The 115343-nt window shown below is 66.8% G+C and carries 80 protein-coding genes, 1 tRNA gene and 3 pseudogenes (1 of these 84 running past the window's edge); 41 read left to right on the top strand and 43 right to left on the bottom strand.

Going from position 1 to position 115343, the window contains the following annotated elements; all coding sequences use genetic code 11:
• Nucleotides 1-155 carry the end of an ATP-dependent RNA helicase DbpA gene (dbpA, locus tag CKY51_RS16740; RefSeq protein WP_022974651.1) on the top strand. It extends 1222 nt beyond the left edge of the window, so 155 of the gene's 1377 nt are visible here — the last part of the coding sequence; its start codon lies off the left edge, out of view; its stop codon occupies nt 153-155.
• Nucleotides 156-204: 49 nt separating this feature from the next.
• On the opposite strand, the gene CKY51_RS16735 is transcribed toward dbpA, so the two are convergent.
• Both CKY51_RS16735 and CKY51_RS16730 read right to left on the bottom strand, forming a co-directional pair.
• Nucleotides 205-765, bottom strand: a complete 561-nt coding sequence (locus CKY51_RS16735) for an adenine phosphoribosyltransferase (RefSeq protein WP_022974652.1) — start codon at nt 763-765, stop codon at nt 205-207.
• Nucleotides 766-852: 87 nt separating this feature from the next.
• Nucleotides 853-2409, bottom strand: coding sequence for a protein adenylyltransferase SelO (locus CKY51_RS16730; RefSeq protein ID WP_022974653.1), 1557 nt, complete (start codon nt 2407-2409; stop codon nt 853-855).
• Nucleotides 2410-2578: 169 nt separating this feature from the next.
• On the opposite strand from CKY51_RS16730, the gene CKY51_RS16725 reads away from it, so the two are divergent.
• Complete coding sequence (locus CKY51_RS16725; protein WP_031341027.1) at nt 2579-3484, top strand: alpha/beta hydrolase; 906 nt, start codon at nt 2579-2581, stop codon at nt 3482-3484.
• Nucleotides 3485-3506: 22 nt separating this feature from the next.
• On the opposite strand, the gene CKY51_RS16720 is transcribed toward CKY51_RS16725, so the two are convergent.
• Both CKY51_RS16720 and CKY51_RS16715 read right to left on the bottom strand, forming a co-directional pair.
• Nucleotides 3507-4205: a glutathione S-transferase gene (locus tag CKY51_RS16720; protein ID WP_022974655.1), complete on the bottom strand. Its 699-nt coding sequence runs from the start codon at nt 4203-4205 to the stop codon at nt 3507-3509.
• A gap of 156 nt (nt 4206-4361) precedes the next feature.
• The gene (locus CKY51_RS16715) at nt 4362-4571 is read right to left on the bottom strand and encodes a cold-shock protein (RefSeq protein WP_152249523.1); all 210 of its coding nucleotides are present in this window, start codon (nt 4569-4571) and stop codon (nt 4362-4364) included.
• Nucleotides 4572-5153: 582 nt separating this feature from the next.
• On the opposite strand from CKY51_RS16715, the gene CKY51_RS16710 reads away from it, so the two are divergent.
• The 3 genes from CKY51_RS16710 (at nt 5154) to CKY51_RS16700 (ending at nt 9035) form a co-directional block, all read left to right on the top strand.
• Nucleotides 5154-5702 carry a YaeQ family protein gene (locus CKY51_RS16710; RefSeq protein ID WP_022974657.1) on the top strand — a complete coding sequence of 183 codons (549 nt, stop codon included), beginning with the start codon at nt 5154-5156 and terminating at the stop codon, nt 5700-5702.
• Complete coding sequence (locus tag CKY51_RS16705) at nt 5699-6880, top strand: BaiN/RdsA family NAD(P)/FAD-dependent oxidoreductase (protein WP_022974658.1); 1182 nt, start codon at nt 5699-5701, stop codon at nt 6878-6880. Before CKY51_RS16710 ends, CKY51_RS16705 begins: the two co-directional genes overlap by 4 nt.
• 85 nt (nt 6881-6965) lie before the next feature.
• Complete coding sequence (locus tag CKY51_RS16700) at nt 6966-9035, top strand: EAL domain-containing protein (protein ID WP_022974659.1); 2070 nt, start codon at nt 6966-6968, stop codon at nt 9033-9035.
• A 78-nt stretch (nt 9036-9113) separates the two neighbouring features.
• Here CKY51_RS16700 and htpX read toward each other — a convergent pair whose 3' ends face one another.
• Nucleotides 9114-9992, bottom strand: coding sequence for a protease HtpX (gene htpX / locus CKY51_RS16695; RefSeq protein WP_022974660.1), 879 nt, complete (start codon nt 9990-9992; stop codon nt 9114-9116).
• A gap of 112 nt (nt 9993-10104) precedes the next feature.
• Between htpX and gluQRS the strand changes: the two genes are divergently transcribed.
• The 3 genes from gluQRS to phaR all read left to right on the top strand — a co-directional run bounded on the left by gluQRS (nt 10105) and on the right by phaR (nt 12519).
• Complete coding sequence (gluQRS, locus tag CKY51_RS16690; RefSeq protein ID WP_022974661.1) at nt 10105-10989, top strand: tRNA glutamyl-Q(34) synthetase GluQRS; 885 nt, start codon at nt 10105-10107, stop codon at nt 10987-10989.
• A 76-nt stretch (nt 10990-11065) separates the two neighbouring features.
• Nucleotides 11066-11806 carry a beta-ketoacyl-ACP reductase gene (gene phbB, locus CKY51_RS16685; protein ID WP_022974662.1) on the top strand — a complete coding sequence of 247 codons (741 nt, stop codon included), beginning with the start codon at nt 11066-11068 and terminating at the stop codon, nt 11804-11806.
• A 158-nt stretch (nt 11807-11964) separates the two neighbouring features.
• Entirely contained in the window at nt 11965-12519 is a 555-nt protein-coding gene (phaR, locus tag CKY51_RS16680) for a polyhydroxyalkanoate synthesis repressor PhaR (RefSeq protein WP_152249537.1), read from the top strand.
• Between the two features lie 34 nt (nt 12520-12553).
• Here phaR and CKY51_RS16675 read toward each other — a convergent pair whose 3' ends face one another.
• From CKY51_RS16675 to CKY51_RS16650, 6 genes are all read right to left on the bottom strand, one after another.
• On the bottom strand, nt 12554-13513 hold the full coding sequence (locus tag CKY51_RS16675; RefSeq protein WP_022974664.1) for a TraB/GumN family protein: 960 nt from the start codon (nt 13511-13513) through the stop codon (nt 12554-12556).
• Between the two features lie 16 nt (nt 13514-13529).
• Nucleotides 13530-14483 carry a DUF1684 domain-containing protein gene (locus CKY51_RS16670; RefSeq protein WP_052172330.1) on the bottom strand — a complete coding sequence of 318 codons (954 nt, stop codon included), beginning with the start codon at nt 14481-14483 and terminating at the stop codon, nt 13530-13532.
• Entirely contained in the window at nt 14483-16351 is a 1869-nt protein-coding gene (mutL, locus tag CKY51_RS16665; RefSeq protein ID WP_022974666.1) for a DNA mismatch repair endonuclease MutL, read from the bottom strand. Before mutL ends, CKY51_RS16670 begins: the two co-directional genes overlap by 1 nt.
• Nucleotides 16352-16484: 133 nt before the next feature.
• Nucleotides 16485-18086, bottom strand: a complete 1602-nt coding sequence (locus CKY51_RS16660) for an N-acetylmuramoyl-L-alanine amidase (RefSeq protein WP_038223747.1) — start codon at nt 18084-18086, stop codon at nt 16485-16487.
• Between the two features lie 64 nt (nt 18087-18150).
• The gene (gene tsaE, locus CKY51_RS16655; protein WP_152249522.1) at nt 18151-18639 is read right to left on the bottom strand and encodes a tRNA (adenosine(37)-N6)-threonylcarbamoyltransferase complex ATPase subunit type 1 TsaE; all 489 of its coding nucleotides are present in this window, start codon (nt 18637-18639) and stop codon (nt 18151-18153) included.
• Nucleotides 18632-20122: a bifunctional ADP-dependent NAD(P)H-hydrate dehydratase/NAD(P)H-hydrate epimerase gene (locus CKY51_RS16650; RefSeq protein ID WP_022974668.1), complete on the bottom strand. Its 1491-nt coding sequence runs from the start codon at nt 20120-20122 to the stop codon at nt 18632-18634. The genes tsaE and CKY51_RS16650 overlap by 8 nt, the downstream gene beginning before the upstream one ends.
• Nucleotides 20123-20146: 24 nt before the next feature.
• Here CKY51_RS16650 and queG point away from each other — a divergent pair, with 24 nt between their 5' ends.
• Together queG and xseA are read left to right on the top strand one after the other, a co-directional pair.
• Entirely contained in the window at nt 20147-21214 is a 1068-nt protein-coding gene (queG, locus tag CKY51_RS16645) for a tRNA epoxyqueuosine(34) reductase QueG (RefSeq protein WP_022974669.1), read from the top strand.
• A 51-nt stretch (nt 21215-21265) separates the two neighbouring features.
• Nucleotides 21266-22633, top strand: coding sequence for an exodeoxyribonuclease VII large subunit (xseA, locus tag CKY51_RS16640; RefSeq protein WP_022974670.1), 1368 nt, complete (start codon nt 21266-21268; stop codon nt 22631-22633).
• Here xseA and CKY51_RS16635 read toward each other — a convergent pair.
• Entirely contained in the window at nt 22617-23873 is a 1257-nt protein-coding gene (locus CKY51_RS16635; RefSeq protein ID WP_022974671.1) for an AcvB/VirJ family lysyl-phosphatidylglycerol hydrolase, read from the bottom strand. The genes xseA and CKY51_RS16635 overlap by 17 nt on opposite strands.
• Nucleotides 23874-24104: 231 nt before the next feature.
• The gene (locus CKY51_RS16630; RefSeq protein WP_052172331.1) at nt 24105-25967 is read right to left on the bottom strand and encodes an SUMF1/EgtB/PvdO family nonheme iron enzyme; all 1863 of its coding nucleotides are present in this window, start codon (nt 25965-25967) and stop codon (nt 24105-24107) included.
• 98 nt (nt 25968-26065) lie between these two features.
• Here CKY51_RS16630 and rnd point away from each other — a divergent pair, with 98 nt between their 5' ends.
• Nucleotides 26066-27157 carry a ribonuclease D gene (gene rnd / locus CKY51_RS16620; protein WP_022974673.1) on the top strand — a complete coding sequence of 364 codons (1092 nt, stop codon included), beginning with the start codon at nt 26066-26068 and terminating at the stop codon, nt 27155-27157.
• A gap of 60 nt (nt 27158-27217) precedes the next feature.
• On the opposite strand, the gene ligD is transcribed toward rnd, so the two are convergent.
• Nucleotides 27218-29755 (bottom strand): DNA ligase D, encoded by a 2538-nt coding sequence (ligD, locus tag CKY51_RS16615; RefSeq protein WP_022974674.1) that lies wholly within the window; start codon nt 29753-29755, stop codon nt 27218-27220.
• 398 nt (nt 29756-30153) lie between these two features.
• Between ligD and CKY51_RS16610 the strand changes: the two genes are divergently transcribed.
• The 4 genes from CKY51_RS16610 (at nt 30154) to CKY51_RS16600 (ending at nt 32720) form a co-directional block, all read left to right on the top strand.
• Nucleotides 30154-30561 (top strand): H-NS family nucleoid-associated regulatory protein, encoded by a 408-nt coding sequence (locus CKY51_RS16610; RefSeq protein ID WP_031341034.1) that lies wholly within the window; start codon nt 30154-30156, stop codon nt 30559-30561.
• A gap of 75 nt (nt 30562-30636) precedes the next feature.
• Nucleotides 30637-30712 (top strand) — tRNA-Ala (locus CKY51_RS16605).
• A gap of 321 nt (nt 30713-31033) precedes the next feature.
• A complete protein-coding gene (locus CKY51_RS22500) occupies nt 31034-31207 on the top strand; it encodes a hypothetical protein (protein ID WP_170292342.1) in 174 nt (57 codons plus the stop codon).
• 427 nt (nt 31208-31634) lie between these two features.
• Complete coding sequence (locus tag CKY51_RS16600) at nt 31635-32720, top strand: sensor domain-containing diguanylate cyclase (protein ID WP_022974677.1); 1086 nt, start codon at nt 31635-31637, stop codon at nt 32718-32720.
• A 52-nt stretch (nt 32721-32772) separates the two neighbouring features.
• On the opposite strand, the gene CKY51_RS16595 is transcribed toward CKY51_RS16600, so the two are convergent.
• The 4 genes and pseudogenes from CKY51_RS16595 to CKY51_RS16580 all read right to left on the bottom strand — a co-directional run bounded on the left by CKY51_RS16595 (nt 32773) and on the right by CKY51_RS16580 (nt 40101).
• Complete coding sequence (locus CKY51_RS16595; RefSeq protein WP_031341036.1) at nt 32773-33282, bottom strand: chemotaxis protein CheW; 510 nt, start codon at nt 33280-33282, stop codon at nt 32773-32775.
• A 10-nt stretch (nt 33283-33292) separates the two neighbouring features.
• Nucleotides 33293-34303: pseudogene (locus CKY51_RS22985) on the bottom strand (methyl-accepting chemotaxis protein); the annotation flags it as partial.
• A 195-nt stretch (nt 34304-34498) separates the two neighbouring features.
• Nucleotides 34499-34840: pseudogene (locus tag CKY51_RS22980) on the bottom strand (CHASE3 domain-containing protein); the annotation flags it as partial.
• An 866-nt stretch (nt 34841-35706) separates the two neighbouring features.
• Nucleotides 35707-40101 carry a DEAD/DEAH box helicase gene (locus CKY51_RS16580; RefSeq protein WP_031341038.1) on the bottom strand — a complete coding sequence of 1465 codons (4395 nt, stop codon included), beginning with the start codon at nt 40099-40101 and terminating at the stop codon, nt 35707-35709.
• Nucleotides 40102-40301: 200 nt separating this feature from the next.
• Here CKY51_RS16580 and CKY51_RS16575 point away from each other — a divergent pair, with 200 nt between their 5' ends.
• Entirely contained in the window at nt 40302-41069 is a 768-nt protein-coding gene (locus CKY51_RS16575) for an SDR family oxidoreductase (protein ID WP_022974681.1), read from the top strand.
• A gap of 240 nt (nt 41070-41309) precedes the next feature.
• Nucleotides 41310-41654, top strand: coding sequence for a DUF3301 domain-containing protein (locus CKY51_RS16570; protein WP_022974682.1), 345 nt, complete (start codon nt 41310-41312; stop codon nt 41652-41654).
• Nucleotides 41655-41900: 246 nt separating this feature from the next.
• Here CKY51_RS16570 and CKY51_RS16565 read toward each other — a convergent pair whose 3' ends face one another.
• The 7 genes from CKY51_RS16565 to CKY51_RS16535 form a co-directional block, all read right to left on the bottom strand.
• Nucleotides 41901-42341, bottom strand: a complete 441-nt coding sequence (locus tag CKY51_RS16565; protein WP_022974683.1) for a ClpXP protease specificity-enhancing factor — start codon at nt 42339-42341, stop codon at nt 41901-41903.
• A gap of 76 nt (nt 42342-42417) precedes the next feature.
• On the bottom strand, nt 42418-43053 hold the full coding sequence (locus CKY51_RS16560) for a glutathione S-transferase N-terminal domain-containing protein (protein WP_031341040.1): 636 nt from the start codon (nt 43051-43053) through the stop codon (nt 42418-42420).
• A 165-nt stretch (nt 43054-43218) separates the two neighbouring features.
• Entirely contained in the window at nt 43219-43977 is a 759-nt protein-coding gene (locus CKY51_RS16555; protein ID WP_031341041.1) for a cytochrome c1, read from the bottom strand.
• Nucleotides 43970-45229 (bottom strand): cytochrome b, encoded by a 1260-nt coding sequence (locus CKY51_RS16550; protein ID WP_152249519.1) that lies wholly within the window; start codon nt 45227-45229, stop codon nt 43970-43972. Before CKY51_RS16550 ends, CKY51_RS16555 begins: the two co-directional genes overlap by 8 nt.
• On the bottom strand, nt 45229-45873 hold the full coding sequence (gene petA / locus CKY51_RS16545) for a ubiquinol-cytochrome c reductase iron-sulfur subunit (protein ID WP_152249518.1): 645 nt from the start codon (nt 45871-45873) through the stop codon (nt 45229-45231). The genes CKY51_RS16550 and petA overlap by 1 nt, the downstream gene beginning before the upstream one ends.
• Before the next feature lie 250 nt (nt 45874-46123).
• Nucleotides 46124-47059, bottom strand: a complete 936-nt coding sequence (locus CKY51_RS16540) for a lytic transglycosylase domain-containing protein (RefSeq protein ID WP_031341045.1) — start codon at nt 47057-47059, stop codon at nt 46124-46126.
• On the bottom strand, nt 47056-48063 hold the full coding sequence (locus tag CKY51_RS16535; RefSeq protein ID WP_031341046.1) for a helix-turn-helix transcriptional regulator: 1008 nt from the start codon (nt 48061-48063) through the stop codon (nt 47056-47058). Before CKY51_RS16535 ends, CKY51_RS16540 begins: the two co-directional genes overlap by 4 nt.
• Before the next feature lie 75 nt (nt 48064-48138).
• Between CKY51_RS16535 and CKY51_RS16530 the strand changes: the two genes are divergently transcribed.
• The 9 genes from CKY51_RS16530 to CKY51_RS16490 all read left to right on the top strand — a co-directional run bounded on the left by CKY51_RS16530 (nt 48139) and on the right by CKY51_RS16490 (nt 56913).
• Nucleotides 48139-48753 carry a glutathione S-transferase family protein gene (locus CKY51_RS16530; RefSeq protein WP_022974690.1) on the top strand — a complete coding sequence of 205 codons (615 nt, stop codon included), beginning with the start codon at nt 48139-48141 and terminating at the stop codon, nt 48751-48753.
• A 66-nt stretch (nt 48754-48819) separates the two neighbouring features.
• Nucleotides 48820-50274, top strand: a complete 1455-nt coding sequence (gene miaB / locus CKY51_RS16525; RefSeq protein ID WP_022974691.1) for a tRNA (N6-isopentenyl adenosine(37)-C2)-methylthiotransferase MiaB — start codon at nt 48820-48822, stop codon at nt 50272-50274.
• 523 nt (nt 50275-50797) lie between these two features.
• Nucleotides 50798-51784, top strand: a complete 987-nt coding sequence (locus CKY51_RS16520; RefSeq protein ID WP_152249517.1) for a PhoH family protein — start codon at nt 50798-50800, stop codon at nt 51782-51784.
• A complete protein-coding gene (locus tag CKY51_RS16515; RefSeq protein ID WP_152249516.1) occupies nt 51781-52344 on the top strand; it encodes a hypothetical protein in 564 nt (187 codons plus the stop codon). The genes CKY51_RS16520 and CKY51_RS16515 overlap by 4 nt, the downstream gene beginning before the upstream one ends.
• Nucleotides 52345-52612: 268 nt before the next feature.
• Entirely contained in the window at nt 52613-53098 is a 486-nt protein-coding gene (gene ybeY, locus CKY51_RS16510) for an rRNA maturation RNase YbeY (RefSeq protein WP_022974695.1), read from the top strand.
• Nucleotides 53098-53622 carry a hypothetical protein gene (locus CKY51_RS16505; RefSeq protein WP_152249515.1) on the top strand — a complete coding sequence of 175 codons (525 nt, stop codon included), beginning with the start codon at nt 53098-53100 and terminating at the stop codon, nt 53620-53622. Before ybeY ends, CKY51_RS16505 begins: the two co-directional genes overlap by 1 nt.
• A 161-nt stretch (nt 53623-53783) precedes the next feature.
• Nucleotides 53784-54662, top strand: coding sequence for a CorC family transporter (locus CKY51_RS16500; protein WP_022974698.1), 879 nt, complete (start codon nt 53784-53786; stop codon nt 54660-54662).
• A gap of 2 nt (nt 54663-54664) precedes the next feature.
• A complete protein-coding gene (locus tag CKY51_RS16495; protein ID WP_081641470.1) occupies nt 54665-55897 on the top strand; it encodes a lipoprotein N-acyltransferase Lnb domain-containing protein in 1233 nt (410 codons plus the stop codon).
• 14 nt (nt 55898-55911) lie between these two features.
• Nucleotides 55912-56913, top strand: a complete 1002-nt coding sequence (locus CKY51_RS16490) for a magnesium and cobalt transport protein CorA (protein ID WP_022974700.1) — start codon at nt 55912-55914, stop codon at nt 56911-56913.
• A gap of 176 nt (nt 56914-57089) precedes the next feature.
• Here CKY51_RS16490 and CKY51_RS16485 read toward each other — a convergent pair whose 3' ends face one another.
• From CKY51_RS16485 to CKY51_RS16445, 9 genes are all read right to left on the bottom strand, one after another.
• The gene (locus CKY51_RS16485; RefSeq protein WP_022974701.1) at nt 57090-58454 is read right to left on the bottom strand and encodes an NAD-dependent succinate-semialdehyde dehydrogenase; all 1365 of its coding nucleotides are present in this window, start codon (nt 58452-58454) and stop codon (nt 57090-57092) included.
• A 122-nt stretch (nt 58455-58576) separates the two neighbouring features.
• The gene (locus CKY51_RS16480) at nt 58577-59353 is read right to left on the bottom strand and encodes an ABC transporter permease subunit (protein WP_081641471.1); all 777 of its coding nucleotides are present in this window, start codon (nt 59351-59353) and stop codon (nt 58577-58579) included.
• Between the two features lie 80 nt (nt 59354-59433).
• Nucleotides 59434-60345, bottom strand: a complete 912-nt coding sequence (locus tag CKY51_RS16475; RefSeq protein ID WP_022974703.1) for an ABC transporter permease subunit — start codon at nt 60343-60345, stop codon at nt 59434-59436.
• The gene (locus CKY51_RS16470; RefSeq protein ID WP_031341052.1) at nt 60342-61472 is read right to left on the bottom strand and encodes an ABC transporter ATP-binding protein; all 1131 of its coding nucleotides are present in this window, start codon (nt 61470-61472) and stop codon (nt 60342-60344) included. Before CKY51_RS16470 ends, CKY51_RS16475 begins: the two co-directional genes overlap by 4 nt.
• 94 nt (nt 61473-61566) lie before the next feature.
• Nucleotides 61567-63069 (bottom strand): efflux transporter outer membrane subunit, encoded by a 1503-nt coding sequence (locus tag CKY51_RS16465; RefSeq protein WP_022974705.1) that lies wholly within the window; start codon nt 63067-63069, stop codon nt 61567-61569.
• Between the two features lie 4 nt (nt 63070-63073).
• The gene (locus tag CKY51_RS16460; protein WP_022974706.1) at nt 63074-64660 is read right to left on the bottom strand and encodes an MDR family MFS transporter; all 1587 of its coding nucleotides are present in this window, start codon (nt 64658-64660) and stop codon (nt 63074-63076) included.
• On the bottom strand, nt 64657-65844 hold the full coding sequence (locus tag CKY51_RS16455; protein ID WP_022974707.1) for an HlyD family secretion protein: 1188 nt from the start codon (nt 65842-65844) through the stop codon (nt 64657-64659). The genes CKY51_RS16460 and CKY51_RS16455 overlap by 4 nt, the downstream gene beginning before the upstream one ends.
• 300 nt (nt 65845-66144) lie before the next feature.
• Complete coding sequence (locus CKY51_RS16450) at nt 66145-67257, bottom strand: polyamine ABC transporter substrate-binding protein (protein ID WP_152249513.1); 1113 nt, start codon at nt 67255-67257, stop codon at nt 66145-66147.
• Nucleotides 67258-67395: 138 nt separating this feature from the next.
• The gene (locus CKY51_RS16445) at nt 67396-68781 is read right to left on the bottom strand and encodes a glutamine synthetase family protein (protein ID WP_022974709.1); all 1386 of its coding nucleotides are present in this window, start codon (nt 68779-68781) and stop codon (nt 67396-67398) included.
• A gap of 174 nt (nt 68782-68955) precedes the next feature.
• Between CKY51_RS16445 and CKY51_RS16440 the strand changes: the two genes are divergently transcribed.
• The gene (locus CKY51_RS16440; RefSeq protein WP_022974710.1) at nt 68956-70311 is read left to right on the top strand and encodes an NAD(P)/FAD-dependent oxidoreductase; all 1356 of its coding nucleotides are present in this window, start codon (nt 68956-68958) and stop codon (nt 70309-70311) included.
• A gap of 74 nt (nt 70312-70385) precedes the next feature.
• Nucleotides 70386-71684 carry a diguanylate cyclase gene (locus CKY51_RS16435; protein ID WP_152249512.1) on the top strand — a complete coding sequence of 433 codons (1299 nt, stop codon included), beginning with the start codon at nt 70386-70388 and terminating at the stop codon, nt 71682-71684.
• Between the two features lie 121 nt (nt 71685-71805).
• On the opposite strand, the gene CKY51_RS16430 is transcribed toward CKY51_RS16435, so the two are convergent.
• From CKY51_RS16430 to CKY51_RS16400, 7 genes and pseudogenes are all read right to left on the bottom strand, one after another.
• Nucleotides 71806-73074 carry an MFS transporter gene (locus tag CKY51_RS16430; RefSeq protein WP_031341059.1) on the bottom strand — a complete coding sequence of 423 codons (1269 nt, stop codon included), beginning with the start codon at nt 73072-73074 and terminating at the stop codon, nt 71806-71808.
• A 95-nt stretch (nt 73075-73169) separates the two neighbouring features.
• A complete protein-coding gene (locus tag CKY51_RS16425) occupies nt 73170-74105 on the bottom strand; it encodes a diguanylate cyclase domain-containing protein (RefSeq protein WP_152249511.1) in 936 nt (311 codons plus the stop codon).
• Nucleotides 74102-78950: pseudogene (locus CKY51_RS16420) on the bottom strand (PAS domain S-box protein). Before CKY51_RS16420 ends, CKY51_RS16425 begins: the two are co-directional and overlap by 4 nt.
• A gap of 316 nt (nt 78951-79266) precedes the next feature.
• Nucleotides 79267-79533, bottom strand: a complete 267-nt coding sequence (locus CKY51_RS16415; RefSeq protein ID WP_022974717.1) for a hypothetical protein — start codon at nt 79531-79533, stop codon at nt 79267-79269.
• Nucleotides 79523-81871 (bottom strand): FdhF/YdeP family oxidoreductase, encoded by a 2349-nt coding sequence (locus CKY51_RS16410; RefSeq protein ID WP_022974718.1) that lies wholly within the window; start codon nt 81869-81871, stop codon nt 79523-79525. Before CKY51_RS16410 ends, CKY51_RS16415 begins: the two co-directional genes overlap by 11 nt.
• Entirely contained in the window at nt 81868-82713 is an 846-nt protein-coding gene (gene fdhD, locus CKY51_RS16405; RefSeq protein WP_031341065.1) for a formate dehydrogenase accessory sulfurtransferase FdhD, read from the bottom strand. The genes CKY51_RS16410 and fdhD overlap by 4 nt, the downstream gene beginning before the upstream one ends.
• Before the next feature lie 6 nt (nt 82714-82719).
• Nucleotides 82720-84399 (bottom strand): OFA family MFS transporter, encoded by a 1680-nt coding sequence (locus tag CKY51_RS16400; RefSeq protein ID WP_152249509.1) that lies wholly within the window; start codon nt 84397-84399, stop codon nt 82720-82722.
• Between the two features lie 345 nt (nt 84400-84744).
• Here CKY51_RS16400 and aptA point away from each other — a divergent pair, with 345 nt between their 5' ends.
• From aptA to CKY51_RS16365, 6 genes are all read left to right on the top strand, one after another.
• Nucleotides 84745-86097 carry an omega-aminotransferase AptA gene (aptA, locus tag CKY51_RS16395; RefSeq protein WP_022974721.1) on the top strand — a complete coding sequence of 451 codons (1353 nt, stop codon included), beginning with the start codon at nt 84745-84747 and terminating at the stop codon, nt 86095-86097.
• A gap of 107 nt (nt 86098-86204) precedes the next feature.
• The gene (locus CKY51_RS16390) at nt 86205-87056 is read left to right on the top strand and encodes a hypothetical protein (protein ID WP_022974722.1); all 852 of its coding nucleotides are present in this window, start codon (nt 86205-86207) and stop codon (nt 87054-87056) included.
• A 399-nt stretch (nt 87057-87455) separates the two neighbouring features.
• Nucleotides 87456-88757: a DUF445 domain-containing protein gene (locus tag CKY51_RS16380; protein WP_022974723.1), complete on the top strand. Its 1302-nt coding sequence runs from the start codon at nt 87456-87458 to the stop codon at nt 88755-88757.
• 133 nt (nt 88758-88890) lie between these two features.
• Nucleotides 88891-92988 (top strand): CHASE domain-containing hybrid sensor histidine kinase/response regulator, encoded by a 4098-nt coding sequence (locus CKY51_RS16375; protein ID WP_152249508.1) that lies wholly within the window; start codon nt 88891-88893, stop codon nt 92986-92988.
• A 31-nt stretch (nt 92989-93019) separates the two neighbouring features.
• Entirely contained in the window at nt 93020-94009 is a 990-nt protein-coding gene (locus tag CKY51_RS16370) for a response regulator (protein ID WP_022974726.1), read from the top strand.
• 248 nt (nt 94010-94257) lie between these two features.
• Nucleotides 94258-95688 carry a DHA2 family efflux MFS transporter permease subunit gene (locus CKY51_RS16365; protein WP_022974727.1) on the top strand — a complete coding sequence of 477 codons (1431 nt, stop codon included), beginning with the start codon at nt 94258-94260 and terminating at the stop codon, nt 95686-95688.
• Between the two features lie 419 nt (nt 95689-96107).
• On the opposite strand, the gene CKY51_RS16360 is transcribed toward CKY51_RS16365, so the two are convergent.
• Complete coding sequence (locus tag CKY51_RS16360; protein WP_022974728.1) at nt 96108-101162, bottom strand: NAD-glutamate dehydrogenase; 5055 nt, start codon at nt 101160-101162, stop codon at nt 96108-96110.
• A 277-nt stretch (nt 101163-101439) separates the two neighbouring features.
• Between CKY51_RS16360 and CKY51_RS16355 the strand changes: the two genes are divergently transcribed.
• From CKY51_RS16355 to CKY51_RS16345, 3 genes are read left to right on the top strand one after another with little or no spacing between them, the layout of a single operon-like run.
• The gene (locus tag CKY51_RS16355; RefSeq protein ID WP_022974729.1) at nt 101440-102099 is read left to right on the top strand and encodes a TetR/AcrR family transcriptional regulator; all 660 of its coding nucleotides are present in this window, start codon (nt 101440-101442) and stop codon (nt 102097-102099) included.
• Nucleotides 102100-102113: 14 nt separating this feature from the next.
• Entirely contained in the window at nt 102114-103415 is a 1302-nt protein-coding gene (locus CKY51_RS16350) for an efflux RND transporter periplasmic adaptor subunit (RefSeq protein WP_022974730.1), read from the top strand.
• A gap of 12 nt (nt 103416-103427) precedes the next feature.
• Nucleotides 103428-106598 (top strand): multidrug efflux RND transporter permease subunit, encoded by a 3171-nt coding sequence (locus CKY51_RS16345; RefSeq protein ID WP_152249507.1) that lies wholly within the window; start codon nt 103428-103430, stop codon nt 106596-106598.
• Nucleotides 106599-106938: 340 nt separating this feature from the next.
• Here CKY51_RS16345 and CKY51_RS16340 read toward each other — a convergent pair whose 3' ends face one another.
• The gene (locus CKY51_RS16340; RefSeq protein ID WP_031341071.1) at nt 106939-107934 is read right to left on the bottom strand and encodes a LacI family DNA-binding transcriptional regulator; all 996 of its coding nucleotides are present in this window, start codon (nt 107932-107934) and stop codon (nt 106939-106941) included.
• A 159-nt stretch (nt 107935-108093) separates the two neighbouring features.
• Here CKY51_RS16340 and ptsP point away from each other — a divergent pair, with 159 nt between their 5' ends.
• From ptsP to CKY51_RS16320, 4 genes are all read left to right on the top strand, one after another.
• Nucleotides 108094-110610 carry a phosphoenolpyruvate--protein phosphotransferase gene (ptsP, locus tag CKY51_RS16335; protein WP_022974734.1) on the top strand — a complete coding sequence of 839 codons (2517 nt, stop codon included), beginning with the start codon at nt 108094-108096 and terminating at the stop codon, nt 110608-110610.
• Nucleotides 110607-111563 carry a 1-phosphofructokinase gene (gene pfkB / locus CKY51_RS16330; RefSeq protein ID WP_022974735.1) on the top strand — a complete coding sequence of 319 codons (957 nt, stop codon included), beginning with the start codon at nt 110607-110609 and terminating at the stop codon, nt 111561-111563. The genes ptsP and pfkB overlap by 4 nt, the downstream gene beginning before the upstream one ends.
• A gap of 135 nt (nt 111564-111698) precedes the next feature.
• The gene (locus tag CKY51_RS16325; protein ID WP_022974736.1) at nt 111699-113435 is read left to right on the top strand and encodes a PTS fructose transporter subunit IIC; all 1737 of its coding nucleotides are present in this window, start codon (nt 111699-111701) and stop codon (nt 113433-113435) included.
• 184 nt (nt 113436-113619) lie between these two features.
• A complete protein-coding gene (locus CKY51_RS16320) occupies nt 113620-114897 on the top strand; it encodes a carbohydrate porin (protein WP_170292341.1) in 1278 nt (425 codons plus the stop codon).
• The last annotated feature ends 446 nt before the right edge of the window (nt 114898-115343 follow it).

Genomic DNA, 115343 nt, shown 5'->3' with positions numbered 1-115343 from the left:
GCGACGCTGGATTGTCGGGCGCAGCGATCGGCAAGATCGCCATCTACCCCACCCGCTCGTACGTCGCCATCGCCCGTGCGCAGGCGAGCAAGGCGCTGGCGCATCTGCAGGCCGGCAAGATCAAGGGACGCCGCTTCCGGGTCAGCAAGCTCTAAGCCTGCCCGCCTGGCGCGCCGCGGCGGCGCCAGGCTTCGATCGACCGGCTCAGTACGCCAGCGTGGCCAGCAGCGGGACGTCGTCGGCCCACCGGCTGCGGCCTTGCAGTGCACGCAGTTCGACCAGCACGGCCGCGCCTACGACTTCCAATCCCAGTTGCGCGGCCAGCCCCAGGGCGGCGCGCAAGGTGCCACCGGTGGCGAGCACATCGTCCACCACCAGCACGCGCGCGCCACGCGGTAGCGCATCGGCATGCATCTCGATGCGGTCGGTGCCGTATTCCAGTGCGTATTCCTGCACCAGCGTCTGCCCGGGCAGCTTGCCGGGCTTGCGCACCGGCACGAAACCGGTGCGCAGTTCGCGCGCCAGCGCCGCGCCCAGGATGAAACCGCGCGCCTCGATGCCGAGCACCGCATCCAACGGCGTGGTGCGCCAGGGCTGGGCCATCTCGTCCAGCGCCGAGGCGAAATCGGGACCATCGGACAACAACGGCGTGATGTCCTTGAAGACGATGCCTGGCTTGGGAAAGTCGGCAACGTCACGGATCCGGTCGGCCCAGTGATTGGGCTCCGAGGCGGCGGTGCTGCCACAGCGGCTGCAGTCGTTCATGGCGATGGTGGACCAGTGGGGGGCGCCTAGTTTAGGCCGGCGCGACCCGCTTGGGTCCGGTTGGCGTGCGTGGCAGAGATGAGCGCGTCAGGAACTGCACGACAGCATCGAGCAACCGGCACGGTCACGGGCCCATTCCGGCCGCCGTGCCGCGTAGCGGGCCAGCGCCGGCCGCGCGTCGTAGGGATGGCGCATCACCTCCAGCAAGCTCTGCACCTCGCTCAGATCGCCCTGCTCCGCCCGATCGATGGCCTGCTGGGCCAGATAATTGCGCAACACGAAGCGCGGATTGGCCAGCCGCATCCGTTCGCGGCGCTCGTCGGCGGGCAAGGAATCCTGCGCAATGCGCTCGGCGTAGCGCTGCAACCACTGCTGCAGCCGCTCGGCCTGCGCCACGCCCTTGCCGGCGTCGTAGAAAGCGGGCTCCAACACGGCCGCATCCACACGCCCCGGCGCAATCTCCGCCAGGGCCAGGAAACTCAGCGTCATATCCATGTCGGCGTCGCGCATCAGCGCCCGCAGATCGTCCAGCAGTTGCAGGTCGGCCTCGCCGCACTCGGCCAGGCCGAGCTTGGCGGCGGCATCGCGGCGTTCGCAGGCCAGATAGGTCAGCCGAAACGCTTCCAGCCCCTGTTGCAGCGGCGCCACCTCGGCGAACAACGGGGCCAGCGCCTGCGCCAGCCGCCCCAGGTTCCAGTACGCCACCTGCGGCTGAGTGCCGAACCGGTAGCGGCGGCCATGCGCGTCGGTGGTGTTCGGCGTCCAGTCCGGATCGTAGTCGTCGATCCAGCCATACGGGCCGTAATCGATGGTCAGGCCCAGAATGGACATGTTGTCGGTGTTCATCACCCCGTGCACGAAGCCGACCCGCATCCAGTGCGCCACCATCTCGGCGGTGCGCCGGCACACATCGGCAAACCAGGCCGCATCGCGCGCTTCGCCCTCGCCGGTCAGATGCGGAAAATCCCGGGCGATGGTGAAATCGACCCATCGCCGCAGTAGCGTCAGGTCCCCGCGCGCGCTCGGCAATTCGAAGTTTCCGAAACGCACGAACGAGGGCGCGACGCGGCAAACAATCGCCCCCGGCTCGGGCCGTGGATGACCGTCGTAGAACATGTCACGCACGACCATATCGCCGGTCGCCACCAGGCTCAGCGCGCGGGTAGTGGGAATTCCCAGGTGATGCATCGCTTCGCTGCACAGGAATTCGCGAATCGACGAACGCAGCACCGCACGACCGTCGGCGCCGCGCGAATACGGCGTGGGCCCCGCGCCTTTGAGTTGCAATTCATGGCGAGCGCCATCGCGACCGATGACCTCGCCGAGCGAGATCGCGCGCCCGTCGCCCAGTTGGCCAGCCCAATTGCCGAATTGATGCCCGCCATAGTTCACCGCCCACGGCTGCATGCCGGGATAGAGCGCATTGCCGGCGAAGACCTCGGCAAAGCGCGCGCTGGCGATGTCGGCCGGCCCCAGACCGAGTTGCTCGGCCACATCCGGCGAATAGGCGAGCAAACGCGGCGCCGCCACCGGCGTTGGCAGCACCGACGACCAAGCCGCCTGCACCTCGCGCCGGCGCGGCCCGGACTCCGGGTCGCCAGGCAGGCTGGCGCGCAGAGAGTTGTCGAATTGCATGGAAGACATGCGTGCCAGACTAGGCCAGCGACGGTGAACCCGCCATGGGCCACCGTCGCTGCGCGTGATCGCCACGCTGCCGTCTTCACTGCAACGTGTCGCGCAAGCAGACGCGTCCTGCACACCGCGACGACGACCGACCCGCTATCTGTCCCTGCCCTCGCTAGCTCACGACCCGATGCTCTCGCGCTCTCTCCACTGGTTCCGCCCCGCCCTGCTCCTGCTCGGATCGTTGACGCTGAGCGCCTGCAGCAGCGTGTTCTTCGGCGGCCTCAACGCCACTGCCAGCCGCGCCGGCATCGTCGAGCATCCCGGCCAGGTCTTCGATCCAGCGCACGGGCTGGCGCTGGACGTCTACCAGCCACGCGACGCCCACGATGCGCCGGTGGTGGTGTTCTTCCACGGCGGCACCTGGAAGCGCGGCACCCGTGCCCAGTACCGCTGGGTGGGGCGTACGCTCGCAAGCCAGGGGGTGGTGGCCATGGTCGCCGATTACCGCAAGTATCCGCAGGTGGGACTGTCCGGCTTCATGAGCGACGCCGCCAGCGCCACCGCCTGGGGCTACCGCCATGCACGCGACTACGGTGGCGACCCACGCCGCCTGGCAGTGATGGGCCACTCGGCAGGCGCACACATGGCCGCGCTGCTGGGCACCAACGCGCACTGGCTGCAGGCGCATGGGATGCAACCGCGCCAGCTGTGCGGGGTCATCGGCCTGGCCGGCCCCTACGACTTCCTGCCCATGACCGATCCCGAGCTGGTCGAGATCTTCGGCCAGGCGCAGAGCGCACAGCGGCAATCGCAGCCGGTGCGCTACGTCGGCGGCGACGAACCGCCGATGCTTTTGCTGCATGGCGATGCCGACCGGGTCGTCGAACTGGAAAACAGCATCTCGCTGCAACGGGCAGTGCAACGCCACGGCGGCAACGCCCAGCTCAAGGTCTACCCCGGCATGGGCCACATGGGCATCGTGCTGGCGCTGCGCAAGCAACCCGCGCAGTCGGCCGTGCTGCGCGACAGCCTGGAGTTCCTGCAACATTGCCATGCGCCGGCCGCGGCCGGCGGGTCGCCCGCGCACTCCTGAGCATGCAGGCAGCCAGGGCCGCTCAGTCGCCGCCCTGGCTGCCCATCAACGCGAACGGGCCGCCTTTCTGCAGCGCCAATTGGTAGGCCGGCCGCGCCTCGATGCGCTCCAGAAAGCCTTGCAGCCGCGGATGGCGATCGAGCCCGCCGCCCCGCGCGGCCGCCGCCTGGACCGGAAAGCTCATCTGGATATCGGCGGCGGTAAACCGCTCGCCGGCAAACCACAGTTGCGCCTGCAAGGTCTGCTCCATCCAGTCCAGATGCAGCTGGACCTGCGGACCAACGAAGCTGGACATCGCCTTGTCGACGATGGCGCGGGCAATGGGCTTGGCGAAGAACGGCATCGGCGCACTCCGGATCCGCCCGAACACCAGCGTCATCAGCAACGGCGGCATGGCTGACCCCTCGGCGTAATGCATCCAGTAGCGGTACTGCAGGCGTTCGGGCGCGTCCAACGGCCGTGGCGACGGCGACAGCGCGCATTCGGTGTCGTAGCGATCGGTCAGATATTCCAGGATCGCACCCGATTCGGCGACGGTGCGGTCGCCATCGACGACGATCGGCGACTTGCCCAGCGGATGGATCGCCCGCAGCGCCGGCGGCGCCAGCATGGTCTTGGCATCGCGCTCATAGCGCACGAGCTGATACGGCAGCGCCAGTTCCTCCAGCAACCACAGCACGCGCTGCGAGCGGGAGTTATTGAGATGGTGGACGGTGATCATGGGCAGGGAGAGAGCTGGAAAGCGCCTACCCTACCAAGGCTGGCGTCAGCGACCTGTCTCCCGCCCGCGCCGTCTTCGCGATAGTGCAGCCATCAACGAAAAACGCCGACCGCTTGCGCGATCGGCGTTCGAGGCAACCCGAAGGTTGCAGACGGATTAGACCGCCTGCACCTGGTCAGCCTGCATGCCCTTCTGGCCCTGCACGGCGACGAAGGTCACCTTCTGGCCTTCCTGCAGCGACTTGAAGCCGGTGCCCTGGATGGCGCGGAAGTGCACGAAGAGGTCCGGGCCGCTTTCCGGGGTGATGAAGCCGAAGCCCTTGGCGTCATTGAACCACTTCACGGTACCGCTCTGACGATCTGCCATTTTACAAACTCCTGAACTGTTGATGGATATCGCAGCATCCGAATGCCGGTGCTGAGACTGAGTTGCAGGCGTTGGTAAAGCGGAACGATGGAGCGAGATCGGGGAGATCCGGCTGCACCAGGCCACGATTCACGGTGACCCTTGCAAACACAGTGCGTGCACAGTACTCGTGTTTCGAGCAAAAAGCGACACCCCCTGTCAAATCTTTTTCTATCGGGCCAAATCCGACCCCTATCGGGGACTTCCCGACCCTAGGCAAAGAGCTGAATAGGGCACGGCAAACATTGCCCGCTGCACTGCACAACATTATTGCGCATGATCGGGCTCAGTAGCACAGCCCCAAGTCTCACAGGCGCTGCACTGCCGGCCCATCCCAGGACGGCGACTCGCCGTCGGTCCCTTCAACGGCGCAGCGGCGCGCCACACCGAATTCTCCCGCCAGCGATATCCTCGCGGTCAGCGTCCACGCACAGCAGGAGATGGTTCAGCGCCTCGCGGCCGTCCTGGCAGACCGCGCACCGCCCTCCACCAGTGCCGACGCGTCGGCGCGTATCATGGGAAGTCTTTGCAACCGGCACCCCCATGGCTCTCACCGCCACCGTCCGCAGGGCGGAACTGCAGATCAGCGACATGGATCGTGGCTACTACGCCAACCATTCGCTCACCCTCGCGCAACACCCCTCGGAAACCGACGAACGCCTGATGGTGCGGCTGCTGGCGTTCGCGTTGTTTGCCGATGAGCGACTGGAATTCGGCCGCGGCCTCAGCAACGACGATGAGCCCGACCTGTGGCGGCGCGACTACACCGGCGACCCCGATCTGTGGATCGACCTCGGCCAGCCGGACGAGAGCCGCGTGCGCAAGGCCTGCAACCGCTCGCGCGAGGTGGTGGTGGTCGGCTATGGCGGCCAGGCGACCGAAGCCTGGTGGAAGCGCCACGCCAATGCGCTCGCCCGCTATCGCAACCTGCGCGTGTTGGAACTGGAGTCGAGCGCGACCGAAGCGCTCGGGGCGTTGATCCAGCGCGGCATGCGCTTCGACGTGATCATCCAGGATGGCGAGGTGCAGATGCTCGCCGACCACGGCAGCGTGACCCTGACCCCGATCGTGCGGCAGTCGCCAGCCGAATGAGCACGCGTTACGACGTGTTGGTGATCGGCGCCGGCGCCGCCGGGCTGATGAGCGCTTTCACCGCGGGACGGCGCGGCCGGCAGGTCCTGGTGATCGACCATGCCAACAAGGTCGGTAAGAAGATCCTGATGTCCGGCGGCGGCCGCTGCAATTTCACCAATCTGGGGACCGCGCCCGGCAACTTCCTGTCCGCCAACCGGCACTTCTGCAAGTCGGCGCTGGCACGCTACACACCGGCCGACTTCGTCGACATGGTCGAGCGTCATCGCATCGCCTATCACGAGAAGGAACTGGGCCAGCTGTTCTGCGATGTGTCCTCCAAGCTGATCGTGCGCATGCTGCTGGACGAATGCCAGGCCGCTGGCGTGCAGATCCAGACGGAGTGTGCGATCACCTCGGTCCAGCGCGACAGCGATGGCTTCAGCGTAGAGACCAGCCGGGGACGGATCCACGCGCAGTCGTTGATCGTGGCCAGCGGCGGGCTGTCGATCCCCAGCATGGGCGCCAGCGGCTTCGGCTACGCGCTGGCACGGCAGTTCGGCCACCAGGTCCTGCCCACCCGCGCCGGGCTGGTGCCGTTGACCCTCAGCGGTACCCATCAGCAACGCCTGCAGGATCTGTCGGGGCTGTCTCTCACTGTCGAGGCCGCCTGCAATGGCGCGCGGTTCCGCAATGCGCTGCTGATCACCCACCGTGGCCTCAGCGGGCCGGCGATCCTGCAGATCTCTTCGTACTGGCAACCCGGCGACGATCTGCGCCTGGACCTGTTGCCTGGCGAGGACGCAGCCGCCTGGCTGCAGGCGCAAAAGCAGCAGCGCGGCGCCACCGAGTTGCGCAACGTGCTGGCCGAGGTGCTGCCGCGCCGGTTCGCGCAGCGACTGTGCGAGGTCTGGCTGCCGGACAAGCCAGTGCGCCAGCTCGATCCCCCGCAGCTGCAGCAGACCGCGGCCACGCTCTCGGCCTGGCCGCTGGTCGCCAGCGGCACCGAAGGCTATCGGACCGCTGAAGTCACCCTCGGTGGCGTGGACACCGATCAGATCTCCAGTGCCACCATGCAGTCACGCTTGGTTGAAGGACTCTACTTCGTCGGCGAGGTTCTGGACGTCACCGGCTGGCTGGGCGGTTACAACTTCCAATGGGCCTGGGCCTCCGGACATGCGGCCGGAAGCGTGGCCTGAGTCTCAGCCCGGCTGCGGCGGCCTCCACATCCATGGACGCCCATTGCCTCCTTCGTGTATTAAAGCCCGTCTCCAGGAGTCGCGCATGCAGAAAGGAAAAGACCTCACTCTCCGCCTGATGATCGTCGAAGACAGCGTCGAGAGTGCGGAAGCGATCGTGACCACGCTGCGCAACGGCGGCATCGCCGTGCGGCCTTCGCGCCCCCAGACCCAGGAAGAGCTCGCTGGCATGCTGTCCGGCCAGATCGACCTGGCGCTGCAGGGCCAGACTCAGCAAATCCCGATGAGTGCACTGCAGGCGCAGATCGCCGGCAGCGGCAAGGACATCCCGGTGATCCTGCTGGCCGAACGGATCGAGGAGGCGGCGTTGGTGGAAGCCGCCGCGCATGGCGTGCGGGCGATCGCCCTACGCCACCGTCCCGAGCACCTGCTGGCACTGGTGCGTTCGGAATGGGCCGACCTGCGGGCGCGTCGCGGACTGCGTCGCATCGAGGCGCAGATGCGCGAAACCGAGCGCCGCTGCGATGCGTTGATCGCCTCTTCGCGCGATCCGATCGCCTACGTGCACGAAGGCATGCACATCCGCGCCAACGAAGCCTATCTGGAAATGTTCGGCTTCGAGTCGTTCGAGGACGTGGAAGGCGTCTCGCTGCTCGACATGATCGCCGCTCAGTACGTGGACGATTTCAAGCAGCTGCTGAAGTCGATGTCCAAGGGCGAGCCGCCACCGGCACAGTACAAGGTGGACGCGCGCCGCCTGGAAGGCGACACCTTCCCGGCGACGATGGAATTCGCCACCGCCACCTACGAGGGCGAGCCCTGCATCCAGGTGGTGTTCCGGCGCCGCGAGGAATTCGACCCAGAGCTGGCGCGCGAGGTCGAGGACCTGCGCCAGCGCGATCAGGTCACCGGCTTGCTCAATCGCCCCACCTTCATGGTGGCGCTGGAGCAGGCGGTGGCCCGTGCCGGCCGCAGCGAAGGCCAGTCCGGCTTCCTGCTGATCGCGCCCGACCACTATGCGCGCATCCTGCCGGAGATCGGCCTGGATTCGGCCGATGCCTTGATCGCCGCACTGGCCTCGCATCTGGCCAGCATCCTCGACGACAGCGTACTGGCCGCCCGCTTCGGCGAGCACAGCTTCGCGCTGCTGATGGACGGCAACTACGCGCGCACCCATGCGCTTGCCGAACAGGTGCGCGACGCCTTCGCCCAGCATGTCTTCAGTGTCGGCGAGCGCTCCTCGACGGTCACGGTCAGCATCGGCGGCGTGCAGATCGGCGAGAAGATCGCCAGCATCGGCCAGGTCCTCAATCGCGGCACCGAGGCCGTCCGCACCACCGCCGAATTGGGCGGCAATGCGGTCAGTATCTACGACCCGGCAGCCGCGGACCGCGCCGAAGAAGAACGCATCCAGCGCTGGGTGGAGCATCTGCGTGAAGCCCTGGCTGGCGACGGCTTCCTGCTGCACTACCAGCCGGTGCTGAATTTGCAGGGCGAGCCACTGGAGCTGTATCAGGCCTTCCTGCGCCTGGAGCGCAACGGCGAAATGATGTCGCCGGCCGCCTTCCTGGCGATCGCCGAGGAACACGACCTGATCACCGAGATCGACCGCTGGGTGGTGGCCCGTGCGATCCGCCAGCTCGGCGAGCGCCAGCGTGCGGGACGACCGACCCATTTGCTGGTGCGCATCGGCCCCAACTCCTTCGCCGACCCGCTGATGCTCGACATCATCCGCGAGCAATTGGCCACGCACGGCGTACCGGGCGAACGGCTATGGCTGCAAACGCCGGAGTCGAAGGTGTTCACCCATCTGCGCAATGCCCAGCAATTCCTGGCGGCGGTGTCGGCGATGGGCTGCAAGGTCGGCCTGGAGCAGTTCGGCTCGGGTCTGGACTCGTTCCAGTTGCTGGCGCATTTCCAGCCAGCCTTCCTCAAGCTCGATCGCGGCATCACCAGCGATATCTCGGCCACCCGCGAGAGCCAGGAGAAGATCCGCGAGATCACCTCGCGCGCACAGCCGGCCGGCATCCTGACGATCGCCGAATTCGTCGCCGACGCGCAGTCGATGAGCAGCTTCTTCAGTGCGGGCGTGGACTACGTGCAAGGCGATTTCGTCGCCCCGACCGGGCCACTGATGAACTACGAATTCGGCTGATCCAGTCGCTACGATCGTCGTACGACAAGGCCCGCCAATCGGCGGGCCTTGTCGTTGCTTTGGGCGATACGCAAGGGATTACATCACCGTGCCGTTGGCAGCGCGCAGCGCGGCAATGCGCTCGCTCAACGGCGGATGGCTGAGGAACAGGCGGCGCAGTCCCTCGCCCACCCCACCAGAGATGCCGAACGCCTGCACCTGCGACGGCAGCGTGTTCTGGCCGTGGTTGAGCGACAGCCGCTCCAGCGCCGCAATCATCTTGCCGCGGCCAGCGAGCTGGGCGCCGCCGGCATCGGCCCGGAATTCGCGACGACGCGAGAACCACATCGCGATCATGGTCGCGAACAGGCCGAACACCATCTCCAGCGCGAACACGATGATGAAGTAGGCAAAGCCGCGGCCGCTGTCGCGGTTGCCGGACAGCGCGCTGTCGATCACTCCACCGACCACTCGCGCCAGCACGATCACGAAGGTATTGAGCACGCCCTGCAACAGCGCCATCGTCACCATGTCGCCATTGGCGACGTGGGCGATCTCGTGTCCGAGCACGGCCTCGGCCTCGTCCTGGCTCATGTTCTGCAATAGGCCGGTAGAGACCGCCACCAGGGCGTTGTTACGGTTGGCGCCGGTGGCGAAGGCGTTGATCTCCGGGCCGTCGTAAACGGCGACTTCGGGCATGCCGATGCCTGCCTGCTGTGCCTGGCGACGTACGGTTTCCAGCAGCCAGCGCTCGGTCGGCGTGCGCGGCTCGCTGATCACTTGCGCGCCCGTGCTGCGTTTGGCCATGAACTTGGACAGCAGCAGTGAGATGAAGGAGCCGCCGAAGCCGAAGATGGCGGCCATCACCAACAACCCGCTCATCTGCGCCGGATTGACGCCCAGCACCGACATGACGATGCCGGCGAGGATCAGCACCGCGAAGTTGGTGAGAAGGAACAGGACGATGCGGTTGAACATGACGACAGTGGCTCCCTAGGCTCTAACTGGATTGGGCTGACTGAACTGCTGTCGATTTGCGGCCATCGCGGCTTGAAATCAAGCGACCACCTGACCGAGGATTCAGCTGTCCATGTCCCTCGCCCCCTACCGCGGCCGCTTCGCTCCTTCGCCGACCGGCCCGCTGCATTTCGGTTCCCTGCTGGCCGCATTCGGCAGCTGGCTGCTGGCGCGCCAGGCCGGTGGCCAGTGGCTGGTGCGAATCGAGGACATCGACCCCCCGCGCGCCCAGCCCGGGGCCAGCGCCAGCCAGTTGCGCAGCCTGGCCGCGTTCGGCCTGCAGCCCGATGGGCCGGTGCTGTACCAGTCCGATCGCGCCTCGGTCTATAACGAGGCGCTGACCTCGCTGCTGGCGTCCGGGCACGCCTTCGAGTGCAGTTGCAGCCGCAGCGACCTGGCGGCGATGGGCGGCATCCATCACCGCTGCGTCGCGCCCCTGGGCGACCGCCGCGCGGTGCGCCTGCGGGTGCCTGCGGACACGTCGATCGGCTTCGACGATGGCCTGCAAGGTCATGTGCAGCAGAACGTCCATACCGAGGTCGGCGATGTGGTGCTGCGTCGCGCCGATGGTTACTGGGCCTATCAACTCGCGGCCGTGGTCGACGACGCCGCCCAGGGCATCACCGATGTGGTCCGCGGCGCCGACCTGCTGGACTCCACGCCGCGCCAGCTGCTGCTGCAGCGGGCACTGGGACTGCCGCAACCGCGCTATCTGCACTTACCGCTGGTACTGGACGCCGATGGGCGCAAGCTGTCCAAGTCGCATGCGGCACCGGCCGTGGACGATGACGACCCGCTGCCAGCCCTGCGCGCGGCCTGGCGCGCGCTGGGTCAGGACCAGAGCATGCTGCCCCGGCACGGTCCGCTCGAGCGGCTGTTGCAGGAGGCGGTGCGGCAGTTCTGTCCGCGCCAACTGCCAGCCCGCCTCCCGCCAGGCACAATCGTGCCCCCAGCTTGACTAGAATTGCCAGCCAGTCGCGCTTGCCGGCGCGGTATCGCGGGCCCTCCCGCCCACCTGCTCATTGGAGTCGTGCATGACATCTCGCGTCGCATTGGTCACCGGCGGCACCGGCGGCATCGGTACCGCCATCTGCAAGCGCCTGGCCGAGCAAGGGCATCGGGTGGCCAGCAACTTCCGCAACGAAGACAAGGCGCGCGAATGGCAGCAGCGCATGCAGGCGCAGGGCTACCAGGTAGCGGTGTTCCGTGGCGACGTCGGCGCGTCCGAACCGGCGCGCGCCCTGGTCGAGGAAGTCGAGTCGACGCTGGGGCCGATCGAGATTCTGGTCAACAACGCCGGCATCACCCGCGATACCACCTTCCACCGGATGACCGCCGAGCAGTGGCACGACGTCATCAACACCAACCTCAACTCGGTCTTCAACGTCACCCGTCCGGTGATCGAAGGGATGCGCAAGCGTGGCTGGGGACGCGTGATCCAGATCAGTTCGATCAATGGCTTGAAGGGCCAGTACGGCCAGGCCAACTACGCTGCCGCCAAGGCCGGCATGCATGGCTTCACCATCTCGCTTGCACGTGAGAACGCGGCCTTCGGCGTCACCGTCAATACGGTCTCGCCAGGATACGTGGCTACCGACATGGTGATGGCAGTGCCGGAGGAAGTCCGCGCCAAGATCGTCGCCGACATTCCCACCGGACGCTTGGGTCGACCCGAAGAGATCGCCTATGCGGTGGCGTTCCTGGTCGCCGAGGAAGCGGCGTGGATCACTGGCTCCAATCTGGACATCAACGGCGGCCATCACATGGGCTGGTAACGTTTGCTGCAACCGTTCGTTGCAGCACGAAATCGCCGCCGCCGCATGCTGCGCAACATTTTTTCCCCGTCTGCTTAAGAAAATAAGCGGCGTTGGCTGTTGCAAGCGCTGCTGCGGTGCGCCATCCTGCGCGCACTATCGTTGTGAGTGAACGTTCCATGGCCGGACTTCGCATCATCAAGAAGTATCCCAACCGTCGTCTCTACGACACGGAAATTTCCAGCTACATCACCATCGAGGATGTGCGTCAGCTGATCATAGATGGCGAGGAATTCGAGGTTCGCGACGCCAAGACGGGCGAAGACCTCAGCCGCGCAGTGCTGTTGCAGATCATCGCCGACCAGGAACAGGACGGCGAGCCGATGTTGTCCACCCAGTTGCTGAGCCAGATCATCCGCTTCTACGGCGACTCCCTGCAGGGCTTCATGGGCAACTACCTGGAGCGCAGCATGCAGGTGTTCCTGGACCAGCAGCAGCAGTTCCGCCAGCAGATGGGCAATCTGCTCGGCCAGACGCCGTGGGCGATGATGAATCAGCTGACCGAGCGCAATCTGGAGCTGTGGCAAGAATTCCAGCGCAATTTCGGCGCGGGCTTCGGGCGTCCGGGTGGCACCGGCACACCGCCGTCGCCAGGTACCGGGACCGGCAGCGGTGGCCTGGGCGGAGCGACTGGCGGCCCGACCGGTACGGTCGGCAAGGCCCGCAACCGCTGATACAACGACAACGCCGCGTATCGCAGCGGCGTTGTCAGCGCACGGTCTGCATGCCGCAGGCGGTGCAGATGCGCTCGACGCGGTAGCCGCGCGCGCGCAGGCGTTCCACGACGCCATCGCGCCCCAACAGGTGCAGCGCTCCGACGACCACCAGGGTAGTGCCCTGGTCCTTGCCCTGCCGCAACTCCAACCACTGCGTCAGATGCGGCACCCAGCGCGCATTGCGGTCGACATTGATCCGCTGGTACAGCGCCGGATACTGCCGCCGCATGTCCTCGGCCATCTGCGAGGACAGCGTTTGCACATCGCCGCGACGCCAGGCCGCATGCAGCTCGCGCAGTTGCGCGCTGGCATCCGCCTCGTCCAAGGTTTCGCGCAAGAGTTGCCGCTGCTCCTTCGGCGACATGCCGGCGAGCATGGCGATCTGCTCATCGGCGCGCTCCAGGCCCTCGGCCGGCTTGCCGCGGGCTTGCGCCTGCGCCATCAGGTAATGATCCAGACCGGCGGCCGGATCCATCCCATGGCGGGTCATGTCGGCAATGCTGATGCTCAGTGCGACGAACCAAGGCTGCAGTGTCTGCAACGGCTCCAGCGCCATGCCGTGGCGTTCGGCATAGGCGGCCAGGGCGGCCCAGGTCCGCGCATCGAGCACATCCTGCAAACGGCGGCCATCGCTGCGGCGCGCGGCCTGCAGCATGCGCGCGGCCAGGTCGGGCGACTGCGCATCGGCCGGCGGCAGCTCGAACACCAGTCGATCGGCCTTGGACAAGGTCTGCATCACGTCCGCGGACAACGGATAGTCGGTCGGCTTGAGCAAATGGAACGAACCCAGCAGATACAACGTGCCGCCGCGGCCTTCCACTTTCCACAGCAAGGGCACCGGCGGCGCCGTCGCGCCAACGGGCTCTTCGCGCGCCGGCGCCGGCCATGCCGCCAGCAGCGTTATCGCCAACAACGCAAACTTGCCGCACCAGCGCTTTATCCCTGCCTGCATCGACCCGCTCCGTGCATCAATGGGGACCCTTATAGACTTTCTCGCCGGCGGCGACCGCCAGATCGATGCGGTTCTCCGGCGGCGGCAGCGGACAGGTCGCGTACGGGGTGAACGCGCATGGCGGGTTGTAGGCCCGGTTGAAGTCCACCGTCACCTGCCCGTTGCCGGCGGGCGCATCCACATCGAGAAAGCGACCGGCCGGATAGCTGCCGTGTCCACTGGTTCGGTCGGCGAACACCACGAACAAGGACCGCCCCGGTTCACCGATGGCCTCCAGCCGGTAGGTTTTGCCGTCGCGCTCGAATTCGAGCGCACCAGGATTGGGCTGCGCGGTGGTGATGCCGACGATGTCGACGATCGACAAGGTGGTGCCGGCGGCATGCGGGACGAAACGGGCCTGGAGGCGCCAGCTCTGATCCAGCGGCCACTCAGGCACATCGGTAAATGCAGTACGTGCCGGCGCATCGGCATGCTTGACCCGCAAGGCGAGCCGATCGCCGCGACGGATCAGGCTGAGCTGGCCCTTGCCCTCATCGAAGCCGATCAAGGTGGGCTGCGGCTCGCGATCGGACTGGAAACGGATCCGCCCGGTCAGTGGCTTGCCGTCCACCGTCAACGCCACCCCGCGCTCGGGAACGAACCAGGCCGCATCGCCCTCGGTGGCGACCATGCCCAGCTTCGGCGGCCCTACCGCCAGGCGAATGCCGCTGCCTGCGCTGCTGCCGATGTAGTGGGCCTTCAGGCTCAGCCAATGCAGGCCCACCAAGCTCGTCCAGCCATCCGCGGCGCGCAGCGAGGCCAGCCGCTGCTGCCGCCAGGCGGCGTGGTCGGCGAGAAACGCCGAATCCATGATCGCCGGCCGTGCTTCTGGTGGCGCGTCGCGGCCACAGCCGGTCAACGTGGCGATCGCCAGCACGCCCCACAACGGCAGCGCCCACTGGCGAGGCTGCCTGCAACGTCCCCCTGTCATCAACGCCCCCTCAAGAACCAACGATCGATTTCGCCCAGCGTAAACCGCGCCCAGGTCGGCCGGCCATGATTGCACTGCCCAGAGCGTTCGGTGACTTCCATATCGCGCAGCAGGGCGTTCATTTCCGGCACCGTCAGCCTGCGATTGGCGCGGACCGCGCCGTGGCAAGCCATGGTCGACAGCAACTCGTCGCGCGCGCTGGCAATCCGTCGGCTCTGGCCATGTTCGCGCAAGTCGCCAAGCACGTCGCGCAGCAAGGCTTCGGGCTCGGCATTGGCCAACAGCGCCGGAATGCTGCGCACGTGCAGCGACTGCGGACCGCTGCGGGTGATCTCAAATCCCAGCGTCGCCAGCGTTTCGGCCTCGCGCTCGGCCGTATCGGCCTCGCGTTCGCCCACCGCCAGGGTGATTGGCACCAGCAGTGGCTGGGCGCGCAGGCCGATGCTGTCGTGCGCCTGCTTGAGCCTCTCGTAGCCAATGCGTTCGTGGGCGGCATGCATGTCCACCACGATCAGGCCGTCGGCGTTCTCGGCCAGGATGTAGATGCCGTGCAATTGCGCGATCGCATAGCCCAGCGGCGGCACGCCGGTCTCCGCACGGGTCTCGGGCAGGCCGCTCGATGCAGATGCAGCCAGCACCCCTCCATGCGTTTCCGACTGGCTGGCAGGCGGTGCGTAGAGCGCCGCATAGGCGGCCGGCGCCTCATCCACCCGCAGGCCGAGCGGCGTCTGCGCCGGCCCCCAGCTGGCGCGGCCAAAGCCGCCACCGCCCTGCCCCAGCCCAAACCGTGGCGCCTGCGCGCCGGCGGCAATGGGTTGCGCACCAGCTTCGACCGGCAAGTCCGCCTCCCGACCGATGCTGGCCGGCGCGGTACCGGCGCGCGTCTGCGCCAGTGCTTCCTGCAAGCTGCGATAGACGAAGTCGTGGATCAGGCGCGCTTCGCGGAAACGTACCTCGTGCTTGGCCGGATGCACGTTGACGTCCACCCGTGCCGGATCCAGCTCCAGGAACAGCACGTAGGCCGGCTGACGGCCATGGAACAGCACATCGCCATACGCCATCTTGACCGCATGTGCCACGCTGCGATCGCGCACCGAACGGCCATTGACGTAGAGGTATTGCTGGTCGGTGCTGGCACGCGAATAGTGTGGCTGCGCGATCCAGCCATGCAGGCGCAGACCGGCGCCGCTGTGATCCACCCGCAAGGACTGCCGGGCGAAGTCCTCACCCAGGGTTTCGCCCAGCCGCGCGTCCGAGTAGAGATCGCCCGGCTTGTAGCGCCGCGATGGTTTGCCGTTATGCGACACGCGCAGTTCCACATCCGGCCGCGCCAGCGCCAACGAACGCAGCCACTCCTCGATGTGTCCCAGTTCGGTGCGTTCGGCACGCAGGAACTTGCGCCGTGCCGGAACATTGAAGAACAACTCGCGCACCTCGACCGTGGTGCCGGGCGCATGCGCATGCGGGACGACCTCGCCGACGCGGCCGCCTTCGATCTGCAGCGACGACCCGTGCTCGGCATGCGGTTGCCGCGAGATCAGGGTGAAGCGACTGACCGAGGCGATCGACGGCAGCGCCTCGCCTCGGAACCCCAGCGTTGCCACCGTTTCCAGATCGTCCAGCGACGCGATCTTGCTGGTGGCGTGCCGCGAGATCGCCAGCGGCAGTTCGTCCGGCGCGATCCCGCCGCCATTGTCACGGATCCGGATCAGCCGCACCCCGCCTTCCTCCAGGTCGATGTCCACGCGCGTGGCACCGGCATCGAGTGCGTTCTCGACCAGCTCCTTGACCACCGAGGCAGGACGTTCGACCACTTCGCCAGCGGCGATCTGGTTGATCAGGATCTCGGGCAGCGGACGGATCGCCATCAGCGCAGACTCCGTACGCACGCGCAGGACGCAGACAACGGCAACAACACGGACAAGACAGACATCGGCACGGCAATCCGGCACCGCAAGGCGCCGTCATCGAGGAATCAGGAAGCGATGATAGCCGAGCGGGTCAGCGACTGCCGCCGGCGACCGTGCCGGCCGCGGCATCGGCTTCGGCCTGCGCACGGGCAGCGAACAAGGTGCCCGGTGGTGGCTGCCGGGTAAAGAAGGTATCGATGCCGTCGAGCACTGCGCTGGCGATCTTGCGCTGATAGGACGGATCGGTCAGCCGACGTTCTTCGTCGGGATTGGAGATGAAGGCGGTCTCCACCAGCATGGCCGGCATGTCCGAGGTCCGCAGCACCGCGAAGTTGGCGCGTTCCAGCTCCGGCTTGTGGTTATTGCCGATCCGCTTCAAGCCACCGAGCACATGGCCTGCGGCATCTTCCGAGGCCTTCATATGGCCGCTCTGGGCCAGGTCCAGCAGGACGTTGGCCAGCGTGCTTTCGGTTTGCTGCAGGCGTACGCCGCCGACCAGGTCGGCGGCATTTTCCTTGTCGGCCAGCCAGCGCGCGCGTTGCGAGGAAGCCCCCTTGGTGGACAGCACGTAGACCGACGAGCCGGTGGCGCTACGGTTTTCGGCCGCATCGGCATGGATCGAGATGAAGATATCGGCTTTGGCGGCGCGTGCCTTCTGTGCGCGCATCGGCAGCGGAATGAACACATCGGTGTCGCGGGTCAGGTAGGCCTTCATGCCGGGCGTGGCATTGACCTGGCGTGCCAGTTCGCGCCCGATCGCCAGGGTCACGTCCTTCTCGCGCTTGCCGGTCGGTCCCTGGGCCCCAGGATCCTGCCCGCCATGGCCCGGATCGATCGCCACCACCAGCGGACGCATGCCCGGCGCCATCTTCACCCGCGACGCCTCACTCGGCAGCAGCGGGCGTGGCGTCGGCATCGCGTCGTCGGCATCGCTTCCCTTCGGCGCAGCGGGCGTGACCGCAACCGCCGCGGGGGGGCTACCACCGTTGAGAATGGCCGCAGGCGAAGCGCCATTGGTGCTGGCCATTGCACCGGCACGCTCGCCGGACGGCGGACGCGGGGCGGGCACGCCGGTGGCGACCGTGGTCGGCACCGGCGCCGGTGTCACGCTCGGCATTGCCGAGGCAGGAACCACGACCGGGCGTGCCGGAACAGGTTGCGCGGACGCGCGCTGCGCGGCCGAGGCTAACGCAGCGGTGGCGCGTGCGGCTTCGGCCTGGGCATCCGGACCCGGCGGTGGCGGCGGCGCGGGAGCCGTCGCCACCGGTGCCGACGCGTAGTCACCAGGCCATTCGATCACCAGGGTCGAGCTGGCACCGACGGTCTGCATCTGCGGCTTGAGCGCGGTGACCGGACTGGCGAGTTCGAAGACGACGCGGAAGGTCCCCGGCACCGGCTGCCCCGTGCGCACCCCGGTCACCAGGCCCGACGCGGATGGCAATTTGAGGCCACGGGCACCCGCGGAATCGGGAAAATCGACCACCAGGCGATTCGGATTGGCCAGCGACAAGGTCTTGAACGCGCCGCTGCCGGCCAACTGGATTTCCGCACGGGTACCGGTGGCACCGGTACTGACGCCGACCGCCTTGATTTCGCCGGCCCAGGCAGCAAAAACCGCCAGGCTCAGGCCGGCGGTCATGGCGGAAACAGCGAGTTGTCGGCGCCCCATGATCATGGAGCCGGATTCAAACACCCCACCATGTGAAAATCAAGGCAATTTCCCTTAATAATCCACAACCTGGCGTTCATTCTTCCGGTCAGGAGGCAAAAAAGGACTGCAAGTCGCCATGATCGGCCAGCCGCTGCAGCCAGGCGTGCCCCAACGGACTACGCCCGTGCAGGGCGAATTGCCGCCCGTCGCCCTGCATCGCCAGCTCCACATCCAGATCCACCGGTGGTAGCGCGCCCGCGCCACGCTCGGGCCATTCCACCAGCCACAAGGTGGCGGCCGCTTCGTCCAGCCCGAGGAAATCCAGTTCCGCAGCCTGGCCGATACGGTACAGATCCAGGTGCCAGGCTTCGCCGCCGGCGGCAAGCGGATAGCGCTCGATCAAGGTGTAGGTGGGGCTACGGATCGGGCCTGTCACCCCCAATGTGCGCAGCAATGCCCGCGCCAGGGTGGACTTGCCTGCGCCGAGATCGCCATGCAATTGCACCATCGCGCGCTCCGGACGCGTGTTCGCCAGCACCTGTCCCAAGCGCTCGGTGTGTTCGACGTCGGCCAGTTGGCCGGCCAGGTTAGACATGCAAAGCTCCGGGATTGGCGAGGCGCCGCAACTGCGGCAATAGATCGGTCGGCAGCAGGCCGCGCTCGCCGTCGGCGGCTGCGGCATCGCCGGCACAGGCATGCAGCAAGGCGCCCAGGCTGGCGGCATCGAACGGCGACCAGCCCTGGCCCAACAGCGCGGCAATCACGCCGGTCAACAGATCGCCCATGCCACCGACCGCCATGCCGGCATTGCCGGCATCGATGATGCGCGGCGGCATGCCGGGGGCGGCCACCACGGTGCCGGCGCCCTTCAGCACGACCACGGCACCGAAGCGCGTCACCAGGGCAGCAGCAGCGGACAAACGATCGCGCTGCACCTGGGCGGTGGACAAGCCCAGCAGGCGCCCGGCCTCGCCAGGATGCGGCGTCAGCACCAGCGACGCGCGCAATGGAAGCGCGTGCGCAGCCAGCAGATTCAAGCCATCGGCATCCAGCACGCAGGCAGTCTCGGAGGTCATGCCCGCACGCCACAGCGCTTGCGCCCAATCGTCCTGCCCCAATCCCGGACCGAGTGCCAGCGCATCCGCCGCCGAGGCCAGCGCAGCGATGTCGTCGTCGCTGTGGACGGCGCGCGCCATCACCTCGGGACAGCGGGTCAGCAACGGCGCCACGTGCTCGGCGCGGGTGGCGACCTGCACCAGTCCGGCACCGCTGCGCAGGGCCGCCTCGGCGGTCAACAGAATGGCGCCACCACTGCCGAGGTTACCGCCGATGCAGAGCACCCGGCCGGATTCGCCCTTGTGGCTGTTGCGCCGGCGTGGCCGCAAATGCGCCGCCAACGCCTCCATTGTCCATGCCTGGGCAACAGCGCTCAGGCCATCGAAGGCCGAGGCCGGCACCTCCAACGGCGCCAGGACGCGATCGCCGGCATGCTCCAGTGCATCGCCGGTATACAGACCGACATGCGGAACGATGAATTGCAGGGTCGCGCTGGCGCGGACGGCTGCGCCGAAGGCGACGCCGCGATCGGCATCCAGGCCGCTGGGCACGTCCAGCGCCAGCACCGGCACGCCTGCAGCGTTGATGGCCTCGATCAATCCGGCGGTTTCCGCATCGGGCGTGCGGTTCATGCCGATGCCGAACAAGGCATCGACGATCACATCGGCGTGTGCCAGCGGACACGGGAACAGATCGACTGCACCACCTGCGGCCAGATAGTCGGTACAGGCACGCTGGGACAGCGGCGAGCCCGGTCCCTGCTCGGGAAGGTGAACCACCTGCACCTGGCGGCCAGCACGCTGGGCCAGGCGCGCCAGCACATAGCCATCGCCGCCGTTGTTGCCGGTGCCGCAGACCACCAGCAATCGCCGTGCGCGCGGCCAGCGCTCCAGCAAGCACTGCCAGGCGGCCTGCCCCGCCCGTTGCATCAAGATGTAGCCGTCGCCACCGAGCAGTTGGGTCGCCTGCGCGTCGAGCATGCGCGCGGCAGCGGTGTCGTAGAGAGCAAGCGGTGCGTACATGGCCGGAATTCTATACTTGTCGGCATGTCCGCCGTTCCCACCCTGCCCGACCTCACCGCCGCCGCCACGCAGATCCGTGCGTTGGCGCGTGCAGCCGGCTTCCAGCGCTGCGGCATCGCCGGCATCGAGCTGGGCGAGGACGAACAGCACCTGCGCAGCTGGCTGGCCGAAGGCCTCTACGGGACCATGCACTGGATGGCCCAGCACGGCGACAAGCGTTCGCGTCCGCAGGAACTGGTGCCCGGCACCCTGCGCGTGCTCTCGGTGGGGCTGGACTATGGCCGCAAGGACGATACCCAGGCCTGGGACACCCTGGCCGATGGCCAGCGCGCCTACGTGGCGCGCTACGCGCTCGGACGCGACTATCACAAGCTGATGCGCAACCGGCTACAGAAACTCGCCGAGCGCATCCAGGAGACCATTGGCCCGTTCGGCTACCGGGTGTTCGTCGACTCCGCGCCGGTGCTCGAACGCGCGCTGGCGCGCAATGCCGGCTTGGGCTGGATCGGCAAGCACACCTGTCTGATCGACCGTAACGGCGGCTCCTGGTTCTTCCTGGGCGAGATTTACCTGGACCTGCCGCTACCGATCGACACACCGGCCAGCGCCCACTGCGGCACCTGTACGCGCTGCATCGACATCTGCCCGACCCAGGCCATCATCGCCCCGCAACGGCTGGATGCCCGGCGCTGCATCGCCTATCTGACCATCGAGCACGAGGGCGAGATCCCGGAAGCGATGCGCAAGCCGATCGGCAACCGCATCTTCGGCTGCGACGACTGCCAACTGGTGTGCCCCTGGAACAAGTTCGCGCGTCGCACCGACGAGCCGGACTTCCGCGCGCGCAACGATCTGGACATCGCCACGTTGCCACAGTTATTCGCCTGGGACGAGGACGAGTTCCTGCGCCGCACCCAAGGCAGCCCGATCCGCCGCAGCGGCCACCAGCGGTGGTTGCGCAATCTCGCGGTGGCGCTCGGCAATGCGCCGACGACGCCGGAAGTCTTGGGCGCACTGCAGGCCCGACGCGAGGATCCCTCGCCGCTGGTGCGCGAGCACGTGGCCTGGGCGCTCGCCCAGCACGGATGCTGATGCCAGCTCGGCGCCGCACCATCCGGTCCGCCGCTGCGGGATAATGCGGCAATGGCCGATCGCACCACAGAGATTCTCACCCCCAGCCAACTCAACGCGCTGGCGCGCGACTTGCTGGAGGGATCGTTCCCGCTGATCTGGGTCGAGGGCGAACTGGGCAACGTGACCCGCCCGTCGTCGGGCCACCTGTACTTCACCCTCAAGGACGCGCGTGCGCAGATCCGCTGCGCGATGTTCAAACCCAAGAGCAGCTGGTTGAAGTTCCAGCCGCGCGAAGGCTTGCGCGTGCTCGCGCGTGGACGGCTGACGCTGTACGAAGCGCGTGGCGATTACCAATTGGTGCTGGATCATCTCGAAGAAGCCGGCGAAGGCGCGCTGCGCCGCGCCTTCGAGGCACTGCGCGCCCGGCTGGCCGACGAAGGCTTGTTCGATCCGGCACGCAAGCAACCGCTGCCGCCCCAGCCACGGCGATTGGCGGTCATCACCTCGCCCAGTGGCGCCGCGGTGCGTGACGTGCTCAGCGTGCTGGCGCGACGGTTCCCGCTACTGGAGGTGGACGTGCTGCCGTCACTGGTACAAGGCGACAGCGCCGCCGCCCAGCTCACCCAGCTGCTCGAACGCGCCGACGCCTGCGGCCGCTACGACGTCATCCTACTCACGCGCGGCGGCGGCTCCTTGGAAGACCTGTGGGCCTTCAACGACGAGCGGCTGGCGCGGGCGATTGCTGCAGCGAGCACGCCGATCGTCTCGGCAGTGGGTCATGAGACCGACGTCAGCCTGAGCGACTTCGTCGCCGACGTGCGCGCCCCCACGCCGTCGGTGGCGGCCGAACTGCTGGTTCCCGACCAACGCGAACTGACCGCACGCCTGCACCGCGCACAGGCGCGCTTGCTGCAACTGCAGCGCCATGCGCTCGACCAGGCGATCCAGCGGGCCGACCGCCTGGCGCTGCGGCTACAAGCGCGTAGTCCGCAGGCGCGCCTGCAACTGCTGCAGCGCCGGCAGCAGGATGCTGGGCGCCAGCTGCGCATGCGGATGACGCAGATTCTCGAACGCCTGCAGGCGCGCACCCAGCGCGCACAGACACAGCTTCGGCTACACAGCCCGCAACGCGAGCTGGCCGGCTGGCGCCAGCGCCTGCAAGGGCTGCATCCCCTGGCGGCGATGCAGCGCCGGCTGCAGCACGATCAGCTGCAGCTGCGCGGGCTGGCACGTTCGCTCGAAGCGGTCAGCCCGCTGGCCACGGTGGCGCGTGGCTATGCCATCGTGAGCCGCAGCGACGATGGCGCGCTGGTGCGCAGCCACGCGCAGGTCGCGCCGGGCGATGCACTGCGGATTCGACTGGCCGACGGCAGCATCGCCGTGCACGTCGACGCCAGCGACGACCAGGACGCGGCCGACCTCAACCCGGGTCGCTAGCCTGGTTGGCCGTGTGCCAGCCATCCATCAACGCCCCGGCCAGCGCCACCGGATCATGGTCGAAATGGTGGCCGCCCGGGCGCACCACGACCTGCACGCCTCGTGCCCGCAATTCCGGGCAAAGCGTGTCTTTTTCCTCGTCGCCGTAGATGCACTGCACCTGGCGCAGGTTCAGTGCCTGCAGCGCCGGTGTCACCGGCAGCTCCGCGTCGTTGTGCCAGCCCAGCCAGCCGCCGACGCGGACCTTGAAGTCGGCATGGTGGCCGAGGCCTAGCAGGCTGACGAACTGCACCGTCTCGCGCTGTGACGGCGACATGTCGCGGTAGGCAAACGGCAGTACGTCGGCTCCGAAGGAGTATCCCACCAGCGCAACATGCCGCACGTGCCAGCGTTGTCGATAGTTGGCGATCACCCGATCCAGGTCCGCGGCCACCTGCTGCGGCGTACGCGTTCCCCAGAAATAACGCAGGCTGTTCCAGCCCACCACCGAAACGCCGTGCTTCTGCAATTGCGCAGCAATACCCTTGTCCAGTTCGCGCCAGCCGCCGTCGCCGGAGAGCAGCACCACCAGTCGATCGCTACCCGGAGCATGCAGTTCCACCAGCGGCAGATCGGCCAGCCCCTCGGCTTGCCCGACAGAAAAGTGCTTGCGGGTCGCACCGGCGATCTGTACCGCAGTGGCATCGCGGCCAAGTACCTGCACGAAGCCCTGGGCTGGATCGGTCGCGGCGGTCGGACAGGCAAGGCTATCGCCATTGCTGGCCGGCTCCGCTCCTTCGACCACGACCGCACCGGACAGCACATCCGGCGCCGCCGACGCCACCGCCTGCCTTGCCAGCAACGCACCATCGCCCTGTCCGACCAACAAGGGCGGCAGGAAGGCGTCCACGTGCTCGGCACGCAGGATCTTCTTGCCCAAGCGCTCGGCATCGTCGGCCAATGAAGTGCACTTCGCCTGGCGGGCCAGGAAACGCGAGCGATAACGCGCGGTATTCACCACCGCCACCAGTGCACCGTCTGCGCTCAGGGTTTCCGCCAGATGCTTGCCGTCGGCGGCATGTGCGCTGTCCGGCAGCAGCACGACCATCGCCTTCGGTATCCCGGCCGGACGAAACACTTGCACCGACCGATAATGGCCAGCGACGTTGCTGGCCTGTAAATGGCGCGCGACGGCATAGCCGCTGCCGACGACCAACAACGCTGCGATCACCCAACGAAACACCTTGATCCCCCAATTCATCACAGGCACTCCTCGAATGGGCGCCATTGTGAACCTGCAAGTCGACGCCGGTTAGACGCCGCCAGAGAGCATGTTCGCATTCGTTAAGCCAAAGTGAGGATTATTCAGGTTCCAGACGGGCAAACGCTTCGCAATGTGGGCCACGCCTACGCGGCCGCTCGCGTCGATGGGGAGCCGCTGCTACGCCCGGGACTTCTGCGCGTGTTGCGGCGGCAGCAGCGGCCGCTGAGGCTAGATGCCGCGCGCCACCCGAAAGCCGATCCGCGCGCTGGTGGTATCCGAGTCCTGCGACAGTCGCCAGGCCGCGCGCGTCTGTTGCGGCGAGTTGGCCCAGCTCCCCCCGCGGACCACGCGCTGCCGGCATCCAGGGTTGAACCAGGCCGCGCCGTCGGCAGGCGCGCGCCGATAACTGGCATGCCAGCAGTCGGCCACCCATTCGCTCAGATTGCCGCCCATGTCGTGCAGGCCCCAGGGATTGGCGCGGAAACTGCCGACCGGCGCCGGCCCCCAGAATCCATCGCCATAACCGACGAAACCGTTGTTCCAGTGCCTGCCGCTGCGCGAGACGTCGTTACCGCCGGTGTAGTTGCCCGCATCGATCGGCGGTGTGCCGGCGTTGCCCCAGGGATAGCGTCCGCTGGTCCCGGCGCGCAACGCGTATTCGAACTCGGCTTCGCTGGGCAGATGGTAATGCCGCCCGGTCTGCTCGCTCAGCCAGGCCGCATACGCCTCGGCGTCGCGGATGCTGACATGCATGACCGGACTGTTGGGCGCCGCGCGCGCGCCGTTGTAATCCGATTGCCAATCCACGCCGCTGCGACGGATGAAATTGCCGCTGCGCTCGTCATAGACCACAGAATGCCCGCGTCGGGTGGCGCGCGGCCGGGCACCGGTGGCTTCGACGAACTGGCGGAACTCGGCGACCGTGACCTCGGTGATCGACAAGGCGAATCCACGTGCGAAGCGTACGTAGTGCGCAGGACGCTCGTTGTCCGAAGCCCCACGCTCGCTGTCGGCAGCGCCCATACGGAAGGCACCATGCGGCACCACGATCATCTGCGGCCCGCGACCGCCGGACTTCAAGCCGTCGGTGAAAACCTGCCCGGGTCGGAAGCTGCCGTAGTGCGTGGCCAGCTCCAGCCGACGCCGCAGTTCGCCGACCATCGGATCGCCTGGGTCGGCGATACGCAGCACGCTGGCCAGCTTCTCTCCGGCCGCCTTCAGCCCACGCGGCGAGGTCAGGTCGCGCAGGCCGGCATCGCGCAAGGCAGCGATCTGGCCGCGGCGCACGCGTTCGATGCGCGCACGCGCATCGGCGATGGTCGGCGCCTGGTGACGCGCCTTGGCCGCCATCTGCACCCAGTAACGGGCCGCGACGAAGTTACCGGCATCGGCGGCGCGCTCGGCCCGCCGCAACAGCGCACTCTCCACCGCCGCCAGCCCCTGGCGCGCGCGCGGATCCTCTGGATCGAGCTGGGCAGCATCGCGGAAATTGATCAGCGCGCCATTGCCATCCTCGCCCAGCCGGCCGGCGCGCAGATCATCCTCGCCAGCGCGATTGAAGGCGAGCACGCGCTGCGCCGTCTCCACCCGCTGCTGCAGGTCGCGCACCTTCGGATCGTCGGGCGCCAACGCCAGCGCCACGATGGCAAGCTCACGCGCCTGCTCGAGCGCGGTGTCCTGCTGGGCGATGCGCGCCAGGGCTTCGTGCCCGAGCTCGAGCAGACGTGCACGTGCGCGTTCCAGACCACGCCGGCTGGCTGCATCCTTGCCACCGGTGCGGCGCTGGATCGCCAGGTAAAGCGGAATGGCATCATCGGGCTGCCGGTACAGACGGTCCTCCTGCAACGCCTGATCAGCGCGCTGACGCGCCTGCACCACCGTCTGCTCGCCCAGGTCCACCGGCGGCGGCTGCCAGCGGGCGACGGTCTCGGCCGACTCTTCGCCACCGATGGAGACCTGCGGCGCCGCAGTGATCACTGCAGGCGATGCAGCGGCAGCGGGCGCAGGCGCCGGTGCCTGTTCGCGCGAACAGGCGCACACGCACAGCGCGACGAGCGCCCATGCCGTCCTCCGTTTGCCGCACTCACCCACCACCCGCTCCTTCCACAGCTCCGCTCTCCCGGCCGGCGATCGCGACGTTAGGCTATTCTGCGCGGACTGCGCAAACTCCTGCCATCGACGGACACCACGTGCCCCACTGGATCACCCACCCATCCGAACTGACCGATCGCCTGCATCCGCGTCCCGCACGCATCGGCCTGGACACCGAATTCATTCGCGAGCGGACCTATTGGCCGCAGTTGGCCCTGGTGCAGATGGCCATCGGTGAGGAGATCCTGCTGATCGATCCGCTGATCCCGGGCATGACCGACGCATTGGCACAGTGGTTGCGCGCGCCGGACATCCTCAAGGTGATGCACAGCGCCAGCGAGGACCTGGTGACCTTCCGCTGCGCCTGCGGCGTATTGCCGCGTCCGCTGTTCGATACCCAGATCGCCGCCGCGCTCGCCGGCGTTGGCGCCGGCCTGGGGTATCAAAAACTGGTGCACGAGGTGACCGGCACGCTGCTGAGCAAGGGCGAGACGCGGTCTGACTGGATGCGCCGGCCGCTATCGCCGGCGCAGCTCGACTATGCCGCCGACGATGTGCGCTATCTGTTCGCGCTGCACGACGCACTGGACGAACGCCTGGCCACGCAAGGCCGGCGCGACTGGCTGGCCGAGGATGCCGAACGCCTGTTGGCCACCGTCGAGCACGATGACGGCGAGCGCTGGCCGCACACCAGTCTGCGCGCGGCGCAATTCCTTGAGCCAGAGGCACAGCGCCGGTTGCTGCGCTTGTTGCGCTGGCGCGATCTGCAGGCCAGGCAGAGCGATCGTCCGCGCAGCTGGATTCTCGACAACGAACTGGCCAACCAGCTCGCGCGCTTTCCGCCCGCCGATCAAGACGCCCTTCTGCGGCAGTTCGACAAGTTCCCCAAGGCTCCGCGCAAGCTCGCCGGCGCAGTCTGGGAGGCATTGACCACGCCGCTGCCGGACGAGGAGCATGCCCCGCTCGCACAGGCGGCAACCGATCGCCACAAGGGCTTGCTCAAGCGGCTACAGGACGCCGTCGGCCAGCGCAGCCGCGAACTGGGCTTACCCGATGGCGTGCTGGCGTCGCGCCGACACCTGGAAGCACTGATCGAACAGCGCGAATGGCCCGCAGCGCTGGGCCAATGGCGGCACGCGCAGCTGGCGGCACAGCTGTTGCCGCTGCTGGACGACACTGCCACCCGCTGACTGCGGTCTTTGCGCCGGCGCTGCGGCAGTGCGTCGGCCGCGCCAGACGGTTCGGCATCTTCACTCCTGCGCTGCCCAGCGCGCCAGGTTCTGCTCGATACGCGCCAGCGCTGCCCAGGGATCCTTGCGCCGCCGGCGTAGGCGCTCGGGCACCTCGCGCAGGGTGAACGCGTCGGCCCGATGCAGTCGCGGCAGCTCCGACCACGCCAACGGCAAGGCCACCGGCGCGCCTGGCCGCGCCCGCAACGAATACGAAGCGACGGCGGTGGCACCGCGCCCGTTGCGCAGGTAGTCGACGAAGATGCGGGTGTTGCGCAGCCGCTTGCTGGCGGTGGCGATGAAGCGCGCCGGCTCGGACTGCGCCAGCGCCTCGGCGAAGCCCTTGGCGAAGCGTTTGGTCAGTTCCCAGTCGCAGCCGGGATTGAGTGGCACCACCACGTGCAGGCCCTTGCCGCCGGACACCCGCAGGAACGACTCCAGCTCCAACTGCGCCAGCAACCGACGGATATCGCTGGCGGCACGCTTGACCTCGGCAAATGGCACGTCCGGGCCAGGATCCAGGTCGAACACCACCCGGTCGGCTCGCTCCGGCTGATCCGCGCACGCGCCCCAGGGATGGAATTCCAGCGCGTTGAATTGCACCAGTTCCAGCAAGCCGGCCGCGTCCTCGACCACCAGGTACTCGGCCTGCAGGCCGGCGTCTTCTGCCAGGCGCATCGTGCCGACCCGTTCCAGCCCGGCGCTGTGGTGCTTCTGGAAGAAGCAGGGTTTGTGCGCACCACTGGGGCAGCGAATGACCGACAGCGGGCGACCGACGATCTGCGGCAGCAGCTGCGGCATCACCGCCTGGTAGTACGCCCAGACGTCGCCCTTGCTGGCGCGGATGTCCGGATAGATCAGCTTGCCCGGACTGGACAGGGTCGGCAGAGGTGAAGCCGATACTGCTGCGCGGCTGCGCTTGCGCGCCGTCGCCGTGTTGGCGGAAGACGCGGCCGTCTGGTCGCTGTCGGTATCGCGCAACGCCTCGACCGTCTTGTCGTTGCGAAGTGTCTTGAAGGAGGCCTGGCGCAGCAAGGCCTGGCCGCCGATGCCGCGATCAACCACCTCCACCACGAAGCGCGGCGCGAACCAGCGGGCGCTGCGCAGGTCGGTGTCGTTGGCGGGGACGTGGACACACGGGCGGCGGTCGCCACCGCCGAGCTTGGCCGCCAACACCGGGATCATGGCATCGGAGAATCCCGAGCCCACACGCCCGACGTAGCGCCAGCCATGTTGCGCGTCCGGCGTGGCCAGCAGCAGCGCGCCGAAGCTGCCGCGGCTGCCCTTGGGGGTGGTATAGCCGACCACGGCGAATTCCTGGCTGGCGAGTTGCTTGGTCTTGCGCCAATCCTCGCTGCGCCCAGCCTGGTAGGCGCGCTCGGCGCGCTTGGAGATGATGCCTTCGAAGTGCTGCTCGCCTGCGACCCGAAAGGCCTGCGCGCCATCGCCTTCGATGTGCGAGCTATAGGCCAAGTTCCGCGGCGGCGCAGCCTCCAGCACCGCCTGCAGCAATTGCTTGCGTTCGCGCAACGGGGCGCCGGAAAGATCCACGCCGTCCAGGTGCAGCAGATCGAACACCACCAGCGCCAGTGGCGCCTGACGCTCGCCGGACAAGGTGGCCTGCAACAGATTGAAATCGGCGCGGGTGCCGCGGCCGGCGATCAACTCGCCATCCAGCTGCGCCGACCGCAGGCCGAGCGCCTGGATGGCATCGCGGACTTCCGGCACCTTATCGGTCCACTCCAGGGCATTGCGCGACCACAGCCGCACCACACCGTTGTGTACCGTGGCCAGCAGGCGGTAGCCATCCCATTTGATTTCGTGCAACCACTGCGCGCCCTCCGGCGGATTCGCGCCCAGCTTGGCCAGCTGTGGCGCGAACGGCCCATCCTCCAACGTCGCGCGCCGCGCCGCGGTCAGGGCCAACGCACGCCGCGCCCAATCGACGCGTCTGCGCCGCGGCGCCGGCACATGGCTTAGCGCGCGTGTCTGCGATGGCTTGCCGGCGCCGGCACGGCGTACATCCGCCGCCGGCGCGGCCGTCACGTCGGCCAGCAAGTCATCGGCCTCGAGCGTGCCGGCATATGCGTCTTCATCCTTGAACAGCAACCATTGCGGCTGGCGCGCCGGCTTCCCCGAGCGCACCAGATGCCAGCCCCCCTTGAGCTTGCTGCCGAACAGCTCGAAACGCAGATGGCCCTTGGCCAGTTGCGCCTCGGCATCGCCGGCAGTCGTCCATACCCCATGGTCGAACTGCGCCACATGGCCGCCACCGTATTCGCCCCGCGGAATCTGTCCCTCGAATTGCGCGTAGTCGAGTGGATGATCCTCCACCTCCACTGCCATGCGCTTGACCTTGGGGTCGTAGCTCGGCCCCTTGGGCACCGCCCAACTCTTCAGCGCATCGCCGACCTGCAAGCGGAAATCGTAATGACGCCGGCTGGCATGATGCAGCTGCACGACAAAGATCGCCCGCTGCCCGCGTGGCAGGCGTTTCCCTGGTTCTGGTTCGCCGGTGCGATCGAAGCGGCGCTTGCGCCGGTACTCGCTCAGGCTCATCGGTTTGCCCGAGGGTCAGCGCAACGATAGCGCCCGTCGGTAACTGGTGCTCTGCGCGCTTGCACATCGGCACACGCGGCATGAGTGCCTAATCGCGACCGGCAGGTGCAGCGCTTCGCTCGGCCGGGTGCCTGGACACCGCCCTGATGGCGGTCGGCTCCGCCTGCCTGTTGCATGTCCTCGCGCATTTGCTCGGCTCCCATGATGGCAACGCGCCGCTGCGCTGCGAACGGCATCGCGCGCTTGCCACTGTGGCCCGCTGCCGGCGTAGCAACCGTGAACACTGCGTTGGCGCTGCGTGCAGGCATGCCCCAGGGGCGGCCGCCCGACAAGCTCATGCCATAATGGCCAGCGCCTTCAAGGCGACGCCTTTCTCCCTATTCCGAGGCTTTACCTCTGTGAGCACTACTTCTTCGAAACTGGATTCCCTCGCGCAAGCCAAGGCCAAGCTGCTGGACGAACTGCAGAAGCTGGAAGATCAGGAAAAGGCCGAGCGCGCCAGCGAAGCGGCATCGGCCCATGCCACCATCGTGTCGCTGCTGGAGCAGTTTGCCGATCACTTCAACGCCAAGCAGCGCAACGACATCGCCGCGCACCTGGGTAGCGCGGTCAGCGCCCCGCGCAAGGACGCTGCCAAGAGCGGCCGCAGCGAGGTCAAGCCCAAGTATCAGTTGCCGCACACCGGCGAGACCTGGTCCGGCCGTGGTCGCACGCCCAAGGCCTTCGCTGCCTGGGAAGGCACCGCGTCCTACAAGGAGTGGAAGGCGCAGAACCCGGACCTGAAGTTCCCGCTGGTCGGCGAGTAACGTCATCCGCCCTTGCGGTGCCGCAGCCCGATGCTTGGCGAACGGCGCGGCACGCAGGTAGAATCGATGGCGCGTGGGGCGGTAGCTCAGCTGGGAGAGCGTCGCGTTCGCAATGCGAAGGTCGGGAGTTCGATCCTCCTCCGCTCCACCATTCTTCTCCCACCAAGGGAGCGCAAGAAGGCCGGATTCCTTGTACAGCAAGGACTTCGGCCTTTCTGTTTGCAGGCCACGCGGCTGCCTATGGTGCTGACAAGGCGACGCTGGAGGCATCTTTGGAAGGGCACCTGGGGGCATCCCCTGCAGGCTCCGCTCCACTCCCAACGGCGGTGCTCTGCAACGCGCCGTCCCTGTACGCACCTTTAGCCCCCCTGCGTCGATGACTGGATGGTCGGCACGCACTGCTGCGCCAGCCGTGGCATCGGGATCACATCGGCCACGCTACGGTGCGGTCTTCTTCCGCAGATGAATCGCCATGAACAAGTCCCCCCGCCACCCCGACGACAGCGCCGGCGACCAGCATGGCGAAGCCGAAAGCCAGCAGAATCGCCAACACGACGAGGCCGCCAAGCAACGCCCGGGGCAAAAGGATATGCAGATTCACGACGAGCATAGCCGCCGCCCCAGCAGCACGCCGCCTTCCAAGTAACGATGCATCGGTGCAGGCCATGCGTCCTGCACCAGGACGCGCGCCTGCGACGGGCGGATGGCCGACAACATGCAGCCAGCGTGTTCCGCACGCCGGAACGCACGCGTCGCACCACGTCGCAGCCGAGCGCGGCGGACGACAAGCTGGTCGGCAGCACATTCCCATGCAGGCACCACCAACTGCGAGCACACCTGGCCAGCCTGAAGGCATAGCGCGCCACCGACGGATGCATGTCGCGCGCATCCTTATCGCGCGCAGGGACTGCGGTCGGTGACCATCAAGCTCCTCAGCTGGCCATCCGCGTTCACACGGCCAAGGCGGCAACGACACATTGCTCGATCGCTCCAGTCCGCTCCCCCATTGCCTGTGACCTCCTGGCAGACGATGCTGACGGGCATCTGTCGCTCCCTTTACCGGATCGCCCTGCATGCAGTGTCCAGACCGCCCTACTCCCGACCTGTCGCAGGCAGCCCGGCTGCAGATTGGCGATATCCGCCCGCTGACCGGTGCCCGGCCACCCGCCAACGAGGACGAACGGCTGGCAGCGTTGCAGGCCTGCGCCATTCTCGACAGCGCACCAGAGCCGGCCTACGACCGTTGGGCTGCCGACGCGGCCAACGTGTGCGCAACGCCGATGGCTCTGATTTCGTTGGTGGACGCGCAGCGACAATGGTTCAAGGCACGCGTCGGCATGCAGCCCGCCGAGACGCCACGCGAGCTTTCATTCTGCGCACATGCGCTGCTCGCGCCCGACCAGGTGCTGGAGGTGAACGACGCGCGCAGCGATCCGCGCTTTGCCGACAACGCGCTGGTCACCGGGGCGCCGCATATCCGCTTCTATGCTGGCGCCCCCTTGGTCACCGCCGATGGACACGCGCTAGGGACACTGTGCGTCCTGGACCAGCAGCCGCGTCGGCTATCGGCGGCCGAGCGCACGGCGCTGCAGGCGCTGGCGCGCCAGGTGGTGGACAGCCTCGCCTTACGCCGTGCCGCCGCGCTGATTGCGCAAGACAGCCTGCGCGACCCTCTTACCGACACCTGCAACCTCGCCGGGCTGGAACGCGCGATGCAACAGCTTGCCGCGGCGTCGGCAAGCGCCGCCGCGCAGGCCGCGGGGCTGTTGTTGATCGAGCTGGATGGCTTCAAACGCCTGCGCCTGCAAGCGGCTACGCAGGCCGATGCGGCGTTGGTGCAGGCCGCGCGGATCATCGAAGCGCAGGTGCCGGAGGCGGGCTGTATCGCCAGACTGGAGGCAGACCGCTTCTGCGCACTGTTGCCGAGCGCCGCCGAGGCGGATGGCATGACGGCGGCCGAGCGCATCCGCGCGGCCATCGCCGCGGCCAGTTGGTCGCCGCTCCCGCTGACCGCCAGCATCGGTGTCGTCGTGCCGACCGGTCCGGCCACACTGTCGCTCGGGGTGCTGTTGGCGCGCGCACGTCATGCGCTGCAGCAGGCCTGCCTGGATGGACGCAACCAGGTGCATCGTTTCGACGGTTGGCATTACGCCGACTGAAACGCGGGGCGCAGCAATCGCGCCCCTGCTGTTACGCGCCCCCTTGAGACCCTCAGGCCGCCAGGGTGTCGGCGATGCCGGCGATTTCGTCCACCCGCAACACCTGGTCCATGTCCAGCAGGACCACGAAACGCTCACCGACCTTGCCCATGCCGCGCAGCAGGTCGCGCCGGATATGGGTACCGAACGCCGGCGCTGGCTCGATGTCCTGGTCGGCAAGCTCGATCACCGCGTTGACCGCATCGACCAATACGCCGATCACTTGCGATCCCTGCGCCTGTTCGGTCGCCAGAATGACGATGCAACTGCGCTTGCCTACGGCACTGTCGGCGCGGCCCAGACGGGTCTGCAGATCGACCACCGGCACCACCGCACCGCGCAAGTTGATCACACCGCGTACGCAGGCCGGCATGGCCGGAACTGGCGTCGGCGTGCGGTACTGGATGATCTCGCGAATACCGAGAATGCTGGTGGCGAAGGTTTCGTTCTCCAACTGGAAGGTCAGGTACTGGGCGGCGACATCGGCGTCGCCGGACATCACATCGGGGGTTGGGGCGTCCATTGATGCTGCCTCAGAAGCGTGCGAATTGGCTTTCGTCCGGACCGTCGGCCATGGCGTAGGCCGGCATCGCATTGCCACGCCAGTTGCGTGCATTGCGTTCGCGCGTCTGCCCGCCGCTGGAACGACTGGGCCGCGAGGGAACCGCCCTGCCACGCCGGGGGGCGGCAGCGACAGGCGCATCCTTCCCGCCGAGCCGGAAGAACGCCATGCTCTGCTGCAGCTGCTCGGCCTGCGAGCTCATCTCCTCGGCCGTGGCGGCCAACTCCTCCGACGCACTCGCGTTTTGCTGGGTGGTCTGGCTCAACTGCACAACGGCTGCGTTGATCTGGCTGACGCCTGAGGACTGCTCTTCCGATGCGGCGGAGATTTCCTGCACCAGGTCGGAGGTGCGCTTGATGCTGGGCACGATGGTGTCCAGCAGCCGACCGGCACGGTCAGCCAGCTCGACGCTGGAACTGGCCACCTCGCCGATTTCCTGCGCAGCGATTTGACTGCGTTCGGCCAACTTGCGCACCTCGGCGGCGACCACCGCAAAACCCTTGCCGTGTTCGCCAGCACGCGCCGCTTCAATGGCGGCATTGAGCGCGAGCAGGTTGGTCTGGTAAGCGATGTCGTCGATGATGCCGATCTTCTGCGCGATCTGCTTCATCGCCTTGGTGGTGGCAACCACGGCTTCGCCACCTTCGATGGTTTCCTTGGCCGCCTGCGTGGCCAGGCTGTCGGTGACCTTGGCGTTTTCGGTGTTCTGTCCGATCGACGCGGTCATCTGTTCCAGCGAGGCACTGGTCTGTTCGACTCCGGCAGCCTGCTCGGCGGCCGCCTGGCTCAGCGATTGCGCCGTGGCACTGACCTCCTCCGACGAACCGGCCAACAGTTCGGCGCTCGAATTCACCTCACCGACCACTGCTACCAGCTTGCTGACCATCAGACTCATGGCCGCCATGGCGCTGGTGGTGTCGTTCGGCTTGGTATGCACCTGCATGGTCAAGTCGCCCTGCGAAATCCGCGTGGCGACATCGACCACCGTGCTCGGCTCGCCGCCCAGTTCGCGCATCAACGAACGTGCGATCAAGTAACCGGTCAGGGCGGCACATGCCGCTGCCAGCAGGCTGCCCAGGATCAGCGTCAGGTTGGTGCGCGCTTGCAGCTGATCGGCTTCGGCCGAGCGTGCGGCCAGCAGCTCGCTTTCAGTACGACGTACTTGCGCCATTTCCTCGCGCATGCGGTCCATGAAGGCCTTGCCCTTGGACGTGCGGATCGTGGCGACCATCGCCTCCATCGAGGCCTCGCCGGCATTGATCTTGCGGCGCAGCGCGATCTGCGGCAGGACCGCTTCAGACAGCCATTGCGCCTGCGCATCCTTGACTGCATTCAGACGCGTCTGCTGCTCAGCATTGTCGGAGGTCAGCTTCTGTGCCTTGGCCAGATGCTTGGCGAATTCCGCCACTCCAGCATGGTACGGCGCCAGGAATGCCTCCTCGCCGGCCAGCGAGAACCCACGGGCGCCGGTCTCGATATTGATCAGGCTACTGAGCGCCGCATCGGCCTCGCCCAGCACTTCGTACGTGTGGTTGTTCCAGTAATTGGCCTGGGAAAGTTTGCTGACGTTGAAATAGGCCACCGCTGCCAACACCAGCAGAATGACGAGGACGGCGCCAAAGCCAGCGTAGAGCTTGGTAGCGACTTTAAGATTGTTGAACACGGGGATACCTTCAGTGCGCTGATGTCGGAAACGTCCGATGAGACTGGGCCATTGCGGGTCTGGACAAGGCAAGAAGCAGTGGTTGACACCGCTACACTTCGACCGCTCGCATGGGTCTATCGGCGATGCACAAATGCGCTTTAGACGCAGATCCTGTAAAGCGGCTATTCAGGCTTACGGACTTCCGGATTTGTGACGCCTGACGTGACGATTGGGAAAATCCCTACAACTCCGTATGCGAATCACGATGACGAGCACCGCGACACGCATTGAAAAACCTTTCTGGCGCGGAAACCGCCTCGGCATCGGGCAATCCGCGATGACTCACCCCGTGCACCGGCCATGCCGCGCTGTTCGGCTACAGCCACTAGGCAGCGAATGCCGCTACCGCAGGTTGCGCGCACTCCCCATCGCCCCCGGACACCCGCCGGCTTCCGGTCGGATCAGACATCCGTCGGAAGGGGCCACTGGTGGCCGGGCTGGAATCGATGCAAGGCGCGCTCGGCACAGCCGGACCGGTTGCGCGGCCTGGTGACCGGTCATGGCCGGCTGGCGCAGACGTTTGGTGTCGGGGTTGCCGACGGCGGCCTGGACCTGGTGAGCGCGTGCGCGCCCCCTGCTGACAACGGCATGGCGCCATCGTCACCCGCTACAGTGGCGCCGCGGTTCGGCATCCGCGAGGCCGCCGGTGCGCCGTGGCGCTGGCGAGTGGCCGACAGCTCCTACCTCTCGTGTCCACCGCCAAGCGTCGCCGCCGCGGCCGCGGACGGCGACTGCGCCAACCAACGCTCCACCGCGCTCTGCGGCGGGGCACCGGGGCCACGTTGCAGCAGGAGCAGCGCTTGCCGTTCCTGCTCGGGACCGAGCGGCTGCAGCATCTGTAGGCGATCGCCGCTCCAGGCCGCCATCGGCAATCCATCCAGATAGGCCACGCGATTGCCCGCCACGCGCGCCACCCGCTCGCCCGGCAGCAGGCCACCGAGCAGATTGGCCGGATCGCTGGCACTGAGGCAGACCCAGTGCTCCGTCAGCGGCTGGGCGCGCACCCGGCGCAACGCGGCGATCGCCTCCGGCAAGGCGAACTGCTCGCCGGACAGCCCGGCGATGAAGCGCCCGCCGCGAATATCGCCGCGCGCCTCCAGCCGTTGGTATACCCGCAACAGGTCCCGCCAGGGCGGCAGCCAGCCGGCCTCGCGCTCGAGCAGACGCCAGCACACCACGCCATAGCGACGCAGCAGCGTCCACGCCAGATGTTCCAGGGTCTGTTGATGGCGCTCGCCGGCTTCATCGGCCGGCAATGCGGGCAGCGCGTGGACCGGCGCCCAACGGCCGGCATCGCGAATGCCCAGCGCGTGCGCCCGTCGGCGCTGCCGCGACAGCGCCGACGGCCGCTTGGAGGCCGGCACCAACAACGCGCGCAAGCCGGCATAGCTGTCGCAATGCACGCGGCCGCGGACCACCAGCTCGGCCAAGGCATCTTCCAGTTCGGTGGCGAGCAAGCGGGTGGCATCGGCGATCTCGTCGAAGAAGCAGGCGCCGTGCTGCTGCAGGAACCCGACCACGCGCTCGGCGCGCGAACCCAATGGCGCGCTCGCCTCGTCACCCCGCGCCAAGGCGTTCCAGCGCTGCGCCTCGCGCCGCGGCAGCAGCACGATCGGCGCGCTGCGCAGGCTGGCCGCGGCCTGGCTGCCGCCCGGCCGCAACCGCGCCCACACCGTGCGCCCGGCCGTGCACAACTCGTCGAGCCAGGCCGGCTGGTAATCCCCGACCCGCGCCGGCAGCAGTTCGGCCTCCCACAGCGCGGCGGGCGCTTCGAATCCTTCCAGTTGGCCCAGCACGCTGGCCAGCGCGTCCGGTCCGGCAACGCGGCTATCCGGATCCAGATGCTGCCACTCGAACAGGAAGCGCAAATAGTCGCGCTGCGAGACCGGCTCGATCTCGCGCCGCAGCCGGCCCAGCGTATAGCGATGGATACGCGCCAGCAGATGACGCTCGCACCACTCCTCTTCCTGCACCGTGTCGCTGAAGCGGCCGGCCATCACATAGCCCTCGCGCTGCAAGGCCAGCAAGGCCAACGCAATCGCCTGGGCAGGCAGGCGCAGCGCCGATGCCAGCGCTGCGACCGGGGTCGGCCCCAGCACGGACAAACGCGCGCGCACCAATTCGCGCAGCGCCTGTTCCTCGCTCCAGTCGACGACCTGGCAGTCGGCCGGCACCTGCAACGACGGCTGGCACACTGCCTGCGGATACAGCGGTGCGAACCAGGCCAGGCGCTCGACACTGATCCAGGCCAGTGGCTGCCCGTCTTGCTGCAACATGCCGGCGCGCCCGGCGTTGGCGAGCGCGGTGAGCCAGGCCGCCCAATCGGGTTCGACCACCTCGGCGGCCGGCAACACGCCCAAGCCGACCAACGCTTCGTGCATCTCTTCGCGATCGCGCGGCTGCGGCCAAGCTTCGTCCCGTACCGCTGCGATCGCCTGCGGATCCAGCCGTCCAAGATCGTCGCTGCTCTGCGGTGCGTAGCGCCGGCCCTGCACCGCCTGGGTACGCCGCTCTTCCAATGGCGCATCATCGAGAAAGGCGTAAGGTCGTGCATTCAAGGCTTCGGCGGCCAGCGGCGACGGCGCGGCCAGATCGTGCGCCAGCACGCTGATCGCGCCGGACTCCAATCCACGCAACAGCTGTAGCCAGCCTGCGCTGTCCATCGCCTGATGCAGGCAATCCTCCAGCGTCTGCGTCACCAGCGGATGGTCGGGCACCTCGCGTTCGCCGGCCAGGTTCTCGGCACACGCCACCTGGTCGGGAAACACCGTGGCCAGCAGGTCCTCGGACTTCATCCGCTGCAGCTGCGGTGCCACCTTGCCGCCGCCGGCAAAGCGCGGCAACGCCATCGCGGTGGTGGCGTTCCAGCGCCAGCGGATGCCGAACAACGGCGCATCCAGCAAGGCCTGCACCAGCACATGCTCGGCCGAGGACGAGTGCAGATAACGCGCGACCTCGTCCAACGCGAAGCTGTGGCTGGTGGACAGCGACAGCACGATCGCATCCTCGGTGGCGGCGGCCTGCAATTCGAAGTTGAAGGTCCGGCAGAAGCGCTTGCGCAAGGCCAACCCCCAGGCCCGGTTGATGCGGCTGCCATAGGGCGAATGGATCACCAGTTGGGTGCCGCCGCTGGCGTCGAAAAAGCGTTCCATCACCAGCTGTTGCTGGGTCGGCAGCGCACCGAGCGCGGCCTGCGCCTGCGCCAGGTAGTCCACCAGTTGCTGCGCCGCTTCGGCGGACAGGCCGAGCGCCTCGCCGGCCCAGGCAAGCGCGCGCGGATGCGGGGCCACGTCAAGGCGCTGTGCGATCTCTGCGCGCAGCCGCGACACCGCCGCGGAGAGTTCATCGCTGCGGCCAGGCGCCTCGCCGAGCCAGAAGGGGATATTCGGTGGTGCGCCCTGCGCGTCTTCGACCCGCACCCGGCCAGCCTCCACCCGCAGGATCCGGTAGCTGGCGTTACCCAGCTGGAACACGTCGCCGGTCAGGCTTTCGACCGCGAAATCCTCGTTGACGGTGCCGATGGTGTCCGCCTGCGGTTCCAGCACCACGCTGTAGTCGCCGGTCTCCGGGATGGTGCCACCGGAGGTGAGCGCGGTCATGCGCGCGCCGCGGCGGGCGTGCAGGCGGCGATGCACTGCATCGCGGTGCAGATAGCCGGCACGCGGCCCCAGCCGGGTCGTGAACCCCTCGCACAGCATGCGCACGACGGCATCGAACAGCTCGCGTTGCAAGCTGGCGAACGGCTGTGCGCGGCGCACCAGCGCGAACAGCGCGTCTTCGTCCCAATCTTCGCAGGCGACTTCGGCGACCAGTTGTTGTGCAAGCACGTCAATCGGTGCCACCGGCAGGCGCAGCGTGTCCAGTTCTCCGCGCGCGACCGCATCCAGCAGCGCGGCGCATTCGACCAGTTCATCGCGAGTCTGCGGAAACAGCCGCGCCTTCGGAGTGCCGCCGACCGCATGTCCGGCACGGCCGGCGCGCTGCAGGAAGCTGGCGATCGAGCGCGGCGAGCCGAGCTGGCAGACCAGGTCCACCTCGCCGATGTCCAGGCCCAGCTCCAGTGAGGCCGTGGCCACCAGCACGGTCAAGTCGCCGCGCTTGAGCCGGCGCTCGGCCAGCAAACGCGTCTCGCGCGACAGGCTGCCATGGTGGGCGGCTACGCGGTCCTTGCCCAGCAGCTCGCCGAGGTGGCGCGCGGCACGTTCGGCCATGCGCCGCGTGTTGACGAAGACCAAGGTGGTGCGGTGCTGCTGGGCCAGCGCGGCGACCTCTGCATAGACCTGCAGCCACTGGTCGTTGGACATCACCACGCTCAGCGGTGTCGGCGGCAGTGCCAGCGCCAGGTCGCGACGGCGGGTGTAGCCGATGTCGACGATCCGGCACGGCGGCGGCGGTTGCTCGGGTACCCCGGCACCGACCAGGAAGCGCGCTACCGTCTCGATGGGTTTTTGCGTGGCCGACAGGCCGATCCGGGTGATCGGCTGCGCGGCCAGCCGCTGCAGACGCTCCAGGCTCAAGGCCAGGTGGCTGCCGCGCTTGTCGGCCGCCACCGCGTGGATCTCGTCGACGATGATGCTGCGCACATGTTGCAGCGCTTGCCGCCCCGATGCCGAGCCCAGCAGCACGTACAAGGATTCCGGCGTGGTCACCAGGATGTGCGGCGGCACGCGCCGCGCCTGCGCACGCTCGCGTTGCGGGGTGTCGCCGGTGCGCACCGCGGTGCGGATCGCCACCTGCGGCAGGCCCTGCGCCGCCAGCGTCTCGGCGATCCCCTTGAGCGGCGTTTCGAGGTTGAGCTGGATGTCGTTGGACAAGGCCTTCAGCGGCGAGACGTAGACCACCCGGGTCTGGTCCGGCAGCGCGCCATCATTGGCCACACCCTCGCAGATCAACGCATCGATGGCCGCCAGAAACGCGGTCAGCGTCTTGCCCGAGCCGGTGGGCGCCGCCACCAGCGTGTGCTGCCCCGATGCAATCGCCGGCCAGGCAGCGACCTGGGCCGGTGTCGGCTCCGGAAAGCGCTGCGCGAACCAGGCGGCGACAGCGGGATGGAATTGTTGGAGAACAGGGTGCATCGGCATGGCCTTGGCGCGCTCCACCACCAGCCTCGCTGGCCGGCGGACGCAGTCGAACGACGGTGTTGCTGTTAGATGGCACCGCCACACCGTGGATGCAAGCCGACCGCCACAGTGGGAGTGAACAAGTTCACGAGCAATGCCACACGTGGCCGCTACCCTGCGACGCTCCGGCAGACCTCGCAGAGGATGGCAGCACCATGAAGACCAACGGCAATACGATCCTCGTCACCGGCGGCGGCTCGGGCATCGGGCGTGCCCTGGCGCAGCGCTGGCATGATGCTGGCAACCGCGTGATCGTCGCCGGGCGACGGCGCGAAGCGCTAGAGGAAACCGCCGCCGGGCGTGCAGGGATCGCCGTGCGCACGCTGGATATCGCTGATGCCGGAGCCATTGCGTCGTTCGCGCAGGACGTGATCGACAGCTACCCAGGGCTCAATGTGCTGGTGAATAACGCCGGCATCTATGCCAGCGAGAATCCACGGCACCGACGCGACCTGGCCGATGCCGAACGCATGATCACGACCAATGTGCTTGGCCCGGTCCGTCTGACCGATGCGTTGATCGAGCACCTGGGCGCGCAAGCGGAGGCGGCGATCGTCAACGTCTCCTCGGGCCTTGCGTTTGTGCCCTACCCGGCCGCGCCGACCTACAGCGCCAGCAAGGCCTTCCTGCATTCCTATACCGCCGCCCTGCGCCCCGTGCTGGCGGGCCGGGTGGAGGTGATCGAGATCGTGCCGCCGCAAGTCCAGACCGAGTTGACGCCAGGGCAGTCGCAAGACCCCGACTCGATGCCGCTGGACGCCTTTGCCGATGAAGTCATGGCGCTGCTGCATCCCGGCCATGGCCACGCAGGCTCGCCTGCCGAAGTCTGCGTCGAGCGCGTGCGTCCCTTCCGCGATGCCGAACGCAAGGGCCAGTTCGACGCGACACTGGCAATGATGGCTGCGCACCTGCCGGCGGATTGACAGGCGCGTCACGACGGCCGTCGTGACGGCGCAGGAGCGCCACCGTGGCCGTCAACGCGCCTCTCCGTGGCATCGCCGCACCACGCCGATGGTCTACCTGCGACCGCAGCAACGCAGCTGGGGCACGGTCGCGCGGCACGTGCGGCACGCCGATCTGGAGGATAGCGATCGCCAAGCGCTGGGCAGCCCGTGCGGTCACCCGCGATTGTCCAACGCGCGGCCGCATGGCACATTGCCGGCATGCCCAGTCTCATTCTCTTCATGATTGCCGGCGCCGCGGTGTTCGCGTTCTGGAATTCCTCGCGCGCCGCTGCCGAACGTGCCGATGTGCTCGGTCGCAACGCCTGCCAGGCCGCCAATGTGCAGTGGCTGGATCAAAGCGTGCATTCGACCTCCATCCGCGTGTGCCGGATGCCGAATGGCTGGCTGGGGTTCGAACGCACGTTCCGCTTCGAGTATTCGCATGACGGGACCGATCGCCAGAGCGGGCGCCTGGTGTTGCGTGGGGATCAGCTGGTGGCGTTCACCGGTCCGCAGGTCGCCAGCGTGACGGCGTTGCACCCGGACCACCCTCGCCTGCATTGACGACGATCCAGGGGACCCGCGCGCCCGCGATGCCTTGCCGGTGAAACACAGCGAAAACGACACGCGCTGCGGGCGACGGCCTCGACGTTTGCGCGCCTGACAAGCCGTCGATCCGCGCAAACCAATCGTTGCGATGCGTCACCGATACACAGAGACGACCGCGCCCAGCAAGCACGGCGTCGACGGAAGGCAACAACGTTTTTGAGCCGACACCGCCGGAACGGTGCCGGCGTCCATGCGGCTGGCCTACTTCACCACGCGCAGATGCGGGCGCTTGCCGCCACTGGGCGGCTCGTCCGGCGGCGAGGTGCCTGGCGGCGGCGTGGCCGGATCCGGCGGCTCGGTATTGGTACCAGGAATATCGTCCGGCAGGGCCATGCCCTGCCCGGTCTCGCGTGCGTACACTGCGAGCACCGCCGGCATCGGCACCAGCACCGGATAGCTGACGCCGCCAAAGCGCGCAGTGAAGCGCACGCTGTCGTTGTCCACGTGCAGCCCAACCACCGCACGCTCGGCGATGTTGAGGACCACGCGGCCGTCCTTGACGGCGCTGGCAGGCACTTGCACGCCCGGCAGTCCGGCATCGACCAGAATGTGCGGCGTCATGCCGTTGTCGTTGATCCATTCCATCAACGCCCGTAGCAGATACGGGCGGTGGCTGGTCATGCGGGGGAAATCTTCGCTCATAGGCGGCATTTTACCCGCACGCGACGGCGATCTGCGGCCAGCATCGGAAGTCGGTCTGTCGACATACAGCCGCAACCTAGGCCGGCAGCTCGCGCAGCTTCTTTTCCTGATCGGTCAGGCTGCGGATGAAGCCGGGATTGCGGAAGATACGATTGCCATAATCCTCGATCGCCTTTCCATCCTTCGGCAGGCCCACGTCCAGCGATTCCAGTCGCCAGATGATCGGCGCCATCGCGCAATCGGCCAGGCTCATTTCCGGATTGAGAAAGAACTTGCTGGCCTTGAACAACGGCACCGACGCGGTGAGCATCTCGCGCAGGCGCTTGCGGCCGGCCTCGGCCTGGGTCTTGTTGCCCAGCTGGATCGCCTGTACCTGCGGTACCCAGTCGTGTTCGATGCGCAGCATCGCCAAGCGCAGGCGCGCGCGCGATAACGGGTCGACCGGCATCAATGGTGGATGCGGATAGCGCTCGTCCAGGTACTCGCTGACCACCGAGGCGGCATACAGCACCAGATCGCGCTCGACCAGGGTCGGCACCGAGTGATAGGGATTGAGATCGATCAGATCTTCCGGAGGATTCTGCGGGTCGACCGCCACCAGGTCGTAGGTCACCCCTTTCGCCGCCAGGACCAGACGAACCCGGTGGCACAACACATCGTCGTTGGACGAAAACAAAGTCAAGGTATTCCGCATACGCACACTCGTCGCCATTCAAGGCTCTCCGACGACCGGAATCCGCCGGCCGCATCGGCGCGGCCGGCCCAGCGCCGACAGTCACCACGGTCCTTCGAGTGTGCAATCACACTACGCAAAAGCCAAGGGTGCTAGTGCCGGCGGCAGCCGGCGCCGAGCAACGGCGCCGGTATCGACTGGACGTCAATGCACGTCCTTCCAGTATTCCTTCTTGAGCAGGTAGGCCAAGAAGGTCAGCAGGGCCAGGAACAGCACCACCCAGACGCCCATGCTCTGTCGCTTGAGCGCAGCCGGCTCGCCGGCATACTCGAGGAAGTTGGCGATATCGCGCACGGTGCGGTCGAATTCCACCGGGGTCTGCCGCCCCGGCTGACCCAGCACCAGCCCCTCCACCGGTCGATCGCCGGTCGCCTTGTCGGCCGGACCGAACTTCGCCTGCTGCAGGCCTTGCAGGTCCCACAGCGGGTTAGGCATGGAGGCATTGGGGAACAAGCGGTTGTTCCAGCCCAACGGGCGAGTTTGGTCCAGGTAGAACGACTTGAGGTAGGTATAGACCCAGTCGGTTCCGCGCACGCGCGCGATCAGGCTCAGATCCGGCGGCGCCTTGCCGAACCACTTGGTGGCCGCATCGTGCGGCATCGTGCCTTCGATGTGCTCGCCGACCTTGGCGCCGGTGAAATTGAGGTTGGCCATGACCTCGGCCTCGCTCAGTCCCAGATCGCTCGCCATCCGCGAATAACGCAGATACTTGAGCGAATGGCAGCCGGAGCAGTAGTTCATGAACAACTGCGCGCCACGCTGCAGTGACGCGCGGTCGCCAAGGTCGTTGCCGGCTTGCTGGACCGCTCCACCTTCGGCGGCGACCGCCGCCCCCACCAATACCCAGCCGCCCCACACCACGGCCAGCCGCGACATCCATGACCTCACAGTGGGATTAGTCATGCGTGGTCACCCGCTCCGGAACCGGCTTGGTCTTGTCCAGCCGGGTCCATACCGGCATGGTGATGAAGAAGGCGAAATACAGGAAGGTCAGCACGCGCCCGATGTAGGTCTCGTGGATGTCGGTACCCGGCCCGGAGCCGATCACACCGAGCCAGACGAAGCACACCACCAGCACGCCCAGCGCCACCTTGGAGATCCAGCCGCGATAGCGGACCGAGCGCACCCGTGCGCGATCCAGCCAGGGCACCAGGAACAGAATCGCGATCGCGGAGAACATCACCAGCACGCCGCCCAGCTTGTTGGGCACCACGCGCAACATCGCGTAGTACGGCGTGTAGTACCACACCGGCTTGATGTGCTCCGGCGTCACCAGCCGGTTGGCCTCGGTGAAGTTGTCATGCTCGAGGAACAAGCCGCCGAAGCCCGGGGCGAAGAAGATGATGAAGGCCGCGATCAACAGCAGGAAGCCCACCCCGACCAGATCCTTGACCGTGTAGTACGGGTGGAACGGGATGCCATCGGCCGGCTTGTGCGCATCCCAGCGATTGCCCTTGGGGCCCTTCTTGATATCCACGCCGTCGGGGTTGTTGGACCCCACCTCGTGCAGGGCGCCCAGGTGCAGCACGATCAGCAACAACAGCACCAGCGGCAAGGCGATCACGTGCAGGGCGAAGAAGCGGTTGAGGGTGGCATCGCCGGGCAGGTAGTCGCCCATGATCCACTCGGTCAGTCCGTTGCCGATCACCGGGATCGCGCCGAACAGCGAGATGATCACCTTCGCGCCCCAGAACGACATCTGGCCCCAGGGCAGCACGTAGCCCATGAAGGCTTCCGCCATCAGCACCAGGTAGATCAGCATGCCGAGGATCCACACCAGCTCGCGCGGCTTCTGGTAGCTGCCGTACATCAGCCCGCGGAACATGTGCAGGTACACCACGATGAAGAACAGCGAGGCGCCGGTGCTGTGCATGTAGCGGATCAGCCAGCCCCACTCGACGTCGCGCATGATGTATTCGATCGATGCGAACGCCTCGGTCGCGCTGGTCTTGTAATGCATGGTCAGGAAGATGCCGGTGGCGATCTGATTGACCAGCACCACGATGGCGAGCGAGCCGAAGTAGTACCAGAGGTTGAAATTTTTCGGTGCGTAGTACTCGCTGATGTGCTTGCGATAGACGGGCATCAGCCCGGGAGCGCGCTCGTTCACCCAATCGAACACACCGTTGGCGGTACGGACCAGGATATTGCTCATCACGCAGCCCCCGTGCTGTTACCCGACTTACCGGCCGTGTCCGGATCGACGCCGATCACCAGAGTGTTGTCGTCCACATAATGGTGTGGGGGCACCAACAGGTTGATCGGTGCGGGCACGCCATCGAAAACACGCCCGGACATGTCGAATCGCGATTTGTGGCAGGGGCAGAAGTAGCCACCCTTCCACTGCGGATCGTAGGGTTCGGGCCTGATCTCGGCCACCATTTCCGGCGAGCAACCCAGGTGGGTGCACAACCCGACCAGGACCGAGATATCGGCCTTGATCGAGCGATACTCGGGATTCTTCAGCACGTACTCGGGCTGCTGGTCCTTGTTCTCGGACTTGGGATCCTTGAGCCGGCCGTCCAGGGACGGCAAGGCATCGAGCATCGCCTTGGAACGCTTGACGATCCAGATCGGCTGACCGCGCCACTCCAGAATCATGCGCTGCCCTTCCTGCAAGGCGCTGATGTCGGCGGTCACCGGTGCACCGGCCAACTTGGCGCGTGCACTGGGATTCCACGACTTCACGAACGGGACTGCGAGAAACCCTGCTCCGACCGCACCGACCACGGCGGTTGTCGCGGTCAGAAACCGACGACGCCCAGTGTCGGCAGGTGCGTTAACCCCATCGTTGGCCATCCGGCTCTCCGATCTTGATTAGGTAGCGTGAGGCTGCCAGCGGCTGGCGGGGGGTCCTGCCGCGTGAATCGCCCGCAGTGTAGCGGAACGCTTAATGCACAGACAATGCAATGTACGCAGTCGTGGCAGATCGATGCAAACCCGCTGTGCGCCGGAGCACGTCGGCAGCCGCATGCACAGACCGCGAACGGTCCCCGTGGCCGCGCGCAAACGCTGCGTGCGCAGGCACGCGACCGCTGTTGGCGATGGCTTAGTTGGCCGCAGTGGTCTGGCCGCGATAGCGCCCGGCGAGCACGCCGACCCGCTGCACGTAACGCTGGGTCTCGCTATACGGCGGCACGCCGCCATAACGATCGACTGCGCCCTCACCGGCGTTGTAACCGGCCGCAGCCAGAGTGAGGTCGCCATTGAAACGCTTCAACAACCACGACAGGTATTGCACGCCGCCGCGGATATTTTGCGCTGCATCATAGGCATCGCTGACGCCGAAACGACGCGCGGTACCGGGCATCAACTGCATCAACCCCTGCGCGCCGGCGCGGCTGAGCGCCAGCGGGTTATAGGCCGACTCGGCGTGGATGATTGCGCGCACGATCGCTTCTTCCACGCCGAACTCGCGCGCGGCGGCGCTGATTTCCTGTTGGTAGGCGTTGGTGTTGAGCCGGATTGCGCCGAAGTTCACCCCTGGCCGCGCGCCGCAGGCATAACAGGTCTCGATGAAGCTGTAATGGATCGTGCGCAGGCCCTCGATGCTGGCGACCTGGCGCGGACGCGTGCTGGTGTAGTGCCGTACGCCGTCCTTCAAATACGAATACACCTGCCCGCTGACCACTCGCCGCGGATTGACCGCGGTCGCGGCAGCTGCCGCGATCGGCGCAGGCGCCGGCGGCGACACCTGCGCGGGCGGTGGCGGACTGATGATGGTGGCGGGCGCGCCGCTGTGGATGTCGGCGGACGCGCGCGCCGGCGGCATTGCCGGACGGTTGGCGGCCGGCACCACCGCACGTGCGGTGGCGCGATCGGGCGTGTAGCGGCTGATGATGCTGCAGCTGGCACCGCGCGGTGGCTTGCTGAGATAGCTGGTGATGCCATCGGCGCCGACACACTTGTACAGCGTACCGGCGCTGGCCGGCGCAGCCGACAGCGTGGCACATAGCAGCCCCAGGATCCCCAGCATCCCCTTCATGGCGCGGAGTGTCCCAGCTTGTCGGCGCCTTGCCAAGTGGCGTCGCCAGCCTGCTGCAGTCGCGCTCGCAATGCATCCAGCGCCCCCAGCAGCGGCGCCTGCAGCGCGGCCGGCTGCAGCGTCAGGAACGGCCGCCCCAGCAACAGCAGATTGGCGGCCAGTCCGTCCACGTCCGCCGCGCCCAGTCCCAGCCAGCAATGGTCCGGCCCATCGGCCTCCAGCGCGCCCAGCCAGGGCGGCACGCGCGCGGCCAGGGCCTCGAGCGTCCCCGCCAGCCGCACCCGTGCCCGGCAGGCGAATGGTGCCTCGCCGATCGCCCGCCGTAGCAGTTGCAGGGGCTCGTCCGGCAATGGCCGCGGTGCGAAACGGGCGCCGGTCGGCTCGGCCTGATCGATCCGGTCCACCCTCAAGGTGCGCCAATCCTGGCGCTGGCAATCCCAGCCCAGCAGGTACCAGCGGCGCCCGTAGTTCACCAGCAACGCCGGCTCCAGCACCCGCGCAATGCGCTCGCCCGAGTGGCGGCGATAATCCAGCCGCAGCGCCAGCCCGTCGCGGCAGGCGGCGGCCAGCTGGGCCAGGCGCTCGGCAGCGACCAGGGCCTCGGGAAGCTGGGTCGGCAGACTGGCGGTGGCCGCATGCGCGGCACTGGCGCGCTGGCGCCCAGGTCGTGGCAGCAGCGGGTCGAGCTTGCCGAGGATGCGCGCTGCGGGTGCTTCCAGCCCGCCGATCGCCGGTGCGGCCGCACGCAGCGCCATCACGATGGTCAGTGCCTCTTGCTCGTCGAACAGCAGCGGCAAGCCGGGCGCGCCCTGCCCCAGCCGGTAGCCGCCGCCGCTGCCCGACACCGACTGCACGGGATATCCGAGGCTACGCAGGCGCTCGATGTCGCGGCGCAGATTGCGCGGATGCAGGTCCAGCCGCGCGGCCAGGTCGGCGCCGGACCACAGACGCCCGCCCTGCAACAGCGCCAGCAAGCGCAACAGACGGGACGCAGGAGAGGCCATTGCGCCACGGTATTGCGGACCGAATCTGTCCGCAATACAGGGCCAACCTGGGCACCTCATCCCCGGAGCGACGCCATGCAAACCGACCGCCACATCGTGCTGTTCCACAATGCCCGCTCGCGCTCGCGCGGGGTGCTGATCCTGCTGGAGGAGCTGGGCGCGGATTACCGCCTGGAGCCGATCGATCTGCAACGCGGCGAGCAACGCAGCCCGTCCTTCCTGGCCGTCAATCCGATGGGCAAGCTGCCGACCATCCGCCATGGCGACAGCGTGGTGACCGAACAGGTCGCCATCTACCAGTATCTGGCCGAGTTGTACCCCGAGGCCGGCCTGTCGCCGGCGCCAGGCGATGCCGACCGTGGCCCCTACCTGCGCTGGCTGGCCTTTTATGGCGCGTGTTTCGAGCCGGCGATGACCGACCAGGCGGCCAAGCGCCCACCCGCACCGCAGAGCATGTCGCCGTATGGCGACGTCGCCACCGTGGTGGAGGTGGTCGATGCCCAGCTGGCGCGCGGGCCCTACCTGCTGGGGGAACGCTGCAGCGCGGCCGACGTGCTGTGGGGCAGCGCGCTGGGCTGGATGGTCGCGTTCGGCCTGCTGGACCCGCCGGGCCCGACCCGCACCTATGTCGAGCGCATGGCGGCACGGCCGGCGGTGGCCCGCGCCGCCGCAGTGGACGCCGCAGGCTGAGCGCGACCGCGGCGGCCGGAGCGGGTAAACTGCGCGGCTGTTTCTCACCCGCCTGGAATCAGCGCCATGCCCGGGACTTCCGTTTCCGACGCCGCCGCGGCCATCGCCGTGGACCAGCCCACCCTGTTGCCGCTGCCGAGCGCCCGCCCGGCCGCACCCGCCGCGGTGCGCGGCAAGCTGTACATCAAGACCCACGGGTGCCAGATGAACGAGTACGACTCGGCCAAGATGGCCGACGTGCTCGCTGCCGCCGAAGGACTGGAGCTGACCGACAACCCGGAAGATGCCGACGTGGTGCTGGTCAACACCTGCTCGATCCGTGAAAAGGCGCAGGAAAAGGTCTTCAGCCAACTAGGCCGCTGGAAGGCGCTCAAGGCCGGCGGTAAACCGGTGATCATCGGCGTCGGCGGCTGCGTGGCGTCGCAGGAAGGCGAAGCCATCGTCAAGCGCGCGCCGTATGTGGACCTGGTGTTCGGTCCGCAGACCCTGCACCGGCTGCCGGAACTGATCCGCGCGCGGCGCGAATCCGGCAAGTCGCAGGTCGACATCAGCTTCCCGGAGATCGAGAAGTTCGACCGCCTGCCCGAGCCGCGCGCCGAAGGCCCGTCGGCCTTCGTTTCGATCATGGAAGGCTGCTCCAAGTACTGCTCGTTCTGCGTGGTGCCCTATACCCGCGGCGAAGAAGTCAGCCGGCCGTTCGAAGACGTGCTGGTGGAAGTGGCGCAACTGGCCGCCCAGGGCGTGCGCGAAATCAACCTGCTTGGCCAGAACGTCAACGCCTACCGCGGCGCCTACGGCGCCGATGCCGGTGAGCCGGCGCAGCATGCCGACCTGGGCTTGCTGATCCGCACCATCGCGCAGATCGAGGGCATCGGCCGTATCCGCTTCACCACCTCGCATCCGCTGGAGTTCTCCGATTCGCTGGTGGATGCCTATCGCGACGTGCCGCAGTTGGCCAACTACCTGCACCTGCCGGTGCAGGCCGGCAGCGATCGCATCCTGTCGGCGATGAAGCGCGGCTACACCGCGCTGGAATTCAAGTCGAAGATCCGCAAGCTACGCGCGGTGCGTCCGGACATCTCGATCAGTTCGGACTTCATCGTCGGCTTTCCCGGCGAGAGCGAGGCCGACTTCGAGAAGACCATGCAGCTGATCGAAGACGTCGGCTTCGACCAGAGCTTCTCGTTCGTCTATTCGCGTCGCCCTGGCACCCCGGCCGCGGACCTGGAAGACGACACGCCGGAGGCGGTCAAGCAGGCGCGTCTGGCGCGGCTGCAGGCACACATCAATGCGCATGCGCAGCAGATCTCGCAAGCGATGGTCGGCAGCGTGCAACGCGTGCTGGTCGAAGGGCCATCCCGCCGCGATCCCAACGAACTGACCGGCAAGACCGAGAACATGCGCTCGGTGAACTTCCCCGGCCATCCGCGCCTGATCGGCCAGTTCGTCGACGTGGTGATCACCGAGGCGCTGAGCAATTCGTTGCGCGGGCGCGTGCAACTGGACGACCGCCAGGCCTGATCGCCGGGCGATGCCGCCCGGCGCGTTCGCATCACGGCATCGCGCACGCGCTTGCGTCGGCAAGCGCGTGCGCGATGCCGTGATCCATCGAAGATGCATGCACAGCCCACAGCACACATGCCGAGGCGCCGCCCCTTGCGATAGACGATGGGCGGCCGGTCGCTACATCGCATCCGTCGCGCAAGGTGCCGATCAAAATTTCACCACTGCGTCGCGACGCCTTGTGCCGCCTGGCCGCGCCACACTTACCCACAGGCTTTGCCAACGACGATCCACATCTGCTGTGGACAAGCCGCGCAGCACTGGCGTTTTTTTCACCACCGCCCGACACAGCCAAGCACCGCAAGGGCTGCGACATTCTATCCACAGCTTGCTGTCGCCCAGCTCCACAGCCGGTGTGGACAACGCACAACGCGCGGCTGGCCGGCGCATGCCGCAGCCGCATTGCTGGTGGGATCACAGGCCCCGCGCTACCCTTTGCTGCCGTCCCACCGACCGGCGCCAGCGCCGCGTCCGATCCGATATGAACACATCCGTACAACGCGACTTCACCCTGGAACCGGCCGACAGCGAGCGGCTGGCCAACCTGGCCGGCCCCTTCGATGCGCACCTGCGCCAGATCGAGCTCAAGCTTGGCGTGGAAATCGCCAATCGCGGCAACGTCTTCCGCGTCACCGGTCCGGAGCCGGCCGCCAGCGCCGCACAGACCTTGTTGACCGCGCTGTACGACGAAGCGGCCGACATCACCTTCGACAGCCACGCGATCCACCTGCGCCTGAACGATGCCAACGTCGAACATGTCGTCGAACGCGCCTATGCACCCCAGGAAGTGGCGATCAAGGTCAAACGCGGCACCGTGCGTGGCCGCGGTGCCAACCAAGCCAAGTACCTGCATCAGATCGCTACCCACGACATCAATTTCGGGATCGGCCCGGCCGGCACCGGCAAGACCTTCCTGGCGGTGGCCAGCGCAGTGGAGGCCTTGAACGAATCGCGCGTGCAGCGGCTGATCCTGGTTCGCCCGGCGGTAGAAGCCGGCGAGAAACTTGGCTTCCTGCCCGGCGACCTCAGCCAGAAGGTCGATCCCTATCTGCGCCCGCTGTACGACGCTCTGTACGAAATGCTGGGCGTGGAAAAGGTGGTCAAACTGCTCGAGAAGAACGTCATCGAGATCGCGCCGCTGGCGTATATGCGCGGACGCACGCTCAACGATGCCTACGTGATCCTGGACGAGGCGCAGAACACCACCATCGAACAGATGAAAATGTTCCTGACCCGACTCGGCTTCGGGTCCACCGCCGTGGTCACCGGCGATCTCACCCAGATCGACCTGCCCAAGCACGTCAAGTCCGGCCTGCGCGACGCCATCGACGTGTTGCGCGAGGTCGATGGCGTCAGTTTCACCTTCTTCGAGGCACGCGACGTGGTGCGCCACCCGCTGGTGCAGCGCATCGTCTCCGCCTATGAAAAGCACGACTCGGCTGCAAAGCCGGGCGAGCCGGCGAAATGAGCCGGAGACGGAGCAGCGGATGCGTCGCCCTGCTCGGGCTGGCGTGCAGCCAGCTTGGCCTGGCACAGACGTCCGCCGAGCATGCGCCGCCCCGCCAGCGCATTGTGCTTGCGCAATCCATTGCCCGTCCTTGCATATCGGTCGCGATGCAGCACGCCAACATCAGCATGCCCAGCGCCGAGCTTGAGCGCATCGACAAACGCGGCCGAGATTCGGTCAAATCGAATGACAGCAAGGAACAGAAAAAGCGCGACTGGATCGATGGAGGCAATGCGATGGTGCTGCTGGCGCTTGCCAGCGAGCCACGCGACCCGTCCGGCTGCACCGTGGTCCAGGGGCCGCCCTTGCCCCGCCTCGTGCTCCCGCTGGTCGGCGACCTGATCGAGCGCGGCCAGGCAACGGTGCGACTGATGCCGTCTGCCGACCTTCTGAAGGAGGTCGACGTCGCGCGCAGCGACCCGCAGTGCCCGGATGACATCGGCGGCAAGGGTCGCATGATCTCCTATCAAGCCGTCGGCGGCGGACCGGTCGTGCTGAGCATCAATACCTGCAGCAAGTGATCCTGCCGCATCGCCGCGGCGCTGAGCGCGGCGCTCCATCGCGTCAATGACGGCGACAGGCCGAGCCTGCAGCAGGCTCGGCGACGCGTTGTTGCTGCCTGCTCGCATGCGCTAGTGCAACGAAGGGCATCAAGGGGCGGACCTCGACGCGTATGGCAAAACCGCGCAAGCTCGCCGAACAGTCGCTGCGATGTTTGCAGGAGGTCGCAGCGAGCCATCGCACGCGCGATACTATCGTCCTCGTCTGATCTGAATTGCTGGTGTTGCCATGACCAAAGGTCCGGTCCGCCTCGACGTCGCCGTCAGTTACGCGCTGCCGCGCACTGGTTTGCCGGCGGCGGTGAGCTTCCGCAAGTGGGTCGCCGCTGCGCTCAAGGGCCGTATCCGCGAGGCCGACCTGGCCATTCGCGTGGTCGACGAGAAAGAAGGCCGCTCGCTCAACCACCATTATCGCGGCAAGGATTACGCCACCAATGTGCTGAGTTTCCCGGCCGAGCTGCCGGAGGGCTTGCCCAAGGGCGTCAAGATGCCGCTACTCGGCGACCTGGTCATCTGCGCGCCGGTGGTGGCCCGCGAAGCCAACGAACAGGGCAAGCCCCTGCCCGCCCATTACGCCCATCTGACCGTGCACGGCACCTTGCACCTGCTTGGCTGGGACCACGAGGACGACAAGGAAGCCGAAGCGATGGAACAACTGGAACGCGAGATCCTGGCTGAACTGGGCGTGGAAGATCCTTACCGGGAGGAGCAGTAATGCGGCGCCCCCTGCTCGCCGCCGGCTTGTTGCTGGCCGGTCTACCCATTGCCCAGGCGCAGACCACCACCGCGGTCCGGCCCGACCTGCCGGCGCTGATCGAATGCAGACAACGGATCGGCGACTTCAACGCGTTGGCACCGGTGCTGGCCGATCCACTGAAGGCCGTGGCACTGGGCTGGACACCCTTGGAACAGTCCAATCTGTTCATGACCGAATACCGGCTCAATACGCCGATCAACGTGTTCGGCCATCAAACCGACCACATCGCCTTTTCCGGCGCCAGCATCATGGCCGTGCTCGACCTGCCCGATCCGCGCCCGCTGGCCAAACAGTTGGACCTGGAGCTGGGCGTGGATAACGCCGACAAGGTCATGTACGGCCGTGAGCTGGTCAGCGACGACACCACCAACCCCAAGACCGGCGAGGCGATGATCGAGTCGATCGTGCTGAGCGTGACGACCGTCAAGAGCCATCCGGGCAAGACGGTGGTCGGCTGCGGTTACAGCCTCGACCTGCCCTGATCCGCCCACCTGTCCGCTGCTCTGGGCGGCGGCAGGTCAGCGGCAGCTGCGCGCCAGCGTCACCGGAGTGCAGCGACAGACAGCCACCAGCACGGCGCCGTCGCCGCTTCCTGCTAGACTCGCCCCATCGCCTGGTTTGCCGGGTGCCGTTTCCCGTCACGATGTCCGAAGACGACAGTAGCCATTCCTCCGATATTCCGGAAAAACGCCGTAGCTGGCTCGAGCGCCTCAGCGCGGCCTTCTCCGGCGAGCCCCACACCCGCGACGAATTGGTCGCCCTGCTGCGTACCGCCGAACAGGACGGTCTGATCGCCGCAGACACCTTGCGCATGATGGAAGGCGCCATCGCCGTGTCCGACCTCACCGTCGGCGACGTGATGATCCCGCGCTCGCAGATGGTCTCGCTGCCGGTCGAAGCGCGCTTCCTCGACCTGATGAAGCAGGTGGTCGAATCCGGCCATTCGCGCTTCCCGGTACACGGCGAGAACAAGGACGAGGTGCTGGGCATTCTGCTGGCCAAGGACTTGCTGCGCGGCGTGGTGGCCGACAACGGTCCCGGTAATGTCCGCGAGCTGCTGCGGCCGGCGGTGCTGATTCCCGAGTCCAAGAAGCTCAATGTCCTGCTGAAGGAATTCCGCCTCTCGCGCAACCATATGGCGATCGTGGTGGACGAGTACGGCGGCGTCGCCGGACTGGTCACCATCGAGGACGTGCTGGAGCAGATCGTCGGCGAGATCGACGACGAGCACGACGATGCCGAGGACGAGAGCGCGCTGATCGCCATCCAGGCCGACGGCCGTTACGTGGTCGACGCGCTGACGCCGATCGAGGATTTCAACGAGCGCTTCGGCGCCGAGTTCCCCGACGACGAGTACGACACTGTCGGCGGCCTGGTCACCGACGCCATCGGCCACCTGCCGGAAACCGGCGAGGAGCTGACCCTGGGCCGATTCGCGTTCCGGGTCGCCAAGGCCGATGCGCGCCGGCTGCATGCCTTGCACGTCAGCATCCTGCCACCCGATCCGCAGGACGAGGCTTGACCATCACCGCACCGTGCCGCCGGGCCGGCGGGCACCACCGTCGTGCAGGCCTGGCCTGGCGTTGCGCATTGTTTTGGCTCGCGTTGCTGCTCGCACCGCTGGCGCTGGCGCAAACGCAGGCGCCACGGATCGGCGTGGCGACGATGCAGCCGGGGGAGGTTTTCTTCGAACGCTTCGGCCATGACGCGATCGTCGTGGTCGATCCACGCACCCAGCAGGCGACCTCATACAACTTCGGCTTCTTCGACCCCAGCGAGCCGGACTTCGTCGGCCGCTTCGCGCGTGGGGAGATGATGTATTACCTGGTGGCACTGCCGTTGCAGGAAGATCTGTCGCAGTACCGCGACAGCGGTCGTGGCGTCAGCATCCAATGGTTGGACCTGCCTCCCGAGCAGGCGCAGGCGCTGGCCGATGGCTTGGCCACCCGCAGCCAGCCCGAAAACGCGCGCTATCGCTACGATTATTTCACCGCCAACTGCGCCACCATGGTGCGCGACACCCTCGACCGCGCAATGGGCGGCGGCTTGAAGGCGCAATTGGCCGGGCGCTCGCGCGGCAACACCTATCGCAGCGAAGCGGTGCGGCTAGCCTCACCGGCGCCCTGGATGTGGTTGGGCTTCGACCTGGGCCTGGGACCGTATGCGGACCGCCCACTATCGCGCTGGGAAGAAGCGTTCGTGCCGATGCGCCTGGCCGACAGCCTGACCCAGGTGCACAACAGCGCTGGTCGTCCGTTGGTGCAGTCCACCCAGGTGCTGTTGCCGCACCGTATCGCCCCGGAGCCGGAAGAACAGGCGCGCCCCTGGTGGCCGTGGCTCCTGGCCGGGCTGGCGACTGCAGCGGCGCTCCTGGCCTTGCGCCGCCGGCCGCGCGTGCTGGCAGGCATCGCCTTGCCGCTGTGGCTGCTGTGCGCGATCGGCGCCGGCCTGCTGATCTATCTGTGGGGCTTCACTGCCCACCAATCGGCCTGGGCCAATCGCAATCTGCTATTGCTCAATCCGCTGTGCGCACCACTGTTGCTGGGTGCGCTGGCCGTTCTGCGCGGACGTTCGCCGGGGCGCTGGTTCGATGTACTGCGCTGGGCGGTGGCCGGTAGTGCCCTGCTCGCGCTGGTGATCCATTGGCTCTCCTTCCAGCCCCAGGCCAACCTGCCCTGGATCATGCTGCTGCTGCCGGTGCATGCGGCACTGGCGATGGCCTTGCGGCCGGCAGGCTTGTCCACGTCCACGCGCTGATCCACGATGCGTCCATGAGCACGCCCCAGCGCCATCCGCACAATCCGTCCTGCGTCATCACCTGCGCCTATTACGACGGCAGCGGGACCCGCCACGACATCAGCCTGGAGCAGATCAGCGACCAGCTGCAGCATCCGGACGGGTTTGTCTGGGTTGGCTTGTACGAGCCGCAGGAAGCGGTGTTGCGCAAGCTGCAGGAGGAGTTCGGCCTGCACGATCTGGCGATCGAGGACGCCTTGAAGGCGCACCAGCGTCCCAAGGCCGAAAGCTATGGCAATTCATTGTTCGTGGTGGTCAACACCGCGCAATTGGTCAACGAACGCATCCGCTATGGCGAGACCCATGCCTTTCTCGGCGCGCGCTTCCTGCTAACCGTTCGTCATGGCGCGTCGCTGTCGTACACGCCGGTGCGCAAGCGGGTCGAGCGCGAACCGGCCATGCTGCGCATGGGCGCCTCGTTTTGCCTGTACGGCGTGCTCGATTTCGTGGTCGACAACTACCTTCCGATCATGGACGAGTTCCGCGACACCCTGGAACGGCTGGAAAAGGACATCTTCGCCGACGACTACAAGCGCGAAACCGTGGTGCGGCTGTACGAACTCAAGCGCGAACTCAACAAGATGCGCTTGGTGGTCGCGCCATTGCAGGACGTGCTGTCCCATCTCAAGCGCAATCCCGGTTCGCTGATCCACGAGGACGTAGGCCTGTATCTGCGCGACGTGCTCGATCACGCGGTCCGCATCAACGATGCCATCGACACCTTGCGCGAAATGCTGGGTACCGCGCTGAGCGTGAACCTGTCGATGGTGACGCTGGCGCAAGGCGAAACCGTCAAACGCTTGGGCGCCTGGGCAGCCCTGCTGGCCGCACCGACCCTGATCACCAGCTGGTACGGCATGAACTTCTCGCACATGCCCGAACTCGGCGGCCGCTACGCCTATCCGCTGCTGATCGGTGCGGTGGTGACCTCCTGCCTGGTGCTATACCGCCTGTTCAAGCGTGCGCGCTGGCTATAGGGCCGCGATGCGCGGCCTATGCGTGGAAATCGGGGGCGGTACTTGCCACAGCGAGTTGGCACTCTCAGCGAGCGTGCTGCTGAAAGTCGCAGCAACGCGCACAACGCGTTGCTTCCGCTGAAGCTGTCAGTACACGCGCTGTGACGCATCCCGACCTCTGAGTACCGATTGCCTGCTCAAGCCACGTAGATGGTCTTGACGTTCATGAACTCATGAATGCCGTGCTCGGCCAGTTCACGCCCGAAGCCCGAGCGCTTGATGCCGCCGAACGGCAGCCGCACGTCGCTCTTGACCACCGCATTGACGAAGGCGGCGCCGCATTGCAGCTGCTGAGCGACCCGCTCGCCGCGCTTTGCATCGGCCGTCCAGACGCTACCGCCAAGGCCGAAGGTGGTGTCGTTGGCTACCCGCACTGCCTCGGCCTCGTCCGCCACGCGGATCACCGCGGCCACGGGCCCAAACAGCTCCTGTTCGTAAGCCGGCATGCCAGGTGCTACCGCATCCAGAATGGTGGCTGGATAGCCGGCATGCGATCCGTCGACCGGTGCGCCGCCCAACACGACCTTGGCACCCTTGGCCACGCTCTGCTGCACCTGTTGATGCAGCTCGTCGCGCAGATCGGCGCGCGCCATCGGCGCCAGCGTGCTGTCCTCGCGCTGAGGATCACCGAGTACCCGAGTGGCGGCGACCGCGGCGAAGCGTTGCAGGAAGCGATCGGCGATCGCCTCTATCACGATGAAGCGCTTGGCGGCGATGCAGGTCTGCCCACTATTGTCGAAACGCGAATGCACCGCCGCGTCCACCGCTTGCTCCAGATCGGCGTCTTCCAGCACCACGAAGGCGTCGCTGCCGCCCAACTCCATCACGCACTTCTTCAACTGGTCGCCGGCATTGGCGGCCAGTGCACGGCCGGCACGCTCGCTGCCGGTCAAGGTGACGGCGACGATGCGACGGTCGCGCAGCACCTCGGCAGCCTGGTCGTTGTCGATGTGCAATACGTCGAAGACGCCAGACGGGATGCCCGCGGCATCGAGCACCTGCTTGATGGCGTCGGCACAGCGCGGCACGTTGCTGGCGTGCTTGAGCAGGGCGACGTTGCCGGCCATCAACCCTGGCGCCAGGAAGCGGAAGGTCTGCCAGAACGGAAAATTCCAGGGCATCACTGCGAACACGCAGCCGAGCGGCTCATAGCGCACATAACTGGATTGCGCTTCGGTCGCGATCTGGCGCGGCGCAAGGTAGTCGGCGGCATGTTCGGCGTAGTACTCGCAGGCATGCGCGCACTTGTCGATCTCGGCCAGCGCCTCGCTGCGCAGTTTGCCCATTTCGGCGCTCATGATCCGCTGCAGATCCTCGCGACGGCGGGTCAGCTCGGCACCCACCTGGCGCAACAAGGCGCCGCGCTCGGCCAGCGGGCGCGCAGCCCAGCCAGGAAACGCCGCCGCCGCCGCGGCCAGACGCGTTTCGATGCCGGCGGCATCCAGCAGGGCTTGACGATGTTCGACCTGGCCGTTGGCCGGGTTGACGGTGTCGTAGGACATGACGGTCTCCTGTTACAGGCCGGCCATGCTAGACGCCGGCAGGTTGCCGCCGCGTCATAGACAGCTGAAATCCTCGCAACGCTGTGTCGCCGTCGCGGCGTCGCCCGGGCGCAGACTGAAACCTAGTCGCTGACCGGCTGGGCGGCGCGCGGCGTGCTCACATTGCGCGCAGCGGCACGTTGCTGCCGCTCGCCACGGGCCAGCAACCACCAGCCAACCACTGCGGCCAGCGACACCGCCAGCACCATCAGTGTCGCCAGTGCGTTGATCTTGGGGCTGATACCCATCCGCACCGAGGAAAACACCTGGATCGGCAACGTGGTTGCGCTGGGGCCGGCCAGGAAACTGGCGATGACCACATCGTCCAGCGACAGCGTAAACGCGAGCAGCCAGCCCGATGCCAACGCTGGCGCGATCAGCGGCAGCGTGATGCGGAAGAACACCGCGAGCGGGCCGGCGCCGAGGTCCATCGCGGCTTCCTCCAAGCTGCGATCCAGCGTCTGCAAGCGCGAGGACACCACCACGGTCACGAAGGAGACGGTAAAGGTGACGTGGGCAATCCAGATCGCCATCGCGCCGCGCGGCGCGATGCCCAGCACGCTGCCCATCGCGACCAGCAGCAGGAGCGTGGACAGGCCAAGGATCACCTCTGGCATCACCAACGGCGCGGTGATCAACGCACCGAACAGCATCCGCCCGGGAAACACGCGCATCCGCACCATTGCCACCGCCGCCAGGGTGCCCAACAGCAGCGCCGCCCAAGCCGTCCAGAAGGCGACCTGCAGGCTCACCCAGGCGGCATGCAACAGCTGCCGGTCGCGCAGCAACTCGCCATACCAGCGCGTGGAGAATCCGCCCCACACCGTCGCCAGCCGCGAAGCGTTGAACGAGTACACCATCAACAACAGGATCGGCAGATACAGAAAGCCCAGACCCAGCGCCAGTGTGCCGCGCGAGAACCAGCGGGCGACGCCGCTGCTCACGCCAGTCGTCCCTGCAGCGCGCGCTGCTGGGCGCGATGAAACACGACGATCGGCAGCAGCAGCGACACCAGCATCACCGTGGCCACCGCCGATGCCATCGGCCAATCGCGGTTGTTGAAGAATTCGCCCCACAGCACGCGACCGATCATCAAGGTATCCGGGCCGCCCAGCATCTCGGGGATGACGAACTCCCCTACCGCCGGAATCATCACCAGCATGCAGCCAGCGACGATACCGGCCCGCGATAACGGCACCGTGATGCGCCAGAACGCCTGCCAGGGCCGCGCGCCCAGATCGTAGGCCGCCTCCAGCAGGCGCGGATCGTGCCTGACCAGATTGGCGTATACCGGCAGCACCATGAAGGGCAGATAGCAGTAGACGATGCCGATATACGCGGCCAGCGGCGTGTAGAGCAGCCGCAGCGGTGCATCGATCACGCCCAGCGCCGACAGCGTCTGGTTGAGCAAGCCCTGGGTATCGAGAATGCCGATCCAGGCGTAGACGCGCACCAGGAACGAGGTCCACGACGGCAGCACCACCAGCATGACTGCGACGTTGCGCGTGGCCACCGGCAACCGCGCGATCGCCAATGCCAGCGGATAGCCGATCAACAGCGCCAAGAGGGTGGAGACGGCGGCGATCCGGAGCGAACTCAAGTAAGCCGCCAGGTATTGATCATCGCGCAGCATGGCCAGGTAGTTGGCCAGGTGCAGCTGCAGCTGCAGCGCGCCATCGGCCGCACGTTGCCATGCCGGCGTATACGGCGGCATCGCCACCGCCGGTGCGGCGAAGGAAATCTTCAGAACGATCAGGAACGGGACAGCGAAAAACAACAGCAGCCACAGATACGGCACGCCGATCACGCCCCAGCGGGCCAACCTGCGACCCTCGACGCGCTCATGCTTCATGCCGGCAGCACCACGCCATCGTGCTCGCCCCAGCTCAGCCACACCGTCTGGCCGCGCGCGAACGCGGCATCGGGCTGGCGCTGTTGATTGGCGAGCTGCGCCGACATCCGCAGGCCGCTGGGCAGGCGCAGGTAGTAGACCGAATGGCTGCCGAAGTAAGCGATCTCCTCGATCACGCCCTGTGCCTTATTGCAGTCCTGCGCAGGCGCATCCAGCGCGATCACCAGCTTCTCCGGACGCAGCGCGACGGCCACCGATTGCCCTACCGCGACCTCGTCACCGGCGGCGATGCGGATTTCGGCCTCCAGCGCAGCACTGCGCACACTCAGCGCGCTTGCCGTCGCGGTCACCACCACCGCCTCGATCAGGTTCACAGAGCCGATGAACTCGGCGGCGAAACGATTGGCCGGCCGCTCATAGATCGTCTCGGGCGTCCCCACCTGCTGCAGGCGCCCGTGATCCATCAGCGCGATCCGGCTGGCCATGCTCATGGCCTCTTCCTGGTCGTGGGTCACCAGCACACAGGTGACGCCGGAGGTCTGGATGATGTTGACCAGCTCCAGCTGCATCTGCGCGCGCAACTGCTTGTCCAGCGCGCCCAGCGGCTCGTCCAGCAACAGCAGCTTGGGCCGCTTGGCCAACGCGCGCGCCAGTGCCACGCGTTGCTGCTGGCCGCCGGACAACTGGTGCGGCTTGCGTCCACCCAGCCCCTGCAGGCGCACCAGCGCAAGCATTTCATCGACGCGCGCCGCCACCGCCGCCTTCGCCAGCCCGTCGTGCTTGAGGCCGAATGCGATGTTCTGCGCCACGCTCATATGCGGAAACAGCGCATAGGATTGGAACATCATGTTGACCGGCCGCGCGTACGGCGGCAGCGCCGCCAACGACTGGCCATCGAGGACGATCGTGCCGCGATCCGGCTGCTCGAAACCCGCCAGGCAGCGCAACAACGTGGACTTGCCGCTCCCCGAACCACCGAGCAGCGCGAAGATCTCGCCCTTGCCGATGCGCAGGCTGACCGCGTCCACCGCAGTCACGCCATCGAACTGTTTGCTCACCGCCGCGATCGTCAGGTAATCGGGGTGAGCGTCGTGGCGGGCGGGCGGCGGGGCCTTCAAAGATGCCATGGATCCTCGCGTGGCAGCGGACGACCGGTACCGCTGGCGCGATACCGAAGGTCATGATCGCAAAAGCCAGGCGCCGCTGCAGCGCCCTGCCCGCTCAGCGTGCCGCCGCCTGCTCCGGCGCAGGCGGCGCGCTCCAGCCCAGCCCCAGACTCTTCTGCAAGGCCACGTAGTTGACCAGCAACTGCACCTGCGCCTGCGCAGCGGCGTCCTGCGCGGACAGTTGCTGGCGCTGCACGTCCAGCAGGTCGATCGACGAGGTCGCGCCGGCATCGCGGCGCTGTTGCATCAGCGTCGCCGAGCGCGTGGCCGAGGCCTCGACCTGGCGGGCCACCCGCAATTGCTGACGGGCCGAGCCGAAGCGCGAGAGCGCGGTATTGGCGTCCTGCAGCGCCGCCAGCACGACGCCCTCGTAGGCGGCGGCGCGCGCCGCATTACCGGCGCGCGCCTGCGCGACCTGCGCCTTGCTGCGGCCGAAGTCGAAGATCGACCAGCGCAACATCGGCGCCGCCAAGGTGGTCAAGGCATCGGAATTGAAATCGCTCGGCGAACCGGCAATCCAGCTCAGGCCGCCGAGCAGGGTGACCTGCGGGAAATAGGCATTGAGCGCCTCGCCGATCTGCGCGCTGGAGGCGGCCAGTTCGCGCTCGGCCTTGCGCACGTCCGGACGCCGGCGAATCAGCGCACCGGGGTCGTCCACACGCACCTGCGCCGGCAGCATCGGCAAGGGTTGCGAGGCGGCCAATTGCGCATCCAGCGCGCCCGGTGGCCGGCCGACCATCAAGGCCAGTTGGTCCAATGCTTCCTGCTGCTGCATCTGCAACGGCAGGCGCTGCGCCTGTTGCTGCTGCTGCTGAGTGGCGATCTGCTCGACCTGCAAATCGGACGCGGCGCCGCGCTCACGACGCTGCCGCACCAGCTGCAGCAACTGGCCGATCTTGTCGAGATTGGCATCGGCAATCGTCAACCGTTGCTGCAGACCGCGGTAGTTCAGATAGACCTGGCCCACTTCGGCCGCCAGTTGCACCTGCGCATCGGCCAGTTCGGCTTCGGAGGCCTGGGCCTGGGCCAGCGCACCTTCGGCGGCACGACGACGGCGACCGAAGACATCCAGCTCCCAGCTGGCATCGAAACCGGCGCTGTAGATCTCGGTGTTGTCCAGATCCAGCGCCTGACTGCGCTGCGCGGGCGGCTGGCCCTGCTGGCCTTGCTGCAAACCGCCCAGCGTATCGACGATGGTCTGCGGCGGCTCGGCGTAGGCATAGACCGCGCTGGCGTTGAGCTTGGGCAGGCGCTCGGCGCGGCGCTGACGGGCGAGCGCACGGTTGGCCTGCAGCCGCGCTTCGGCAGCGCGCAGGTTCGGGCTGTCGGCCAGTGCCTGTTCGATCAACTGACTGAGCTGGGCGTCATGCAACGCTTCCCACCAATGGTTCAACGGCGCGGCCGCCACCACCTCGACGCCGGCGGCGCGGTGCAGCGTCGGCGCCTGCATGGCGTCCTCGGCTACCGCCGGTGGCTTGGTGTAGTTGGGGCCGAGCATGCAACCGCCAAGCAATAGCACGCTCAGCGTGGCCGCCAGCGGCGTGCGCAACAAGCGCATGGAATCAATGCATCGCAAGGTGCGTCCCCTTCGGTAGCGGCTTGAGCAAAAAGGCCAGCGGGATCGTGCAGACCACGATCACGCCGAAGATCCAGAACAGATCGCTATAGGTCATCACCAGCGCCTGCTGCTGCACCACGCGGGCGAACTGGGCGAGCGAGCGGGCCGCCGCCTCGCCGCCGGCGCTGCCCTGCATCTGTGCGGTCAGGCCGGCCAACGCCTCCTGCGCTCGGCTGGCGTTGGCGGTGATCGAGCTGCCGATGATTTCGGTGTGGAAGGTCATGCGGCGCTCCTGGAAGGTGGAGATCAGCGCCAGCCCCACCGAGCCGCCCAGGTTGCGGCCGGCATTGAACAAGCCCGAGGCATCGCCGGCCAGTTCCGGCGGCACCGAGGAAATCGCCGACTGGTTGAGCGACATCATCGCCAGCGCCAGGCCGCAGCCTTGCAACAACTGGCCGGCGACGAAGTGGCTGCCGACGGTGTCGGCCGTCAGCGAGAGATTGACGAAGCAGGCGACTGCAAAACAGATCAGCCCGGAGATCACCAGCACGCGGACGTCCACCGTCTCCAGCAGCTTGGGCATCATCGGCATCAGCAGCACGGTTGGCAGACCCTGCAGCAGCAGCACGTACCCGGCCTGTTCGGTGTTGTAGCCGGAGATCACCGACAGGAACTGCGGAATCATGTACATGACGCCGAACAGGATCATGCCGACCGCCATCACCATGATGAAGACCGCACCGAAGCTGCGCTGCACCAGCACCGACAGGCGGATCACCGGCGGGCGGCGGCGGAACTGGGTGACGATCAGCGCAATGAAGCCAGTGAGCGCGATCACGCTGAGGGTATTGATTTCGCTGGACTCGAACCAACGCTCGCGCTGGCCCTCTTCCAGCACCACGGTCAACCCGCCCAGGCCGGCAGTCAATCCATAGATGCCCAGCCAGTCGGCATCCAGCAGACCGGCCCAGTTGGCCTTTTCATGCTTGAGCCCGAGCAACAGCAGCGCGACCAGGCCCACGCAAACGGGGACGTTGATGAAGAACGCGTAGTGCCAGCTGACATTTTCGGTCAGCCAGCCACCCAACAACGGGCCGATCACCGGCCCCATGATCACGGTCATGCCGAACAAGGCTGTGCCCATGGTCTGCTGGCTGGGTGGCAGACGCGTCGCGACGATGGTCAAGGCGGTGGGAATCAGCGCACCACCGGCCAGGCCCTGCCCCACGCGGCCGATCACCATCATCGGCAAGCTGGTCGAAACACCGCACAGCACCGAGAACAGGGTGAACATCACCGCGCAGATCAACAGGAAATTGCGCAGCCCCAAGGTCCGCACGAACCAGCCGGTCAGCGGGATCATCACGATCTCGGCCACCAGGTAGGCGGTGGAAATCCAGGTGCCCTCGGTGCCGCTGGCGCCCACCTCGCCCTGGATGGTGGGCAGCGCGGCGTTGACGATGGAGATATCCAGCGTTGCCATGAACGAGCCGATGGTGCCGGCCAGCACCGCCAGCCACGCACCCGGCTCGGCCTTCTCCCGCGCCACCTTGCCGCCGGCGCGCGGGCCGGTGGCAGCTGCTGCGCTCATCGCGCCTGCTCCTGCGCCTGCACGCGCTTGGACTCCTCCTCGGCGCGCTGCTTGGTGTCCTTGGCCGAGCGGGTGTCGACGGTCACCTCGACCGACATGCCTGGCACCAGCACCTTGCGCGCCTCGTCGCCGGCCAGCACGCGGATGCGCACCGGCACCCGTTGCACCACCTTGGTGAAGTTCCCGGTCGCGTTCTCCGGCGGCAACAGCGCGAACTGCGAGCCGGTGCCCGGCGACAGACTTTCGACCTCGCCGCGCAGGGTGACGCCGGACAAGGCATCGACTTCGATCTCGGCCGGCTGGCCAGGACGCATCAGGCCGACCTGGGTCTCCTTGAAGTTGGCCACCAGATACAGCGATTGCTGCGGCACGATGGTCATGGTGCGGGTGCCGGCGGCAAGGAACTGACCGACCTGCACCGTCTTGTCGCCGACCCGGCCCTGGATACGGCTGGTCAGGCGGGTGTCCTCGACCGCCACCCGCGCTTGGTCGGCATCGGCATTGGCCTGCTTGAGTCCGGCCTGGGCCTGTTCCAACTGCGCGCGGCCGGCGTTGATCTGGCTTTGCGCGCCCTCGACCTGGGCCTGCGCGGCAGCGTGCTGGGCACGCGCGCGTTCCAGATCGTGCTGCAGGCTTTCCTGATGCTCATAGGTGTCGGCGCCAGAGGCGGCCAGCGGCGCGAAGCGCTTGACCTCGGCCTGGGCGAACTTCAGGCTGGCAGCGGCCGCGGCCACCTGGGTGCGCGCCTGGACCAGTTGGGACTCCTGCGCGGCCACGTTGGCCTGCGCGGCCACGATGTCGGCCTGACGGGCAGCGATTGCCGCCTCGGCCTGCTGCAAGGTGGCCTGGTAGGTGCGGTCGTCGATCTGCAACAGCGGCTGCCCGGCCTGCACCAACTGGTTGTCGCCCACCATCACCTGGGTCACGTAGCCGCTGACGCGCGGCGCCACCGCCACCGAGTCGGCCTGCAGATAGGCGTTATTGGTGTCCTGCATGTAGCGGCCCTTGATCAGGTAGTAGGCCAGCCACACCACCAACAGCAGCAACACCAGCACCCCAAGCAGGATCAGCGTCCATTTGACCTTGGGGTTCTTCAGCGGCGAAGGCTTTTGCTCCTGCTGCGCGTCGCGCTCCTCCGAGGCGGAGGACTGGCCATCATTGGACTGCTGCTCGTGGGTGCTCAAAGGAATCGTCCTGTGTCGTGGGCTAGGCGCACGCAACGGCGTGCCGCAGGGCGGCTCCGGCGAGGGCGGCGCAACCATACTATTATTTGAACCGAACGGTACAGGTTGTGTGAGGGCGGTAGTCAGCTTCGGCTCGGCATCGATGCGCAGCTGCCCAGACGGACGCCTGGCCGGGCCGGGTTAGCGGGTCCTTCGGCGATGTTCGCGCGCGAGCGCCTGCCAGCACGTGATGCAGCGTTCATCTGGCCCGAGCGGCATCCGCTTCGCGCCACATCCTTGCCGACAGCCCGCTGCGCCGGCTCAGCGGCCGGTCTTGATCTCCGTCCATAGCCGCGTGTACAGCCGGTCCACTTCGGGCGGATTGATCGCATAGGTGAACATGCGTTCGCTCACCTCCGGCGGCGGATAGATGGTCGGGTCGTTGCGAATGGCGGCGTCCACCAACGGCGTGGCCGCGGGAATCGGGTTGGCATAGTGGATGAAGTTGGTATTGGCGGCGGCCACGTCCGGCTGCAACAGATAGTCGATGAAGGCGTAGGCGTTATCCGGATGCTTGGCGTCCTTGGGGATGGCCAGCATGTCGAACCATTGCGGCGCGCCCTCCTTGGGAATGGCATAGGCCACGGTGATGCCATTGCCAGCGTCACGGGCGCGATCGCGCGCCTGGATGATGTCGCCCGACCACCCCACCGCCAGGCAGATATTGCCGTTGGCCAGCGCACTGACGTACTGGCTGGAGTGGAAATTGCGCACATAGGGCCGGATGCGCTTGAGCAGCGCTGCCGCCTGGGTGATATCGGCCGGCGTGGTGCTGTGCGGATCCAGGTGCAGGTAATTGAGTGCGATCGGGATCATGTCCGACGGCGTGTCGAGAATCGTCACTCCGCAGTCCTTGAGCCTGGACAGGTTTTCCGGCTTGAACACCAGGTCCCAGCTGTTGGCGATCTCGGTACTGCCGAAGATCGCCTTGAGCTTGTCGACGTTGTAGCCGATGCCGGTAGTGCCGATCATGTATGGCACGCCGTAACGATTGTCCGGATCCTGCGCGGCGATGCGCCGCATGATCTCCGGGTCGAGATTGGCCAGATGCGGAATCTTGGTTTTGTCCAGCGGTAGGAACACGCCAGCCTGGATCTGTCGGCCGAAGAAGTTGAGCGTCGGCACCACCACGTCGTAGTCGCTGCCGCCGGCCAGCAGCTTGGTCTCCACCATCTCGTCGCTGTCGAATACGTCGTAGGTCACCTTGATACCGGTGCGTTTTTCGAACGCGGGAATGGTGCCCTCGGCGATGTAGTCCGAGTAGTTGTAGACGTTCAGGACCTTCTCCTGCGCCCCGCCTTGCTCGGGTGCCCCGCCGCCGCATGCGGCCAGTGCCAGCGTGGAGAGCAGCAGGATGGGCAGGCGCAGCTTCATGGCAAGTCTCCAGGGGCGGCGGGGGCGCGGCGTCCGCTCCAGCCTACCCAGCCGGCGACGGTTTGCCCAGCATCGCCTGGCGGACTCGACGCGGCGGCCAGATCACCGCTCGCAGCGACCGCGCGCGATGCCGCAGCGTTAGACGTTCAACAGCAGGAATTCGCGCTCCCACGAGCTGATCACCCGGAAGAAGGTCTCGTATTCCTTGCGCTTGACCGAGATGTAGGCGCGCACGAAGCGCGTACCAAGCAATTGCTGCAGGGCCTGGCATCCTTCCAGTTCGTCCAGCGCCTCACCCAGCGAGCGTGGCAGGTCGTAGCCTTCTTCCTTGCCGCTGCCACTGATCGGCGCGGTCGGTTCCAGCTTCTCGCGGATGCCCATCAGTCCACAGGCCAGCGTTGCGGCCATTGCCAGATACGGATTGGCATCGGAGCCGGCGAAGCGGCTCTCCACGCGCATGTTCTGCGGCGAGTCGATCGGCACGCGCAATCCACAGGTGCGATTGTCGAAGCCCCACAACACATTGCTCGGCGACACCTCGCCGAACATCAGCCGGCGATAGGAATTGACGTTGGGGGCGAAGAACGCCATCGCCATCGGCACGTATTTCTGCAGTCCGCCCAGATAGTGACCGAAGGTGGCGGTGAACTCGCCGCTACGCTTGCCGCTGAACACGTTCTTGCCGCTGCTCACCCGCAACAGGCTCTGATGGATGTGCATCGCACTGCCCGGCTCGTTCTCCATCGGCTTGGCCAGGAAGGTGGCGTAGACCCCGTGCCGCAGCGCGGCCTCGCGCATGGTGCGCTTGAACAGGAACACCTGGTCGGCGCGCGACAAGGCATCGGCGTGGGTGAAGTTGACTTCCAGCTGCGCCGCGCCGGATTCGTGGATCAGCGTGTCCACGTCCAGCTCCATCGCATCGCAGTAGTCGTACATCAGATCCAGGATCGGATCGAACTCGTTGACCGCGTCGATCGAGTACGACTGCCGCGCCGTCTCCGGCCGTCCCGAGCGACCGGCCGGCGGCAGCAGCGGGAAGTCCGGATCGGTGTTCTTCTGCACCAGGAAGAACTCCAGCTCCGGCGCCACCACCGGTTGCAGCCCGAGCTCGGCATAGGCATCGAGCACCCGCCGCAACACGTTGCGCGGCGCCAGCTCGTGCGGCTGACCGTCCTTGGTATAGCAGTCGTGGATGATTTGTGCGGTGGGATCGGTGGCCCAGGGCACCATGCGCACGGTGCTGGCATCCGGGCGCAATTGCATGTCCGAGTCCGACGGCGAGGTCAAGGCGTAGTAGTCGTCCGGGAAGTCGCCGGTGACGGTGGTGGCGAAGATGCCTTCCGGCAGCCGGGTGCCGTAGTCGTGAGAGAACTTGTCGGCCGGAATGATCTTGCCGCGGGCGTTGCCGGTGATATCCGGCACCAGGCATTCGACCTCGGTGATGCGACGGTCCTTGAGCCAACGGCGCAGCGCGCTCTCCGGCGGGGCGGACTTGGACGCACGCGAACGTTTACGAAGCGACATGGCGACCTCACGATGGACCCAGCGACACGGTGGCCAACGGCCACCACCACTACCCTCGCACGTTAGAACGGATGCCGTATGACACGCCAGCCTGCGCTGTTTGTACGATGCGCCCGCCACGGAGACGACATACGGGATTTGCTAGGCTGCCGCCGGCCTTTGCATCGCGCGCCCATGTCCTTATTGCTCGCACCCGCTTCACCCAGCGTCGCCGCCAGCACGCCAGACCCCGGGTCGGGCGGGGCTCGCGATGCGGCGACGACGCAGCCGGCCAACTGGTACGTTCGCAGCGCCCCCGCTCTGCCTCGGCAAGCGCCGCTGCGCGGGCATCAGCGCGCCGATGTCTGCGTGCTGGGCGCCGGCTATACCGGCCTGACGGCGGCCCTCGCGCTCGCCGAGGCCGGGTACTCAGTCACGGTACTGGAAGCGCGCCAGGTCGGCTGGGGCGCCTCCGGCCGCAATGGTGGCCAGGCCATCGTTGGCTATGGCTGCGATCAGGAGGTGCTGGAGCAGCTGGTCGGCGCCGCCGATGCCCGCCTGCTGTTCGATTTCTCCCGCGACGGCATGGAGCTGCTGCGGGACCGTATTGCCCGCCACCAGATCGCCTGCGACTGGCGCGACGGCCATGCCCATGTGCCGCTCAAACCACGCCAGGCGCAGGCGCTGCAGCGTGGCATCGTGCGCATGGCCGAGCGCTACGACTATCCATTGCAATGGTGGGATCGGACGCGCCTGCGCCAGGTGCTGGACAGCCCGCTCTACCTGGGCGCCATGTTCGACCCGGCCAGCGGGCACCTGCATCCGCTGGCCTATGCCCGCGGCTTGGCACGGGCGGCGCTGGCGGCCGGCGTTCGCATCCAGGAGGATTCGGCAGTCACGCGGGTGCAGGCGGGTGCGCAAGTCACCCTGCACACCGCCCAGGGCCAGGTCACCGCCGACTTTGCGGTGCTGGCCGGCAATGCGTTGCTGAGCAGGATCTGCCCCGCACTGGAGCGCTACATCATGCCGGTCGGCACCTATGTCGGCGCTACCCCGTCGCTCGGGCAGGCGCGCGCACAGGCGCTGATCGGCAACGACATGGCCGTGGCCGATACCAACTGGGCGCTGGACTACTTCCGCCTCAGCGCCGACCACCGGCTGCTGTTCGGCGGCCGCGCCAGCTACTCGGCGTTGCCGCCACCGGGTTTGCGGCGGCGGATGACCCAGCGCATGCACACGGTGTTTCCGCAATTGCGCGACGTGGAGCTGGAGACGGTCTGGGGCGGCTATGTCGACATCTCGCGCAATCGGGCGCCGCACTGGGGACGGTTGGGCCCGAACATCTACTTTGCGCAGGGCTTCTCCGGCCACGGCGTGGCCGCCACCGGACTGGCCGGCCAGATCATTGCCGAGGCCATCGCCGGCCAGAGCCGGCGGCTGGACGTGTTTACGCGCATCGCGCACCAGCCGTTTCCCGGCGGCCGGCTGCTGCGCACCCCGCTGCTGGTGGCGGCGATGAGCTGGTATCGGCTGCGCGATGCGCTGTGGTGACTGCGACCCGGCGCTCAAGTTCTACCGGCCAGAGCCGTTAGTTGACCTGACGGTTCGATCCAGACGGCCAGCCGATGTCTCCAGGTACCTTATCCCGCACCAGTGAAAGCGAAATCCTGCCGCAGCGCGTACTGCTGGTGGAGAACTCGCGCACGTTCACCAGCATGCTGCGCGAAGCCATCGAGCAGCGGGTGGAACTGCCGGTGACCGTCGTTTCGACCCTGGCCGAAGCCGCACGCGTACTCGATGAGGAAAGCGGCTGGTTTCTGGTCTTGACCGGCCTGGTGCTGGTCGATGGCGACCGCGACAAGGTGGTGGAGTTCTTCCTGTCGCGCAATCTGCCGACGGTGGTGGTCAGCGGCGTCTACGACGAGGATCTGCGCCAGCGCGTGCTGCAGCAGCAGATCATCGACTACGTGGTCAAGAATGCGCCAGGCAGCATCGATTACCTGGCCTGGCTGGTCCAGCGCCTGGAACGCAACCGCCGCATCGCGGCGCTGGTGGTCGACGACTCGCTGTCGGCGCGCACCTATGCCGGTGCGCTGCTGTCGATGTACGGCTACCGCGTGGTACTCGCCGCAGACGGCGCCGCCGGGCTGGAGGCGATCGAACGCGACCCCGACATCCGCCTGACCATCGTCGACCAGGAAATGCCTGGCATGGACGGGGTGGAGTTCACACGCCGCCTGCGTGCGATCCGCTCGCGCGACAAGGTCGCGGCGATCGGCATCTCCGGCAACAACGATTCCTCGCTGATCCCGCGTTTCCTGAAGAACGGCGCCAACGACTTCCTGCGCAAACCGTTTTCGCGTGAGGAGTTCTTCTGCCGTATCTCGCAGAATGTCGACCAGCTGGAACTGATCGGTACCCTGCAGGACCTGGCGACCCGCGACTTCCTCACCGGCCTGCCGAATCGCCGCTACTTCCTGGAACAGAGTCAGCGGGTCATTCCCGCCTTGCTGTCGGAAGAGCAGACGGTCACTGCGGCGATGCTGGACATCGACCACTTCAAGCACATCAACGATACCTGGGGCCACGAAGCCGGCGACCAGGCGCTACGCGCAGTCGCCGCGTCGGTCTCCGGCCACGCCCGCCCGCAGGACCTGGTGGCCCGCTTCGGCGGCGAAGAATTCTGCCTGCTCGTGCCCGGGCTGGATGCGGCCAATGCCACCGACTACTTCGAGACCCTGCGCGAACGCATCGGTGCGCTGCGCGTACGCATCGGCGAGGAAACGTTGACCATGACCGTCAGTATCGGCGTCTGCATGGCCACTGCGCAGGATCACTCGCTGCACCACCTGCTCGCCGAGGCAGACAAGTATCTCTATCTGGCCAAGGCCGGCGGCCGCAACCAGGTTCGCCTGGCCAGCTGATGGTTCGCTCCAGCTCGCCGCCGCGCCTGCGTCGGTCGCCTGGCATGCGTGCATCGCAGGACTCACCCTACTCGATGGCAGTGCTGCGCCAGAGCGTGCGGCAATGTGTCGGCAGCCCCACTCAGCGGCGCCAGTGCCGCACCACCAGCAAGGCCAGCAGACTCAGCAACGCCGTCGTACCCAGGTAGTAGCCCACCGCCTGGATGCCGTAGCGCGTGGCCAGCTCGGTCGCCACGTACGGCGCCGGTGCCGCCCCCAGGATGCCGGCGAGATTGAACGAGAGCGACGCGCCGGTATAACGCACCTCGGTGGGGTACAGCTCGGCCAACAGACTGCCGCATGGGCCGTAGGTCAGGCCCATGAAGAAAAAGCCCAGCGACAGGAAGCCCAGCACCTGCAGCGTATGGCCCGCCTGAAACAAGGGCGCGAAGCTAAAGCCGAACGCCAGGATGGCCACGCTGGCCAGCAGCATCGCCAACGCCGCGCCATGACGATCGCCGAAGTGCGCCGACAGCGGAATGCCTGCGGCGAAGAACAGGATGCCGACCATCTGCAGCACCAGGAACGGGTCGCGCCCATACCCCAGGGTGGTAGTGCCATAGCCCAGCGCGAACACCGTCATCAGATAGAACAGTACGAAGGTGGCGAATGCGCCCAGCGTGCCCAGGATCACCGCCGGCCAGTGGCGAGCCAGCACCGTGCCCAGCGGCAGGCCGACCCGCGTCTGCCGATCCAGCGTCTGCTGGAACTCCCGCGTCTCGGTGATATTCAGCCGGACCCACAACCCCACCCCGACCAGCAAGGCGCTGGCCACGAACGGCACGCGCCAGCCCCAGCGCAGAAACTGGCCCTCGTGCAGCCAATGCCCCAACGCCAGGAAGATCGCGGTGGACAGCAGGAATCCCAACGGCGCTCCCAGCTGCGGAAACATGCCATACCACACGCGCTTGGCCGGCGGTGCGTTCTCGGTGGCCAGCAGCACCGCACCGCCCCATTCCCCGCCCAGGCCCAGGCCCTGGCCGAACCGGCACAAGGCCAGCAAGGCCGGCGCCAGTACGCCGATGCTGTTGTACGTCGGCAGCAGGCCGATGGCCACGGTCGACACGCCCATCGTCAGCAAGGCCGCCACCAGGGTGGCCTTGCGCCCCACCCGGTCGCCGAAGTGGCCGAACACTGCCGAGCCGATCGGACGGGCGACGAAGGCCACGGCGAAGGTGGCGAACGACTTGAGCATTCGTGCCTGGTCGTTTCCTTCGGGAAAGAACAACAGCGGAAACACCACCACCGCGGCGGTGGCGTAGATATAGAAATCGAAGAATTCGATGGTGGTGCCGATCAGGCTGGCGACCAGCACGCGTCTGGGCGAATTGGGGGACAGTGGAAGTGACATGCGAGACAGCCGGCCGCCGGGCCGATGATTGTGGCAGACCCACGCCCGGAACAGACAGGTTGATTGCGCCGGCAACGATCTCGCCGACAGCGAGGTCAGGCGACCTTCGCCTGCGCACGGCCGGCCTGCTTGGCCGAATACAGCTGCTCGTCAGCCAATGCCAGCAGCTGCGCGGCACTGCTGCCGCGCCCAGGCATCAACACTGCGCCCCCGATGCTGACGCTCAGCAGCGGCCCTACCAGCGAAGCCGCGTGCGGATGGTGCAGTTGCGCGATGCGCTGAAGCATCCGCTGCGCCACCTCATGCACACCGTCCGCATCGCTATCCGGCAACAACGCCACGAACTCTTCGCCGCCGTAGCGTGCCAGCAGATCGTGCGGACGCAGCAGCGAGGCGGCGAGGGCCTGAGCCACCATCCGCAGGCAGGCATCGCCCGCCAAATGCCCGTAATGATCGTTGTAGCGCTTGAAGTAATCCACGTCGATCATCAGTACACCACACGCCTGACCTTTGCGTAGACACGCGTGCCAAGTACTGTGCAAGGCATCGTCGAAACGACGCCGATTAGCCACACCGGTCAGCCCGTCCAGCAGTGCCGTCTCGCGCAACAAGTCGCTCTGCAGCTTCATCACCAGATGGGTTTGTACCCGTGCGCGCACCACGACGGGCTGCACCGGCTTGCTGATGAAGTCCACGCCCCCGGCTTCCAACGCCGCCACTTCATCCTCCGGGGCGTCCTGGCCGGTAACGAACACCACCGGGATGTCCGCCGTCGCCGGATCGGCCTTGAGCAGGCGACACACTTGCAGGCCATCCATTTCCGGCATCATCACATCGAGCAACAGGAGGTCAGGCGGCTGCTGCTGGCACAGCGCCAACGCACGTCCACCATCCATGGCCATGCTGACGTCGCAGGCGTCGCGCAACAACTCGTGCAGGACGCGGATATTCATCGGCTGATCGTCGACGATCAGTACGCGTGGACGCCGGCCCGCGGGGGCCAGGCGGCGATACGCGGTGAAATCGCTCATGAGCAAGGTGGTCCTAGCAGATCTTCGAGAGTGACCAAAGCAGCGTCGAAGCGCAGGCTTTGGACCTGTTCGCGGAACGCTTGGTACCGTTCCGCCTGGGGTCCTGAGATGGCAGGCGGCGTCTGCGCCAGCAGATCCAGCACCGCCAGGTCAGAGCTCAGCAATAACGGCTGCATCGGCTGCAGCCAGCGCCACAGGAGCTCGGCGGAGGCCACACTTGTGTCGGGAGCGCTCACGCGCAACGGTGCAGCCGCGCTTTGCAGCGCTTGCAGATCCCGTTCGGCCACCGCCTGCAGCTCGGCAAGCGCAGCGTCAGCGGCGGGCAATTGACCGGCGAGCGACGCCTGCTCCAATGCCGCTGCAGCCTCGGCGAGCGCAACTGCGCCAAGCGTCGCGGCGCTACCCTTCAGAGCATGCGCCGCATCTGCGCAGGCAACACCATCATCATGCTTACAGGCCGTGTGCACACGCTCCAACAGCGCATGGTGGTCGACGGCGAACGCGTCCAGCATACGCACGAATAATCCATGATTATTGCCGAAGCGCGCCAGGATGGCGTTGAGCGGCACGCCGTCCGTCGAAAGGGACGAAAGCGTAGCCGTCATGCCATCACGACCGCTGAGACGCAGCAGCGCCGCCACCATCTGCTCCAGATCGATCGGCTTGCCGATATGGGCGTTCATCCCCGCCTGCAGGCAGGCCGCGACATCATCCTGTGACGCGTTGGCGGTCATTGCCAGGATTGGCAGCTGCGCGAAGCGCGCGTCGGCCCGGATGCGCCTGGTGGCCTCCAATCCGTCCACGTGGGGCATCTGCATGTCCATCACCACCACGTCGAACGTCTGCCCGCTGTCGCGCACGCAGTGCACCCCTTTCAGGCCGTCTTCGGCGAGTTGCACCAATGCGCCTTCGGCGACCAGCAGCTCTTCGGCCACCTGTCTATTCAAGGCGTTGTCCTCCACCACCAGCACGCGCAGTCCCGGCAGGCGAGCGTGGCGCTGGACACCTACGGAAGCAAGCGCACCGCCGCCGCGCAGGACCTGCTCTACAGCTTCGATCACCTGGCAAGGCGTCACCGGCTTGACCAGGTGGTCGACGAACGGCGCATCGGCGCGGCGCTGCATTTCGCTCAGCAACTCGCTTTGGTAGGCGGTCAGCATCAATACCGGCAGCGCTGGCCGCCGATAGCGAGCGGCAGCGATCTCCGCAGCCGCAGCGATGCCGGTCATCCCGGGCAGGCGCCAGTCCATCAACACCGCATCGTAGCGATCGCCGCGCTCGTCCGCCGCCGCCACCTGCGCGATCGCCTCTTCGCCGCAGTCGGCGCCGGCCACCCGCCATCCCCGTGCCATAAGCGATTCGGCGAGGACTTCACGCACCAGAGGGCTGTCGTCCACCACCAGCACGTGCCGCGCGCTGACGCTGCCGCCACCGCAACACTCGACCGCGCTGCCGCTGACATCCCGTTGCATGGTCAGATCGAACCAGAAACGGCTCCCCTCCCCTAGTACGCTATGCACTTGAAGTTCGCCGCCCATCAGGCCGATCAGGCGGCGGCTGATGACCAGGCCCAGGCCGCTGCCACCGAAACGACGACTGATCGACGCCTCGGCCTGGGTGAAGCTATGGAAGATACGCTGCTGTTGCTCCGGGCTGATCCCGATGCCGGTATCCTCCACCGCGATGCGCAGCGTCACCGCCTGCGCCTGCCGCTGCAGCAGCTCCACGCGCAGCAGCACGTGTCCATGTTCGGTGAACTTGAGCGCGTTGCCGGCCAGGTTGATCAGCACTTGTTGCAGGCGTAGGGTGTCGCCGATCAAGCATTCGGGAACGCCCCGATCGAGCTGATAGATGATCTCGACCTCCGGCCTGTGGTGGTTGCCCGACAACACCACCGAGAGATCGCGCAACAGTTCCTCGATGCGGAACGGGTGCAGGTCCAGCTGCAGTTTCCCGGCTTCGATCTTGGAATAATCGAGGATGTCGTTGAGCAGGCTCAGCAGCGACTTGCCGGCCTTTTGCGCCTTGCCGACGTAATCCCCCTGGCGCGCATCCAGCGCGGTGCGCTGGAGCAACTGCAGCATCCCGAGCACGGCGTTCATGGGCGTACGGATCTCGTGGCTCATGTTCGCCAGGAACGAGGACTTGGCCTGACTGGCTTCATCGGCACGGGCCTTGGCCTTGCGCAGTTCGTGCTCGAACTCCAATTGTTCGGTGATGTCGCGGTTGATGCCGATCACCTGGGTGACCTGCCCTTGCGCGTCACGCTCGGTGTGGGCCCCGGCCTGGATATACCTCAGCGCGCCATCGCTACGCAGGATCCGGAACACCGGATCATAGACCCCGCTCCCGTCCAAAGCACGTTGCAGACTCGCCTCGGTGAAGCCGATATCGTCCGGATGCACTCTCTGGCGCCACTCCTCGTAGTGAGGATCCTGCCGACGTTGCTGCATCGGCCAGTCGTATATCTCGAACATGCGCTCGTTCCACTCCAGCGCACCGTTACCCGGAGTCCAGGTCCAGATTCCGATCTGGGCGGTATCGGCTGCCATCGCGAGTTGATCGCGCGCGCGCGTAAGCGCATGGCGTTGCCGGTGACGTTCGGTGATGTCGGCGATCACCGCGACCATCAGGCACTCTCCGTCCATCCACATGGAACCCAGGCTGATTTCCACTGGGAATGTCGCACCGCCTTGGCGTAGCGCTTCGATCTCGCGACCGCCGTCGACGCCTTCGGACCATGTCTGAGCAGCCTGTAAAGGCTCGGCCAGAAGGGCCCGATGATCGCCGGAGTAAGCCTCGGGCATGAGCTTGCGCACATCCTGACCGACCACCTCGGCGGCGGCATAGCCGAAGACGCGCTCGCCGGCACGGTTGACCGAGCGCACCTTGCCGTGCACGTCGAACGTGATGATGGGGTTGCCCGCGGTGTCCAGGATCGCCTGGGTCAGGGCCATACTGCGCGCCAGGGAACGCTCCGCGGCCTTGCGCTCGCTGATGTCCAGGGCGATGCCCAGGTAGCCGACGATATCGCCTTGTTCGTTGCGAATGGCGGTGACTGCCAGGCTGACCTGGCGTATACCGCCATCGCGGCGGACATAGCTCCATTCGCGTGTTTCTGCCCCCTCGCGCTCGACTTTTTCGACGAATACGCGAAAGCCTTGCACCGCTACGCCCAACTCCTGACTGAGTGCGATGCCGCGCGCATTCACTTCGTCGACGACATGGAACAGCGCAGGACTGGCTATCCCGACGATCTCCTCGCGGCGATAACCCAGCAGACGCTCGGCGCCGGTGTTGAACAGGGTGATCATGCCCTCGCGGTCGGTGGCGATGATCGACACTTCCGAAGCCGCACCGAGCACCCCCTCCAGCATCGAGGTACTGCGGATCAATTCTGCAGTACGCAGCGCGACCTGGCTTTCCAGGGTCGCGTTGAGCGCAAGGATCTGCGCGCGTGCGGCCTTCTGTTCGGACACGTCACGCACAGTCTTGGATGCCCCAATCGGCACACCCGCCGCGTTATAAATCGGGGAAACGCTGACCAGCACATCCAACCTGCGTCCGTCGGCATGCCTGCGGACCGTCTCGAAGTAAGGCACTCCCTCGCCGCGCGTGATGCGCGCCAGCACCGATTCCTCCTCGGACATCAATTCTGGCGGCACGATCAGCTCACCCAATCGGCGTCCGATAGCCTCGGACTCGCTATACCCGAACAACTGCTCGGCGGCGCGGTTCCAGCTGGTCACCACCCCATCGAGGGTCTTACCGATGATGCCGTCGGCCGAGCTCTGCACGACCGCGATCAGATTGGCCTGGTCGCGGGCAATCTGCCGGCGTCGCAGACGGTTGTTGCCAACCGCATAAGCCAGAGCACTGGCGAGCACACTGAGGAGAGCTCCCCCGAGCACCGCTCCGCGCACCGACCAGGGCGCGTTGGCGGCGACAAACTCAGGCCCGGCTGCCATGTGCATGCGCCAATGCCGCCCCATTATGTCGCGCTGGAGCATTGCGTGCGGTGCCGCCGCCAGCAAGTCGTGCGGAGCGTTGCGGTAGAAGGTCACCGACTCGCCCGCCACCGGTTCGTCGCTCAAGGCCAACTCGATCCGCTGCGGGTCCAGGCCCAGCGCCTGCATGACTTGTGGCATCAACAACGGCGCGTACGTCCAGCCTACGACGTCGCGCTCACGCAACGTCGCGGAGGCGGGAGTGGCGCCGCTTCTGTACACCGGTAGCAGCATCAGGAAGGCTTGCGCACGATGTGCATCTGCCTGCACCAAGGTTATCGGCCCGGTCAGCCGCGGCTGTCCACTTCGCGCAGCCAACCTCGCTGCCTCGCGGCGCGAAGACTCCGAGGCGATATCCAGCCCTACCGCAGCAGCGTTGTCGGCGATAGGCTCGATGTATTGGATGACAAAGCGGTCGCCGTCGTGCGGCGCCAATGCACGGATGGCAAATTCCCTACGCCCGGCATCGCGCTGCTCGGCGATGAAGCGGACCTCGTCGGCTTGCGCCACACGACGGGATGAAGCCAAAGCCGCGCGCACCGTGGAATTCGTGGACGAGATCGCGGCTCTGGCTGTAGCGCAGCACCTGCTCGGTGCTCAGTCGGTCGCCCGCGATCAATACGATACCGCGCATGCCACGCAGTCCATACTGATAGCGAAACAACACATCTTCGATCCGATCGAAGGTGGCGGCAGCTGCCGCATTCACCTGCACCTGCACATGCCGTGCGTTGTCTTTCTGCAGTTGCAGCGCTACCGCCACAGTGAGCGTCATGCCCAGCAACAAGATGGCCAGCGCCAAAAGAAATGGCCCTGAATGGGTACGCAATTTCAACATCGTTGCCCTCTTCCCCCAGACGGACTCCTTGGGCGACGACCATGAAGCTGCAGTCGGCACCGCCGTCGGCGCTATGGCCTACCACGCGGAACGCTCACTACCGCATCATCGGCACGGCAGTCACGAACTTGATCCCCTGCGGCCAGTGGCGGGCCCCAAGTAACTTGTCGATCGGCCGCCCCAAAAATGCGGCGACAGTCACACAGACGGACGACTTTCGGCGTGCCCGTTCGCCGACATTTGACCTCAACGTGGGAGGCTCGGCGTAAAAGCGACCGCGACAATAGTTGGGATATCGGGTCGTCGAAACACTTGCTTATTGCGCGTGCAGCGGCGCCCGCGTGAATGCGGCCCGCCCGGCCGCGGTAAGTACCGCCAATTGCCGCTCGCCCTGCGTCTGGATGCGAATCCAGTCCGGGCCTGGCTGGCCATCCAGGCTGGCATCGCCCAGCCAGGCCAGGGTGCGCAGCAAGACACTCATGCGCACGTTCAACAGCTTGCATAGCCGCGCCAGCGACACCCCATCGGGCGCGTCCGCCAGCGCGTGCAGCAGTTGCGCCGTCAGCGCCGGGTCAGCGGACAAGTACCGCCCCGATATCGCGCGGCGCCGCATCGGCGGCTTCGGCACGATGCGGCAGCACCACCACCGGAATCGACTTGGAGGTCGGCGTACGCGCTTCGTCGGCGAAGCTGGACAGCGGCACCAGCGCATTGGTTTCCGGGTAGTACGCCGCCAGGCAACCGCGCGGGATGTTGTAGTCCACCAGCAGGAAGCGCCGTGCCTCGCGGCGCACGCCGTCCTCGCACAGGCTTTCCAGATCCACCCAGTCGCCAGCCTTCATGTTCAACGCGGCGATATCGGCGCCATTGATGAACAACACGCGGCGCTCGCCGAACACGCCGCGGTAGCGGTCGTCCAGGCCGTAGATGGTGGTGTTGTACTGGTCGTGCGAGCGCGTGGTCGCCAGCGTGAACACCATTTGCTCGGCGCGGTTGCGGCGTGCGCGATGGATGGGGTTATCGGTGGGCACCGCATGCGGCTTGAATACCGCGCGTTGCTCGGGCGTGACCCAGGTGCGGTCGCGCGCGGTGTTGGACAGACGGAACCCGCCCGGCACGCGCACACGCTGGTTGAAGTCGGCGAAGTCGGGGAATACCTGCGCAATCAGATCACGAATGCGATCGTAGTCGCCCACCAGCCAGCGCCAGCGGATGGCGCTGCGTGCGCCCAGCGTGGCTTCGGCCATGCGCGCGACGATCGCCGGTTCGGACAGCAGATCCGGTGAAGCCGGCGGATTGATGCCAGCCGACAGGTGCACCATGCTCATCGAATCTTCCACCGTCACGCCCTGCGGCCCGGCGTCCTGGATATCGATTTCGGTGCGGCCCAGGCACGGCAGGATCAGCGCGTCGCGCCCATGCACCAGGTGGCTGCGATTGAGCTTGGTGGTGACATGCACGGTGAGTTCGCAGTTGCGCAGCGCGCGGTGCGTGGCCTCGGTATCCGGCGTGGCAGCGGCGAAGTTGCCACCCATCGCGAAGAACACCTTGCCGCGGCCATCCAGCATCGCCTCGATGGCGCCGACGGTATCGAAGCCGTCCGCGCGCGGCGGAGCGAAGCCGAACACCGACTGCAGCTTGTCCAGGAACGCCGCCGGCGGCTTCTCGTAGATCATCATCGTGCGGTCGCCCTGCACGTTGCTATGCCCGCGCACCGGGCACACGCCCGCGCCCGGGCGGCCGAGGTGGCCGCGCAGCAGCAGCAGGTTGGTGATCATGTGGATGGTCGACACCGAATGCTTGTGCTGGGTGATGCCCATGCCCCAACAGGCGATCACGCGCTCGGCCTTGAGATAGATCTCGCCGGCCTTGCGTAGCGCCGATTCTTCCAGCCCGGATTCCTCGACGATGGTGGCCCAGCTCTCGGCCTCGACGTCGGCGGCGAAGGCCTCGAAATTGGCGGTGTGCTCGGCGATGAAGTCCAGGTCCAGCAGCCGCGGCGCGCCATCGCGCTGAGCCTGCGCATCGCGCTCGAGCACGTGCTTGATGATGCCCTTGATCGCGGCCAGGTCGCCGCCGATCTTCAGCTGGAAATAATCCGAGGCGATGCGCGTGGAGCCGTTGTGCAGCATCTCCAGCTTGTCCTGCGGGTCGGCGAATTTTTCCAGCCCGCGCTCGCGCAAGGGGTTGAACGCGGCGATCGCCGCCCCGCGCTTGGACGCCTGGCGCAACTCGCCCAGCATGCGCGGATGATTGGTGCCCGGGTTCTGGCCGAAAATGAAGATCGCATCGGCGAGCTCGAAATCCTGCAGCGACACCGTGCCCTTGCCGACGCCGATCTGCGAGCGCAGCGCGGTGCCGGACGGTTCGTGGCACATGTTGGAACAGTCGGGAAAATTGTTGGTGCCGAACTCGCGCACGAACAGCTGATACAGGAACGCCGCCTCGTTGCTGGTGCGCCCGGAAGTGTAGAAGATCGCCTCGTCCGGGCTCGCCAGACCAGTGAGATGGCTGGCGATCTGCGCGAACGCCTCATCCCAGCCAATCGGCACATAGTGATCGCTGGCCGCGTCGTAGCGCATCGGCTCGGTCAACCGGCCCTGCCCTTCCAGCCAGTAGTCGCTGTACTGCGACAGCAGGCTGACGCTGTGACTGGCGAACAGTTCGCGCCCGGCACGACGTGCGGTCGACTCGGCCGCCACCGCCTTGGCACCGTTCTCGCAGAACTCGAAGGTGGAGGTGTGGTCGCGGTCCGGCCAGGCGCACCCCGGACAGTCGAAGCCATCGGGCTGGTTGGCATGCAGCAAGGTCTTGGCCCCCTGCACCGCGATGTCCTGCTCCATCAGGTGCTTGGCGACCGAGCGCAAGGCGCCCCAGCCACCGGCGGGATTGTCGTACTGCTTGATGGTCTTCTTGCTCATGCGGGTTCTCCCACGCCGACGCCTAATTGCAGGCGGTGCGGATGGCTGTAAACGACACAATCGTGATCGCGGGCGAACCCGATCAGGGTCAGGCCCGCACTCTCGGCCAGGCTGATGGCCAACGCGGTCGGCGCCGAGATCGCCGCCAACAGCGGAATCCGGGCCTGCGCGGCCTTCATGGCCATTTCGTAACTGGCGCGGCTGGTCACCACCGCAAAGCCGCTCGCCGCATCGACGCCGGCCCTGGACAGTGCGCCGATCAGCTTATCCAGCGCGTTGTGGCGGCCGACGTCCTCGCGCACCAGTTGCAACCGGCCACTGGCATCGGCCCAACCGGCCGCGTGCGCCGCGCCGGTCTGCGCGCCGATCGGTTGCTGGCGCTGCAAGGCCTGCATGGCCTGGGCCAGCGCAGCACTGTCGATGCACAGTGCCGATTGCAGCACCGGCGGCGTTCGCAGCACCGCTTCGATGGATTCGGTGCCGCACACACCGCAGCCGCTGCGGCCATCCAGGCTGCGGCGCCGCAGCGCCAGCATGTCCGCACGGTCGGGCGGGATCTGCAACTGCAGCGCCGCGCCTTCCAGGAAGGTGTCCACCGCCAGTACCTGCACCTCGTCGGCGTGCGTAACGATGCCTTCGCTGAGCGAAAAGCCGACGGCAAAGTCTTCGAGGTCTTCCGGCGTGGCCATCATCACCGCGAACGGCGCGCCGTTGTAACTGAATGCGACCGGCATTTCGGCCGCAACCAGGTCCTGCACCGTGGTGCTGCGACCGCCGCGATGGCGGCGGACCGTGCGCACCACACTACCGGGGCGCACGGCACGGGAGGACGGAGTGGTCATCTCACCTCAATGGAACAACACGAAGGCTTTGAGCAAGGTCACCCAGATGCCCCACAGCATCGGCACGCCAACGGCCAACCAGGCGAGCGCGACCAGGGCCGGATTGCCGCCATGGCCGATACGTGCCAATTGCTCCGGCGGCAACACCGCCTGGCCGCTGCGGTCCACCTTCTCGTGCGCCAGTTGCTTCTCGCGCGCCAGTTCTTCCGGCGACATGAAATGCTTCGGCGCCACCGGGCGAACAAGCAGATTGCAGATCAGACCAAGCAGCAGCATGCCGGCCAGGATGTACATCGTGGTGTTGTAGACCTGTGACGGCGGGCTGCCGTGCGCCAGCTGGTATTCGCGCATATAGCCCACCACCACCGGACCCAGGATGCCGGCGGTCGCCCAGGCGGTCAGCAGACGGCCGTGGATCGCGCCCACCATCTGGGTGCCGAACAGATCGGCCAGATAGGCCGGAATGGTGGCGAAGCCGCCGCCGTACATCGACAGGATGATGCAGAAGATGCCAACGAACAGCGCGATGCCACCGACGCTGCCGGCCGACGGAGCGGCCGCGTACAGGCAGATGCCGAGCAGGAAGAACAGCGTGTAGGTGTTCTTGCGGCCCAGCTTGTCGGACATGCTGGCCCAGAAGAAACGGCCGCCGATGTTGAACAGGCTCAGCAGGCCGGTGAAGCCGGCGGCGATCGCCGCGATGCTGGCCAGCTGGGTCGGATCGAGATTGGCAAAGCCGATGTCCACGCCGATCAGGCGGCCGCCGAACACCTCCTGCAACATCGGCGAGGCCATGCCGATCACACCGATACCGGCGGAGACGTTCAGGCACAGCACGCCCCACAGCAGCCAGAACTGCGGAATGCCCCAGACCTTTTTCACGTGCACGTGATTGGCGGTGATCATCGCGTTGGTGCTGGCGACCGGTGCCGTCCAGCCGGCGGGCGTCCAACCGCTCGGCGGGACGCGATAGCCAAACGCACCGGCCATCATGAAGACGAAATACAGCGCCGCCATCACCAGGAAGGTTTCCATCACGCCCACCGAGGTCGGGCTGGCGAAATGGCGCATCAGTGCATCGGCCAACGGGCTGCCGATCATCGCGCCGCCGCCGAAGCCCATGATGGCCATGCCGGTGGCCATGCCGCGCCGGTCGGGGAACCACTTGATGAGGGTCGAGACCGGCGAGATGTAGCCCAGTCCCAGGCCGATGCCGCCGATCACGCCCGAGCCCAGCCACAGCATCCAGATCTGGTGGAAATGGATACCGGCCGCCGAGATCACCAGGCCGCCGCACCAGCACAGCGCCGACACCACGCCGGCCTTGCGCGGGCCGGCACGTTCCAGCCAGCCGCCCCAGATCGCCGCCGAGCAACCCAGCAACACGAAGAACAGCGTGTACATCCATTGCAGTTCGCTGATCTTCCAATCGCAGGTGGCCGCCACCATGCGCGCGAACAGCCCCATCTCAGCTGGGCAGGCGATCGCCTCGGTAATGCCCAAGGCCTTGGACAACGGCAGCCAGAACACACTGAAGCCATAGGCCATGCCGATACATAAGTGGATCGCCAATGCCGCCGGCGGTACCAACCATCGATTGAATCCCGGACGCGCAACGATGCGCTCCTTGGACAGTAGACCGGCGTCGGCGCCGCTGACTGTCGCTGCGGTGGACCCTTGCGTCATTCCCCTTCCCCTCGTAACTGCGTCGAAATTGCGATTGATGACTGCGATCGATTGGAGCGTTGCGATCGAACAGCGACAGGCGCCAGACCCAAGCGACGGGTCGCCTGCCGCATCATCGACGATCGCAGGATCTTTGCAATGCGTCGCACTGCCAAGACTGCACCGGTACTGCCCGTCGACCGCGCCAAACGGACATCCAACTTTGGTTAGCGGCCAGCACCGCGACTAATTGACTAGTCCAAAGGTGTTAGAGACGACACCCGCAGCAGATGTGATCGCGCGCACGCCCGACGGGAGGCGTGGCCGCTGCCTTACAGTGGGCCGACCCGCGACGGAGGCCAACCGATGGATTCCCCCCTGATCGACGACGCCGACCTGGCCCTGCGCACGCCAGCCGACCTCGCCGCGTTCTGGATGCCGTTCACTGCCAACCGTCAGTACAAGGCGCGCCCGCGCCTGCTGGCGTCGGCCGCCGGCATGTATTACCGCGACGTCGACGGCCGGCAGATCCTCGACGGCACCGCCGGGCTGTGGTGCTGCAACGCCGGTCATAGCCACCCGCGTATCGTCGCCGCCATCCGTGCGCAGGCGGGTACGCTGGATTTCGCCCCGACCTTCCAGATGGGTTCCCCACTGCCGTTCGTGCTGGCGCAGCGCTTGGCGGAGCTGGCGCCGCCGGGCCTTGCGCATGTGTTCTTCACCAACTCCGGATCGGAAGCGGTCGATAGCGCGATGAAGATCGTGCTGGCGTACCACCGCCTGCGCGGCGATGGCCAGCGGACCCGCTTCATCGGCCGCGAGAAGGCCTATCACGGCGTTGGCTTCGGCGGCATGTCGATCGGCGGGCTGCCCAACAACCGCAAATGGTTCGGACCGCTGCTGCCCGGCAGCGACCACCTGCCGCATACCCTGGACCTGTCGCGCAACGCCTTCAGCCGCGGCCTGCCCGCACATGGCGCCGAGCTGGCCGACGACCTGGAACGGCTGATCGCCCTGCACGACGCCTCCACCATCGCGGCGGTGTTCGTCGAGCCGGTGTCCGGCTCGGCCGGGGTGATACTGCCGCCGCAGGGCTATCTGCAGCGGCTGCGCGCGATCTGCGACCGCCACGGCATCCTGCTGGTATTCGACGAAGTGATCACCGGCTTCGGTCGCCTCGGCGCGGCGTTTGCCGCGCAGCGCTTCGAGGTGACGCCGGACCTGATCACCGCCGCCAAGGGTCTGACCAGCGGCAGCGTGCCGATGGGCGCGGTCCTGGTGTCCGAGGCGATCCACGCTGCCTTCATGCAGGGCCCGGAGGCGGCGATCGAACTCTTCCACGGTTACACCTACTCCGGCCATCCGCTGGCCTGCGCCGCCGCGCTGGCCAGCCTGGAGGTCTATGCCGACGAGGCGCTGTTTTCCCGTGCGCTCGCGCTGGAGCAGACCTGGGAGGCGGCACTGCATGGCCTGCACGCCGCACCGCATGTCATCGACATCCGCAACATCGGCCTGGTCGGCGCCATCGAGCTGGCTCCGCGCGATGGGGCACCAGGCGCCCGCGGCTACGAGGTGCTCAGCCGCTGCTTCCATGAGCAAGGCCTGCTGGTGCGAGTCACCGGCGATGTCATCGCGCTGTCGCCGCCGTTGATCGTCAGCGCCGAGCAGATCGGGGAGATGGTCGCCGCGCTGGCACGGGTGCTGCGGCAGATCGCCTGAGCCGGCCGGCGCGCCCGCGCGTAGCGGCCGGCGCGGCTGCGGTCAAGGGCGCAAAGCGGGCGCCGGCTCACTACAATGCCGGCCCCGCTCTGCCCTGCCGTGGCCGCATGAACATCGTTGTCAAAGAAGAACTCAAGGCCTATATCGATCCGCTGACGCCCGACGAGCACGAGGCGCTGGAGCGCAGCCTGCTGGCCGAAGGCTGTCGCGACGCACTGGTGCTGTGGGGTGAGGTGCTGGTGGATGGCCACAATCGCTATGGCATCTGCCAGAAACACGGGCTGCCGTTCCAGACCGTGCAGAACCCGCGCTTCCAGTCGATGGACGACGTGCACCTGTGGATGATCGAGCAACACCTGGGCAGGCGCAGCGTATCGGACTTCCAGCGTGGCGTGCTGGCACTGCGCAAGCGCGAGATTCTGGCCGCGCGCCAGCGCAGCCAACGCCCGGTCGAGCCCGATGCGGCGCCGATCGATGCCAAGGACACCGACGCCGCGCCCGACCCGGCGATCACCGCCGCTCCCCACGATGACCAGGACAGCCCGCCGTGGGACGACACCCCCAGCCCGGTGAGCCGCGCGGAGCTGGCGCGCGAGGCGCGCCTGAGCAGCAACCAGGTGGTCATGATCGAGCGCATCCACAAACAGGCCGCACCGGAAGTGGTGCAGGCGGTCAAGGCTGGCGAGATCTCCATCAGCGCTGCAGCCGCGGTGGCCACGCTGTCGGAAGAAGAACAACGCGCAGCGGCGCAGGCCGGCAAGGCCGAGTTGAAGCAGGCCGCCAAGCGGGTGCGCGACGCCAAGCGCAAACCGAAGGCGGACGAGGCCGAGGGCGCCGATGCCGAGCGCCGCGATGTCAAGGCGCTGCAGCGCCGCGTGGCCGAACTGGAAAGCGAGAATGCCGCCCTGCAGGCCAAGCTGGCAACCTTGCAGGCGCAGTTGGAGCGCCTGCGCAGCTAGAGCGTGTTACGCGCATTGAAATGAGATGCGCTGGCCGTCAGCGGTGCGGAGCAGATGCCGGGTGGCACCGGCTTGGTGGCGGCAAGGCCAGCGGCGCGGCGCGCACTCCGTGCCGCTGGCGGGCAACCCTGCCGGACGCGTCCTGTGGCACCGAGACCGCCGCGTTGCGCGCCTTGCCCGGGCGGCCACACGCCTTGTCTGGACGCGCCCCAGGACGCTTCGCACTCACCTCAACGTACATAACGCGGTAGCGGCGGGGTCCGCCGCACGCCGGCCCTCGGCGTGCGCGCCAACCTGCCCAGGTTCGCCACGCTGTGCGGTGCGCTGCCATGACGCCAGCGCCCCTACGTGCAGGCGGCTCGACAGCCGCCGATGGGCCGACTGGGTACACTCGCTTGCATGGAACCACGCCTCGGCAAGACCCGTCCCATCGATCCGCGACGCGCCCAGCTGCGGCGCATGAAGGCCCTGGCGCTGGCGCTGCTGCTGGCCATGCTGGCCGGCTTCGTGATTAGCCACCTGATGGGCGAGCAAGGCGTCTGGGCCTGGGTATCGGCCTTCTGTGAGGCCGCCACCGTCGGTGCGCTGGCCGACTGGTTCGCGGTGGTGGCGCTGTTCCGCCACCCGATGGGCCTGCCGATCCCGCATACCGCCATCCTGCCGCGCGGGAAGGCGCGGCTGGCCGATGGCCTGGCCGTGTTCGTACGCGACCAGTTCCTGGCACCGGACGCCTTGATGGAAAAGCTGCGCGTCTTCGATCCGGCCAGCCGCCTGGGCGAGTGGCTGGCCAAACCGGAACAGGCACGCATGCTGTCGCAGATGGCACGCGGCTGGCTGCTGCAGGCCTTGAACCTGCTCGACGAGGAGGCAGTGCGCCGGGCCATCCAGCGCTTCGTGGTGGATCGCCTGCGCAAATGGAATGCTGCCGCCACCGTCGGCGAGGTGATGGCCTTGCTGACCACCGATGGCCGCCACCAGAAGCTGCTGGATGAGGTCCTGCTGCGGCTAGGCCATTGGCTGGGCGAAGAAAAGGTCAAGGCACGCGCCTCGGCCCTGATCGTGCGCTATGCCCGGCGCGAGTGGCCCAAGCTGGTCGGTACGGTCAATTGGGTCAAGCCGATCGAGGAGATCGGCGACAGCCTGGCCGACCGCATGGCACGCGCGGCGATCGACGAACTGCAGGACATCCTGACCACCCCCGAGCACCCGCTGCGACTCGACTACGAGGCCTGGTTGCAGGGCTACATCGTCCGCCTGCGCGATGCGCCCGACATGGCCGAGCGGGTGGAGCAGCTCAAGCAACGCGCCATCGACCACCCCGCCCTGCAGGAATACGTACAAGGCTTGTGGAGCGAAATCCGCGATGCGTTGCGCACCGATCTGGAGCGTGAGCAGTCCTCGCTGGCCGCCCATCTCGAGCGTTCGCTGCAATCGCTCGGCCATGCATTGTCGCAAGATCCCTCACTGCGCGAGGCACTCAACCAGCACATGTTGCAAGCCGCCGACAAATTGACCGCCCGTTTGCGCGCATCGGTCACCGAGCACATCGCCTCGACGGTGAAAAGTTGGGATGAGCGTCACCTGGTCGAACAGCTGGAGCTGGGCGTTGGTCGCGATCTGCAATACATTCGCTTCAACGGCACGCTGGTTGGCGGTTTGATTGGCGTGCTCCTACACGCGCTGTCGATCTGGTTGGCGTAGTAATGTCGGCGAGGCGGCAGTTCGGCTGACCTGCCGCTCCTGTGACGAGCTCGACTGCTCGGCGGACGCTGGACGCAGCCGATCGCGGTACCACCACGATGGTCACGCAACGGGCAAGGGCAAAGGAACAGGCATGCCGAACGGCCGATGGGATCTGCGCAAGACATATGGACGCCGCGCATTGGTCGGCGCGCTCCTGGTGCTGGTCATCGGCAGCATCGCGGCAGCGGTCGCCGTTTTGACGCTGCAGCAACACAATCTGGAAGAGCGCGAGCAACGCTTCGCGCGGGTGGTGCGCAATGTCGCCCGCAGCATCAGCGAGCGCATGTACACCTTCGAGCATGGTCTGCGCGGAACCCGCGGCGCACTGATCGGCGCCGGTAGCCAGGTCATCAGTCGGGAGCGTTTCACCCTGTACAGTCGCTCGCGCGACTACCAGCGCGAATTTCCCGGCGTGCTCGGCTATGGGTACATCCACCGGGTCCCGGTGGCCGACGAAGCGGCCTTCCTGCAGGCCGCTCGCGCAGACGGCGCCCCGGATATTCACCGCCGCGCGTTGGCGCCCTGGGATGGCGAGCGCTTCATCGTGCTGTATTTCGAGCCGGAGTCCTCCGGCAATCGCCCGCTTGGGCTCGACATCGCGTCCGAGCCGCGTCGTCGCCTGGCCGCCTTGCAGGCCGCCCGCACCGGCATGGCGACCATGACCTCGCCAGTCGCGCTGTCCGGCTACAAGATCCCCAGCGAGAGCGGCGTCCTGGTGCTGCTGCCGGTCTACCGCGAAGGCATGCCGTTACAGACGCCGCAGCAGCGCCTGGACGCCACCACCGGCTGGGCGTACGCGCCCTTGAGCATGGATCAGATGCTGGAAAGCACGCTGGGCGAGCGCGACGACCTGGCCATCCGCCTGGCCGACCGCGAAGAGCCTGGCCACACGTTCTACAGCAGTGGCGAACCCTCGCGCGATAGCCAACGTCGGCCGCCGGTCGTGCATGAGATGCCGATCTACGGCCGCACCTGGGTCATCACCGCCTATCCCACCGCCGCCTTCGTCGCCTCGCTCAATCAGACCTCGCCCTGGCTGGTGGGTGGCATCATCCTGGGTGGCGCGGTGCTGCTGGCGGCGCTGCTGGTGCTGTACTTCAGCAATGGCTTGCGGCGCGCGGAAGTCCTGCGCAAACAGATGGAACTGGCGGCGCTGGTGAGTCACTCCAGCGAAGCCATCGTCGCCGAGACCACCGACGGGCGCATCACCCACTGGAACCCGGCGGCAGAGAGCATGTTCGGGCATTCTGCCGAGGCAGCGATCGGCCAGAACCTGGCGACCCTGCTCGCTCCCCAGCCCTATGCGATGGCCGACGGCGATGACGATGCGATCGACGCGCATCCGGCCGCCAGTTCTGCCGCACAGATCATGCGTCACCGCGATGGCCACCAGGTCTACGTCCTCGCCAGCCAGGCCCCGATCATCGCCGACGACGGCGCCCTGGCCGGTCATTCGCACTTCTTCCGCGATATCTCCGAGCGGGTGCGCTCGCACCAGCGCATCGTCGAGCTCAATGCGTCGCTGGAGCATCAGGTCGCCGAACGCACCGAGGAACTGGTGAAGTTCTCGGTGCTGCAGCGGGCCATCCTCGCCCATGCCGGCTACGCCATCATCGCCACCGATTCGAATGGCTTCATCACTTTGTTCAATCCGGCGGCCGAAAAGCTGCTCGGCTATCGGGCCGAGGACGTGATCGGCCGCCGCAAGGCCAGCCAATTCCTGGAACCGGAGGAACTGCAGGAACGTGCGCTGCGCCTGTCCGAGCAGACCGGCACCCCGGTCGCTGCGTCACTGGAGGCAGTGGCTGCGCTCACCAGCCTCGGTCGCAGCGATATCACCGAATGGACCTACGTCGGCCACGATGGTCGACGCTTGCCGGTGCTGTTGACGCTGAGCACGCTGCGCGACGACAACGATCAGGTGATCGGCTACCTGGGCGTGGCGGTGGATCTGACCGAGCAGAAACTGCACGAGAAGCAATTGCGCCTGGCGATGGATGCCGCCAAGAGCGCCAATCAATCCAAGTCGGATTTCCTGGCCAACATGAGCCACGAGATCCGCACACCGATGAATGCCATCCTTGGCATGCTCTATCTGCTCCAGCGCAGCGAATTGCCTGGCGCTGCCAAGGACATGGTGGCCAAGATCGATCGCTCGGCACGCTCGCTGCTGGAGATCATCAACGACATCCTGGACTTCTCCAAGATCGAGGCCGGCCGCATCGACCTGGAACGTGCGCCGTTCGACCTCAACCAGCTGTTCGACAGCATCGCCGACCTGATGCGTTCCTCGCTGAGCGCCAAACCGGTGGAAATGATCGTCGAGCCGCTGCCGCGCGACTGCCGCTGGCTGCTCGGCGACGCGCTGCGGATCAACCAGGTCCTGGTCAATCTGGTCGGCAACGCGATCAAGTTCACCGAACAGGGCGAAGTGGTGCTGTCGGTGCGGCGCTTCCCCAGCGGCGACCCCAACCGCTTCAAGCTGCTGTTCTCGGTGCGCGACAGCGGCATCGGCATTTCCAAGGAAAAACAGAGCCTGATCTTCTCGCCGTTCCTGCAGGCCGACACCTCGACCAGCCGACGCTACGGCGGCAGCGGCCTGGGATTGACCATCAGCCGGCGCCTGGTCGAGCTGATGGGCGGCGAACTCGAAGTGGAGAGCGTGCCCGGCCGCGGCAGCGAGTTCTATTTCGTCATCACCCTCGAACGCTGCGACCCACCCCGCACCCAGAGCGAGACGCCGGCACTGCCGCCGGAGTCGATGCCGAAGGTGCTGATCGCCGACGACCACGAAGCCGCACTCAATGCGCTGGTGCGCATCGCCAGCGAACTGGGCTGGCAGGTGGACGCGGTGAGCAGCGGACAGGCCGCGTTGACAGCCATCGAACAGGCCAGCGAACCCTACGACATCTTCTTGCTCGACTGGCGCATGCCCGACATCGATGGCGTGGCGATCGCACGCCAGATTCGCGCACGCGCCACACCCGGCCCACATCCGGTCATCGTGATGGTCACCGCCTACGAGCGGCGCCTGCTGGAGCAGCACTCGCTGCAGCAGGACCTGGACGCGGTGATGACCAAGCCGGTCACCACCGCGGCCTTGCAGCGGCTGGTCGAGCACTTGGTCGACGAACGCTCGGCCACGCGCGCCGCGCTGCCGGCACCCACGGCACGACGACTGGAAGGCGCACAGTTGCTGCTGGTGGACGACAGCGAAATCAACTGCGAGGTCGCCCAGCGCATTCTCGAAGGCGAAGGCGCGACGGTGGCCATCGCCCACGACGGCGAACAAGCGGTCGACATCCTGAAGCGCACGCCAGATCTGTTCCAACTGGTGCTGATGGACGTGCAGATGCCGGTGGTGGACGGCTACGAGGCCACTCGCCGACTGCGGCAGATTCCTGCCCTCGCCGCGCTGCCGGTGATCGCCCTGACGGCTGGCGCCTTCCGCCCGCAGCAGGAGAAAGCGCTCGAGGCCGGCATGAATGGCTTTATCGCCAAGCCGTTCAATGTCGAGGAGCTGGTGACCGCGATCCGGCACTTCCTGGCGCCCGGCAAGCGGCAGCTGTCGCTGCCCTCCGACGAGATCGATGCCGATGCCGGTCCGGAGTGGCAGCATGCCGATCCGGATCTGCTCGATGCGGCGCGCGCGCGCAGCCTGTGGCGCGAACGCGCACCCTATGAGCGCTATCTGCTCAAACTATTGCGCGACCATGCGGATCTCACCGCGACCACCAACGCGCACCTGCAGCGCAGCGAGCTGGCCGCGATCGGCGCGATGGCGCACAAGTTGCGCGGCGCGGCCGGTTCCCTCGCCTTGCCCGCGTTGGCGGGGGCGGCCGGCGAACTGGAAGCCTGCATCGACCAGGGGACGGACCTGGCGCCCGCACTGGAAGCGCTGAAAGAGACCCTGCAGCGGACCGACGCGGCCATCCATGCCTTCCTGCAGCATCGCCCGCCTGCGGAGACGCAGGCCGACGACGCGACGGCACTGGATGCGGACACGCTGGAGATCCTGCAAGCGGCGCTGGAAAGCGACGATGCCGACAAGATCGACCACGCCCTGCTGATCTGCGAACCCCGCCTGCCCGCGGCGCTGCATGAGCAATTGCAGCGCGCGATCGAGGATTTCGATTTCCGCCACGCCGAGACGCTGCTGCGCGATTGGCAATCGCGCCATCGCAGCTGATCCGCTCTACCGGCCTTCGCAAGGATCCGCCATGCCGCCCCGTCCCCTGCTGTGCGTCGACGACGAACCCAGCAATCTGGCCACCTTGCGCCAATTGCTGCGCGAGGACTATGCGCTGGTGTTCGCCAAGTCGGGGAGCGAAGCGCTGGAGGCCGTGGCGCGGCATGCGCCAGCGCTGATCCTGCTCGATGTCGAATTGCCCGACATGGACGGCTACGCGGTGGCGCGCCGGCTCAAGCAGTCCCAGGACAGCGCCGCGATCCCGATCCTCTTTGTCACCGGGCGCAGCGGTGAGCAGGACGAGCGCGCCGGACTGGAAGCCGGCGCCGCCGACTATGTGGGCAAGCCCTACTCGCCGCCGCTGCTCAAGGCGCGCATTGCCACCCATCTGCAGCTGGCCGACAACGCACGCATGGCCCAGCACTATCGCGATGCCATCCATCTGCTGGGAACGGCCGGCCAAGGCCAGGATGCCGATACCGGCGCGCACATCTGGCGCATGGCCGCGTATGCGCGCGTGCTGGCCGAGGCCGTGGGCTGGCCGGCACCGCGCGCGCAGCTGCTGGAAGACGCCGCGCCGCTGCACGACGCCGGCAAGATCGCCGTGCCGGGCAGCATCCTGCACAAGCCCGACGCGCTGGACGAGCAGGAGCGCCTCGTGGTTCGGCAGCATCCACAGGTCGGCCACGACCTGCTGCGCCACGGCCGCGGCCCATTGTTCCAGCTGGCCGCCGAGATCGCACTGCACCACCACGAATGCTGGGACGGTAGCGGCTATCCGCACGGGCTTGTGGGTGAAGCCATTCCCGAATCGGCGCGCATCGTCGCGGTGGCGGACGTGTTCGACGCGCTATGCGGGCGCCGTGCCTACAAGGCACCGTGGACAGTAGAAGACGCCTTGCACAAACTCGACAGCATGGCCGGCAAGCAGTTGGAGCCGCGACTGGTGCAGTGTTTCCGTCACACGCTGCCGCAGATTCAGCAGGTCAAGGACGCCTGGGACCGCGCCACAGCGCACTGAGCGGCGTGGCCCGCTGTCGCGTCCGCTTCCACGCATAGGCGTGGGTGGCTGCGGTTCCAACGTCGGGAGCGCTGAACGGACACTGCTCCCCGACGCCAGAACGTGCGAACGACACAGCGTTTCCCCATGGCGGCTTGAAGCGCGTTTCCAACAGGAACAAACTATACATATTGCGCTGCACAATCGCGTGCGGCGTGGGCCGCCCAGCTCGACAGCGCCGCTGCCGCGACCCGGCAACCGAGGATCCGATGTCTTCCAGCGTCCCCGCGTCCGGCGTCGCAACGCCGCCGCGTTACCCCGACTACCGCCTCATTTCGCTGATCCTGGCCTGCGCCATCTTCATGGAGCAGATGGACGCCACCGTCCTTGCCACGGCACTGCCGAGCCTGGCGCGCGACTTCGGCGTGGCTGCGCCGTCGATGAGCATCGCCATGACCAGCTACCTGCTCGCGCTGGCCGTGCTGATTCCGGCCAGCGGCGCCATTGCCGACCGCTTCGGCTTGCGACGGGTGTTCAGCGCCTCGATCTGGGTGTTCGTCGGCGGCTCGCTGCTGTGCTCGCTGGCCGACAGTCTGCCGGCCATGGTCGCCGCACGCGTGGTGCAAGGCGCCGGCGGCGCGATGATGGCGCCATTGGGGCGACTGATCCTGCTGCGCACGGTCGAGCGCCGCCACCTGGTTTCGGCGATGGCGTGGACGCTGGTGCCGGCGTTTGTCGGTCCGATGCTCGGCCCGCCGCTGGGCGGCCTGCTGGTCACCTATCTGGACTGGCGCTGGATCTTCTATATCAACGTGCCGATCGGCATTGCCGGCTTTGTGCTGGTACGGCGCTTCATTCCCGACATACCCAGCGAGTCGGCACCGACACGCTTCGACCTGCGCGGTTTCACGCTGTGCGGCACTGCGCTGGGCTGTCTGCTGTTCGGGCTGGAAATGGTCAGCCAGCAGGATGGCATGGTCGCAGCCAGCTGGCTGCTGGCGATCGGCGCCAGCGCGGCGCTGGGCTACCTCTGGCATGCCCACCAGCATCCGGCGCCGCTGCTGGACCTGAGCCTGCTGCGTATCGACTCGTTCCGACTCTCGGTGATCGGCGGTGCGTTGATGCGTATCACCCAGGGCGCGCAACCGTTCCTGCTGCCGCTGTTGTTCCAGATCGGTTTTGGCTTCAGCGCCGCGCACAGCGGCCGGCTGATCCTGGCCACTGCGCTGGGCGCACTGCTGATGCGCAGCATCACGCCCTGGCTACTGCGGCGGTTTGGCTACCGCAATAGCCTGATCGGCAACGGTGTGCTGGCCAGCCTGGGCTACATGGTCTGCGCGTTGTTCCGGCCAGAGTGGCCGCCGGCGCTGATCTTCGGCCTGCTGCTGTGCTGCGGCGCCTTCATGTCGTTCCAGTTCGCCGCCTACAACACCATCGCCTACGAGAGCGTGCCCAGCGCGCGCATGAGCCGCGCCAGCAGCCTGTACACCACCTTGCAACAGCTGATGCTGTCGGTGGGCGTCTGTGCTGGCGCGATGATCCTCAAGCTGGCAATGCTGGCCGGCGGCCATGCACAGCCGCAGCAAGGCGATTTCTCGCTGGCCTTCTGTGTGGTCAGCCTGATCTCGCTCAGCGCCACCTGGTGGCATGTGCGCTTCGACAAGCATGCCGGGCAGGAAATGAGCGGGCATCGAGCCTGAGCGCGGCTTTGTGGGCCGCACCCGCGCTGCAGTGTCTGCGCGGGCACGGCCTGATCAATGCGCGCCCTGTCGCACTGATGTCGGCCACGTAGCGATCGCGCCCCATTGGCCGCGTCGGCCGCGCCCGCTGTGGACCGGATGAACCGATCCGTCGGCGCCCTGAAATCATCGCGCCCCGTTGGCCTGCGATCAGCGCCACCTGAAATCGCCGCATGCTCGCATCGAACATGACCGACGGCTGGGGACTGCCACATCATCGGCAAGGGTGCCCCACTTAGCACGTCGATATCGCAGTCAGCATGCGAGCAGTGGGCAGACCTGCACCGTTTTAGTCTCAAGACCCCACCTACGCACAGGCCGCCCGTAGGCGGCCTGTGCGTGCATCATGCGGAGTGTGACCTCGCCATCGGTACCGCCGCTTACACCCCGTGCGCCGCCAGTTGTCCCAGACGCTGCACTGCCACCGACACGGTCGGATAGTCCAGGGTCTTCTGCTCGGCGACATCGGCGAGCATGGCCAGGGTGAAGCGCAGGCTGGAATCGTCGCGCTGCATCCAGTTGGCCACCTTTGCCTCGGCGCTGTTGCCGGACATGCTCAGCACCTGGCCCACCAGGGCGCGCTGGTGAGCGGCCAGTTCGTCGCGCAATACGCCACGTGCGACGGCGTGCCAACGACCATTGACCTCCAGTGCGTCGATCTGCTCGAACAGCCACGGCAAACGCAGTGCATCGCCCAGGCGGAAGTGCACCTTGGACACTTCCACCGGCTTGAGCTTGCGGGTGCGCGCGGTTTCGATGATGTCGAAGGCCGGTTCCAGATAACGCAGTTCGGACAACTGCTGCGCCAGTGCCGGGGTCAGGCCCTTGTCCTGCCACTCCTGCACGCTGGCTTCGTACTGCGGGCGCTGCGCATCGGACAACACGCCGGATGCCACGCGGATATCGTTGAACGGTCCGTGGTAACGCTCCACCGCTGCGGTGATGCCGGGCATCTGGCCCGGGCGCAGCAGCAACCAACGCACGAACGAGCGTTGCAGACGCCAGATCACTTCCAGCGCATCGATCTGCACGGACTCGGGCACCTTGCCGTCCAGCGCATCGATCTGCGTCCACAGCGCGCGCGCATCCAGCGTTTCGCGGCTGATGGTATAGGCCTTGGCGACCTCGCCGATGCTCCGGCCGGTATCTTCCTGCATGCGCATCAGGAAGGTGGCGCCCATGCGATTGATGGTGGTGTTGGTGACCGCGGTGGCGATGATCTCGCGCTTGAGGCGGTGACGCTCCATCGCATCGGCGTACTTCTTCTGCAGCGGCTGCGGGAAGTAGCGCTGCAATTCCTTGGACAGATAGGGGTCTTCGGGAATGTCCGATTCCAGCAGCTGCTGGAACGCCACCAGCTTGGAGTAAGACAGCAGCACCGACAGCTCCGGCCGGGTCAGCCCCTGCCCACGCGCCTTGCGTGCCGACAGCTCGGCATCGGACGGCAGGAATTCGATCTGCCGGTCCAGCAGGCCCTGCAGTTCCAGCGTGCGGATGAAATGCTGCTTGGAGCCCAGCCGCTTGACGCTCATGCGCTCCATCAGGCTGATGGCCTGGTTCTGCCGGTAGTTGTCCCACAGCACCAGGTCGGCCACTTCGTCGGTCATCGACGCCAGCAGCTTGTTGCGCGCGTCATAGGTCAGCTTCTTGGCCTGCACCATGTCGTTGAGCAGGATCTTGATGTTGACCTCGTGATCGGAGGTATCCACGCCGGCCGAGTTGTCGATGAAGTCGGTGTTGAGCAGCACGCCGGTCTGCGCCGCTTCGATACGCCCCAGCTGGGTCAGGCCCAGGTTGCCGCCCTCGCCCACCACCTTGCAGCGCAACTCGCCGCCATTGACGCGCAGGCCGTTGTTGGCGCGATCGCCGACATCGGCGTGCGACTCGCTGGCCGCCTTGACGTAGGTGCCGATGCCGCCGTTCCAGAACAGGTCCACCGGCGCCTTGAGGATGGCGTTCATCAGTTCGTTCGGCGACAGCTGCTTGACGTTGGCCTCAAGACCCAGCGCTTCGCGCACCGGTGCACTGATATCGATCGATTTCAGCGTGCGCGGATAGATGCCGCCACCGGCGCTGATCAGCTTGGCGTCGTAGTCGGCCCAGCTGGAACGCGGCAGCTTGAACAGGCGCTCGCGCTCGGCGAACGAGGCTGCCGCATCCGGGTTGGGATCCAGGAAGATGTGACGGTGGTCGAACGCCGCCAGCAGGCGGATATGCCGCGACAGCAACATGCCGTTGCCGAACACGTCGCCGGACATGTCGCCGATGCCGACCACGCTGAAGTCCTGGCTCTGGCAATCGCGGCCCATGGCGCGAAAGTGGCGCTTGACCGATTCCCAGGCGCCGCGCGCGGTGATGCCCATGCCCTTGTGGTCGTAACCGACCGAGCCGCCGGAGGCGAACGCATCGCCGAGCCAGAAACCGTGATCCAGCGCCAGGCCATTGGCGATATCGGAGAAGGTGGCGGTGCCCTTGTCGGCGGCAACGACCAGGTACGGGTCGTCCTGATCGTGACGCACCACCTGCGGCGGCGGCACGATCTTGCCGCCGACGATGTTGTCGGTGATGTCGAGCAGGCCCTGGATGAAGAGCTTGTAGCAGGCGATGCCCTCGGCCTGGATCGCATCGCGATCGCCGCCGACCGGCGAGCGCTTGACGTAGAACCCGCCCTTGGCGCCCACCGGCACGATGACGGTGTTCTTGACCATCTGCGCCTTGACCAGGCCCAGCACCTCGGTACGGAAATCCTCGCGCCGGTCAGACCAGCGCAGGCCGCCACGCGCCACCGCACCGAAGCGCAGGTGCACGCCTTCCACGCGCGGGCCGTAGACGAAAATCTCGCGGTAGGGACGCGGCTTGGGCAGATCCGGCACGCGTGCCGAATCCAGCTTGAAGCTGATGCAATGGCCGTGCTTGCCGCTCTTGTCGGTCTGGTAATAGTTGGTACGCAAAGTCGCATCGATCACATCGATGAAGCTGCGCAGGATGCGGTCTTCGTCCAGGCTGGAGACGCGGTCCATGAGCTTCAGCAAGGTGGCGCGGGTCGCATCCTGCTGCGCGTTGCGATCACCACCGCGCGCTTCCAGCACGGCATCCAGCGCCTTCAACGTTGCCTCGTCGCTGCCTGCCAGCGCAGACAGTTCTTCGCGCAGGCGCTCCTGGCCGGCGAAGATCTGCGCTTTGGTCTCGCTGCCGGTGGATGGATCGAAGCGCGCCTCGAACAGTTCCACCAGCAAGCGCGCCAGCAGCGGATAACGGGTGAAGGTGGCTTCGACGTAGGCCTGCGAGAACGGCACCGCCGTCTGCAGCAGGTACTTGCAGTAGCCGCGCAGCAATGCCACCTGGCGCCAATGCAGGCCGGCCGCCAGGATCAGGCGATTGAAGCCGTCGTTTTCGGCATCGCCGTTCCAGATGCGCTCGAACGCTTCGCCAAAGCTGGCATCGGCGTGTGCGGCATTGATCTTGCCGGACGTCGATTCGACCTCGAAATCCTGGATGTAGACCGGGGTGTCGCCGACCTGCAGCCGATACGGCCGCTCGGAAATCACCCGCAGGCCCATGTTTTCCATCATCGGCATCGCATCGGACAGCGGAATATCGTCGAGCTGGCGGTACAGCTTCAGGCGCAGGCCTTCGCCCGCGTCCAGACGCATGCCGTCGTCGCGACGGATTTCCTGCAGGCTCAGGTGCAGATCGTCCGGGCCGTCCAGCGAGGCGAGATGCTCGACGTCGGAGACCGCCGATTCGATCGACGAATCTTCGATATAGCCCGCCGGCAAGGCGCGACCGAAGTTGGCCGCCATGCGCAGGCCAGTGGCCTCGCCATGTCGCGCAACCAATGCTTCGCGCAGGGCATCGCGCCAGTTGCGCAGCAGGTGCGCCAGCCGCGACTCGAGTTCGGTCGTGTCGAACTCCAGCGCCTCGCCACTCTTGGGGCGCACGATCAGATGCAGCTGTGCCAGCGGCGATTCGCCCAGTACCACGCTGGAGTCGATGTATTCGCCGTGCAGCGCATCCTTCAACAAGGCTTCGATGCGCAAGCGCACATCGGTATTGAAGCGTTCGCGCGGGATATACACCAGCGCCGAGATGAAACGCCCGTACTTGTCGCGACGCAGGAACAAGCGGCTGCGCACGCGCTCCTGCAGCCCGAGGATGCCCATCGCGGTGCGGTACAGCTCTTCCTCGTTGGACTGGAACAGCTCCTCGCGCGGCAACGTTTCCAGGATGTGGCGCAAGGCCTTGCCACTGTGGCTGCTCGGGGTCAGCCCCGACTTGCTCATCACGTATTCGTGGCGCTGACGCACCAGCGGAATTTCCCAGGGCCGGCGGTTGTAGGCGCTGGAGGTGAACAGACCCAGGAAGCGCTGCTCGCCGACGATGCGACCCTTGGCGTCGAATTCCAGGATGCCGATGTAATCCATGTAACCGACCCGGTGCACGCGCGAACGGGCATTGGTCTTGGTCAGGATCAGGGCGTCCTTGCGCTTGGACGAGGCATTCAGGCCATGCGCGGCCAGCGTGGTCACCGGACGCGCCGGCGAGGTGTCGCGCCCGCGCAACAAGCCCAGACCGGTCTCTTCCAGCGGCGCCAGTACGTCCTGGCCGTCCTGCTTTTCTACCCGGTACTCGCGGTAACCGAAGAAGGTGAAGTGGTCGGCAGCGGCCCAGCGCAGGAATTCCTGCGCCTCATGCCGGCTGATGTCGTCGATCGGCAGACGACGGGTCGCCAGATCGTCGGCCAGCATGACCATGCGCTCGCGCATCGCCGCCCAGTCGTGCACGATCGCGCGCACCTCGGCCAGCACCTTGCGGATGGCCGCTTCCACCTTGGGCATGTCCTCGGCCGGCTGACGGTCCACTTCCAGCACCATCAGCGACTCGCTCTTGCCCTCGCCCACGGCGGTGAGCTTGCCGGACTTGTCGCGCGCGATGCGCAGCACCGGGTGGCCCAGCACATGCACGCCGATGCCCAGGTCGGCCAGCGTCATGCTCACCGAATCCACCAGGAACGGCATGTCGTCATTGACGATCTGCACCACCGTATGCGCCGACTCGTAGCCGTGGCTCTTCACGGTCGGGTTGAACACCCGCACATTGACCGTACCGGCCTTGCGCACCCGCGCGAACTCCAGCATGTCCGCTGCCAGCGCGGCCCAGGCGTCGGCCGTATGGTTGGGATACTCGTCTTCTTCCATGCGGCGATAGAAATCGGCCGCAAATGCCTGCACCTCGGCTTGACGGGCGGCCGGATAGCGCTTGCGCAGCGCGGCGAACACCGGCTCCAGGCCCACGGCCTGGGGGGTACCGGCCACGATCGGGGCACCCCGCTCTGCGGCCGGCGGGGCCGCCTTGGCGGTTGCCGTGGACGATTTCGCAGCGACTGTCTTTGCAGATGCCGTGGACGGTTTCGAAGCGGCTTTCTTGGATGTCATGTGAGAGCTGGTGACGCTCGTGGAAAACCTGAATTGTACTGTCGCAAGCTGACGACGCTGTGCTGCAAAGCGGAAACCGGACAGTCCGCGCCATCGTGCAACGTCCGGATATCAGCGGTCTGCGGATCAAGGGCCACCGCCGGGAACGCCGAAGCGCGACGAACGGCCAGATCCGGCAAAGCCCTGCGGCACCTGGGTTTGATGTCCTTGTTGTACAGAGACGAAGGCCGTCGTCAAGGCTGTTTAAAAACTAAACTGGACGGTATAGTCTACCGCCATGGCCACCACCCAGCCCCGTGCTGACAAGCGCTCGGACTACGATCGCCGCATCCATGCCGCCGTGCATGCGCTGCTGGCCGAACGTGGCATGCGCATGAGCATGGAGTCGGTGGCCCGGCGCGCCGGCTGCTCCAAGCAGACCCTTTACAGCCATTACGGCAGCAAGGAAAACCTGCTGCGGGATGTCTTCAACGACTATGTCCGCCTGGCGACCGTTCCGCTTGGCGCCAACGAGGGCGACCTGCGAGGCGACCTGCTGGCCTTCGCGCAGGCCCATCTTGACCGTCTCAACCGCCCCGATGTGCTACAGACATGCCGGCTGGTGGAAGCCGAATCGCCACGGTTCCCCGAGCAGGCGCGGCAGCTGTTCCAGGATGGTGTCATCGGCATGCAGCACGGTCTGGCGCGGCGGCTCGCGCAGGCGATGGCCGCCGGCCAGTTGCGGCATGACGATCCGCACTGCATGGCCGAGCTGTTGCTGAGCATGATCGTCGGGTTGGATTTCGATCGTCGGCGCTTCCAGGTGCCCCACCGCGCCAGCCTGCGGGCCCGGCAGCGCTGGGCGCGGTTCGCCGTCGACAGCTTCCTGCACGCCTTCGCCGCGGTCGCTGCCACGCCCCCGCAGTCCCCGCGCCTCTCTTTCACTACAAGACCCTAACGGAGTTCCTCCCGATGATTGCCCCGCTCCGCACACTCGGCCTGGCCTGTGCCATCACCGTGGCGCTGGCTGCCTGCAGCAAGCCCGACCAACAGCAGGCCCCGCCGCCGCCGCAAGTCTCGGTGCTGGAGATGAAGCCGCAGACGCTGCCGCTGGAGCGCGACCTGGTCGGCCGGCTGTCGGCCTACCGCTCGGCCGACGTGCGTGCGCGTGTCGACGGTGTGGTGCTCAAGCGCCTGTACACCGAAGGCACCGACGTCAAGGAAGGCCAGCCGTTGTTCCAGATCGACCCGGCTCCGTTGAAGGCGACCCTGCTGCAGGCACAGGGCCAGCTGGCCGCCGCCGAAGCCAACTACGCCAACGCCAAGGTCGCTGCCCAGCGCGCACGTAGCCTGGCGCCGCAGCAGTACGTGTCGCGCGCGGACATCGATACCGCCGAGGCCAACGAGCGCTCCACCGGCGCCAACGTGCAGCAGGCGCGCGGCGCGGTCGAGTCCGCCCGCATCCAACTCGGCTTCGCCACCGTCACCTCGCCGATCACCGGCCGTGCCGGCATCCAGCGGGTGACCGAAGGCGCGTTGGTCGGCTCCGGTGAGGCCACCTTGTTGACCACGGTCGACCAGATCGATCCGCTGTACGTCAACTTCGCCATGAGCAGCGAAGAGCTGGCCGCTTTGCGCCAGGCGCAGAGCAGCGGGCGGGTGCAGTTGAGCGGCGATGGCAAGTCCACCATCAACGTGGAGCTGGGCGATGGCACGCAATACCCGCATCCGGGCACCTTGGACGTGTCGGCGGTGACGGTCGATCCGAGCACGGGCGCGGTGTCGCTGCGTGCGACCCTGCCCAACCCGGAGCTGTCGTTGCTGCCGGGCGCCTTCGTGACCTTCCGCGCCAACCTGGGCGAGCGCAACAACGCCTTCCTGCTGCCGCAGCAGGCGGTGCAGCGCGACGCGATCGGCGCCTATGCGCTGGTGCTGGGCAAGGACGGCAAGGTGGCGCGCAAGAATCTCAGCATCGACGGCCAGCAGCGCGGGCAGTGGATCGTCACCGGCGGCATGGCGGCCGGCGACCAGGTCATCGTCGATGGCGTGCAAAAGGCCAAGGAAGGCGAACCCGCCAAGGGCGTGCCGTGGGATCCGAACAAGCCGGCTGCCGGTGGCCAGCCCGGTGCGCCGGGTGCGCCCGGCGCGGCGCAGCCCGGCAACGGCCAGGCCGCTCCGGCCGACAAGGCCGACAGCGCTGCGCCGGCCGCGCAGACCCCGCCCCAGCAGGATCAGGCGGCAAAGCCGTCCGACTCCCAGTCCAAGCAGCAGTGACGGAAGCCCGCCATGCCTAAGTTTTTCATCGAACACCCGGTCTTTGCCTGGGTGGTGGCGATCCTGATCTCGCTGGCTGGCGTGATCTCGATCCTGAATCTCGGTATCGAGTCGTATCCGACGATCGCCCCGCCGCAGGTCACCGTCACCGCCAACTTCCCCGGCGCCAGCGCCGACACCGCCGAAAAGGCGGTGACGCAGGTCATCGAGCAGCAGCTCACCGGTATCGACCACCTGCTGTACTTCAACTCCTCGTCGGCCTCCAATGGTCGCGTCACCATCACCTTGACCTTCGAAACCGGTACCGACGCGGACATCGCTCAGGTACAGGTGCAGAACAAGGTGTCGCTGGCCACGCCGCGCCTGCCCTCGGAAGTCACGCAACAAGGCGTGATCGTGGCCAAGGCCAATGCCGGCTTCCTGATGGTGGCCGCGCTGCGCTCGGACAACCCGTCGATCGACCGCGATGCGCTCAACGACATCGTCGGTTCGCGCGTGCTCGAACAGATCTCGCGCGTGCCCGGCGTCGGCAGCACCAACCAGTTCGGCGCCGAGTATGCGATGAACATCTGGTTGAACCCGGAGAAGCTGCAGGGCTACAACCTGTCGGCGACCCAGGTGCTGACCGCGGTGCGCAACCAGAACGTGCAGTTCGCCGCGGGTGCGATCGGCGCCGACCCGACGCCGGACGGCATCAGCTTCACCGCCACGGTCTCGGCCGAAGGACGCTTCAGCTCGCCGGAACAGTTCGAGAACATCATCCTGCGCACCGACAACAACGGTGCCACCGTTCATCTGAAGGACGTGGCGCGGGTGACGATCGGTCCGTCCAACTACGGCTTCGACACCCAGTACAACGGTAAGCCCACCGGTGCCTTCGGTATCCAGCTGCTGCCGGGCGCCAATGCACTGAGCGTCTCCGAGGCGGTCGGCGCCAAGCTGGACGAGCTGCAGGCCACCTTCCCGCAGGGCGTGACCTGGTTCGCGCCCTACGAATCCACCACCTTCGTGCGTATCTCCATCGAGGAAGTGGTGCACACGCTGGTCGAGGCCATCGTGCTGGTGTTCCTGGTGATGCTGCTGTTCCTGCAGAACTTCCGCGCCACGGTTATCCCGACCCTGGTGATCCCGGTGGCGCTGCTGGGCACCTTCTTCGGCATGTTCGTCATCGGCTTCACCATCAACCAGCTGACGCTGTTCGCGATGGTGTTGGCGATCGGCATCGTGGTGGACGACGCGATCGTGGTGATCGAGAACGTCGAACGCATCATGAGCGAGGAGCATCTGGAGCCGAAGGCAGCCACCCAGAAGGCGATGACCCAGATCACCGGTGCGGTGGTGGCCATCACCGTGGTGCTGGCGGCGGTGTTCATCCCCTCGGCGATGCAGCCGGGCGCCTCGGGCGCGATCTACAAGCAGTTCGCCTTGACCATCGCCATGTCGATGGGCTTCTCCGCGTTCCTGGCGCTGAGCTTCACTCCGGCCCTGTGCGCAGCTTTCCTCAAGTCCACCCACGCCGATAAGAAAAACTGGGTCTTCCGCACCTTCGACAAGTATTACGACAAGCTGGCGCACCGCTACGTCGGCGTGGTTGGCCACACCCTCAAGCGTTCGCCGCGCTGGATGGTGCTGTTCGTGGTGCTGGTGGCGCTGTGCGGCTTCCTGTTCACCCGCATGCCCGGCAGCTTCCTGCCGGAAGAGGATCAGGGCTTTGCGCTGGCGATCGTGCAGTTGCCGCCGGGCGCGACCAAGATCCGCACCAACGAGGTGTTCGCGCAGATGCGCGGCGTGCTGGACAAGCAACCGGCAGTGGAAGGCATGCTGCAGATCGCCGGCTTCAGCTTCCTGGGCTCGGGCGAAAACGTCGGCATGGGCTTCATCCGGCTCAAGCCCTGGGACGAGCGAGACATCAACGCCGCGGATTTGATCCAGCAACTCAACGGCATGTTCTACGGCATCAAGGGCGCGCAGATCTTCGTGGTCAACCTGCCCACCGTGCAGGGCCTGGGGCAATTCGGCGGCTTCGACATGTGGCTGCAGGACCGCTCCGGTGCAGGCCAGGAGGCGCTGATCAATGCGCGCAACATCGTGCTGGGCAAGGCCGCGCAGAAGCAGGACACCGTGATGGGCGTGCGCCCGAACGGACTGGAGAACTCGCCGCAGCTGCAGCTGCACGTGGACCGCGTCCAGGCGCAGTCGATGGGCCTGGAAGTCAGCGACATCTATAGCTCGATCCAGCTGATGCTGGCACCGGTCTACGTCAACGACTACTTCGCCGAGGGCCGCATCAAGCGCGTCAACATGCGCGCCGACGATCCGTATCGCACCGGCCCGGAATCGCTGCGCAACTTCTTCAGCCCCAGCAGCACCGCCACCGGGGCCGATGGCCAACCGGCGATGATCCCGCTGAGCAACGTGGTCAAGGCCGAGTGGACCTACGCCTCGCCAGCGTTGAACCGCTACAACGGCTACTCGGCGGTGAACATCGTCGGCAACCCGGCGCAGGGCGGCAGTTCCGGCCAGGCGATGGCGGCGATGGAAGACATCGTCAACAACGATCTGCCACCGGGCTTCGGTTTCGACTGGAGCGGCATGTCGTATCAGGAAATCATCGCCGGCAACGCAGCCACGTTACTGCTCGCGCTGTCGGTGGTGGTGGTGTTCCTGTGCCTGGCGGCGTTGTACGAGAGCTGGTCGATCCCGGTGGCGGTGCTGCTGGTGGTGCCGATCGGCGTGTTGGGCGCGATCACCTTCTCGATGCTGCGCGGCCTGCCGAACGACCTGTACTTCAAGATCGGCATGATCACGGTGATCGGCCTGGCGGCCAAGAACGCCATCCTGATCGTCGAGTTCGCGGTGGAGCAACGGGCCGCGGGCAAGACCTTGCGCGAGGCGACACTGGAGGCAGCGCACCTGCGCTTCCGCCCGATCCTGATGACCTCGTTCGCCTTCATCCTGGGTGTGCTGCCGCTGGCCATCTCCAGCGGCGCTGGCGCCAACTCGCGTCACTCCATCGGTACCGGCGTGATCGGCGGCATGGTGTTCGCCACCGTGCTCGGCGTGATCTTCATCCCGCTGTTCTTCGTGGTGGTGCGGCGCATGCTGGGCGACAAGTTGGACAATCAGTCCAAGGAGTACCTCGAGCGCCAAGGCGATACCGGCAACCATCGTCCGGATCGCTGAGTCAGGCATCGCTGCCAATCAAAAGCCCCGGCAATGCCGGGGCTTTTTTGTGCGGCATCCTAGCAAGCCGTTTCGACTCCGCCCCCTCGTAGGAGCGCACCCGGGCGCGACGCATGACCGATCCCGCACGTCGCGCATGGGTGCGCTCCTACGAAGGTGCGATGGTCGGCCAGGTTGCGGTGATCGGCGCGATGACCTGAACCATCACGCTCCGTGACAACTCCGGTCTGCCGGCATCGCGCAGGTCCGCAACGCGCGCAGATAGCCATCGTAGGAGCGCACCCGGGCGCGAACGCATGACCGTCAAACCCACCGCACCCAACAGCCTCCCGCCACTGCTCTACACGCCCGGCGCACGCGCACCGGTAGACCCACGCACCACACAGCGCCCGGTCATGACCATGCGGCGAATCGGCAATTGCGGATTGCTTAGCCGATCCAGCAGCAACGACATCGCTGCCCGCCCCATGTCTTCGACCGGTTGCTCGACCACGGTGATGCCCGGCTCGACGAGATCGGTCCAGCGTTCGTTGTCGAAGCCTGCCAGCGCCAGGTCGTGCGGCAAGCGCAAGCCGGCGGTGCGTGCGGCCTTCAGCGCCCCCATCAACAACAGGCTGTTGCTGGCGACGATGGCCTCTGGGCGCTGCGGGCCGGACAACCACTGGCTGACTTCGGCGATGGCGGCTTCGGCGGTCGGCGCCACCTCGCGATAGTCCGGCACCAGGCCTTGGGCCCGCATTGCCGCCAGATAGCCATCGCGACGCTCGGCCGCAGTGGTACTGGTGCTGCCGAACAAGCCGCCGATGCGCCGATAGCCCTGCACCTGCAGATGCGCGACCAATTCGCCCATGGCCGCCGCGTTGTCGAGCACCACGCTGTCGTGGCGACTGCCCGGGCCAGCACGATCGACCAGCACGGTCGGATAGTCGAGTGCCAACTCGTGCAGGCGTCCAACGGTGACTCGGGTCGGCGCAAAGATCAGCCCGGTGATGCGTTCTTCCTGCATCAGTTGCAGGTAGAGCGCCTCGCGCTCGGGATCTTCATCGGTGTTGCACAGAGTGACGCGCATACCGGCCTTGTAGGCGACCTCTTCCACTGCGCGGATCAACGCAGTGAAGTACGGATTGCGGATGTCGGCCACGATCACGCCGAGGATGCCGGAGTGCTGCGAGCGCAGGCGTCGCGCCATCAGATTGGGCCGGTAACCCGTCTGGCGTACCGCCGCTTCCACCTTGGCGCGCACCTCATCGCTGACCGGACCATTGCCCAGCGCCCGCGACACCGTGGATTTGGACACGCCCGCCACGCGAGCCACGTCATTGATGCTGATACTCACCGGGACCGTTCCCACTCCTTCTACGCGCCTTAAGCCGAGCCCTGCCAAGGACCCGATGCTAACCTGAAAGTATTAGCGACGTTTTGTGCACTGCACATTGACCTGATCTGTGGGAACGTTCCCACTATACTTCCCAGCCAGACCCTACCGGAGCCTGCCTTGTCCTCTCCGTCCCCCGCCCCCGTCAGTTCCGACCTGGTCCGCCTGCGCGCGCACGCCCGCGACAAGGACGATGCCATCGCCCAGGCCGCACAACTGCTGGTCGCCGCCGGCTGCGTCGCGCCGGGTTACGAGGCCAGCATGCGCAAGCGCGAGGGCCTGGCGAATACCTTCCTGGGCCATGGCTTGGCCATTCCGCACGGCGTCGGCGACGACCGCCACCTGGTGCGTCGCGACGGCATCGCGGTACTGCAACTGCCCGACGGGGTCGAGTGGAATCCGGGCCAGACCACGCGCCTGGTGGTCGGCATCGCCGCCCAGTCCGATACCCACATCACCTTGCTGCGCCGGCTGACGCGACTGCTGCAGGATCCGGCTCGACTGGAAACCTTGTTCACGACCGACGATGCGAGCGCGATCATCGCCGCGCTGACCGAGGACAGCGCGGCCGCCCCCAGTGCCGGCCCGGTCAGCGATCTGGTCGAACGCTTCGAATGGACCATCAGCTACCCCAGCGGCCTGCATGCGCGCCCGGCCACGCGCTGGGCCGAGACTGCACGCGGATTTTCCGCGCGTGCGCAGGTCCGCGCCGGCGACCAGCTCGCCGATGCCAAGAGCCTGGTTGGCCTGCTGCAGCTGGGACTGCGCGCTGGCGACAGCATCACCGTCTCGGCCGAGGGCGCCGATGCGACGGCGCTGCTGCAGCGCTTGCGCGCGGTGATGGACGGTCTGACTGCGCAGGAAAAGACCGACGCCGAACGCGCCGCGCAACGACGTGCGGCACCGGTGGCGGGCTGGACGCCGCCGCAGGCGCAGCCGGCCATCGTCGGCATCGGCGCCAGCCCGGGCGTGGCCATCGGCATCGTGCATCGGCTGCGCGCAGCGCAAACCGACGTCGCCGACCAACCGATCGGCCTGGGCGACGGCGGTGCCCTGCTGCACGACGCGCTGAGCACGACGCGCGCGCAACTTGCGGCGTTACAGGACGACACCCAGCGCCGACTGGGCGCCTCGGACGCGGCCATCTTCAAGGCGCAGGCCGAGCTGCTCAACGACACCGATCTGATCACCCGCACCTGTCAGCTGATGGTCGAAGGCCATGGCGTGGCCTGGTCGTGGCATCAGGCGGTCGAACAGATCGCCTCCGGACTGGCCGCGCTCGGCAATCCGGTGCTGGCCGGCCGCGCCGCCGATCTGCGCGATGTCGGTCGCCGCGTGTTGGCGCAACTCGATCCATCCGCGGCCGGTACCGGACTGAGCGATCTGCCCGCCGAACCCTGCATCCTGCTGGCCAGCGACCTGTCGCCATCGGACACCGCCAATCTGGACACCGCACGCGTGCACGGCCTGGCCACCGCGCAAGGCGGCCCCACCTCGCATACCGCCATCCTCTCGCGCACGCTCGGCCTGCCGGCACTGGTCGCCGCTGGCGGACAGCTGCTCGACATCGACGACGGCGTCACCGCCATCATCGACGGCAGCAGCGGACGCCTGTACCTCGATCCATCCGCGCAGGACCTGGAGGCGGCACGCACGCATATCGCCGAGCAGCAGGCGATTCGCGAGCGCGAGGCCGCGCAGCGCGCCCTGCCCGCCACCACCACCGACGACCATCACATCGACATCGGCGCCAACGTCAATCTGCCCGAGCAGGTCGCCATGGCGTTGGCCCAGGGCGCCGAGGGCGTCGGTCTGATGCGAACCGAATTCCTGTTCATCGAGCGTGGCAGCACCCCGACCGAGGACGAGCAGTACCAGACCTACCGGGCGATGGCGCAGGCGCTCGATGGCCGCCCGCTGATCGTGCGGGCACTGGACATCGGCGGCGACAAGCAGGTGGCGCATCTGGAGTTGCCGCACGAAGAGAACCCCTTCCTCGGTGTGCGCGGGGCGCGCCTGCTGCTGCGTCGCCCCGACCTGCTGGAGCCGCAACTGCGCGCGCTGTATCGCGCGGCCAAGGATGGCGCGCGGCTGTCGATCATGTTCCCGATGATCACGTCGGTGCCGGAGCTGGTGAGCCTGCGCGAGATCTGCGCGCGCATCCGCAGCGAGCTGGATGCACCGGAACTGCCGATCGGCATCATGATCGAAGTTCCCGCTGCCGCTGCCCAGGCCGACGTGCTGGCGCGGCATGCGGACTTTTTCTCCATCGGCACCAACGATCTCACCCAGTACGTGCTGGCGATCGACCGCCAGAATCCGGACCTGGCCGCCGAGGCCGACAGCCTGCATCCGGCAGTGCTGCGGATGATCCGCAGCACCATCGAAGGCGCGCGCCTGCATGCGCGTTGGGTCGGCGTGTGCGGCGGATTGGCCGGCGATCCGTTCGGCGCCAGCCTGCTGGCCGGGTTGGGCGTGCAGGAGCTGTCGATGACCCCCAATGACATCCCGGCGGTGAAGGCGCGCCTGCGCAATCGTGCGTTGACGCAGTTGCAGCAGCTGGCCGAACGCGCGCTGGCGTGCGAGACCGCCGAACAGGTGCGCCAGTTGGACGCCGGCCATGAGGACGCGGCATGAACCCGCAAGCCGTCACCGTCACCCTCAATCCGGCGATCGACCAGACCATCACGCTGGCGCAGTTGCAGCCGGGCGCGGTGCATCGTGCCGAGCGCGCCCGCAACGATGCCGGCGGCAAGGGCATCAACGTCGCCGCCTGCCTGGCCGACTGGGGCCTGTCGGTCGCTGCGCTGGGCGTGCTCGGCGCAGGTAACGCCGGCGTGTTCGAAGCCTTGTTTCGCGAGCGCGGCATCGTCGATCGCTGCCAGCGCGTCAGTGGCGAGACGCGCACCAACCTCAAGCTGGTGCAGACGCAGTCCAACGAAACCACCGACATCAACCTGCCCGGCCTGCAGCTCACGACCAACCACCTGCGCGAGGTGGCCGATCAGTTGGCGCCACTGCTGCGCCCCGGGATTCCGGTGGTGCTGTCCGGCAGCCTGCCATCCGGCCTGCCGGACGATAGCTGGGCGCAGTTGCAGGCGCAGGCCGCCAGCGCTGGCGCGCGCGTGCTGCTGGATACCAGCGGCGTGCCGCTGGTGACGGCGCTCGCTGCCGCCCGCGGCGCCTTGCCGTATGCGGTCAAGCCCAATCGACACGAACTGGAGGCCTGGACCGGCCATCCCCTCCCCGACCATGCCGCCCTGATCGCCGCCGCGCAGGCGCTGATCGAGCGCGGTATCGCGTTGGTGGCGATTTCCCTGGGCACCGACGGCGCGCTGTTCGTCCAGCGCGAGCAGCGCTTGCTGGCACGCCCGCCGCGGATGGCGCATGGCAGCAGCGTCGGTGCTGGCGATGCGATGGTCGCCGGGCTCGCCGCGGCACTGCGCGACGACGCTGCCGACCTGGAACGCTGCGCGCGCCTGGCGACGGCGTTCTCGCTGTGCCGGCTGGAAAGCGGCGACGCGCGCCGGATCGCCGCCGATGACGTGCGCCACGCCGCCAGCGGCGTGCTGATCGAGCCGCTGGCGTGAACACGTTGCGGCTCGCACGTTGTTGCCGATCTGGCGCCACCGTCGCCACGCCAGACGGCCGCACGCGCCCGACGCTGGCCTGACCTTCCACTCCGCCGGCTGTATCGGCAAACGCATTACCGCAGGAGTTTTGCCATGTCCTCTTCCATCGTGGTCATCGCCGCTGGCGAACGCACTACCGAGGCCGTGCTAGCGGCCGAAGCGCTGCGACGCGCCGCCAGTGCCAACGGGCGCAGCGTGACGATCGAGATCCGCAGCGACCAGGGCGTCCTCGGCGCATTGCCCGACGACGTGCTCGGCAGTGCAACGCAGGTGTTGGTCGTCGGCGATGCCGACCAGGCCGAGACCGCGCGTTTCGGCAGCGCAACCATCCTGACGTTGAGCCTGGGCGCGGTGCTGGACGATCCGCCCGGCGCGCTGGCCCGCTTCGCTCCCGCGTCTGGCACAGCCACGCCCAGCGCCCCCGCCGCAGCGCCGACCGGCAGCCAGCGCATCGTCGCCATCACCTCCTGCCCGACCGGCATTGCGCACACCTTCATGGCCGCCGAAGGCCTGCAACAAGCCGCCAAGGCGCTGGGACATCAGATCCGGGTGGAAACTCAAGGGTCGGTCGGCGCGCAAGACGCACTGAGCGACGAGGAAATCCGCGCCGCCGACCTGGTGCTGATCGCGGCCGACCGCGAGGTCGACCTGGCCCGCTTCGGTGGCAAGCGCCTGTTCAAGAGCGGCACCAAGCCGGCGATCAACGATGGCCAGGGCCTGATCCGCAAGGCGTTGGCCGAGGCCAGCGTGCACGGCGACACCGCCACCGGTGCCGCCACCGTGACCAGCACGAGCAAAGGCAACGGCCGCACCGGCGCCTACAAGCACCTGATGACCGGCGTGTCGTTCATGCTGCCGTTCGTCACTGCCGGCGGACTGCTGATCGCGCTGGCGTTCGCACTCGGCGGCATCTATGCCGGCGACGACGCCCACCAAGGCACACTGGCCTGGTCGTTGTTCCAGATCGGCGCCAAGGCCGGCTTCACCCTGATGGTGCCGGCGCTGGCCGGTTACATCGCCTACTCCATCGCCGATCGCCCCGGCATCGCACCGGGCATGATCGGTGGGCTGGTCGCTGCCAATCTCAATGCCGGCTTCCTCGGCGGCATCATCGCCGGTTTCATCGCCGGCTATGGCGTGGCCGCGCTCAATCGCTATATCCGCCTGCCGCGCACGCTGGAAGGGCTCAAGCCGGTGTTGATCCTGCCGGTGCTGGGCACGCTGCTGGTCGGGCTGGCGATGATGTACGTGTTCGGGCAACCGGTGGCCGACCTGCTGGCCTGGCTCACCGCCTGGCTGCGCGGCATGCAGGGCAGCAGCGCCGTGCTGCTCGGCCTGCTGCTCGGCGGCATGATGGCCTTCGACATGGGCGGACCGGTCAACAAGGCCGCCTATGCGTTCTCCACCGGCCTGATCGCCAGCCAGGTGTATACCCCGATGGCGGCCGCCATGGTTGCCGGCATGACCCCACCGCTGGGCATCGCCCTGGCGACCTGGATCTTCCGCAACCGCTTCACCGTCGAGGAGCGCGGCTCGGCCACCGCTGCCGGCGTGCTCGGGCTGGCGTTCGTCACCGAGGGTGCGATTCCCTATGCCGCGCGCGACCCGTTGCGCACCATTCCCGCCCTGGTGATCGGCTCGGCCGTCGCCGGCGCGATGTCGATGGCGGTCGGCGCCGAACTGAAGGCACCGCACGGCGGCATCTTCGTGCTGTTGATCCCCAACGCCGTGACCCATCTGGCGGCTTACATCCTCGCCCTGCTGGCCGGTGTGGTCGTCACTGCGGTCGCGTTGCGGCTGCTGAAGAAACCGGTCGCCGACGCCGCCTGAGCGTCGGCCGCACCGTTCCCGTCGTATCCACCGCGCGTCCGACGCGCCCGATCGCTGCCCCACATCGCGATTGATCGGTTCCACCGCTGCGTTGCGCACGCACGTGCGCGGCCAGCGGCTGCCCCCCCCCCCTTTGTTGTCGTGTTCGCCGCCTCGGCCACGCCTTTTCGTACGGAGTCCTGCCATGACTGCCCTCGCCGCTCGTCTCACCCGCCCCCGCCTGTTGTGCCTGTCGCTGACCTTGGCACTGCCCCCACTCGCCCACGCCCAGGACGCCACCGATGCCTTCAAGCTCAAACTGGGCTATACCGGCGAAGCGGCGTCGATGATCGATGGTGGCCGCAAGAGCGGCGATGCCTATGCCGGCCAGCTGATGGTCGGCACCGACGTCGACCTGCAGCGCCTGTTCGGCTGGAACGGCGCCACGGTCAAGCTGTACGTGACCAACCGCCATGGCACCAACCTGGCCAACAGCAGCATCGGCAACAGCACCTCGGTGCAGGAAATCTACGGCGGCCAGGGCACCCGGCTGGCCAACTTCACCCTGGTGCAGAAACTCTTCAACGACCGCCTGGAACTGGAAGCCGGCCGCACGGTGGCCAACATCCATTTCCTCGGATCGGACCTGTGTCAGTACTTCCAGGGCAACTCGGCCTGCGGCAATCCCACGTTCGTGTTCCGCACCAGCAACTTCACCTACTGGCCGGTGTCCAGCTGGGCCGCCGATGCCACCGCCTGGGTCACACCGAAGGTCTATCTGCATGTCGGCGCCTACGAGGTCAACCCGATCCAGGCGCAGGACGGCCAGCACGGCCTGAACTGGAGCACCAACGACACCACCGGTGTGGTGGTGCCGTATGCGGTCGGATACAAGAACAAGGGCGGCGACGGCAGCCTGGCGGCGATGTACGAACTGGGTGGCTGGCAGGACAACTCCGACTATCGCGACCCGTTGCGCGACCGCAACGGCAATCCCGCCTTGCTGACTGGTCTGGACTACGCCAATAAACAAGGCCGTTCGGGCCTGTTCACCCGCTTCGAGCAACAGGTCACCAATCCCGACCCGAGCAGCAATCGCGGCCTGACGGTGTTCGGCGCAATGCTCAAGAGCACCAGCGGAGAAGCGATCGAAGACCATTTCATCCAGCTCGGCCTGGTGCAGAAAGGCACCTTCGCCAGCCGCCCGCAGGACAACATCGCCTTCGTCATCACCCAGCAGAAATACAGCGACGAAGCACTGGAAAACCTGCGTCTGGCCCGCGCCTCGGCCGGCGGCAGCGGCGTTCCCCATGACAACCAGATCATGATGGAGCTGAGCTACGGCATCCAGATCAACCAGCACCTGCGCATCGCTCCCAACCTGCATTACATCATCCACCCGGACCAGTTCAACGAACCGACTCGCACCAACGATCTGAAGAACGCGCTGATCGCCGGCATGCGGATCGACTGGAATCTGTAATGGGCAGTGTGGGGCGTCGAACCGGCGGCACTAGTGCAGGGCCTCATGTGGATTGAGCCGGCTAGTTAGCGCTGCTTCTCCGCCGTTGCTGCTGCCATGCTTCGGCCAGGCCGTGCTCTGCCGTGCTCTGGCGTGTCTGCCGTGCTGTGCTCTGCTGTGCTCTGCTGTGGTGTGCTTTGCTGTGCTCTGCTTTTCAGATCCCCATACCGCAGCGGCAAGGTCGGCAGATACAACCCGCAGGGCGTCGCGCATGGATGCGCGGCGTTTTTGTAAGGGACAGGGATGTCCCTTACAAAAATTTCTGCCGGACTTGCGGACCTGGAGCGCCGTAGGCGCGGAAGGCGCGAGGACGGGGTGTGTTTCTTTTGGTTACTTTTCTTTGCACAAGCAAAGAAAAGTGACTCGCCCCCGGAGGGGGCGAAAGCTCTGCGCCTGAATTTTGCGCC

The organism is Xanthomonas maliensis, assembly GCF_009192945.1.
Classification (GTDB): Bacteria; Pseudomonadota; Gammaproteobacteria; order Xanthomonadales; family Xanthomonadaceae; genus Xanthomonas; species Xanthomonas maliensis.
Note: the sequence above shows the minus strand (reverse complement) of the source record. Positions and strands in the feature narration are given on the sequence as shown.

What these genes read in the sequence shown, in the direction of transcription:
- CKY51_RS16650 (WP_022974668.1), bottom strand. Translation starts at nt 20,122, where the DNA reads ATGTACGCACCGCTTGCTCTCTACGACACCGCTGCCGCGCGCATGCTC.
- CKY51_RS16725 (WP_031341027.1), top strand. Translation starts at nt 2,579, where the DNA reads ATGCTCTCGCGCTCTCTCCACTGGTTCCGCCCCGCCCTGCTCCTGCTC.
- mutL (WP_022974666.1), bottom strand. Translation starts at nt 16,351, where the DNA reads ATGGCGATCCGTCCGCTGCCCGAGATCCTGATCAACCAGATCGCCGCT.
- pfkB (WP_022974735.1), top strand. Translation starts at nt 110,607, where the DNA reads ATGAACCCGCAAGCCGTCACCGTCACCCTCAATCCGGCGATCGACCAG.
- CKY51_RS16735 (WP_022974652.1), bottom strand. Translation starts at nt 765, where the DNA reads ATGAACGACTGCAGCCGCTGTGGCAGCACCGCCGCCTCGGAGCCCAAT.
- CKY51_RS16500 (WP_022974698.1), top strand. Translation starts at nt 53,784, where the DNA reads ATGTCCGAAGACGACAGTAGCCATTCCTCCGATATTCCGGAAAAACGC.
- CKY51_RS16410 (WP_022974718.1), bottom strand. Translation starts at nt 81,871, where the DNA reads ATGAGCAAGAAGACCATCAAGCAGTACGACAATCCCGCCGGTGGCTGG.
- ligD (WP_022974674.1), bottom strand. Translation starts at nt 29,755, where the DNA reads ATGAGCCTGAGCGAGTACCGGCGCAAGCGCCGCTTCGATCGCACCGGC.
- phbB (WP_022974662.1), top strand. Translation starts at nt 11,066, where the DNA reads ATGACATCTCGCGTCGCATTGGTCACCGGCGGCACCGGCGGCATCGGT.
- CKY51_RS16595 (WP_031341036.1), bottom strand. Translation starts at nt 33,282, where the DNA reads ATGGACGCCCCAACCCCCGATGTGATGTCCGGCGACGCCGATGTCGCC.
- CKY51_RS16720 (WP_022974655.1), bottom strand. Translation starts at nt 4,205, where the DNA reads ATGATCACCGTCCACCATCTCAATAACTCCCGCTCGCAGCGCGTGCTG.
- CKY51_RS16470 (WP_031341052.1), bottom strand. Translation starts at nt 61,472, where the DNA reads ATGGCATCTTTGAAGGCCCCGCCGCCCGCCCGCCACGACGCTCACCCC.
- CKY51_RS16440 (WP_022974710.1), top strand. Translation starts at nt 68,956, where the DNA reads ATGTCCTTATTGCTCGCACCCGCTTCACCCAGCGTCGCCGCCAGCACG.
- CKY51_RS16600 (WP_022974677.1), top strand. Translation starts at nt 31,635, where the DNA reads ATGCAGTGTCCAGACCGCCCTACTCCCGACCTGTCGCAGGCAGCCCGG.
- CKY51_RS16480 (WP_081641471.1), bottom strand. Translation starts at nt 59,353, where the DNA reads ATGGTGTACTCGTTCAACGCTTCGCGGCTGGCGACGGTGTGGGGCGGA.
- CKY51_RS16675 (WP_022974664.1), bottom strand. Translation starts at nt 13,513, where the DNA reads ATGCAGGCAGGGATAAAGCGCTGGTGCGGCAAGTTTGCGTTGTTGGCG.
- CKY51_RS16550 (WP_152249519.1), bottom strand. Translation starts at nt 45,229, where the DNA reads ATGAGCAATATCCTGGTCCGTACCGCCAACGGTGTGTTCGATTGGGTG.
- CKY51_RS16575 (WP_022974681.1), top strand. Translation starts at nt 40,302, where the DNA reads ATGAAGACCAACGGCAATACGATCCTCGTCACCGGCGGCGGCTCGGGC.
- CKY51_RS16565 (WP_022974683.1), bottom strand. Translation starts at nt 42,341, where the DNA reads ATGAGCGAAGATTTCCCCCGCATGACCAGCCACCGCCCGTATCTGCTA.
- CKY51_RS16505 (WP_152249515.1), top strand. Translation starts at nt 53,098, where the DNA reads ATGCGGCGCCCCCTGCTCGCCGCCGGCTTGTTGCTGGCCGGTCTACCC.
- fdhD (WP_031341065.1), bottom strand. Translation starts at nt 82,713, where the DNA reads ATGACCACTCCGTCCTCCCGTGCCGTGCGCCCCGGTAGTGTGGTGCGC.
- phaR (WP_152249537.1), top strand. Translation starts at nt 11,965, where the DNA reads ATGGCCGGACTTCGCATCATCAAGAAGTATCCCAACCGTCGTCTCTAC.
- gluQRS (WP_022974661.1), top strand. Translation starts at nt 10,105, where the DNA reads ATGTCCCTCGCCCCCTACCGCGGCCGCTTCGCTCCTTCGCCGACCGGC.
- CKY51_RS16570 (WP_022974682.1), top strand. Translation starts at nt 41,310, where the DNA reads ATGCCCAGTCTCATTCTCTTCATGATTGCCGGCGCCGCGGTGTTCGCG.
- CKY51_RS16365 (WP_022974727.1), top strand. Translation starts at nt 94,258, where the DNA reads ATGTCTTCCAGCGTCCCCGCGTCCGGCGTCGCAACGCCGCCGCGTTAC.
- CKY51_RS16535 (WP_031341046.1), bottom strand. Translation starts at nt 48,063, where the DNA reads ATGGCCTCTCCTGCGTCCCGTCTGTTGCGCTTGCTGGCGCTGTTGCAG.
- CKY51_RS16730 (WP_022974653.1), bottom strand. Translation starts at nt 2,409, where the DNA reads ATGTCTTCCATGCAATTCGACAACTCTCTGCGCGCCAGCCTGCCTGGC.
- xseA (WP_022974670.1), top strand. Translation starts at nt 21,266, where the DNA reads ATGGCCGATCGCACCACAGAGATTCTCACCCCCAGCCAACTCAACGCG.
- miaB (WP_022974691.1), top strand. Translation starts at nt 48,820, where the DNA reads ATGCCCGGGACTTCCGTTTCCGACGCCGCCGCGGCCATCGCCGTGGAC.
- CKY51_RS16555 (WP_031341041.1), bottom strand. Translation starts at nt 43,977, where the DNA reads ATGACTAATCCCACTGTGAGGTCATGGATGTCGCGGCTGGCCGTGGTG.
- CKY51_RS16450 (WP_152249513.1), bottom strand. Translation starts at nt 67,257, where the DNA reads ATGAAGCTGCGCCTGCCCATCCTGCTGCTCTCCACGCTGGCACTGGCC.
- CKY51_RS16320 (WP_170292341.1), top strand. Translation starts at nt 113,620, where the DNA reads ATGACTGCCCTCGCCGCTCGTCTCACCCGCCCCCGCCTGTTGTGCCTG.
- aptA (WP_022974721.1), top strand. Translation starts at nt 84,745, where the DNA reads ATGGATTCCCCCCTGATCGACGACGCCGACCTGGCCCTGCGCACGCCA.
- htpX (WP_022974660.1), bottom strand. Translation starts at nt 9,992, where the DNA reads ATGTTCAACCGCATCGTCCTGTTCCTTCTCACCAACTTCGCGGTGCTG.
- CKY51_RS16460 (WP_022974706.1), bottom strand. Translation starts at nt 64,660, where the DNA reads ATGAGCGCAGCAGCTGCCACCGGCCCGCGCGCCGGCGGCAAGGTGGCG.
- ybeY (WP_022974695.1), top strand. Translation starts at nt 52,613, where the DNA reads ATGACCAAAGGTCCGGTCCGCCTCGACGTCGCCGTCAGTTACGCGCTG.
- CKY51_RS16325 (WP_022974736.1), top strand. Translation starts at nt 111,699, where the DNA reads ATGTCCTCTTCCATCGTGGTCATCGCCGCTGGCGAACGCACTACCGAG.
- CKY51_RS16515 (WP_152249516.1), top strand. Translation starts at nt 51,781, where the DNA reads ATGAGCCGGAGACGGAGCAGCGGATGCGTCGCCCTGCTCGGGCTGGCG.
- CKY51_RS16520 (WP_152249517.1), top strand. Translation starts at nt 50,798, where the DNA reads ATGAACACATCCGTACAACGCGACTTCACCCTGGAACCGGCCGACAGC.
- CKY51_RS16350 (WP_022974730.1), top strand. Translation starts at nt 102,114, where the DNA reads ATGATTGCCCCGCTCCGCACACTCGGCCTGGCCTGTGCCATCACCGTG.
- CKY51_RS16445 (WP_022974709.1), bottom strand. Translation starts at nt 68,781, where the DNA reads ATGTCGCTTCGTAAACGTTCGCGTGCGTCCAAGTCCGCCCCGCCGGAG.
- CKY51_RS16375 (WP_152249508.1), top strand. Translation starts at nt 88,891, where the DNA reads ATGCCGAACGGCCGATGGGATCTGCGCAAGACATATGGACGCCGCGCA.
- CKY51_RS16490 (WP_022974700.1), top strand. Translation starts at nt 55,912, where the DNA reads ATGAGCACGCCCCAGCGCCATCCGCACAATCCGTCCTGCGTCATCACC.
- CKY51_RS16635 (WP_022974671.1), bottom strand. Translation starts at nt 23,873, where the DNA reads ATGAATTGGGGGATCAAGGTGTTTCGTTGGGTGATCGCAGCGTTGTTG.
- CKY51_RS16560 (WP_031341040.1), bottom strand. Translation starts at nt 43,053, where the DNA reads ATGGCGACGAGTGTGCGTATGCGGAATACCTTGACTTTGTTTTCGTCC.
- CKY51_RS16705 (WP_022974658.1), top strand. Translation starts at nt 5,699, where the DNA reads ATGAGCACGCGTTACGACGTGTTGGTGATCGGCGCCGGCGCCGCCGGG.
- CKY51_RS22500 (WP_170292342.1), top strand. Translation starts at nt 31,034, where the DNA reads ATGAACAAGTCCCCCCGCCACCCCGACGACAGCGCCGGCGACCAGCAT.
- CKY51_RS16465 (WP_022974705.1), bottom strand. Translation starts at nt 63,069, where the DNA reads ATGCGCTTGTTGCGCACGCCGCTGGCGGCCACGCTGAGCGTGCTATTG.
- CKY51_RS16475 (WP_022974703.1), bottom strand. Translation starts at nt 60,345, where the DNA reads ATGAAGCATGAGCGCGTCGAGGGTCGCAGGTTGGCCCGCTGGGGCGTG.
- CKY51_RS16715 (WP_152249523.1), bottom strand. Translation starts at nt 4,571, where the DNA reads ATGGCAGATCGTCAGAGCGGTACCGTGAAGTGGTTCAATGACGCCAAG.
- CKY51_RS16540 (WP_031341045.1), bottom strand. Translation starts at nt 47,059, where the DNA reads ATGAAGGGGATGCTGGGGATCCTGGGGCTGCTATGTGCCACGCTGTCG.
- CKY51_RS16710 (WP_022974657.1), top strand. Translation starts at nt 5,154, where the DNA reads ATGGCTCTCACCGCCACCGTCCGCAGGGCGGAACTGCAGATCAGCGAC.
- tsaE (WP_152249522.1), bottom strand. Translation starts at nt 18,639, where the DNA reads ATGTCTAACCTGGCCGGCCAACTGGCCGACGTCGAACACACCGAGCGC.
- CKY51_RS16425 (WP_152249511.1), bottom strand. Translation starts at nt 74,105, where the DNA reads ATGAGCGATTTCACCGCGTATCGCCGCCTGGCCCCCGCGGGCCGGCGT.
- CKY51_RS16435 (WP_152249512.1), top strand. Translation starts at nt 70,386, where the DNA reads ATGTCTCCAGGTACCTTATCCCGCACCAGTGAAAGCGAAATCCTGCCG.
- petA (WP_152249518.1), bottom strand. Translation starts at nt 45,873, where the DNA reads ATGGCCAACGATGGGGTTAACGCACCTGCCGACACTGGGCGTCGTCGG.
- CKY51_RS16400 (WP_152249509.1), bottom strand. Translation starts at nt 84,399, where the DNA reads ATGACGCAAGGGTCCACCGCAGCGACAGTCAGCGGCGCCGACGCCGGT.
- CKY51_RS16355 (WP_022974729.1), top strand. Translation starts at nt 101,440, where the DNA reads ATGGCCACCACCCAGCCCCGTGCTGACAAGCGCTCGGACTACGATCGC.
- CKY51_RS16345 (WP_152249507.1), top strand. Translation starts at nt 103,428, where the DNA reads ATGCCTAAGTTTTTCATCGAACACCCGGTCTTTGCCTGGGTGGTGGCG.
- CKY51_RS16700 (WP_022974659.1), top strand. Translation starts at nt 6,966, where the DNA reads ATGCAGAAAGGAAAAGACCTCACTCTCCGCCTGATGATCGTCGAAGAC.
- CKY51_RS16390 (WP_022974722.1), top strand. Translation starts at nt 86,205, where the DNA reads ATGAACATCGTTGTCAAAGAAGAACTCAAGGCCTATATCGATCCGCTG.
- CKY51_RS16580 (WP_031341038.1), bottom strand. Translation starts at nt 40,101, where the DNA reads ATGCACCCTGTTCTCCAACAATTCCATCCCGCTGTCGCCGCCTGGTTC.
- queG (WP_022974669.1), top strand. Translation starts at nt 20,147, where the DNA reads ATGTCCGCCGTTCCCACCCTGCCCGACCTCACCGCCGCCGCCACGCAG.
- CKY51_RS16530 (WP_022974690.1), top strand. Translation starts at nt 48,139, where the DNA reads ATGCAAACCGACCGCCACATCGTGCTGTTCCACAATGCCCGCTCGCGC.
- CKY51_RS16670 (WP_052172330.1), bottom strand. Translation starts at nt 14,483, where the DNA reads ATGACAGGGGGACGTTGCAGGCAGCCTCGCCAGTGGGCGCTGCCGTTG.
- CKY51_RS16380 (WP_022974723.1), top strand. Translation starts at nt 87,456, where the DNA reads ATGGAACCACGCCTCGGCAAGACCCGTCCCATCGATCCGCGACGCGCC.
- CKY51_RS16485 (WP_022974701.1), bottom strand. Translation starts at nt 58,454, where the DNA reads ATGTCCTACGACACCGTCAACCCGGCCAACGGCCAGGTCGAACATCGT.
- CKY51_RS16370 (WP_022974726.1), top strand. Translation starts at nt 93,020, where the DNA reads ATGCCGCCCCGTCCCCTGCTGTGCGTCGACGACGAACCCAGCAATCTG.
- CKY51_RS16430 (WP_031341059.1), bottom strand. Translation starts at nt 73,074, where the DNA reads ATGTCACTTCCACTGTCCCCCAATTCGCCCAGACGCGTGCTGGTCGCC.
- CKY51_RS16360 (WP_022974728.1), bottom strand. Translation starts at nt 101,162, where the DNA reads ATGACATCCAAGAAAGCCGCTTCGAAACCGTCCACGGCATCTGCAAAG.